Here is an 84,213-nt window from a genome sequence, read left to right on the forward strand (position 1 = left end):
CGGCTTGGCCTTGGCCGCCCTGGCGGGGCCTGTGGGGGCGGGCTTGGCGGCCGGGCTGCGCGGGCTGGGCTTCGCCGGCTCCGGCGAGGCGGGGGACGGCAGAGGGGGGAGGAACACGAAGGCCGGCTCATCGGAGAGCTTCCGTTCGCGCGGCAGCTTGGCCGCGAGCGTCACGAGATGCTGGAAAGAGACGGCAAGGTCGGCCTTCTGGCCGGCATTGAGGGTCAGCCCCGCGCGGCGGATCATCAGGTCCACCTCGTCGCGGGTGACCGTCGGCGGAGGGGGGCGAATCGCGGCCTGGGTGGCCGGCGCCTGGTCTGGCGGAGGCGGCTCGCCGCGCGGGGCGGAACGGGCCGGGCGGCTCACGGGGCCACCGGCCCTGGCGGGAGAGGCGCGCACCGGGCGCCGAAGGCTGGTTCCGAACCCCTCGATGCCCTCATCCCGTGCTCGCCGCCTCGCGCCCGCATGCCTCGTGCCAGCAACTGCCTCAACACCCGGGCCGAACGCACATCCCTGCCGGGACTCGCAGCCGGGCGGAACGGCCCGGAGTGTTACCGATCGGCGCCGGCGTTTGCAACGGAGGCCGCGGCGTCCGGCCGGCGGAGCACGGACACGCCATCGGCCCGATGCCCGGTCGCCGCGTCGAACACATGCACGAGCAGGGGCGGCAGGCCGATCGGCAGGACCGCGCCGGAGAGCGGCGAGGCGCCTGTCATCCGCACCGTGAGCTCCTCGCCCGAGGGCAGCATCCCGTGCACAAGGCTTTCCGCCCCAAGCGGCTCGACGAGGTCGACGCGGAGATCGACATGCCCCTCCCCGCCCGTCGCGACATGCTCTGGCCGGATGCCGATGGTGAGCTTCGCTCCCTCGGGCAGCGCCCGCTTGCCATCGATGAAGGGAATGGTTGGGCCGGCCTTGAGGATGGCCGCCTCGCCGCCGGGGGCCAGCGTTGCCTCGAGAAAGTTCATCGCCGGCGCGCCGATGAAGCCCGCGACGAAGATGTTCGCCGGGCGCGACCACACCTCCATCGGCGAGGCGACCTGCTCGGCCTTCCCCTCGTGCATCACCACGAGCCTGTCGCCCAGCGTCATCGCCTCGACCTGGTCATGCGTGACGTAGAGCGAGGTGACGCCGAGGCGGCGCTGCAGGCGCTTGATCTCGGCCCGCATCGCCACGCGAAGCTTGGCGTCGAGATTCGACAGGGGCTCGTCGAACAGGAAGAGCTTGGGCTCGCGCACGATCGCCCGTCCCATCGCCACGCGCTGGCGCTGCCCGCCCGAGAGCTGCCTTGGCCGCCGCTCGAGCAGGGCCGCGAGGCCGAGCAGGTCGGCCGCCTCCTGAACGCGCCGGGCGATCTCCGGCTTGGGCAGGCCGCGGATCTTGAGCCCGTAGGCCATGTTGTCGAACACGCTCATGTGCGGATAGAGCGCGTAGTTCTGGAACACCATCGCGATGTCGCGGTCCTTCGGCTCGAGCCGCGTGACATCTGCGCCGTCGATCAGGATGCGTCCCGCGGTGGCCGTCTCGAGGCCGGCGACGATGCGGAGCAGCGTCGACTTGCCGCAGCCCGAGGCCCCGACGATGACGATCATCTCGCCCTCGCCCACGGCGAGGTCGATCCCGTGCAGGACCTTCGTCGCCCCGAACTCCTTGCGCACGCCCTCGATGGTCAGCGTCGCCATCGGCGTCCCCCTACTTCTCTGTCTCGACGAGGCCCTTCACGAACCAGCGCTGCATCAGGATGACGACCGCGACGGGCGGCAAGAGCGCCATCACCGTCGTCGCCATCACGATGTGCCATTCGATGTTGGCCTCGGAATTGATCATCTTCACGATGCCGACAACGATCGTCTCGATCTCGCCGCCGGTGGTGATCAGCAGTGGCCAGAGATACTGGTTCCAGCCATAGATGAAGAGGATGACGAACAGCGCGGCGATGTTGGTGCGCGACAGCGGCACCACGACGTCGACGAAGAACCGCATCGGGCCCGCCCCGTCCATCTTCGCCGCCTCGACGAGCTCGTCGGGGATGGTCATGAAGAACTGGCGGAACAGGAGCGTCGCGGTGGCCGATGCGATCAGCGGGATGATCAGCCCGGCATAGGTGTTGATCAGTCCGAGATCGGAGACGACCTTGAAGGTCGGGAAGATGCGCACCTCGACCGGCAGCATCAGGGTGATGAAGATCGCCCAGAAGGCCAGCATCCGGCCGGGGAAGCGGAAGAACACCACCGCATAGGCCGAGAGCAGCGACACGGCGATCTTGCCCACCGCGATGGCGAGCGCCATCACGAAGCTGTTCAGCATCATGGTCGAGACGGGCACGGCCATGCTCTTCGCCGCCCCCGTGCCCCAGGCCTCGGCGTAGTTCGCGAGACCCTGGTTGCCCGGCAGCAGCGGCACCTCGCCGCGGCCGATCGTGCCCGGGTCGTGCGTCGAGCCGGCGATCACGATCCACACAGGCAGGAAGAAGAGCAGCACGCCGAGGATCAGGATGGCGTGGGTGATCCAGTCCATCCGCCGCCGCGCGGCATCGGCCGCCTGCGCGGCGGCCTCCGCGCGGGCGAGATTGGTAGCCGTTACGGGCGCGTGCATGGCGGCCAGCCCCTCCGGTCCCCGACCCAGTCGAACCCGAACCCACGCATTCCGACGTCCTGCCCCACCCCGTGCCGCCTCGGCCGAGGCGCTTTCCTGCCGTTCCGCCTTGCGCGGCGCAACGGCTTCCCGCCCCGTTCGTGTTGCGGCGCGATGACATTACACCGGCGCACCAGCCAGCGTCAGGCCCGAGACCGCCCCTCCGAGTGTGGCCTTCCGACTTGCGAAGGATCAATGCTGCGAGGAGCGGCAGGCGCGACGGTGACGCTCCGGAAGAGGGAGCGATCGCCATGGCACTGAAGGTCTCGTTCGGGCAGGGCGGCAAGCCAACCCAATGGTACCTGCCAGGCACCACCACGGCGCTGCTCCCTGCCGGCCCGCCAGGCGGGCAGGCACCGGTCGCGGATGCACTGACCGATGGCCCCCACGCTCCGGGCTGGGACGACACGCCTCTGTTCGGCGGGCTCGTGGAAGCCGACACGACCGGCGGCACGGCGCACAGCTTCGACGTGGTCGGCGGCTGGAACAGCGTGAAGAACGCCTTCGCGCAGTCCGACCAGGCAGAGGAGCTCCGCTTCGACGGGTTCGTGCAGGTCGACATCGATGTCGGGCGCGGCGATGCGGAGGGGGCGTCGATCGTTACGGTCGTCGGCGCCAAGCGCGGCAACATCGTCACCGGCGATGGCAATGACGTCATCCGTGTCGAGATGCTGTCGAACGAGGCGAGCTGGAACAACGAGTTCCGCATCGTCACGGGCGGCGGCGACGACGTGGTGGAGCTCACCGGCCTCGACCGCGACGGCGAGCTTGCCGGCGGCGACACGACCTATGCCGAGTTCGCCAACGGCGCGGGCGGACGCTGGGACGTCTCCGGCGGGATGACGCGAAGCTTCGTCGACCTCGGCGCGGGGAACGACCGCTTCATCGGCCACGGCAGCGACGACACCGTCACGGGTGGGGAAGGCGACGACCTCGCCGATGGCGGCGAGGGCGAGGATGTGTGGACGGTCTCGGGCCTGCGCGACGGCTACGGCATCACGCGCGCGAACGGGCGCTACATCGTCACGGACGTGGACCATACCGCGAACGGCGATGACGGACGCGACGACATCGGTGGATTCGAGAAGCTCCGGTTCGGCGACGGGAGCGAGTTCTCCCTGGAGACGCTCTCGGCGCTTACCCTCTGGAACCGTCTCGGCAACCCAGGGGAAGCGGTGGACAGCGCGCTCGGACCCGACGGCACGCTAGCCGGCGGCACCTTCGTCCAGGGCGTGTTCGGCGGCGCCTGGCGCGTGGCGGCAGAAGATGCGACGACCTATTGGAATGATCCCATCATTCTCAGGACGCTGGCGTTTCCATCCTCGGTGATCAATGCCGCGGCGGGCACGATCGAGTTCTGGGTGCGCCTTGATCGCTTCAGCGGGCCGATCGGCCTTGGCGCGGCACCGGCGCTGTTGGCACAGGTTCCTTTCCCGCCGGCCGACGCTGAGCCGCGCGGCGCCTGGGTTCTCAGCTTCAACGCGAATGACGGCGGCGGCGGTGGCGGGCTGACCGGCGCAGTCGGAAACGCCAACGAGACCGGGACCGTGCCGTCCAACACCTTCCAGACCTACGAGGATGTCCTCGGCGGCACGCCGGGCGATTGGCACCACATCGCGATGAGTTGGAGCAGGAACGGCTTCGGACAGCTGGGCCAGCCGGACCGTGAGGTGATGCTCTTCATCGATGGCGTTGCGTCGTCCACGCATTGGGAGGAGCGCGTGCTCCTCGGCTTCGACGGCAACTGGAACCCGATCTGGGGAACCGGCAACCTCGATCCGCCCTACGTCCCGACCTTCATCCTGGCGCTCGACGGTCCGTCCTGGCCAGCGGGATCGGCGGTGGAGTTCGACAACCTCAAGGTCTGGAGCGTCGCGAAGACCGATTTCAGCGATCGGTTCGACGAGGATGCCGGGGCCGCGCCTCCGGCCGACACCGCGAGCCTCACCTTCGCCGACATCGGCAACGGCGTCGGCGGCTTCCGCATTCTCGGAGACCCCGCGACGATGCCCGGGGGGCTCGATGGCACGCCGATCGGCGACCTAAACGGTGACGGCATCGGCGAGGTGCTGATCACCGGCACGTTCCCTTCCGGCGCGAGCCTCGTCGTCTGGGGCAAGAATGACGGAATCCCCGTCAGCGCCACGGATATCGCCGCTGGCATCGGTGGGTTCGCGATCCTGGTCGGCGGGTCGATCGCTGCCATCGACGATCGGAACGGTGACGGTCTCGACGACATCCTGATCGGGGATCCGGGCTGGAACCTGGCCTACCTCGTCTGGGGCAAGGGCGATGGCGCGCCCGTGACGCGCGAGGACATCCTGAGCGCCGACGGCGGCTTGCCTGTGTTCGGCGGCCAGCCGCTCGACTTTGCGGGCGTTGCCGTCGGCGCCATCGCCGACCTTGGCGGTGACGGGATGGAGGAGCTGATCATCAGCGCCTGGCCGAACCTCGAGTCCTTCCCGACGCCTGGGCTCGTCTACATCGAGGGCGATGGCGGCTTCCGCATCGTCGGCTCGAACATCGGCGATGGCATCATCTACGAGGCCACGCTCGGCGACACGAACGGCGACGGGCGCGCCGACCTCCTCCTCACAGGCAACCACGGCGCCTATGTCGTCTGGGGACGATCGGACGGCGCCGATGTCGGGACGAACGACCTCGCCGCCGGGACGGGCGGCTTCCTCGTGCCCGACGCCAACGGCAGCGGCGGCAGCGGCGACCTCAACGGGGACGGGGTCGCGGAGGTCCTCGTCACGGACGAGGCAAACGCCTACGTCATCTGGGGCAAGCCGGATGGCGCCGCCGTCGCGCTGGACGACATCGCAGCAGGGCTCGGCGGCTTCATGGTGGCAGGCGCCAACGCGCTCGCCACGCTCGGCGCCGACCTGAACGGCGATGGGCTCGACGAGCTGCTCGCCCACGACGAGTCCGCGAGCTACGTGATCTACGGCAAGGGCGACACCGCGGCGGTCAGCCTCGAGGATATCGATGCCGGGATTGGCGGGTTCAGGGTTTTCGGAGAGGGCGCCGCGTTCGTTCCGACAGGCGACATGAACGGGGATGGACTGCCCGAGCTGTTGGCAACGCCCCCGGAGGACGCACTCGCGCCGTCTGCCTATGTCGTCTTCTCGACCCCGGCCTGGCTCGCGTGACGGTGTGCCGGGGTGAGCGCGCTCAGTAGTGCACCCGCCGCTCGATGTAGCGGAACTGGATCACGGTCAGCGCGATCACCACGACCATGAGCACGACCGACTGCGCGGCGGAGGAGCCGATGTCGAGGTTCACGCGGCCATCGATGTAGGCGCGGTAGATCAGCGTCTCCGTCGCCTTGCCGGGCCCGCCCTTGGTCAGCGCATCGATCACGCCGAACGTGTCGAAGAAGGCGTAGACGAGGTTGACGACGAGCAGGAAGAACGTCGTCGGCGAGAGGAGCGGGAAGATGATCGTCCAGAACCGCCGCGACGAGCCCGCGCCGTCGATCGCCGCAGCCTCGAGAACGCTCTTCGGAATGGCCTGGAGGCCGGCGAGGAAGAACAGGAAATTGTACGACACCTGCTTCCAGGCGGAGGCAAGGATGACGAGGACGAGCGCCTGGCCGCCGTTCAGCTTCCAGTCGAAATCGATGCCTAGGCCTGCGATCAGCCGCGCGAACAGCCCGAAGGACGGGTGGAACAGGAACAGCCACAGCATCCCCGCAACGGCCGGGGCCACCGCATAAGGCCAGATCAGGAGCGTGCGGTAGACCTGCGCGCCCTTGATCTGCCGGTCGGCCATCACGGCGAGAAGCAGGGCGACGCCCATCGCAAGCACCGTCACCCAAAAGCAGAACACCACCGTCGTCCAGGCCGTGGCGCGGTAGAGCGGGTCGGCGAAGAGGTCTGAGAAGTTCTCGAAGCCGACGAAGATGGTGCGGATGCCGAACGCATCCTGCCGAAGCACCGATTGCCAGATCGCCTGGCCTGCCGGCAGGAAGAAGAACACGGCGGTGATGACGAGCTGCGGCAGCAGAAGCGCGTAGGGAAGCGCCTTGTCCTTGAAGATCACCCGCCGCTGCATCGTCCGCGCCCCTAGCTGGTCGGGGCCGCCGGCGCATCGCGCATGCCGGCGGCCCTTCCCTTTCCTACATGATCACGAGCGGTTGGCGCGCTCGAAGTTGCGCAGCACCGCGTTGCCGCGCCGGTTGGCGTTCTCCAGGGCCTGTTGCGCGTTCTGCTGTCCCTGGAACGCCTTCTCGAGCTCCTCCTGGATGATGTTGCGGATCTCCACGAAGCCGCCGAGGCGGAAGCCCTGGCTCGCCGGCGTCGGCGAGGCGCGGTTGAGCTGGATGATCGCTGCGTCGGCGCCGGGGTTCTGCGTGTAGAACCCTTCCGCCTTGGACTTCTCGTAGGCAGCGACGGTGATGGGCACGTAGCCCGTCACCTGGTGCCACCACTGGTCCTGCTCGGGCCGGCTGATGAAGCGGAAGAACTCCGCCACCCCCTGATACTCCGCCGGGGTGCGGTTGCGCGCCGTCAGCGTCCAGAGGCTCGCACCGCCGATCACGCCGTTGCGCGGGCTCTCGGTCACGTCGTGATGGTAGGGAAGCGGCACGGAGGCCCACTTGAACTTCGCGTCCGCCACGATGCGCGCGCGGCCGGCCGAGGAGTTGAAGCTGATCGCGCACTCGCCGTTCGGGAACAGCGGATCTGCGGCGTTGTCGCGCCCGGCGTAGCGGAACAGCCCTTCCTTCTGCATGTCGAGCAGGAAGTTCACGTGCTTGACGAAGAACGGGTCGGTCAGGTTCAGCGTCGCGTCCATGCCTTCGAAGCCGTTCGCCTTGGTGGCGAAAGCGACGTTGTGGATCGAGGACATCTGCTCGAACATCACCCAGGTCGGCCAAGCGGTGGTCATCGCACAGGCCTGCGGGTTCTGCGCGCGGATCTTGCGGGCGGCCTCGCGCACCTCGGCCCATGTCTTCGGCGGCTCGGTCACGCCGGCCCGCTCGAGCATGTCAAGGTTGAGCCACATCACCGCGGAGGAGGAGTTGTGCGGCATCGCGACGAGCCGGCCCTGCGTGTCGCTGTAGTAGCCGCGCACGCCCGCGAGATACTGCGCGGGGTCGATCGCCACGCCGGTCTCCGAGGAGAGCTGGTGCACCGGCTTGATGGCAGGGCCGGCCGCCATCATCGTCGCGGTGCCGACCTCGAACACCTGCGCGATGTGCGGCGGGTTGCCCGCGCGCCAGCCGGCGATCGCGCCGGTCATCGTCTCGACGTAGCTGCCCTTGAAGGTCGCCACCACCGTGAAGCGGTCCTGGCTCTCGTTGAAGCGGCGCACCTGCTCCTGCACCCGCTCCCCGAGCTGGCCGCCGAGGCCGTACCAGAACTGGATCTCGGTGCGCTGCTGCGCGCTGGCCGGTGCGGCGCTGAGCGATGCGGCGACCAGGCACGCACCCGTCAGCAATGTCCTGCGAAGCATGATGGCTCTCCCCATGGGTGGATCTTGGCTAGGCCCTGTGGCTTGGGGCGTGTAGCGGGCGCATGTTACGCGACGGTGACGGAACGGTGAAGGTTCCGGGTCACGCCTTCCGCCCGGTCAGGTCCTGCCGTCCTGCACCCAGCGGATCAGCCGCGCCGCAGGCCAGGTCCAGACGATGCCGGCGACCGCGAAGCACATGAGATCGAGCGCCCAGTGATGCCCGGTGACATGGTCTGCGAGCTCAAGAACGCCCACAAGGTAGGCCAGCAAGGCCACGCCACCGCCGATGGCGGCGACCGCTCCGCGCCCCATGGCTCAGCGTGCCCGGGGAACGAGGGTGGTGCGGAGCGAGGCCAGCTGGGCCTCGACCGAGACGGCAACCGCGGAGGGCACCACGAGCGCCTCGTCCTCGAGCGCGTCGCAGCCGGGGAAGCGCCTGGCATGGGCGTCGATCGCCTCGTCACGCGCCAGGAGGAGGGCGAGGACCTGCGGCTGGAAGAGCTGGACCACCGCGGTGACCCAGATCGCCGCCGGCATCGAGGGCCGGGCGAGCTCGACCACGAACCGGTCGACCAGCCGCACGGCCTCCGGGGCGTCGACCCAGGTCTCGTCGGTCACCCACCGGTTGGTCGTGAACAGGCCCGACGGCATCCCCTGCCGGTCGATCGAGATTCCAATGATGTGGGCGAGGCCCGAGCCGCGCCGAGGCCCGCGCGAGGCCGGCTCGGGGGCGGGCAGGAAGCAATGGAAATGCCCGGGTGCCGGCCCCGCCTCGCCGCCGATCCACGGCATCGGGTGGCGGTGGAAGAAGAAGCGCGCGCCGCTTTCGGGGTCCACGATGTCGGTCTGGGGGTAGTGCGCATAGTCGTGCATCCGCCCCTCTTCGCCGACCATCTCTTCGACGATCGAGCAGCCTGTCTTGGCCAGCAGCCGCGCCGTCGTGATCAGGCGCGTGCCGGCCTCGACCATCCGGGCAAGTCGGGCCGGCGGCAGCGCCTCGAACGCCACAGGCGGCGGCATGAGCGGCGCGACCGGCTGGACGGGCGGCGGCAAAGGGGTTTCCTCCCGCATCGTTTCCGATGCTGGTCGCGTCGGCCAGCCCACGCATTGATCGACGTCAACCCACGCCGGGCGCGAAACTGCGCGCCCCGATATCCCGCCGGACGGTGGGTATGAGGGGAGGCGATTCACCAGGCGCGGGGATTGCTCTAGCATTTCAACCATGGTGGCAGAGATAGGTGGCTGATGGACCTGCGCGAACATATTCGTGGCATTCCCGATTTTCCCAAGCCCGGGATCCTCTTCTATGACATCTCCACCCTGCTCGCGCATGGCGAGGCGTGGGCGGTGGCGATGGCGCGGATGGCCGCCGCCGTCCGGCGCCACCAGCCCGACCTCGTCGCCGGCGTGGAAAGCCGCGGCTTCCTGGTCGCCGCGCCGCTCGCCCTCAAGCTCGGCTGCGGCTTCGTCATGCTCCGCAAGCGCGGCAAGCTGCCAGGCCGGGTCATCGGGCATGACTACGCGCTCGAATACGGCACCGACAGGATCGAGGTGCAGGAAGGAATGGTCCCAGCGGGCGCCCGCGTCGTGGTGGTCGATGACCTGCTTGCCACGGGCGGCACGATGGCGGCCGGGATCGCGCTGCTTCGCGAGGTCGGCGCGGTCGTCCCGGCCGCAGCGGCGCTGATCGAGCTCTCCTTCCTCGGCGGGCGGAAGCGGCTCGACGTTCCGGTCGAGACCCTGATCGCCTACGACGAATGACGGCGCGCCGCGGCGCTGCAGCCGGGAAAGGCAGGGCCGACCCGCTGCTGCCGGGCCTTGCCGCGCTCGGCGGCCCCTCAGCCGCCGCCTCGCTGCTCGAGGCCGCGATCGCCGCCGCCCCGACCGGGCTCGTCATCTCCGACGCCAGGCAGCCCGACTGCCCGATCGTCTTCATGAACGCTGCCTTCACGGACATCACCGGCTATCCGCCCGACGAGGTGCTCGGGCGGAACTGCCGGTTCCTCCAGGGCAAGGGAACCGACCCGAAGGCCGTGGCCAGGGTGCGGCGGGCAATCGCGGCGGCGCGGCCGGTGACGGTCGAGATGCTGAACTTCCGCCGCGACGGGACGCGGTTCTGGAACGAGCTCCGCATCGCGCCGGTGTTCGGCGAGGGCGGGGTGCTCACCCATTTCATCGGCATCCAACACGACGTGACCGCCCGCCGGGCGGCTGAGCAGCGCGAGGCGCGGGCGCGTCGCGCCGCCGAGCGGGCAAGCCGCACGAAATCGGACTTCCTCGCGACGATGAGCCACGAGATCCGCACGCCAATGAACGGGGTGATGGGCACGCTCTCGCTGCTTCTCGAGACGGAGATGACGCCCGAGCAGAGGAGCTTCGCAGAGACCGCGCGGCGCTGCGGCCAGGACCTGCTCGCCATCATCAACGACGTGCTCGACATCAGCCGCATCGAGGCCGGAATGCTCCGGCTCGACGATGCCGCCTTCGCCCTCGCCCCGACGCTTCGCGCCGTGCTCGACCTCGCCGCGCCCGCCGCCGCAGCGAAGGGCATCACCCTCTCCGCCGAGATCGACCCGGGCCTCCCCCCCGCACTTCGCGGCGACGCACAGAGGCTGCGCCAGGTCCTGACCAACCTGATCGACAACGCGGTGAAGTTCACAGGCATCGGCGGCGTCACGCTCACCGCCGCGAGCGAGGGGACGGGGCAGGACGGCCGCGTCCGGCTCAGGCTCTCGGTCGCCGATACCGGCATCGGCATCCCGGCGGAGGTTCAGGCGCGGCTGTTCCGGCGATGGACGCAGGCGGATGCGTCGATCACCGCCCGGTTCGGCGGTTCGGGGCTTGGGCTCACCATCTGCCGCAGGCTGGTGCGGCTGATGGGCGGGGAGATCGGCCTCGAGAGCGAGCCGGGGAAGGGCTCCACCTTCACGGTCAGGCTCGCCCTTCCCACCGCCCCCGCGGATGCGGTGGTCGCGCCCGAGGCAGAACGTGCCGTCCCCGCCGACGCCACGGTCCAGCCGGGCGCGCGCGGCCGGCGCATCCTGCTCGCCGAGGACAGCAGGGCAAACCAGATCGTTGCCGCAGCCACGCTCCGCCGTGCGGGCTACGCCGTCGAGATCGCCGAGGACGGCGACCAGGCCGTCGCCCGCGCCGCCTCGGGCGGGTTCGACCTGGTGCTGATGGACATCCAGATGCCCAAGCGCACCGGCATCGAGGCGACGGTCGCGATCCGCCGCCTGCCCGGGCCTGAGGCGCAGGTGCCGATCGTGGCGATGACCGCCTCTGCCCTGCCGGGCGACCGGGAGGCCTGCCTTGAAGCGGGGATGGACGGATACCTCGCCAAGCCCGTTGAAGCGCGGGCGCTTCTCTCCACGGTCGCCGCGACGCTCGAGGGGCGCGAGGCGGCCCCGGCGCGCGAGGCCGCGGGCGCGGCGATGCTCGACCACGCGATGATCGAGGAGATGCGCGACGCCGTTGGCGAGGACCGGATGGCGCACCTGATGGGCATCTTCGCCGACGAGACCCGCTCCCGGCTCGACCAGCTGGCCGAGGCTGCGGCACGGCACGACCTCGCCGCCATGGCCCATCTCTGCCACGGGCTGCGCAGCGCGGCCGGAACGTTCGGCGCGACGGCGCTGACCGAGGCCGCGCGCAGGCTCGAGAGGCATTGCGTGGAAGGCGACGGCGCGGCGGCGGAGGAGGTCTACGCGACCATCCCCGCGCTCGCCCGCGCGAGCCTCGCCGCGCTCACCGCCCGCACGTAGGGGTGAGGCACGCGCGGCGATTGCGCCCCCCGGCTCAGTCCGTCATCCGGTCGAGTGCGGGGTGCAGCCTGAACAGCATGAGCTTCACGATGATGGGGCCAAGCACGCCGGCGGCCATCAGCACGGGGAAGAACAGCAGGAAGTTCGCCCCGTCCCACGGCATCACCCGCAGCATCACCCCCTTGGCGACGCCGATGGCGATGGTGTTGAGCAGGTAGATCGCGAAGGTGAACCGGCCGAACACGTGCGACCAGGCCGGGCGCTGGCCGTAAAGCGCGAGCACCGTGCCGTGGATCGCCGGGATCGACAGAATGGCGGTCGCGAACGCGATGGCCGGGCGCCACGCCGCAGGCGCGAACTCGAAGCCCACGAGAAGGGCCGCGAAGACAGGCAGCAGGATCGGCCCGAAGCGCGCGAGCGGACCGTCGAGTGCGCGAGCCCGTTCGCCTGCGAGCGCACCGACGGCGAAGTAGAACGCCACCTCCGCCGCCTTGTTCAGGTAGAGCCTGTCCGGCAGCCCCGTCGCGAGGACGATCGCGCCCACCGCCAGGTGCGGCCAGTAGCCGAGCCGGAGCCAGGCGAGCGGCGGCGTGAGTGCGAGGAACAGGAACAGGCAGAACATGAACCACACCGACCCCGAGGGGCTCTGCCGCGTCGTCCAGAACAGGTCGACGAGCCCGTCGAGAAGGCCCGAGGGGCGATTGTCGACATGGATGACGGAGGCCGCGACCATCTTGCCGACGAGAACGACGAGCCCGAAGGCGAAGAACGGCACCAGAAGCCGCACCGCGCGGGAACGGAGGAAGCCCGCATAGCGCGCGGGCGTGACGGATCCGATGCCGATATAGGCCGCCACGTATCCCGAGAGATACATGAAGAACGGCATGTGGAACCGGTAGACCGCCGCGCGGGCGTAGTCGTACCACGCGTTGTCGGCGGGGCTCTCGCGCGCGACGATGTGGCCGAACACCACGAGCAGGATCGCGATGCCCTTGGCGTTGTCGATGTCGAAGCGCCGCTCTGCCATGCCTTCCCTTCCCGGCCGGCGGGTCCTATCCCATCGGCGCCCGCGCTGTCACGCGCGGTGTCGCCGGCCGTTGCGGCTCAGGTCGAGGGAAGCCGGCGCGCGACGTGCAGCATGCCGGTCGCGTAGCTGATCCACACGCGATGGCGGAGCAGGAACGCCCCGCCGAGGATGGCATCGGCGACCGCGAGCGGCGTCGGCCCGCCAGGGGCGGGAACGATCAGCGCGATCGGCACGCGCTCGGCGCGCATCGGGCCCATGACGACGCTCTGCGCGACCCGCACGCGCACCTCCGCCTGCCTGCCCGACCAGTCGCGCAACCGCCCCATGCCGATCTCGCCTGGTGCGCCGGGAACGATGCCGAGCCGCTCCGCCCCAGGACGGAGCAGGGTGATCCCGCCATTCGAGCCGGTGTCGAGAAGCGCCATCAGCGGAACCCCATCGATGGCGATCGGCGCGAAGAGGAGGTTGCCGGGGCCGCGCCGCAACGGCACCGAAACGTACGGCTCGGCGAACGGAACGAGCCCCTGCTCGCAGCCCGATGCCGAGTGAAGCCGCATCGCCCGCGCCTCGGGGTCGATCTCGAGATCGAAGCGCGACAGAAGCCCCGCCCCGAGAATGCCGTCGACAGGCTGGTTGCCGGCGACATGGGCCTCCGTCGGCTGCACCGCCATCCAGGCAGCGACAGGCGGCAGCCCGCCGATGGAAAACCCCGGCAGCCGCACATGCACGACGGGAACCACGCCGCCGACGACCGTCGCTGCCTGCCGGCCGGTGCTGACGGGGTTGAGCGCGAGCTGGCGCACGGTCGCGCGGCTGAGCGAGCCCTGCTCGCTGTCGCCGGTATCGACCTGGAGGCGAAGCGGCGCACCGCCGCCCTCGGCAGGAATGACGAGCGTGTTCGAATCGAACCGCCCGGCCACCTCCGCCTCGAGGGTGACGGCACAGCCGGGCGGCTGGCGCGGCGCGCCGCCTGTGACGGCGTCCGGCGTTGCCGCACAGGCGCCGGCAAGCAGCAGCGCGGCAAGCGCGAGATGGCGCATGATCATGCGCCGCGCGCGCTCCCGCAAAGCGTTCCCGATGCTGTCGTCATCCTGTCCCGGCACCCGTCTCTGCATGCGCCATCCTGCCCTCGCGAGGCGGCGGAGCACAACGCAGCACGCGCCCCGCCCTTTCCAATGGGGGAGTTTGGCGCGATCCTGCCCCGAGCCCGGACGACAGGGACAAGGCAAGGGAGGGACGCGCGGCAATGACGGCCGAGCCAGGCAACACGGGCGCGGAGACGCTCGCGCAGATGATCGCGGGCTATGGCGCGACGCATGTCTTCTTCGTCGACGCCATCCTCCGCCGCACGCTCATCGCGCTCGAGGGGCACGGGGTGCGGCGCATCCTCGCGCACAGCGAGAAGGCCGCCGCCTACATGGCCGACGGCTACGCGCGCGCATCGGGGCGCGTCGGCGTCGTGATGGCGCAGAGCGTCGGCGCCGCGAATCTGGCTGCCGGGCTCCAGGATGCCTACCTGCATCGCGCACCGATCGTCGCGCTGACCGGCCGCAAGCCGCCCTTCGCGCAAGCGCGCAACGCCTACCAGGAGATCGAGCACCGACCGATGTTCCGGCCCGTCACCGTGTTCGATGCCGATGTCGATCACCCGGACGAACTCCCGCGCCTGCTTCGCCAGGCCTTCCGCGCCGCAACCGGGCCGACGCCGCGGCCGGCGCATCTCGACCTGCTCGGGCTCCAGGCCGAGGCAATCGAAACGGCGACGATCACGGCCGATGCCTCCGTCGATCCGCGGCACGCGCGCGTGCCCGCACACCGCGCCCCGCCTGCGCACGCCGACATCGAGGCGGCGGTGGCGCGGCTTGCCGGCGCGCGCAGCGTCGCCATCGTTGCCGGCGCCGGAGCGATGCTGTCTGGCGCAGGCGAGGCACTTGCAGCACTCGCCCGCCGCCTCGCAGCGCCGGTTGCCACAAGCCTCGGCGCGCGCGGGATCATCGACACGCGCGACCCGCTCAGCATCGGCACCGTGGGCACCTACGGGGCGCCGCCGGCCAACCGCATCGTCCACGCAGCCGACGTGGTTCTCTTCGTCGGCACCCATGCAGGCGACCAGCCGACGCTCGACTGGCGTGTGCCCACACCGGGCACCCCGATCGTGCAGATCGACGCCGACACCGCCGAGATCGGCCGCGCCTATCCCGACACGGTCGCCGTGCCGGCCGATGCGCGCCTGGCGCTCGAGGCGCTGCTCGCCGCCCTTCCCGATGCCGCACCGGACGGTGCATTCGCCGACTGGGCCGCGGGCATCGTCGGTACCTGGCAAAGCACGATGGCGCCGCTGATGGCATCCGACGCAGCGCCCATCCGTGTCGAGCGGCTCTGCGCGGAGATCACCCGCGCGCTGCCGGAGGACGCGGTCCTCGTCGCCGACACGGGCTACTCGGGGATCTGGACCGCAACCTGCGTCGAGCTCACGCCGCGGCAGCTCTATCTCCGCGCGGCAGGCTCGCTCGGCTGGTCGTTTCCGGCAGCGATCGGGGCAGCGCTCGCCTGCCCCGACCGGCCTGTGCTGTGCTTCTCCGGCGACGGTGCGATCTACTACCACCTGACCGAGCTCGAGACCGCACGGCGGCACAACGTTCCGGTCGTTCTCGTGATCAACAACAACTCCGCCTTCGGCCAGGGGCTGGTCAACATCCGCAGGATGCAGGGCAACCGCCCGGGTAATGTCGATGAGCTGATCCGCTTCGGGCCGACCGATTTCGCGGCGATCGCGCGGGCCTTTGGCGTCGAGGGGATCCGCGTGGAGAACCCGGCCGAGATCGGCCCCGCGCTCGCGCGCGCGCTCGCCGCGCGGCGGCCCGTTGTCGTCGACGTGGTGACGGACGCGGAACCCCGCGCGCCAGAGCCATGGGTTCCGGGAATGGAGGGATGAGCATGCAGGTTGCCGTTCTTGGCGCGGGGCTGATGGGCCACGCGCTTGCTCTCGTGCACGCGCTCGGCGGCTGCCGCGTGCGGCTGACCGACACGCACGCGCCGACGCTCGCACGCGCCCCTGCGCTGATGTCGGCAGCGCTCGCGACGCTGCGCGAGGCAGGCGAGACCGAGCATGGCGATGCCTGGCTCGCGGGCGCGGTGACGACGCATGCCGATCTCGGCGAGACGCTCAAGGGCGCCGAACTCGTCGTCGAGGCCATCACCGAGGATCCGGACGCCAAGTGCGCCCTGTTCGAGAAGGTAGATACGCTCGCCCCCGCTGGCGCGATCATCGCCTCCAACACCTCCTATCTCGACCCGTTCCCGCTCATCCCCGCCGCGCGCCAGGGAAGGGCTGCCATCGCGCACTGGTACACGCCGCCCTATCTGGTCGATCTCGTCGACATCGTCGCCGGCCCGCACTGCGCGCCATCGGTTCCGCTTCGCCTGCGCGATCTCTATGCCGGCATGGGCAAGCGGCCGATCGTGATGCGGAAATTCGTCCCCGGCTTCATCGCCAACCGGATCCAGGCCGTCGTATCGATGGAGGTGTACGCGCTGCTCGATGAGGGCGTGGCCGACGCCTCCGAGATCGACGCGGCGATCATCCACGGCCTTTCCCTCCGCATGCCTCTTCTCGGGCACATGATGAAGGCCGATTTCACCGGTCTGCCGCTCACGCAGAAGGCGCTCGCCAACGCCATGGTTCCGCCGCCTCCGCAGCGCAAACGCTCGGAGGCCATCGACAAGCTGATCGCCGAGGGCGCGACCGGCGTGGCCTCCGGCCGTGGCTTCTACGACTACAAGGGCCGAAGCCCAGCCGAGCTGTTCGCCGAGCGGGACCGGAAGCTTCTCGCGCTCAAGCGCGCGCTGAAGCAGATCGGGAGCATGGTGCCATGACCCACGCCGGCAAGACCGCGGTCGTCACGGGCGGCGCGTCGGGCATCGGGCTCGCGACCGTCGAGCGCCTCGCGCGGCTCGGCGTCACCGTCGCGCTCAACCACCTTCCCGACGATCCGGCCGGGCCCGAGCAGGCCGCGCGCCTCCGCGCAGAGGGCTTCGCGGTCCTCTCCGCACCGGGAGACGTGTCTGACGCCGCCTCGATCGAGACGATGATGGCCGAAGCGCTGCGCCGCCTCGGCCGGCTCGACATCCTCGTCAACAACGCAGGCACGCCGGCGACGAAGGCGCCGATCGCCCCGGCAGAGCTCGAGGCGATGACTGATGCGTTCTGGGACCGGATCATCGCGACGAACCTGCTCGGACCGTTCCGGTGCACGAGCGCCGCCGCGCCAGCGCTTCGGCAGGCGAAGGGGGCGGTGGTGAACACGGCCTCGATCGCGGGCTTCACCGCGCTCGGCTCCTCGATCGCCTATGGCGCCTCGAAGGCGGGGTTGATCAACATGACGGTCAACCTCGCCCGCGCGCTCGCCCCCGAGTGCCGCGTCAACGCCGTCGCCCCCGGCGCGGTCGACACGCCGTGGCAGAAGGACTGGCCGGAAAGCCGGCGCAAGGCCGCTGCGGAGAAGGCGCTCCTGAAGCGCCGCTGCACGGCGGACGACATCGCCGAGGCGATCGTGTTCCTCGCCACCACCGGCTCGCCCATTACGGGGCAGACGCTGGTGGTCGATGCCGGCCTGACGCTCGCGCCCTGAGCGTCACCCCTCCCGGCGCAACGGCGCGGTGAGGCAGCGCGGGCCACCGCCGCCGCGCGTGAAGGTCGAGAGCTCTGGATCGAGCACCATGAGGCCTTCTGCCCGCAGCGCGGCGTTGATGCGGGTAGACCCACGCGCCGACAGAACGGCTCCGCCGCCGAGCGCGAGAACGTTGCCCGCAAGCCCCATCGCCTCGCGATAGGTGGAGGGGATCAGCCGCACGCCGCGCTCGCCGAGCCACGCGAGGAAGCCTTCGTCCAGCACCTCCGTGCAGGCGATGGCGACGCCTTCGGCGGCCATGGCGAACAGCAAGTCGAGATGCAGGAAATGCTCTGGGAACGGAACGAGCCGCACCTCCCAGCCTTCGTGCTCGAGCCAGTGTGCGAGCTGCCCCGCGCCGGCAGCATCCGTCCGCCCTCCGGAGACGCCGATGGCACAGAGCCCCGGGCGGATGAAGTGGATGTCCCCGCCCTCGAGCGTGCCCGCGCTCGACATGTGCCAGATGGGAATGCCGAACGTGTCCATCGCGCGGAGGATGGCGGCGTACTCGCCGCGCCGTTCCGGGCGCGCGAGCTGGGCGAGCACCGCGCCGCGATGCGTCATCTGCACCGAATCGCGCGTGTACACCTGGTACGGAAGATGCCTCTCCGCAACGACGTGGCGGACCGACACGCCCGCCTGAACGAGGGCCGCCTCGAGCTCGCGATGCTCCGCAAGCGCGGCCTCCACATCGGCCTTTCCGCCGTGCTCGAGCGAGGCGCGAACGACGGTATTGGCGGGGATCCAACGATAATGCGAAGGCTTGCAGAGAAGCACCTCCGCCAGCACACCCGTATCGGAGGCCAGCCCCCAGGCGATCGTCATTGCCGCATCTCCCCCGCAACGCGCCCGGCGATGCGCCCGAGCGCCACCGCCGTGAGCAATCCGTTGCCGGAAAGATACCCCGACGCAACCGGTCCAGACAGCCCCGCGGCCGCACCGCCGGCGGCGAACAGGTTCGGCAGCGCCGGGCCGTCCTTGCGCAGCACGCGTGCCTCGGACGTGACGGCGAGCCCTCCCTGGGTGTGGAAGAGCGCGCCGGTCACCCGTACGGCATGGAAGGGCGCGGCGAGCGGCCTGGCGGCGGACCAGTCGCGCCCGAACCGGTCGATGCCGCGCGCCGCGGCGGCCTCGGCCTCAAGCGCGGCAGCGGGAACCCGCATGGCCTCGGCGAGCGCGGCAAGGCTCGGCGCGGTGACGATCGCGCCGGCTGCCTCGGCGGCGCGGAAATCCTCGAACTGCCGGGCGATGGCGGCGATGCGCGCATCGAACACGTCCCACGCGATGCCGCCGGGCTGCGCCAGCACCTTCTCGGCCTGCTCCGAATAGCCTTGCGTCTCGTTGCTGAACCGTTCTCCGCGCGTGTTGACCTGGAACCCGCCTTCCATGATCACCGCCCACGTGATCAGGATGCCATGCGGATGGGCGACCGAGCCGTGCCCCTGGTGGCCGGAGAGATTGCCCGTCGCCGCGCCGAGCGCCTCGCCCCAGGCCAGCGCATCGCCCGTGTTGCCCGAGTGGCCGAACCAGAGCGCATCGGCCAGTGCGGGGATATGCCTGCGCACGAGCTCGGGGTTGCCGCCGTAGCCGTTGCAGGCAAGCACCAAGGCAGCGGCGCCGATCCTCTCCTCGCCGCCCGGACGCTCGGCCACCACACCGCGCAAGGTTCCGTCGGCGCGGGTCACCAGCGTCGTCACATGCGCTTCGGTCAGAATCGGAATGCCCTCGCGCTCGGCTGCCGCGAGCAGGCGGTCAACCAGCTCGGCGCCGGAGCGGGAGGGGAGGCCGTGCATCCGATGCGCGGAATGGCCGGGATAGAGGAAATCGGTGATGACGTCGAAGGGGAGGCCATGACGGTCGGCGAGCCATTCCAGGGCGGGGCCGATCGCGTGCGTGACGGCAGCAAGGACCGCATGGTCGAGCTCGCCCTTCGCCTTGGCATCGATGTCGGTGGCGAAGCGGTCCGCGCTGTCCTCGATGCCGCGCGCGCGCTGGAACTGCGTGCCTGCGGCGGGGATCAGCCCCGCCGACAGCGCGGTCGAGCCGCGCGGCAGCGCATCGCGTTCGAGAACGACGACGGACGCGCCCTGCTCGGCGGCGGAGAGCGCGGCGACGAGCCCCGCGGCTCCGGCGCCGATCACCACGACATCGGCCCCCGCCTCGAAGGCAACGGCCTCATCCTGGACCACGCGGGCAGTCATGCGCTGCGCATCACGAGATTGCCGAATCGGTCGACCGTCGCGGCGAGGCCGGGGTCGACCACGATCGTCGCGTCCGCCTGCTCGAGGATGGCCGGGCCTTCGACGCGCGCGCCGACGGGAAGAGAGAGGCGGTCATACACGGCGGCCTCGTGCCAGGACCCCTCGAACCATACGCGGCGCTGCCCCCTGCGCGCGGCTTCGAGCGTGCTCCCCTCGCTCGGCGCCAGCGCTGCGAGATCGACCGCGGGACGGCGGCCGACCGCGATGACCCGGACCGTGGCGAGGCGAACCGGAATGCCGGGCAGTAGCCGCGAGAAGGCTGCCGTGTAGGCCGTCTCGAAGGCGGCGCGGATGGCGGCCTCGCTCGCGTCCGCGGCTGCTAAGGGAAGCGGAACGGCGACGCTGTGCGTCTGCCCCGCATAATGCATGTCGGCCTCGAAACGGACATCGAGCCCGGTCAGCGCCAGGCCGGACGCTTCGACGACCTGCCGCGCCTCGCCCGCCATCGTCTCGAGCCGCGCGCCGAGCGAGACAGCGTCGATGCCTTCGAGGGTGAGGTTCACCGTCTGCACCTGGTCGTGCCGGATGTCGGCGATGACGCAGCCGAGCGCGCTCGTCACACCGGGGAAACGCGGCACCAGCGCGGCGGCGAGGCCGAGGTCCTTGATCAGCGCGCCGGCGTGCAGCGCGCCGCCGCCGCCGAAGGGCATCAGCGCGAAGCGGGCGGGATCGTGCCCGCGCTCGATGGACAGGAGCCGGATCGCGCCTGCCATGCGCGCGTTCGCCACGCGCACGATCGCCTCTGCCGCCTCGACGGGACCGAGGCCGAGCCTTTCCCCGACATGGGCCGCGATCGCGCGCTCGGCCGCTTCGGCATCGAGCCGCGCGAGCCCGCCGCCGATGGGACGCTCGCGGTTGATGCGGCCGAGAACGAGATTGGCGTCGGTCAGCGTGGGCCGGTCATTGCCGCCGCCGTAGCAGACGGGGCCCGGCCGGCTTCCTGCGCTTTCGGGCCCGACCTGGAGAAGCCCGCCGGCATCGACCCGGCAGATGGAGCCGCCACCTGCACCGATCGTGGTGATCTCCACCATCGGCGTACGGATGACGAGGCCGAAATCGACCGCGACCTGCGCGGCGAAGGATGGCCTGCCGCCGGCGATGAGCGAGACATCGAAGCTCGTCCCGCCGAGATCACCCGTGATGACATCGGGGAACCCGGCCGCCTCGGCGATGGCTGCGGCAGCGATCACGCCCGCGGCGGGGCCGGAAAGGGCGGTGCGCACGGGCAGGCGACGCGCAGTCGCCGTGCTCATCACCCCGCCATTCGACTGCACGATGTGGAACGCGCCGCCGAACCGCGAACCGGCAAGCGCATCCTCGAGCCGCCCGAGATAGGCGCCGACGACGGGCTGGAGATAGGCGTTGAGCGCCGTCGTCGAGGTGCGCTCGAACTCGCGGATCTCGGGCAGGATCTCGGAGGAGCAGCAGACGTCCTCGTTCGGCCAGAAGCGACGAAGAACCGACACCGCCGCGCGCTCGTTCGCTGGGTTCGCGTAGGCGTTGATGAAGGCGACCGCGACAGCCTCCGCCCCCGCGGCAAGAAGTGCGCGCCCGGCCGCCTCGATCTCGGCCTCGTCGATCCCCTGCTCGATCGTGCCATCGGCGAAGGTGCGCTCGGCGACCTCGAGGCGAAGGTCCCGCTCCACCACCGGAACGAAATCACCCCACAGGCCCCAGGTGCGGCGCCGGTCGCGCCGGCGCATCTCGAGCACGTCGCGGAAGCCGCGCGTCGCGATCAGGCCGATGCGCGCGCCCTTCCGCTCGAGCAGCGCATTGGTGCCGACGGTCGTGCCGTGCACCACGGCCGCGAGCGTTCCGACGCCACCCACCGCCTCGAGGCCTGCGAGGAAACCCGCGGCCTCGTCGCCACGCTGGCTCGGCACCTTGGCAACACGGAACGTTCCGCTCTTCGTATCCAGGGCGAAGAGGTCGGTGAAGGTGCCGCCGACATCGACGCCAACGATCGCCCCGCTCACCGGCCCGCCCCCCGAAGCGCGGCCGTGGCGGCGGCATCGACGCTGCCGTCGGGCAGGAGGGCGACCGCATAGTCGCGACGCGCGGCCTCGGCGCTGACATAGCCGCAGCGCACGTCACGCGCGACGGCCTCGGGTGTTCGTGCCCGCGGGTCACCCCATCCGCCGCCGCCTGGTGTCTCGAGGCGAACCGTCTCGCCGGGGCCGAGCGCGATGCCGAAGGCCTTGCTCGTCATCGGCGGCTCGTGGCGGTCGTCCGCACGCCCGTGGCTGAAGCGGTTCGGCGCTGCGTGGCCGCCGCCATTCGTGCCGAAGGGCGGGAAGCGTCCACGCTCGCCGAGCAAGAAGGCCTCGGCCGTGATCCCCTCGCGCAGCCCAATCTCGTAGATCGCCCCGCACCCGCCCCGGTGCAGGCCAGGGCCTCCGCTGTCGGGCCTGAGCGCCCATTGCCGGAAGGCAACGGGATAGGCGGCCTCGAGGATCTCCATCGGCGGGATGGTCGCCGTGCTGATCGGGTTGTTGCCGTGGTTCAGGCCGTCCGTCTCGGGGTTTCCGCCGAGCCCGCCGCCGAAGAAGCAGAACATCACCCAGCGATGCCCCGCGCCGCGCCAGCCAGAGATGGAGAGCGCGTTGATCGTGCCGAATGGCGCGGCGGTCGCGCGGTCGGGCGCGCCTTGAGCGAAGCAGCGGAACACGGTGTCGATCACGCGCAGGATCGTCTCGGTATAGCCGCCGACGGGCTTCGGCGCGGAGGCACCGAGGATCGAGCCGTCCGGCACGGTGAACGTGATGGGGTGGAGGCAGCCGCCGTTCGAGGGAACCTCGGGGAAGAGATGCTTCAGCGCGACATAGCAGCAGGCGATGGTGGTCGCGCGGCTGATGTTCAGCGGCCCCGCGCATCCATCGGCCGAGCCGGTGAAGTCGAGCGCCATCGTCTCGCCAGCGATCGTCATGCGCAGGCGGATCGGAAGCGGGGTATCGACGATGCCGTCATTGTCGAGGAAGTCCTCGGCCTCGTACACGCCGTCGGGAAGGGCGGCGATCTCGGCGCGCATCAGGCTCGCCGCGCGCTGCGTCAGCGCATCGAGGGCGGCGGCGATCGTCTGCTCGCCATATTCGTCGAGCAGCGCGGCAAGGCGCTTCTCGCCGAGATCGAGCGCGTTGATCTGCCCGTTCAGGTCGCCCCAGTTCGACTGCGCCACGCGGCTGTTCGCGGCAAGGATCGCGGTGATCGCGCCATCGACGACGCCGTCCCGCATCAGCCGCACAGGCGGGATTCGCACGCCCTCCTGGTGGCTGTCGGTCGCGCGCGGATTGTAGCCGCCAGGCACGTTGCCGCCGATGTCGAGCCAGTGCCCGACGGAGGCGATCCAGCAGAACAGCGTGCCCTTTCGGAACACCGGGCGGACGAGCCGGAAATCGTTCAGGTGCGTACCGCCATCGTAGGGATCGTTGAAGATCCAGGTCTCGCCCTCGCGCGGCCCGCCTTCCTTCGCGCAGGCCTCGATCACCGCCTTCACGGCGAAGGCCGTTGCGCCGACGAAGATTGGCAGGCCCGCCGTCCCCTGCACCAGCGTTTCGCCCGTCTCGGCGTGGTAGAGCCCGTGCGAGAGGTCGCGCGCCTCGGCGATGATCGGATTGAAGGCCGATCGCGCGAGGGTGGCGTCCATCTCGTCCGCGATCTGCTCGAGCCGCCCCTTGAGAACGGCGAGGGTGACGGGGTCGAGCACGGTCATTCGTAGCGCTTTCCGGCCTCGAGCATCGCGGGGGTTCCGATCACGTCGTTGAGGCCACCGAGGTCGAGCATGCGGTTGCGGAACGGTTCGGTGGTGCCGGCAGCGTGCAGCGAGGCGTAGTAGTCGCGCGCCGTGGCAGCGAGCGCGCGCACGATGCCGCCTGGGAAGATCACCAACGAGAAGCCGAGCGCCTCGAGCGTGGCGGCCGGAAGGACAGGCGTCTTGCCGCCCTCGACCATGTTGGCCAGCAGCGGCAAGCCGCCGCCGAGGGAGGACGCGACCTTGGCCAGATCGTCTTCCGTGCGCGGCGCCTCGACGAAAAGCACGTCCGCCCCCGCCTCCGCGTAGAGGCGCGCTCGGTCGAGCGCCGCCTCGAGGCCTTCGATGGCCGCGGCATCGGTGCGCGCCACGAGCAGGAAGTTCTCCGACATCCGCGCATCGGCCGCCGCGCGGAGCTTGCCGACCATCTCCGGGGCGGGGATGACGCCCTTGCCGTCGAGATGGCCGCAGCGCTTGGGGAAGGTCTGGTCCTCGAGCTGGATCGCCGCCGCGCCCGCGCGCTCGAAGGCGCGCACGGTGCGCTGTACGTTCAGCGCGTTGCCGTAACCCGTGTCGCCATCGACGATCAGCGGCACCGAAACCCGGTCGGCCAGGAGCGCGACGTGATCCGCCACCTCGGCCATGGAGACGAGGCCGATATCGGGTCGCCCGAGCTTCGTGTAGGCGATCGCGGCGCCGGAGACGTAGAGCGCCTCGAACCCGGCATCGGCGGCGATTGCTGCGGTCAGCGCGTCGCACACGCCCGGTGCGATGACGATGGGCTTCTTCGCGAGCCGCGCTCGAAGATCGGTCATTCTGTGTTCCTCAGAGCCCCAGATAGGCCTTCTGCAGGGCAGGGTCAGCCGCGAGGGCCTCGGCAGCGCCCGACAGCACGATCTCGCCCTGTTCGATGATGTAGGCACGGTGGGCGAGCGCAAGCGACTGCACGACATTCTGCTCGACGAGCATCACCGAGAGCCCCTCGGCGTTGATGCGGCCGATCAGAGCGAACATCTCCTCGACAAGCAGAGGTGAGAGGCCGAGCGAGGGCTCGTCGAGGATCAGGAGCCTCGGCTCGGCCATCAGGCCGCGGCCGATCGCGAGCATCTGCTGCTCGCCGCCCGAAAGCGTGCCGGCGGCTTGGCGCGTGCGCTCGGCGAGCCGCGGGAAGGTTGCGAACACGCGGTCGAGGTTGCGGGCGCGGTTGGCGCGGGCACGCGCGTAGCTGCCCATCACCAGGTTCTCGCGCACGCTCATGTTCGGGAAGATGCGCCTGCCTTCGGGGACGTGGATCAGCCCGCGCGAGACGATGGCGGCGGGCCGGCTGCCAGCGATGTCCTCGTCGTCGAAGCGGATCGTCCCGCCACGCACAGCGATCACGCCGCTGATGGCGCGGTTCAGCGTCGTCTTGCCTGCCCCGTTGGCGCCGAGCACGGCGACGATCTCGCCCGCGCGCACGGTGAGGTCGATGCCGCGCAGCACCTCCGCGGGGCCATAGCCTGCACGAAGGCCCGTAACGTCAAGCATGGGCGATCTCAAGCATGGGCGCCGCCTTGCAGCCGCGCCGCAGCGCCATGGCCGAGATAGGCCTCGACGACGGCGGGGTCGCGCGCCACCTGCTCCGGCCCGCCGCGCGCGATGATGCGCCCGCCGGCGAGCACATGGATCTCCTCGGCGAGCGCCATCACCGCCTGCATGACATGCTCGATCATCAGCACCGTCACGCCGCCGTCGCGGATCGCGCGGATGACGGGGATCATGTCGCGGATCTCGGAGGGGTTGAGGCCGGCGAGCACCTCGTCGAGCAGCAGGAGCTGCGGCTCGGTCGCCAATGCCCGGGCGAGCTCGAGCCGCTTGCGGCCCGCGACGGTGAGCGAGGCAGCGGGCAGGTTGAGCAGCGGCGCAAGGCCCACCCGGTCCGCCACCGCTTCCGCGGCGGCGAGCGCATCGGCCCGGCCTGCGTGGCGGAGATGCGCGCCGACGGCGATGTTCTCGCGCACTGTGAGGCCGGCGAAGGGCTGCACGATCTGGAAGGTGCGGGCGATGCCGAGCGCGGCCCGGCGATGCGGGGGAAGCCGCGTGATGTCTGCGCCGCGGAAGCGGATGCTCCCGGCATTCGGCTTCTGGAAGCCAGCGATCGTCGCGAACAGCGTGGTCTTGCCGGCGCCGTTCGGGCCGATGAGCCCGACGATGCACCCCTCCGGCACGGGCACCGACGCGTCATTCACGGCCACGAGCCCGCCGAAGCGGACGGTGATGCCCTCGGCTTCCGCCAGTAGCTCAGCCACGCGCGAGCCTCCTCGGGCGGAGCGAGCGTGCGAGCCCGACGATGCCGTTCGGCGCGAACCGCACGACGAGGATCAGAACCGCGCCGAACAGCACGAGGCCGAGGCCAGGCGCATCCCCGCCGAGATGCTTGCCGAGCTCCGACAGCGCCTGCAGCACGAGCGCGCCGAGCAGCGGGCCCCACACCGTGCCGATGCCCCCCACGATGGCGGTGAGCAGCGCCTCGACGCTGATCCACGGGCCGTAGGCGAGGCCGGCGTCAAGATAGAGGAAGGTCTGCGCATAGAAGGCGCCGGCCGAGGCGGTGATGCCGCCCGACAGCGCGATGGCGAGAAGCTTCACGCGCAATACGTCGACGCCGAGCGCGCGCGCGGCATCCTCGTTCTCCCGCACGGCGACAAGCTGCGCGCCGAAGCGGCGAACCTCGATCGCGCGAACGATCAGCATCGCGATGCCTAGAAGCGCGAGCACGAACCAATAGCCTTCCGCGCGGCTGCCGAACTGAAGCGTCAGGAACCCCTCGCGCAGGGGGATGAGGATTCCCGCGCCCGCGCCGGTGAGCGGCCAGACGGAGGCGATGATGCGCGCCACCTCTGCGAAGGCGAGTGTGACGAGAGCGAAGTAGGACCCCCTCAGCCCCGCACGGAAGGTGAGCCAGCCGATCGCGAGCCCGAGCACGGCGCCGAGCACAATGCCTGCGCCGAACGCCGCCCAGGCATTGATGCCGAACCGCACCTGGAGCACGGCAACGGCATAGGCGCCGGTTCCGAAGAACACTGCATGGCCGAAGCTGAACTGCCCGCCATAGCCGCCGAGGAGGTTCCACCCCGTGCCAGCGAGCGCGAGCATCAGCGCCACTTTCAGGAAGTTCAGCACGACGTTGCTGTCGACCACCAGCGGCACGCCCGCGAGCAGGGCGAGGACGATGAGGACGGGGGCGAGATGGTCGCGCATCAGGCCTTCGCCCCGAACAGGCCCTGCGGGCGGAACAGGAGAACGAGGATGAAGATCAGGAAGATGCCGAGCTGCCCCAGCGTCTCGCCGTAAAGAAGGCCCGAGATGCTTTCGACCACGCCGATGAAGAGCCCGCCCGCAAGCGCGCCAGGCACGCTGCCCATGCCCCCCAGCACGACGATGGTGAAGGCCACCAGCACGAAGGCGTTGCCCACCTGCGGCGTCACATAATAGGACGGCAGGAGGAGACAGGCCGCGACGGCGAGGCACGCCGTGCCGAGGCCGAAAGTGACCGCGTAGATGTGCGGCACATCGACGCCCGAGAGCTCGGCGCCGAGCCGTTCCTTGGCCACAGCGCGGATCGCCCGGCCCGTGTCGGTCATCGCCAGGAACACGAACAGCGCGGCGGCGACGCCGATCGCGGCGAAAAAGGCGACGACGCGCGTGGTGGCGAGAAGCATCGTGCCGAGTTCGACCACGTCGAAGCCGAAGGGATGGTCGATCGTCCGCGTATCGCTGCGGAACTGGAACAGGAGCCCGTTCTCGATGATCACCGCGAGCCCGAGCGTGACGAGAAGGATCGCGCGGTCCTCGCCCCGGCTCGCGGGCCACACGACAAGGCGCTGCAGCAGGTAGCCGAGGGCGAAGAAGGCCGGGGCAAGCGCGAACACCGAGATCCAGGGGTCGATGCCGAGAACCCTGTCGGCGAAGAACGCCGCGAACAGCGCGGCGGTGAGCAGCGCGCCATGGGCGAAGTTGATGATGTGCAGGACGCCGTAGATCAGCGTCAGCCCGAGCGCGATCAGGGCGTAGATCGCGCCCGTCAGCAGGCCGTTGGCGACGGCCTGGATCAGGATGTCGGAGCTGAGCAGCATGGCACCTCGCGCGGGGCCGGGCGAACCCGGCCCCGGCAGACGGGTTCAGGCCGGAACAGGGAACACTGCCGGCGCCTCTGCCACCGAGGCGGGGAAGATCACCTTGATGTCGTTGTCGAGCACCTGCGTCACCACCGGTACGGCGCCGGAGTTCTGCCCGTTCTCGAACTTCGTCGGCCCGTAGGGCATGAAGTGGCCCGAGAAGGTGGAGGAGGCGAGCGCCTCGGTCAGCTTCGCCTTGTCGGCCGAGCCGGCTCGCTCGAGCGCGTCGGCCAGAAGCATAATGTTAGCGTAGTTCAGGAACAGCTCGTAGGTGAAGAACTGGTTGGCCGCGTCCACCTTGCGGCGCAGCGCCTGAGCGCTCGGGTTCCGACCATCGACCCAGTGGTTGCAGTCCATGATGAAGCGGGCCGCATCGGGGAATTCGCGCACGAAGCGGTAGTTCGAGGCAGCGCCGCCGAGCACCGAGAAGATCGCCTTCGGGCGGACGCGCTGCTGCTGCATGGTGCGGGCGAGAAGCACGTACTCGTTGTAGTAGCTCGCTGGGATCACGAGGTCGGGGTTGCGGCTGCGGATGCGCAGCGCGACGTTGGAGAAGTCGCGCGTCGGCGTCGGGTGCGCGATCGTCTCGAGAACCTCGAAGCCCTTGCCCGGCAGCTCGCGGTTCAGGAGGCCGGCGAGGCCAGAGCCGAACAGGCTGTCCTCGTGCACGATCATCACGGTGCGCGCGGGCTTGCCCGCGGCGTCGTTCATCGCCACCAGGTTCTCGATCGCCACGCGGCTGATCACGCCGAAGCCTGGCCCGAAGCGGAACGTATTCTTCAGGCCCCGCGTGACGATGTTGTCCGCCACACCGACATCGACGAGGTAGGGAATGTCGTAGCGCGCCGCCGCCTGGGTGGTGGCGAGGCAGATGCCGGAGGCGAAGCCGCCGACGAAGGCAGCGACATTGCCCGATGCCATCCGCTCGACCTCGGCAACGCCGCCTTCGGGGGTGGAGCGGGCATCGCCGAGCACGGCCTCGAGCTTCGCCCCGCCCATCGCCTTGATGCCGCCCGCGGCGTTCACGTCGGCGATCGCCATCTCCGCGCCGACGCGCCCCTGCGCGCCGGAGAAGGCGAGCGCCCCGGTGACGGGGTGGATCACGCCGATGCGGATCGGCCCTCCCTGGGCGCGCAGGGCCGGCGCCCCGAGCGGAAGAGCGGCCGCGGCGGCGCCGGCGGCGAGGACGGAACGCCGGCCGAAGCCCGGAACGGAACTGGTCATCGAAGCAACTCCCCGTGGTTTTCCCTGTCCTTAGCCTTCCGGCGCCCGCCAAGAAAGCCCCCGGGGAAGTGCACCCTCCTCAGCGCTGCCGCAAGCCCGCCGCCTGCCATTCCTGTGCGGGGCGCAGGAAATGCGAGAAGGCCCGCCGGCCGATCCTCTCGCCGAGCGCAACCCCGTCGACGCAGGCCGTCCGGAAATGCACGCCGGCGTAGACGCGGGAGTCGGCATTCTCCCGTGCCGCCTCGGAGAAGCTCTTGAAGCTGCGGGTCATGCCCGGGAAGGGCGGCCCGCTCGTCATGGTGAAGGCGACGGCATCCTCGCCGAAGAATCGGGCGAGAACGACCGAAGCGGCCCCCCCAGCCACGCTGTGGGTGGAGGGGTAGTCCGGCAGCGGCGGCGTATTCAGGTAGCTGTTCCAGGAGGGATCGGGCACCGTGGCGTCGTTGCCATCGTCGGCCGCCTCCCGGATGGCGGTGACCGGCCGCCAGAAGTCGAAATGGTAGCGCGTGTCGGCGCCGGCGACGTAGCCGTCGGCGATCGTGGCATTCACGAGAGCAAGAAGCCGCGCGCTCTCCCAGGCATCGAGCCCGCGCTCGGCGGCGACGATCCGGGCGATGCGGCTCCAGCCCTGCGGTGAGCCCTCGTACCAGTAGCGGGCGATTGCCGCCTGTTCCTCCGTCCTCTCCGTGCTTGCCGTGCCGCCGAGGCGCTTCACCTCGTCGACGTCACGCGCATAGGCGGCGCTCGCGAGATCGGGCGGGCCGGGCAGGCGGAACTGCCAGGCCGTCACCATGGTGAAGGGCACGAGCGTTGCCCATTGCGGCTGGAGGGCCGGCCAGTTGCCGACGGCCAGCGTGGGATTGGGGATCGGCGGATTGGCGGGAACCGGGTTCGGGTGAGGCCGCCAGCGTCCCGCGCCCTGCCGCGACGCGTAGGTCGGACGCACGGCGGAGCCGTCGGCCTTGCGCGCCTCGAGCATCGCCCGCGCGGCCGCCATCCCCACGGCGAGGCCGCGCTGCCGCGCCTCACCCTCGGCGACCTTGCCGAGGGCCTGCGCATAGGCCTGCTCGAGCACGGCCATCGCCTGGCCACGCTGCTCGTCGGTGCCCCAGGAGGCGGCGACCCCAGCGAGGACCGTGTGTGCTGCGGCGGCGATCGCCGCATCCGCCGCTTCGGGGGCGGGCGGCTGGGCGGGATCGACATCATGCAGGTAGGGCTCGTAGCGGCGGTCGAGCGCGTTCAGCGCGTCATGCACGGCGAGATGCATCATCGCCACCGTGCGGCTCAGGACGATCGGGTTCTGGCCGCCGGCGACCGTGACGCGGAACGCCGTCTCGTTCCACTCAAACACCGCGTTCGCCGCGGCGCGGAACGGCAGCGCCACGGCGGCAAGGCAGGCCACGGCCACGCAGGCGCGCAACAGGGTATTGGGTCGGCTCGACATCGGAATGCTCCCTCTCGCAGGGCCGCGGCCGAAAGGCACGGGCGGCACGATCCGCCCGGAGAGGCTAATCCGATGCGATGCCGCAATCTTGAAGGCGGCATGGAGGAAGCTTGCAGAAGACGCGATGAAGCGGGTCTAGCATCGGCCCAGGCAGCCGCGCGGCGCCATGCCGGGAGGCGCCTCGGGCCTAGCTGCCGTCGCGGAACCGAGGCATGCGATATCGCGTCGGACCCTACGCGATCGACACCGCGGCGTACGAGCTGCGCCGGGACGGCATCCTCGTGCCGATCGAGCCGCAGGTGTTCGAGCTTCTCGCCCTGCTGATCGCTGCCCGCGCCCGCGTGGTGGACAAGGACGAGATCATCCGCACCGTCTGGCAGGGGCGCCCCGTCTCCGACGCGACACTGAGCAGCCGCATCAAGGCGGCGCGGCGCGTGCTCGGCGACAGCGGCAGGGACCAGGGCATGATCAGGACCGTCTATCGCCGCGGCTTCCGGTTCGTGGCTTCGGTTTCGGAACACCCAGACCCCCGCGCGAAGGACCGCCGTCCGAAGCTCGCCGTGCGCTCCTTCGCCACGCATGGCCTGGGAGCCGACAGGAGGCTCGCCGCGGGGATCACCGAGGAGGTCATCGATGCCCTTGCCGGAAGCGGGGAGGTGATGCTCATCGCGGCGCACGCCGTCCCGGGGCGCGGCTTCGCGCCGACCCATGCGGTGGAAGGGCGGCTTCGCTGCGAAGGCCCAGCACTTCGGCTTTCGGCGCGTCTGCTCGATGCCCGGAGCGGCGCTGCCCTCTGGTGCGGGCGCATCGATGGCGTGCGCGGCAGCGGCTTCGTGGCGGAGGAGCGCATCGGCTCGGCCCTGGCCGAGGCGGTGCTGGCGGCGCTGCGCGGCGGCTGAGTGGGGGCTACACGACGTTCCGTTCGACGAGCCGCTCCCCTGCCGCGAACCGAGCCGGCGATAGGGGCGAGAGGTCGAGCGAGAGGAACCGCCCATGCGCTGCGAGCTCGGCGAGCCCCCGCCCCACCGCGGGGGCCTGCTGCAGCCCGTGGCCGGAGAAGCCGCAGGCGAGGAGGAGCCCCTCGAGCCCAGGTGCGGCGCCGGCGAAGGCGTTGTGGTCGAATAGGTTCATGTCGTAGTGGCCGGCCCAGGCACGCTCCATCCGAAGCCGCTCGAAGGCGGGCACGCGGGCGGCGAGCGTCGGCCACACCGTCTCCTCGAACAGGGCGTGATCGACCTCGAAATCGTCCGGTGCGACATCCGGGTCGGCCTCCTCCGGCGGGGCGACGCCGCAGATGAACCCAGCCCCCTCCGGCCGCGCATAGACGCCCGTTGGGTCGATCAGCAGCGGGAAGCCCGGCAGCGCCTCCGGGCAGCGCACGTAGAAGATGCAACGCTTGCGCGGACGGACGGGGAGCGCGAGCCCCGCCGTCTCGAGAAGCGGCGCGGCCCCCGTGCCGGCGGTGACGATCACCGTACCGGCCTCGATCCGCGACCCGTCCGCCAGCGCCACGCCGCGCGCCCTGCCAGCCTCGACGAGAATGCGCACGCCCTCCGCCTCGCGCCAGGTCACGCCCGCCGCGCGGCTGGCCCGCCGCATCGCCTGCATCACGCCGAACCCGTCGAACCAGCCCTCGCCGCTCCGCCCCCAGGTGCCGGCGGCGACGCCCTCGGTGCTCATCCAGGGAAAGCGGGAGGCGAGCGCATCGGGCTCGAGCCAGAGGATGTCCGCACCCTCGTCCGTCTGAACGGCGTGGTTGGCGCGGAGGATCTCCCGCCCCGCCTCGCTGGCCAGGAACAGGTACCCGCCCTCGTGCAGCCCGGCATCGGCGCCGAGCAGGGCGCGCGCCTCGCGCAGGAGCGCGATGCCGTAGCCCGAGAGGCGCACGTTGATGGAGGTCGAGAACTGCCGGCGGATCGAGCTTGCTGACAGCGCCGTCGCCGCGCGGGCATAGCTCGCATCCTTCTCGAGCACGAGCACGGAACCGGCGAAGGCGGGATCGCGCGCAAGGTGCCAGGCGACGGAGGCGCCGACCGCTGCGCCGCCGACGATCACCACATCGAAGCGTTCGTTCATGCCGACAGGGTAGCGCGGGTTGAGCGGGGCGGAAGCCCCAGCCATCATCCGGGCATGCGTGTCATCGACGCCGCCGCCCTCGCCGCCCTGACCCCCTACCCCGCCCTGATCGAAGCCCTGGCCAAAGGGCTGCAGAAGCCGGTGGCGAGCCCGCCACGCGGGCATCTCGACCCGACGGGGCGGGGCGACGCGCTGCTCCTCATGCCGGCCTGGCGGGAGGGGGGGCTCATGGGGGTGAAGCTCGTCACGGCCTATCCGGGCAACAGCGCGCGCGGCATTCCCGCGATCGCGGCGAGCTACACCGCCTTCGAGCAGGCGACGGGCGAGGTGCTCGCCGTTCTCGATGGAACCGAGCTCACCGCGCGGCGCACCGCCGCGGCCGCCGCACTCGGGGCGAGGCTTCTCGCCCGTATCGATGCGCGGCGGCTGCTCGTCATCGGCACCGGGGCGCTGTCGGCCCCGCTCGCGCGGGCCCATGTCGCTGCCCTGCCTGGCCTGCGCGAGATCACGGTGTGGGGCCGCAACCAGGCCAAGGCAGCCGACGTGGCCGCCGCGCTCACGGCAGAAGGCATGGCTGCCTCTCCTGCCTTCTCACTCGAGGAAGCGGTGCGCGCGGCGGAGGTGATCGTCGCGGCGACCACCGCTACCGAGCCGATGATCCGCGAGGCCTGGGTGCGCGAGGGAACCCATCTCGGCCTCGTCGGCGCCTTCACCGCGACGATGGCGGAGGCAGAGCCGGCGCTGCTCCCCCGCGCGCTGGTCTATGCCGACGATCGCGAGGCCGTGCTCGCCAAGGGCGGAGAGGTGGTGCAGGCGATCGCCGCGGGGTTGATCGGTCCGGATGCGGTGCTCGGAGACCTCGCCTTGCTGCTTCGCGGCGGCGATGCGCCACGACCGGCCGCGGCGATCACCGTGTTCAAGTCGGTCGGCTTCGCCGCCCTCGACCTGATCGCGGCCGAGCTCGCGCTCGGCCGGGCCTGACGCGGCTCAGGCCGAGCCGACCCACGCCGACGCCGCGGCCCAGCCGATGCGTCGGGCGGGAGGGGCGGAGAAGCGGCGGCGCGACCAGGCGAGCGCGAGCTGGGCGGCGTCACGGTCCTCCGCGTCGACGGCAGCGTCGAGGAACACCTCCCACAGCACCTCCTGTTGCGCGTGGCTGCCGCCAAGGCGATGCATCCGCCCCAGCACGGGGCGCATGAGCGCCACGGCCCGCGCGGGCTCGCCGCGCGCATGATCGAGGATGGCCTCGCAGACCGGCAGGGCGACCTCGCGGACGAGCGTGGCATGCGCGCCCTCTCCCGCTGCCGCCTGCCGTGCGGCCTCGAGCCAGCGGCAGCCGGCTTCCCAGCGCCCCGAGGCGGTCAGCGCCATCATCCAGTGCGGCAGGGTGAAGGCGGAGAGGATGTCGCCCGACCGCGCCATCGCCTTGTCGGCCAGTTCCTCCCAGCGCGGCCCCGCGCCGATGCCGAGGCGGCGCAGGCGCCAGAGCATCGAGGCTGCGTTCTGCATGTCGATGTAGAGATCGGCGTGCGACTGCACGAGCGGAGAGGCGAGGTTACGGAACCGCTGGTCATACAGCGCGAGCACCATCTCCGTCTCGCCGCGCTGCAGGTGGTAGAGCGCGCGGTGCCACCAGAGATGGTGCACGAGCTGGCTGCCGCCCTCCCAGTGCGGCTCGAGCGCGCTCGTCCAGGCGATGCCTTCCTCCTCCCGCCCCGTCATCTCCAGCACATGCGCCACCGCATGCGCCGCCCAGAGATCGGACGGGTCGGCCGCGATCGCCGCACGCCCGTCCCGCTCCGCCGCCTGCTGGTCGCCGCTCTCCTCCGCGGCGAAGGCGAAGCAGCCGAGCATCGCGGAATGGGCCGGAACCTCCGGGTTCCAGGCTGGGCGGACGGCTTCGGCCGAGGCGGCCATCTCCTCGGGGCGGCCCATCCAGAAGGCAAGGAAATGGTGCAGCCGGAAGGCAACGACATCGCGCGGGTGGTCGGCGAGGATGCCGCGCCAGGCAGCGAGCGCCGCCTCGGACGAGCCGCCGGCCCAGGCGGCGATGGCCTCGGCATGCGCGCGCTCGCGCGGGGTGGCCCGTGCGGCGAGACGGGCCGCCGCCTCCGCCGCCTCGCGGGCGGGCGGAACGAAGCTGCGGTTGAAGGCGAGCATGGCGAAGGCGCCGCGCATGACGTGCGCCATCGGCGCCTCGGCATCGGCAGCGAGCAGGGCCTTAAGCCGCTGCGGCGCGTCGGCGCGATAGCCGAGATAGCCCGACACGAGATGGTCCCATGCCGCGGCCGCCTCCTCCGAGGCCATCGTCACTGCGAGGCCCTGCGCATCACGCGGCATCACGCTCCCCGTCGATCAATTAGAGTCGATTGGTTCGGGTCGATTGGTTCGGCCGATGATCGTCATTCTCCAAAGCCTCGTTTCAAGATGATGTCCGCAGTGGCACATCACCGCCCACACCCGCACTCCAATGCGAAGGAACATGCCATGGCATCGATCGCGATCGTCTTCCACAGCGGCTACGGCCACACCAAGGCGGTGGCGGAGTCCGTCCGCGCCGGCGCTGCCGCCGTCTCCGGCGCGAGCGTCGAGCTCATCGCCGTCGGCGCTGACGGCACGATCCCGGATTCGGGGTGGGAGACGCTCGACAAGGCGGATGCGATCGTCTTCGGCGCGCCGACCTATATGGGCAGCGCGTCCGGCCCCTTCAAAGTCTTCATGGACGCGACCTCGAAGGTCTGGATGAAGCAGGGCTGGAAGGACAAGTTCGCCGCCGGCTTCTCCAACAGCGGGTCCTGGGCAGGCGACAAGCTCGCGACGCTGATCCAGTTCAGCCTGCTCGCCGCGCAGCACGGCATGATCTGGATCCCGTTCGGCATGTTCCCCGGCTACAACAACAGCAAGGGCAGCGCGAACGACCTCAACCGCACCGGACACTTCCTCGGCCTCGGCACCCAGGCGAACGTGGACGAGGGCGCCGATGTCGCCCCCCCGGCCGCCGACCATGAGACGGCGAAGGCCTTCGGCCGACGCGTCGCCGAGACGGTGGTGAGGCTGCGCGGCTGAATGTCGGGTCGGTCGCCGGGCCGCTCTGACACGCCCCCCGTTTGACACGTTGCCGGGCCAGCGGCACAGACTGCGCGGCCATGGACGCGATCACACCGGGCGGCGATGCCGCAGCGATCTTCGCCGCGCAGGCGCGGGCGGCGCGCGCAGCCGCGCACACGCTCGCCCGGCTCGCGCCTGAGCGGAAGGCGTCAGGGCTTCGCGCGGCCGGCGCGGCGATCCGCCGCCACGCGGATGCCATCCTCTCCGCCAACGCCGACGACGTCGCTGCCACCACCGGCCGGCCCGCCTCCTTCCTCGACCGGCTGAGGCTCGACCCGCCCCGCGTCGCGGCGATGGCGCGGGGGGTGGACGAGGTCGCGGCGCTGCCGGATCCGGTGGGCACCGTGCTCGCGGAATGGACGCGCCCGAACGGGCTCCTGATACGCCGCGTGGCCACACCGCTCGGCGTCGTCGGCATGATCTTCGAGAGCCGGCCGAACGTGACCGCCGATGCCGGGGCGATCTGCGTCAAGAGCGGCAATGCGGTGATCCTGCGCGGCGGCTCGGAAAGCCTCGAGAGCACCCGCGCGATCCACGCGGCCATGCGGGAGGGGTTCATCGAGGCCGGGCTGCCGGAGGCCTCCGTCCAGGTCGCGCCGACGGCCGACCGCGCCTTCGTCGCCGCCATGCTCGCCGGCAACGGGATGATCGACGTGATGGTGCCGCGCGGCGGCAGAAGCCTGGTCGAGCGCGTTCAGGCAGAGGCCCGCGTTCCCGTGCTCGCCCACGCGGAGGGGCGCTGCCACACCTTCGTCCACGCCGCCGCCGACCTCGCCAAGGCGCGCGCCATCGTCGTCAACGCCAAGCTCCGCCGCACCGGCGTGTGTGGGGCCACCGAGACGCTTCTGATCGACCGTGCCGTGGCCGCGAGCCATCTGCCGCCGATCGTCGCCGACCTCGCCGCCAAGGGCTGCACGTTCCGCGCCGATGCGGCCGCGCGGGCCGTGTGCCCCGAGCTTCCCGCCGCGACGGAGGCCGATTTCGATACCGAATGGCTCGATGCGGTGCTGTCCGTCGCCGTGGTCGATGGCGTCGACGGCGCTGTCGCGCACATCCTGCGCCACGGCTCCGAGCACACCGACGCGATCATCACCGAGGATGACGCCGCTGCGGCGGCGTTCCTCGCGGGGATCGACAGCGCGATCGGCGTGGTGAACGCCTCGACGCAGTTCGCCGATGGCGGCGAGTTCGGCTTCGGCGCCGAGATCGGCATCGCGACGGGGCGCATCCATGCGCGCGGCCCGGTGGGGCCTGCGCAGCTCACCACCTTCCGCTATCACGTGATCGGAACGGGCCAGGTCAGGCCCTGAACGCGCGGTTCAGCGCGGCGCATACCGAAGGCGGACGAAGCCGAGACCGGCCAGCCCGGCAGCAAGCAGCGCGAGCGATGCAGGTTCGGGGATCACGGCGAGGAAGCCACGGATCTCGCCGCCACCGAACGTGGTGCTGTGGATGTTGACATAAGCCGTTCCGGCGAGCATGGCGGCGACAAGCGCACTCTCCGCGCCCTCGATCGTTCCTCCACCGAAGTTCGTCACGAAGCCCGCGGTGTAGGTTGCGGGATCGGCGGTATCGAAGGTGTTGTCGTAGCTGCCGGCGGTCACCCCAACGGGAAAACCGGGGAAAGTACCGGGGGTCACGGCAACGCCCACCGTTCCCGCCCCTGGCACAAGGGTACAGCAGTGGATGTGCGCGACCGTCGTCGTTCCGGAAAGACCGCTGAAGCTGACATCGAGGAAAAGGGTGTCGGCGACGGGGTCGACGATCACGAGCGCAGTTCCTGATCCGGTCGCTCCGGGCACTTCCGGGCCCAGGGTCGCCCCGAAGGTTATCGGGGCAGCGTTCGCTGGCACGGTCGCTGCCAGCAGACTTAGCGAGGCGGCCATCAGCGCCAGGCGCATCTGCCTCTCCCATTCCGGTACGGCCCCGCCGGCCGCGATGATTACGTGCTCGTACCTTATGACAGCCGCAGGAGCCGAACCATCCATCCCAGGTTGAAACGTTGCCGGGAGGCGTCATCGCGTCGGACATCACATGCGCAGGACGAGGCCTGCCACGTATCCCGTCGCGTCGTCGCTGCCTCCCCTGCGTCCCCGGTCACTCCACCTTCACCGTCCGGCCGAAGATCAGGTTGTCGGCGCGGTGCGTCATCTGCACGTTCGCCTTCATCGCGAAGGGGATCATCAGGTGGTAGAGAGGGATGTGCCCGAACTCGTTGTTGTGCACGCGCTGCGCCTCGCGGATCAGCGCGGTGCGCTTCGCCGGGTCGGTCTCGGCCTCGACGGCGCGGACCATCCGGTCGACCTCCGCGTTGGAGTAGCCGCCCCAGTTCCATGAGCCGCCGCCCGCTTCCGCGCGCGTCATCATGATGCCGCGCAGCGTGTACAGTGCATCGAAGGTCGGCACGCCCCAGGTGAGGCCGTAGAAGCTCGAATCCTGCTGCTGCAGCTTCCGGAAGAACACGGCGTTCGGCATCGTCGACAGCCGGATCTGGATGCCGATCTGCGCGAGCATGCCGGAGATCGCCTGGCACGCCTCGTCATAGGCGCCGACGGGGCAGTCGAGCGTCACCTCGAAGCCCTGGGCGTAGCCGGCCTCCGTGAGAAGCCTGCGCGCGCGGTCGCGGTCGAGCGGTGGGCGGCGCGCATAGGCCTCGTCGTAGCCGGTGACGAACTGCGTCCACATGCTCGCCGTCGGCACCGCGTTGCCGCGCAGCACGCGGGTGCGGATCGCCTCGACATCGATGGAGATCGCGATCGCCTCGCGCACGCGCACGTCCTTGAACGGGTTCCGGCCGCGCACGTTCGAGTGCACGAGCTCGTCCCGCGCCTGGTCCATCGCGAGCCACATCGTGCGGTTCTCCTGGCCAATGAGAACCTTGAGCCTCTGGTCGCGCTGCAGGCGCACGACGTCCTGCGCTGGCACGGTATGGACGAAATCGACCTCGCCCGAGAGGAGGGCGGCGATCCGCGTGGGGTCGGAGGCGATGGGAACGTGGTGCCACTCGCTCACGTCGTTCGGGCCCGCCGCCCCGCCCCACCAGCGCGGGTTGCGCACGAGCACGGTGCGCTGGTCCGGCTCGCGGGAGCGGAGGATGAAGGGGCCGGTGCCGTTGGCGTTGCGCGCCGCGTGCGTTTCCTCCCGGTCGCGCAGGTTCTGCGGCACGGCGGAGCGGTTCGCCTCCGACCACTCCTTGTCCATGATCAGGATGCGCGTGAGCTTGTCGGGGATCACCGCATCGGGCACGCGGGTGACGATGTCCACGACGTGCGAGGACACCTTCTCCGCACCGCTCACGGTGTCGACGTAGATGGTGAAGTTCGATGTCGGCGCGAGGGTGCGGCCAATGCTGAACACCACGTCATCGGCGTCGAAGGCGTTGCCGTTGTGGAACGTCACCCCCTCGCGAAGCCAGAAGCGCCAGCGCGTCGGCTCCACCTGCTCCCAGCGGAGCGCGAGGGCGGGTTCGAGCCTCAGCTCGTCGTTTCGGTGGATGAGGCTCTCGTAGATCTGGCCGGTGACGAGGTAGGTGGTGAAGGCGTTGTTCGCGTGCGGGTCGAGCGTGCCGGCATCGGAGGTCGTTGCAAACCGGAACTGCTTCGCCCCTGCATCCGTTGCATGAACCACGAAGGCGAGACCAGCCACGCCGAGCATCACCGGGATCCGCATACGAGCCCCCTCGTTCCCTGTCCTTCGCCTTCGCAACATCCTGTGGCCTGGCCGGGCAGCCCGCAAGGGGGAAGCAGGCGATTTTCTTATGGGGTCGGAACGATGACGGGAAGCGGCGCGGGAGCATCCGACAGCGCGACCGGCGTGACGCCGACGAGGTCCCCATCGGCCTGGACGGGAAGTCCGGGCGGCGCGTCGATGCCCAGGGTGGCAACACGGCGCGCCGAGAAGCCGCCGAGGCGCGACACCAGGCCGAGCGGCAGGGCAAGGCCCGCGATCGCCGCAGCGCCAAGGCCGCCGCGCTCGAACACGCAGGCGGTGATGCCGGCCGCATCGGGCATCGCGCCGGGGGCGAGCAGGAACCGTCCTCCGTAGAAGCGTCCCTTCGTCGCGATGACCTGTGCCGCCTCGATCGTCGCGCCACCGATCGTGACCGACAGGCGCGGGAACGGCCATGAGGCAAGCTGCCGCAGCGTCTCGACCACGTAGGCGCCCTTGCCGATGCGCCGCTTCAGCGCGGCATCGAGGGCCGCGACCACCGCGGCATCGAAGCCGACGCCGAGCATCTGCAGGAAAAGCCGCTCGCGCCCGCAGCCGAACAGGGCGCGGCCCGGGATCACCCGCCGCGTCACGCCGGCGCGGAGCATCGTGGCGATCGCCTCGGCCCGGAAGGGAAGGCCGAGCTCATGCGCGAACACGTTCGCCGTCCCCGTCGGAATCACGCCGAGCGCGGCGTCGGTGCCGGCGATGCCGTTCGCCACCTCGGCGATCGTTCCGTCGCCTCCTGCGGCGACGACGACGCGCTCGCCCGCGCCAGCCGCCTCGCGCGCAAGACGCTCGGCATCGCCCGAACGTGCGGTGTCCGCGACGGTGAAGCGGACGCCCGCTTCGGCCAGGGCGCCGGCCACGCGCTCGAACCGGCGGCGCCGGCGACGCCCGGCCGCGGGATTGAAGATGAGGAGCATGAAGCGGGGCGACCGGAACCGGGAGCAGGTGCGAAGAGAACAAGATAGCGCACCCGCGTTACACGACGATGACAGCGCAACGTCCAAACGATTACATGGTTTTTTTCATGTGTTTAATGAAACGGTCATGGCAACCCCGGGCATTCGCCGCGTAGAGGAACTCACCGGAGACGGAGCGAGGCCAGAACCCGCATGACGATCCAGACTCTCTCGCGACGCTACCGAGCCATCTTCATCAGCGACGTCCATCTCGGAACTCGAGGCTGCCGCTCCGACTTCCTGGCCGACTTCCTCCGCCGCACCGAATGCCGCCACCTCTATCTCGTCGGCGACATCGTCGATGGCTGGCGGCTGAAGCGCTCCTGGTACTGGGACGAGACGCATGACGAGGTGCTTCGCCTGATCCTCGCCAAAGCGCGCGGCGGCACCGAGGTCACCTACATCCCCGGCAACCACGACGAGCTGTTCCGCGCCTGGATGCCGATGGAGTTCGCCGGCGTGAAGCTGCGCGAAAGCGCCGAGCACGTGACCGCGGACGGCAGGCGCCTGCTCATCACCCATGGCGACGAGTTCGACAGCGTGGTCCGCTATGCCCGCTTCCTCGCCATCCTCGGCGACTGGGCCTACACCGTCGCGCTCGCGGTGAACCGCTGGTTCAACGCCGTCCGCCGCCGCCTCGGCTACCCCTACTGGTCGCTCTCACAGTGGCTAAAGCGCCAGGTGAAGGAGGCCGTGAAGGCAATCGACCGGTTCGAGCGTGCACTGGCCCAGGAAGCCCGTCGTCGCGGCTTCGACGGCGTCGTGTGCGGCCACATCCACCACGCAGAGATGCGCGAGGTCGACGGCGTGCTCTACCTCAACGACGGAGACTGGGTGGAGAGCTGCACCGCGCTCGTCGAGCACCAGGACGGGCGGCTCGAGCTGATTGACTGGGCGGAGCTCAACCGCCTCTCGCACTGGCGCGACGCCGCACCCCGCCGCGCCGTGGCGGCAGCGGCGTGATCGGCGCGAGCCGGGACGCGCACGGCCTCCCCTTCTTCACCCCGCCGGGCCCCGTGAGGATCCTCATCGTCTCCGACGCCTGGAAGCCGCAGGTCAACGGCGTCGTCCGCACGCTCGCGACCGTGCGCGACGAGCTTGCCGCGATGGGCCACATCGTCGAGGTCGTGGGGCCTGACCGGTTCCTGACCCTGCCCGCCCCCTCCGAGCCGGATGTGCGGCTTGCGGTGATGCCGGGGCGGAAGCTCCGCCGCATCATCGACGCCTTCGCCCCCGACGCGATCCACATCTCCACGGAAGGGCCGCTCGGCCTCGCCGCGCGGCGGCTCTGCCTCCGCCGCGGCTGGCCCTTCACCACCGCGTTCCACACCCGCTTCCCCGAGTACCTCAAGGCCCGGCTCGGCGTTCCCGAGCGGATGACCTGGGCGCTGATGCGCCGCTTCCACAGGCCCTCTGCCGCGGTGCTGACCGCCACGGCCTCGTTGCGCGAGGAGCTTGTCGCGAAGGGCTTCGCCAATGTCGCGGCCTGGACGCGGGGCGTCGATCTCGGGCTGTTCCGGCCACGCGAGCGGGGTGTGGCGAACCTGCCGAGGCCGGTGTTCCTCTATGTCGGCCGCGTCGCGGTCGAGAAGAACATCGAGGCCTTCCTCTCGCTCGACCTGCCCGGCTCGAAGGTGGTCGTCGGAGACGGGCCGCAGCGGGCGGCGCTCGAGAAGCGATTTCCGGAGGCGCATTTCCTCGGCGCCAAGTTCGGCGAGGAACTGTCCGCCGCCTACGGCGAGGCAGACGTGTTCGTGTTCCCCTCGCTCACCGACACGTTCGGCCTCGTCATCGTCGAGGCGCTCGCCTGCGGCACGCCCGTCGCGGCCTATCCCGTCACCGGTCCGAAGGACGTGATCGACGGCGCGCCCGTCGGCGCGCTCGATGCCGATCTGCGCACCGCCGCCCTCGCCGCCCTCGGGCTTGACCGGGAGGCCTGCCGACGTTTCGCCGAAGGCTTCTCGTGGCGCTGGTCCGCCGAGATCCTGCTCGAGCGTCTCGCGCCGATCGAGCGCGCCTCTACCAGGTGAAGCGGTAGCTGAGGGCGAGGCCGACGAAGGCCTGGGTGGAGGAGCCCGCCTGGTCGACGATCGGGCTGTCAGCCGCATCGCCGAGCAGTTCCTTCACCTCCGCGATGGCGGTGACGGCGGCCCTGTCCCAGAAGCGCCAGGTCAGCGTGCCGCCGAAGCCGACATCCTTGAACCCGGCATCGGCGTCGTATACCGCGTAGCCCGACCGGGCCGACTGCGTGGCATCGATGCCGAAGAAGCTCTGCATGTAGTTGCCGCTCGCCCAGGTGACGGAGGGGCCGAGCGAGTAGCTCCACGCCTCGCCGAGCCGCCCGCCATAGCCGAGTGTGGCATGCACCGTCGCGCCGCGATGGCCACCGCCGTTGAGCCCCTGCGCGGCGTTGACGGCAGCGACCCAGGGGCCCGCCTGGTAGCGCGCGAAGAGGCCGCCCTCGACCGTGCCACCGACGTCGCCGAGGCCGCGCAGCGCGTCGTTGTCGTCCTGGTCCCGGCCGAAGCGGTAGCGGAGCAGGGGGCCAGCCGAGAACCCGCCGACGCGGATCAGCGACACGCCGAGACCGTCGCGCGAGGAGAGGAAGAACAGGTCGCGGTAGCGCAGGTCGATCAGCGGCGCTCCGAGAAAGCCGTAGTCGTTCGAACCCTCGTAGTCCGGGTTGGCGGCGCCGAGCGCGCCGACGGTGAGAGACCAGGCCGTGGTCGGCCGCACGGCGATCGTGTCGCCGCGGTCGATCAGCTCCTGCGCAGCCAGGCGGACCGGCGCGGCAAGGCAAAGGAGGCCGAGTGCAACCGCGGCCGCTCGGGAAGAACGCATTGGATGTCCTTGAAAGACTTTGGAACGGTCCCGGTCAGATGGACCATCCCGCCCCGCGCCGCAAGGCGCGGGCCGGTCACATTTGGCGCGCTCACGCCGCCGTGCTAACCGCGCCGGCGTGTTCAAGCGCCTGCTTCGCCATCCCCGCACCCTCGCCCTCGGTGCCGCGCTGCTCGCGCGCCACCTCCGCCTCGTCGCGGCGACGACGCGCTGGCAGGTCGTCGGCCGGGAGGCGCTCGCGCCGCTCGCGGGCAGGCCGCTGATCGGCGCCTTCTGGCACGAGCAGCTCGCGCTTGCCCCCTCCGTCGCCTGGAACTGGTCGGGCCGGCATGACGACACCGGGTTCACGGTGCTCGTCTCGCAGCACCGCGACGGCAGGCTGATCGGCGACGTCGTCGCCCGGCTCGGCATCGGCGCGGCGCACGGCTCCTCGCGCCGCGGCGGCGTCGCGGTGTTCCGCGAGGCGCAGCGCGTGATCGCAGAGGGCCGCTCGGTGGCCATCACGCCGGACGGGCCGCGCGGCCCCCGGCGCGTCGCCCAGCCAGGCGTGGCGCGGCTTGCGCGGCTCGCCTCGGTCATGGTCGTCCCGGTCGGCGTCGCCGTCTCGCGCGCCCGCCGCCTCGGCTCGTGGGACAGGCTGATCTTCCCCCTGCCCTTCGGCCGCGGCGCGATCGTCTACGGTGCGGCGATCGATCCTGCTTCGGCCGAGACCGAGGAGGCGCTCCTGGCGGTGATCGCAGCGGGGATGACGGAAGCGGCCGATGACGCCGCACGCCGCGTCGGGCTCGCGCCGTGACCCTGGCGCTCGCGCTCTGGCGCGCCGGCGGGCTCGCCGCAGCCCCGCTTCTGCCGCTGTGGCTTGCCAGGCGCGCGGCGCGCGGCAAGGAGTTCCCTGCGCGGCTCGCCGAACGCCGCGGCATCGCGAGCCTGCCGCGCCCGAACGGCACGCTTCTGTGGCTGCACGCAGCGAGCGTCGGCGAGAGCCTCTCCGCCCTGCCCCTGATCGAGGCGCTGCGCCGGGCTCGTCCCGCCCTGTCGGTGCTGGTCACGACAGGGACAGTCACCTCGGCCGAACTCCTTGCGCGCCGTCTTGGCGGCGCCGCTGCGGAGCCGTCCCGCTCGGGTGCGATGCCAGACTCCCCCTGGCTGGTCCACCAGGTCGCGCCGCTCGACATCCCTGCCTGGGTCGAGCGGTTCCTCGACCATTGGCGCCCGGATGCCGCCGTGTTCGTCGAGAGCGAGCTGTGGCCGGCGACGCTCGCTGCGCTGCGCCGGCGCGGCATCCGCGCCGCCCTCGTCAACGCCAGGCTCTCTCCGCGCTCGGCGGCGCGCTGGGCCCGTGCCCGCGGCGCAGCGGCCGAGGCGCTCTCCACCTTCGAGGTGCTTCTCGCCCAGACACGGGCCGATGCCGAGCGCCTCTCGTCCCTGGCCGGCCGCCAGGTCGACACGCCGGGCAACCTCAAGCACGCATCCGCCCCGCTTCCGGCCGACGCCGCCGAGCTTGCCAGGCTGTCGGCGCTGCTCGGGGGGCGACCTGCCTGGGTCGCTGCGTCGACGCATCCCGGAGAGGAGCAGCAGGTCCTCGCCGCGCATCGCGCCGCCCTGGCAGCCCACCCGGACCTCCTGCTCATCCTCGCCCCGCGCCATCCCGAGCGCGGCGAGGCGGTGGCCGCACTCGTCGCCGAAGCCGGGTTCCCCGCACGCCGCCGGTCACAGAGGCAGGACCCGGACGGGCCAGTCTGGGTCGCCGATACGCTGGGCGAGCTCGGCCTCTGGTACAGGCTTGCACGCGGGGCGTTTCTCGGCGGCTCGCTCATCGCCCATGGCGGGCAGAACCCGCTCGAGCCCGCACGCCTGCGCCTGCCGGTTGCATTCGGCCCTCATACTGCCAATTTTGCCGAAGTCGTGGAGGAGTTGCTCGCCGCTGGCGCGGCGATGCGGGTGGCGGATGCCGAGGCCCTTGCCGCCTGGGCGACCAGGATCGCCGCGGAACCGGGCTGGGCAGAGGCGTCGGGCCGGGCCGCGCAGGCGGCCGCCGGCCGGGGCAGCGCGGCGCTGGACCGGACCCTGGCCGCCCTGCTACCCCTTCTCCCCGAGGAAGGCTACACGGCAGGGTAGAGAACGAGATGCTTCGCGCACCTGGCTTCTGGCTCCCTGGCGGCGGCGGCCTGACGCCGCTCCTCCTGAGCCCCGTCTCTGCGATCTATGCCCGCGCGACCGCCCGGCGCGTCTCCCGTCCGGGCTGGGCCGCGCCCGTGCCGGTGATCTGCTGCGGCAACGTCACGGCGGGCGGCGCCGGCAAGACCACCGTCGCGCTCGACCTGCTTGCGCGCCTCAGCCGCCGCGGCATCGCCACGCATGCGCTTCTGCGCGGCTATGGCGGGTCGGCCAAGGGACCGCTCCGCGTCGACCCCGCTCGGCACGAGTGCCGGACGGTGGGGGATGAGGCCCTGCTTCTGGCTTCCGTCGCGCCCACCTGGGTCGGCGCTGACCGTGCCGCCACCGCGCGGCTCGCGATCGAGGACGGTGCCGGCGCGCTCGTGCTCGATGACGGGCTGCAGAACCCCACCCTGCAGAAGACGCTCGCGCTCCTGGTGATCGACGGCACGTTCGGCTTCGGCAACGGCCGCGTCATCCCGGCCGGGCCGCTGCGCGAGCCGGTCTCCGCCGCGGCCGCCCGCGCGCATGCCGCGGTGCTGATCGGCGAGGACGAGACGGGCGCGCAGCACCTCCTGCCACCGACGCTGCCGCTGCTCCGTGCGCGCCTCGTGCCCGGCCCCGGCGCGGCGGCGCTTGCCCGCCGACCTGTCTTCGCCTTCGCCGGCATCGGCAATCCGCGCAAGTTCTTCGACACGCTCTCGGAGGCCGGCGCCATCGTCGTTGGCCGCCAGACCTTCGCCGATCACTATCCCTATGACGATGACGACATGCGCCACATCCTCGCAGAGGCCGAGCGCCTTGCCGCGCTGCCGGTGACGACGCGCAAGGACATCGTTCGCGTGCCGGCTCGCTTCCGCGACGAGATCGCGGTCGCCGATGTCGGGCTAGCCTGGGAGGAGGAGGACGCGCTCGAGGCGCTTCTCGCACCCCTCTTCCCGCCGCACCAGGCAGAGATCTTCTCCCCCCCAGACACGGCGCACTGCACGGCATGAATTCGCCTGGCTTCGGGATGCGCCTCCGCTGGGCGGCGGAGGCGGCTCTCGCGCGCGCCGTGTTCGCCCTGTTCCGCGCCCTCGGGCCGGAGCGCGCCTCGAATGTCGGCGGCGCTGCCGCGCGCGCGGTCGGTCCCCTCATCCCCGTCTCGCGCGTCGCGCTGCGCAATCTCGAGATCGCGTTCCCGGACCGCGATGCTTCCTGGCGTCGCGAGACGATGCGCGCGGCGTGGGAGAATCTCGGCCGCGTCGTCGCCGAATATCCGCACCTGTCCGGCCTGAAGCGCACGACGTCGGGCCCAGGGTGGGAGCTCGCGAATCCCGAGATCCTGGAGGCGATCGCCGAGAGGGGCGGGCCGGCGATCTTCGTCTCCGGCCACATCGCGAATTGGGAACTGCTTCCGCCCGTCGCCGCCGCCTACGGCATCGCGATGTCGTCGGTCTATCGCGCACCGACCAACCCGGCGATCGATGCCATCATCCTCAGGTTCCGCGAGCAGGCGCTGAAGCCCCTCGTCGCGCCGCTGTTCCCGAAGGGCTCCGACGGCGCGCGCGCCGCGCTCATGCATCTGAGGCGCGGCGGGTTCCTCGGCATGCTGCTCGACCAGAAGATGAATGACGGGATCGAGGCGCGGCTGTTCGGCCGCCCGGCGATGACTGCCCCGGCGCTCGCCCAGCTCGCGCTCCGCCATCGCTGCCCGGTGGTGATGGGACGGGCGATGCGGATCGGCCCGGCCCGATATCGTTTCGTAGCGGGTCCGACCCTGCCGCTTCCCGACAGCGGCGACCGCTCAGCCGATGTCGCTGCGCTGACCCAGGCGGTGAACGATGCGCTCGAGGGCTGGATCCGCGACCGCCCCGCCGAATGGCTGTGGTTCCACCGCCGATTCCCGAAGGAAACGTACCGGCGCGCGTAAGTCTCTTGGGGGCCGTTCGAGAAGGCGCTGCCGCGGCAGTTGCGTCGTCGAACGGTCTCTCAGGCGGAGCGGACGCGCGCGAGGAACCCGTCGAGACGCTCGGTGAGCTGCCGAGAGGTCGCGGACAGCATCTCCGCGCTCTCGCGCGTGCGCGCGGCAACGACGGCGTTCTCCGCGGCGGCATCGGAGACGGCGCCGATCGCGCGGGTGCTGTCCTCGGTGCCCGATGCGGCACCCTGCACCGCACGGCCGATCTCGGAGATCGCCGCGGCCTGCTGGTCCATCGCCGCGGCGATCGCCGTCGCGATGCCATCGATCCTGCGCACCACGGCGATGATGTCGGTCACCGCCGTGCCCGTCTCTGTGGTGGCGGACTGCATCGCGGCGATCTCGCGCGCGATGTCCTCCGTCGCCTTCGCCGTCTGCGCGGCAAGCCCCTTCACCTCATTGGCCACCACCGCGAAGCCTTTGCCGGCCTCTCCCGCCCGCGCCGCCTCGATCGTGGCATTGAGCGCGAGCAGGTTGGTCTGTCCCGCCACGCCGCCGATCATGTCGGCGACGGTGCCTATGCGCTGTGCAGCCTCCGCGAGAGCCGCGACGGTGCCTTCCACCCGGCCGGCCTGGCGGGCAGCGTCGCCCGAGACGGTCGCGGCCTCGCCGATGCGGCGCGTGATCTCGGCGATCGAGGCCGTCATCTCCTCGACCGCAGCGGAGGCTGCCTGCACGGCCATCGAGGAGCGCGCGGCTGCGTCGGCCGCTTCCGCGGCATCGGCGCCGGTGCGGGCCGCGGCGTCGGCGAGCGAGCGGGAGGTTGCGTCCATCGTCCGCGCCGTCTCGGCGACACGCGCCGTCACGCCGCCCATCTCGACCTCGAACCCGTTGGCGAGGGCAAGCGTCGCCTCGCGCTTCCCTGCCTCTGCCCGCGCAGCCTCGGCCTCGTGCTCGGCCGTCATCGCCCGCAGCGCAGCCTCGCTCGCGGCTGAGTCGCGCGCGGCCTTCTCGGCTGCGGGCAGGATCGCCTCGATGCGCTCTGCGATCCAGATCAGCGCACCTGTCTCTGCGACCACGATCACCGCATGCACGACCACGCGCCCGAAATCCGCCCCGCCCGGGAACACGAGCGCAGGGACGAGGAAGTTCAGCGCCAGATGGTGGACGGCCGTGACGGCCGAAGCGAGCAGGATCACCCGCCAGTCGGCATAGACGGCGAGGATTGCGAGCATGGCGAAAAACGCCATGTGCATGTCGATCTGCCAGGGGTGGCCGGCGAACTCGGCGACGAGGAGTGCGGGCATGGCGACGGCGGAGACGGCGACCGTCGCGCGCGTGGCCTGTCCCGCCGGGTCGCGCCAGACGGCGAGGCTCGCAAGCGCGGCGAAGGCCCCGGCAATCGCAACCGGGAAGAGGATCGGCGCGCCGAGAAGCGCGGTGAGGATTCCCGTCAGCACCACGTTGGCCCAGAGGATGGCGAGCAGGATCCTGCTCGCGGCGACCCGCAAGGCCGTCAGGGCGTCCTGTGCCGGGATGGTCATGACGTCTGTCCTTTGGATTGCGACATCAGGCAGCCGCCGAGCGCGTCGGCGCGCAGAACGAGCCAGGCACCGGAAGCGGAAAGCCGCGCCGCAAGGTCACCCTCGCCGCGCAGGAGGAGCGACCCGAGCGGCCCCGGCGCCACCGGCAACGCATCGGCCGACACGGCGCGCGCGAGCCCATCGGCTCCGAACCAGGCGAGAAGCGGCGCACCGGGAACCGGCCGCAGAGCGACGGCGAGCACAGCGACGACGGAGAGAACCGTCGCTCCGGCGGGAGCCAGGAAAGCGGAGAGCCGGTGCATGACCGGCTCTTCCTACAGGGCAGGACTTAAGCTTCCCTTTCGGGAAGACGGAGGCAGGTTCAGGCGGTGCCGAAGCCCTTGCCCGCCACGCGGTACTCGGGCCGCGGCGGGCTGAAGATGTCGAGCACCTTCGCGCCCTCTGGCCCCGCCCGCATCGTGTGCGGCACGCCGCCGGGGGTGCGCCAGAAATCCCCCTTCTTCACGGCGATCTCCTCGCCACCCTGGATGCGCACGGCAGAGCCTTCGAGCAGCACGCCCCACTGCTCCTCCGGGTGGTGGTGCATCTTGCCCTGCTGGTTCGGCGCGATGCTGACGATCGAGAGCATCGCCTGCTCGCCGGCGAAGATGCGCGTCGTCACGCCATCGGCGAGCTCGCGGAACAGCCCGTCCTCCGGATTGTCGAGGTTGTGGAACTCCTTGGCCTGGCTCATGGCAGTCTCCGGCATCGATGGGGCAACGGTGGTATCGGCCGCGTCGGTATCAGCTTTCCGGCATCGGCGGCAGGGCCGTCTGCGGATCGACGGGTATGCCGAGCCAGCCGATCTCGAAATGCAGGTGCGGACCGGTGACGCGCCCCGTCGCGCCGATCGCTGCGATCGGCTGGCTCTGATCCACGCGCTGCCCCAGGGCCACGTCGATCCGCGAGAGGTGGAGGTAGGAGGAGGAGACGCCGTGGCCATGGTCGAGGATCACGGTGCCGCCCTGGAAGTAGAGGTCCGGCTCGGCGAGGCGGACGATGCCCGGCGCGGCGGCGAGCACCGGCGTGCCCGTCGGGCGCGCGACATCGACGCCGAGATGCGGCGCGCGCGGCTGGCCGTTCAGGATGCGCCGCGAGCCGTAGACGCCGCTGATCCGCCCTGTCGCCGGCCAGATGAAGCCCTTGGCGAACAGCGGCTCGTCCGTGTCGTGCCGGCGCGCGGCGCGCACCCGCTCGCGCTCCTGGCCGATGCGCTCGAGCGTCTCCGGCGGCGGCGTCACCATGCCCTGGGGCAGGCCGCTGATCGGCTGCTCGAGCCAGGCGCGCTTGGCGACGGAGAGCTTGCGCGTCTCTGCCTTGCCGCGCGGTGGGGTGACGACGAGCGCGCTCTCGGGCCTCGCGTCACGGCCGAACCCGAAGGCGAACTCGCCGCCTCGCCCGACGCGCACGGCCGTGCCGTCAAGGCTGATCCGCGTGCCGGGAACGGCGCGGCCACTGACGAACCCGCCCTGGGCGATGGGACCGGTCCACTCGAGCGCGCGTGCCGCCGGGGCGGCAAGAAGGCAGAGAGCGCAGCCGAGCACGCCCCGTCGCGCCAGGAGGATCATAGCAGGCTCCCTTGCTCGGGCTTCGCGGGCGACGCCTTGCGCGGGGCGACGCCATCGGCCGTGGCACGCACCGGGCCATCGGCGAAGCGGAGATCGAGCCTCGCGCCCGGAGCGACCGAGGCCGCGCGCGTCACCGCGTGGCCATCGGCGTCGGTCACCAGAGCGAAGCCGCGCGACAGAACCGCCTGGTAGGATGCGCCCTCGAGCCTGGCCGAAAGCGCCTCGAGCCGCGTGCGGCCCTGCGCGAGCGCGGCGCGGACCGGCTGGTCGGACAGGCGGATGCGCGCGAGCGCGAGGTGCCGCCGCTCCGCAAGCCTCGACAGGGCGGTGGGAAGCCGCTGCGCGAGAAGGGAGAGCGCGTTCCGGCGTGCGGCGACGCCCTCGCGCGGGTGCGGTAGCCGGCCTGCGAGAGAGGCAAGCGTCAGCCGCCGGCGCTGCACGAAGCCGGGCAGCGCCGCGTCGAGCCGGGCGGAGCGATCGTCGAGCCGCTGCCGGGCGGTTGCGAGAAGCGAGGGCAGATCGGGCACCGCACGGGCGGCACGCTCGAGCCTGAGCCGCCGCTCGTTCATCGTGCGCGCGAGCCCGCCTGCGAGGCGTGCGTCGAGCCCCTTCACCTCGCGAAGCACGTCGAGCCGCACGGGAACCGCCATCTCGGCGGCAGCCGTCGGCGTGGGCGCGCGGCGGTCGGACACGAAATCGATCAGGGTCGTGTCGGTCTCGTGCCCCACGGCGCTGATGAGAGGGATCGCCGACGCGGCTGCGGCGCGCACCACCGCCTCCTCGTTGAAGGCCATCAGGTCCTCGAGCGAGCCGCCGCCGCGCGCGACGATCAGCACATCCGGCCGCGGCACGGCGCCGCCAGGCTCGAGTGCGTTGAACCCGGCGATCGCCGCCGCCACCTGCTCGGCCGCGCCCTGGCCCTGCACGGCGACGGGCCAGACGAGCACATGGCGGGGAAAGCGCTCGGCGAGCCTGTGCAGGATGTCGCGGATCACCGCCCCGCGCGGCGAGGTGACGACGCCGATGACGCGCGGCAGGCGGGGGATCGGCCGCTTGCGCTCTGCCGCGAACAGCCCCTCGGCGGCAAGACGCTGCTTCAGCATCTCGATGCGCGCCAGAAGCGCGCCTGCGCCGGCATAGTCCAGCCTGTCGATCTGCAGCTGGTAGCTCGAGCGGTCCGCGTAGGTGGTGAGCTTGCCCGTCGCGACCACCTCGACGCCGTTCTCCGGGTCGAGCCCGAGCCGTGGCACCACGCTCTTCCAGATCACCGCGGCGAGCTTGGCGTTCTCGTCCTTGAGCGAGAGATAGATGTGGCCGGAGGGGTAGCGCTTGCACTCGGTGATCTCGCCGCGCACGCGCACGCGGCCGAACCGGTCCTCGAGCGCCCGCTTGACCGCGCCGGCGATCTCGGAGACCGAGAATTCCGGGATGTTCGGGCGTTCTGCCGCGGCAGGGGGGGCGATCTCTTGCATGCCCGCCGATCCTATGCGATCCGCCGACAGGGTTTAAGCGGGAGGGCGGTCACTCATGCGCGTTCTGCTCGTCGGGGGCGGCGGCCGCGAACACGCGCTTGCCTCCGCCATCGCCGCCTCGCCGAAGCTCACCATGCTTTGGTGCGCGCCAGGCAATGCCGGCATCGCCGATCTCTGCGCCTGCGTGCCGATCGCGGCGGAGGACGTCGCCGGGCTCGTCGCCTTCGCGCGAGAGCATGCCGTCGATCTCGTCGTCGTCGGGCCGGAGGCGCCGCTCGTCGCGGGGCTCGCCGATGCGTGCGCGGAGGCCGGCATCGCCTGCTTCGGGCCATCGGCCGCGGCCGCGCGGCTCGAGGGCAGCAAGGCCTTCACCAAGGAGATCTGCGCCGAGGCAGGCATCCCGACCGCCGCCTCCGCCACCTTCGACGACGAGGCCGCAGCGCTTGCCCATGTGCGGGCAAAGGGCGCTCCGATCGTGGTGAAGGCCGATGGGCTCGCCGCAGGCAAGGGCGTCGTCGTCGCCGCCACCGTCGCCGAGGCGGAGGCGGCCGTGACGGCGATGATGCGCGAGCGCGTGCATGGCGCGGCGGGCACGCGGCTTGTCATCGAGGAGTGCCTCGTCGGCCGGGAGGTCAGCTTCTTCGCGCTCTGCGATGGCGCGCACGCGGTTCCCTTCGGTGCGGCGCAGGACCACAAGCGCGCAGGCGACGGCGACACGGGGCCGAACACGGGCGGCATGGGCGCCTACTCTCCGCCGAAGGGCTTCGACAGCGCGCTAGAGGAGGAGGTGATGGCGCGCATCGTGCGCCCGACCCTCGCCGCGATGGCCGCGCGCGGCACCCCGTTTCGCGGCGTGCTGTTCTGCGGGCTGATGCTCACCGCATCGGGGCCGAAACTGATCGAGTTCAACGTGCGCTTCGGTGACCCGGAATGCCAGGCGCTGATGCTGCGCGCCGAAGGCGACATGCTTGCCGCCCTCGATGGCGCGGCGCGCGGCGCGCTAGACCGCGTGCGGGTGCGGATGCGCGAGGCCGCCTCGGTCGTGGTAGTGATGGCGACGCGCGGCTATCCGGGCGCCTACGCCAAGGGCAGCGTCATTGAAGGGCTCGACGAGGCGGCGGCGGTGCCGGGGGTGCGGGTTTTCCATGCCGGCACCAGGCTCGCCGAGGGCAGGTTCACCGCCGAGGGCGGGCGCGTGCTCGGCATCGGCGCGGTGGGCAGGAACGTGGCCGAGGCGCGCGCTTCGGCCTACGCGGCCGTCGATCGCGTTCGCTGGCCGGAAGGGTTCTGCCGACGCGACATCGCCGCAAGCGCTGCTTGACAGGGGCCGCCCCGACCGCGCACCTGCCGCCGTCCGAACCGGCAGGGAGCGGGCCGTGGCAGTCCTTCGATCGTCCTTCTTCGCGACGCTTCCGGTCCGCTTCCGCGCCGAGACGGTTCCCGCAAGCGCACGCTTCTACCGCGACGGCTACCGCCCGATGCGCTCGTTTGCCGAGAAGCTCGCGGTCAAGGCACCTTCCCGCCTCGGCTATCACCTGCTGCGCTCTCTCGACCGCTGCGGCTCGGGCGAGGCGAGCGTGATCACGGGCGGGCGCACGCTCCGCTTTCCGTTCCGCGCAGCGAACACGCAGTTCCATTCGATCTACCTGCCGCAATTCGCCTCCGGCTTCGAGACGGAGACAGGCCTTCTCCTGCACATCCTCGCCGGTACGCGCGGCACCTTCTTCGACATCGGCTCGAACTGGGGCCACTACAGCGTCACGATCGGGCTGTACGAGGGGTTCGAGGGCACGATCCACGCCTTCGAGCCTGCCGCCGCGACCTATAGCGACCTCGTCTCCGTCACGACCGCGCTCGGGCTCGCCGGCCGCGTGACGTGCCACAACCTGGCGACGGGAAGCACCAACGCGGGCGGGTCGCTCACGGTTCCCGACAAGGTTCATTCCGGCATCGCGCGCGTCTCGGCCACGGGCGGGGGCGAGACGATCCGCATCGCCCGGCTCGATGATCTCGGCCTGCCCGCGCCGACGGCGATGAAGATCGACGTGGAGGGGAGCGAGCACGACACGCTGCTCGGCGCCGAGGCCACGCTCCGCACGGCCCGGCCCTTCATCGTGATGGAGAGCACGCTCGAGCAGACGGTACGCGATGCCGGTGCACGCCCTGCACTCGCAGTGCTTGAGTCGCATCGCTATCGCCTGTTCCAGCCCTATCTCATCCTCGAGGGCGGAGCGGAGGACGATCCCTACCCATTCAACCCGACCATTCCCGAGGGCACGGCGTCGCGGCTCTGCCTCCTGCCTTTCGAGGCGTCCTGGCGCATTTCAACGTCTTCGCCTGCCCCGAAGAGAAGCTCCCGCTGCTCGAGCGAAAGCTCGCCGCGCCGAGCTTCGCTGCGTCGGTGGCGACCGAGTAGGCGCTCGGGACGAGCGGCGCGCTCAGCCTCGAGCCGGGCGCAGGCGGACGAGCCCGAGCATCGCGAGCCCGGCGGCGAGGAGGCCGAGCGGCGCGGGTGCGGGAACCCCGACGGGGTTGACGTCGAACGTCGCGAAAAGGTCGAGCCTGTCGCCGCCGCCGCTGGCAGTGAACGCGAAGGTCATGGCCAGGAGATCGCAGGACGCGCAGGTCCCCGCGCCCGAGACGTCTGCCGCCGTGTAGGGATAGACGAAGGGCGGGATGCCGCCTGTCGCAGGTGGCGGGAACGAGGCGGAGGTGCCGGTCGATGCCACAAGCGCGCCATCGACCTGGCCGAACAGCACGGCGGTTTCGCCGAACGCCGAGCCGGCCCCGAGCCCGACGCGATCTCCATTCATGTCGGTCAGCGTCCCCCCGCCCGACAGGCTGTAGCTGTAGCCAGGCCCGGCGAGGTTCATCACCGTCCCGAAGGTGATGAGGAAGCTCGTTGGATCGCCATTGTCGATGACGCCGACCGTCGCGGCGATCATCGGGAAGGGAATGAACGAGACGGCGGGGAGAAGCAGGCCGTTCTCCGTCGCGGGAACGACCGAGGTGTCGACGAGGCGGACCGATCCGTCGCCGAGCATGACGAGCGGGGTGAGAAGGCGGACCGACCCGTCGCCGGCGACCGCCGCCTGGGCCCCCCGGACGGGCACGGGCACGACGGAGCCATCGCAGGCGACGCTAACCGACCCGTCGCACGCGACGAGCACCGACCCGTCGCCCATGAACTGAAGCGCCTGGCTGAGAGACCCGATCGAGTACTGCATCGTCGCAAGCGGCGCGGCTTCCGCGCCCTGCCCCAGCATTGCAGCGGCCACGCCGAGGAAAGCCAACCGAGCCCCGTTCGCCATCGCACGCACCCTCCCGCGCCGGAGCAAACCGTCCTTCGCGGTTCGCCTCCGCCTCAAGTCAATTCGCTTCGGGATCGAACTGTCAAGCGAGCCGCGGTTGCAGGGCGACCGAATTCAGAGGTGCTTCTCGAAGAACACACGTTCGTAGGCATCGGCGCCATGCGGCGGCAGGCCGCGATGCGTCTCGCGGTAGCCCGCCGCGGTGTAGAGGCGAAGGAGATGAGCGAACATCGCCGCCGTGTGCAACTCGAGCCGTATAAAGCCGCCAGCGCGTGCCTGGGCCTCGGCATCGGCGAGAAGCATGCGCCCGAGGCCGCGCCGCTGCGCCTTGGGCGCGACCCCGAGGAGATCGACCTCGAGCGCATCACCACGCGGCAGCAGCGCGGCGAAGCCGAGGATCGCCGCTCCGTCGACCGCCACGCGGACGCCGCCGCGCGCGAGCGCCTCGGAAAGCCGCGCATGCGCCGTGGGCGTCACCTCACGGCCGAGGGCTCCGACATAGGGCGTGAAGGAGGCCCGCAGCAGGGCGTGCAGCGCCTTCTCGTCCTCCGCCGCGGCGGTGCGGATCTCCGGCACCTCAGACGTCGAGATTGGCGACCTTCAGGGCGTTCTCGACGATGAACTCCCGCCGCGGCTCGACAACGTCGCCCATCAGCGTCGCGAAGATCTCCCCCGCCTCCTCGGCCGCGCCGATGCGCACCTGCAGGAGCGAGCGGTTCGCGGGGTCTAGCGTGGTTTCCCAGAGCTGCTCGGGGTTCATCTCGCCGAGGCCTTTGAAGCGCTGGATGGTCAGGCCCTTGCGGCCCTGTTCCATCACCGCCTCGGTCAGCGCAACGGGGCCGGAGACCGCACGCGCCGTCTCGCCGACGCGCCAGGCGGCAGGCTTCGTCCAGTGCTCGGCGAGCTCGGCGGCCTGCTCGTCGAGCCGCCTGGCCTCGGTGCTGTTAAGCAGGAGCTCGTCGAGAACGTAACGCTCGGTCACGCCGCGAAGCGTGCGGGCGAAGATCAGCCGCCCGCCTTCGGCAACGCCTGTCCAGCCGCGATCGGTGGGGCGTGATTCGGCATCCAGCCGACGCGCGACGACGCCTGCGAGCTCGCCCGCGCGGGCGGTGTCGGCGAGCAGATCGCGCGAGAGCGCACCCGCAATCGCCGCCTGCTCGAGCACCGCCACGGGTGCCGCCGCCGTCATGCGCTGCAGGAGCCCGCGCTGCGACCGGGCACGATCCACGGCGATGCGCAGCGGGCCCGCCATCAACGTCGCGCCGCCGTCCGGCGTCAGCGAGGCGTTCTCGAGCGCGCGGTCGAGCAGGAAGCCCTCGAGCGCGCGCTCGTCCTTCAGGTAGCGCTCCTCCGAGCCGCGCTTGGCGCGGAACAGCGGCGGCTGGGCGATGTAGAGATGCCCGCGCTCGACGACTTCCGGCATCTGACGGAAGAAGAAGGTGAGCAGCAGCGTGCGGATGTGCGAGCCGTCGACATCGGCGTCGGTCATGATGACGATGCGGTGGTAGCGCAGCTTGGCGAGGTCGAACCCGCCCTCGGAAGGCTCGCCGCGGCCGATGCCCGTGCCGAGCGCGGTCACGAGCGTGCCGATCTCGGCCGAGCCCAGCATCTTGTCGAAGCGCGCGCGCTCGACGTTCAGGATCTTGCCCTTGAGCGGCAGGATTGCCTGGAAGGCGCGGTTGCGCCCCTGCTTGGCGGACCCGCCGGCGCTGTCGCCCTCGACGATGAAGAGCTCGGATTTCGCCGGGTCACGCTCCTGGCAGTCGGCGAGCTTGCCGGGAAGCGAGGAGATGTCGAGCACGCCCTTGCGGCGCGTCAGGTCTCGCGCCTTCCGCGCCGCCTCGCGCGCGAGCGCGGCCTCGGCCATCTTGCCGAGGATGCGCTTGGTCTCCGCCGGGTGCGTCTCGAACCAGTGCGACAGCGCATCGGAGACGAGCGCCTGGACGACCGGCTGGACCTCGGAGGAGACGAGCTTGTCCTTGGTCTGCGAGGAGAATTTCGGATCCGGAACCTTCACCGACAGCACGGCGGTCAGGCCCTCGCGCATGTCGTCGGCGGTGATCTCGATCTTGTCCTTCTTCGAGAGCACCTCGTTGGCGACGCGGTTGACCGTACGCGTGAGTGCGGCGCGGAAGCCGGCGAGATGGGTGCCGCCGTCGCGCTGGGGGATGTTGTTGGTGAAGCACAACATCGTTTCGTGATAGGAATCGTTCCACGACAGTGCGAGCTCGACGGTGATGCCGTCGCGATCGGCACGCGAGGAGATCGGCGGGGCGAACAGCGCGGTCTTGCCGCGGTCGAGCCAGTGCTGGAAGGCGACGAGCCCGCCGTCGTAGCGGAGCTCGTGCGTCACGGGCGGGACGTGCCGCGCATCGGTCAGCACGATGGCAACGCCCGAGTTCAGGAAGGCGAGCTCGCGCAGGCGGCGCTCGAGCACGGCGGCGTCGAACTCGGTCTTGGTGAACACCGACGGGCTCGGCAGGAAGCTCACCTGCGTGCCGGTGCGGCCAGGCGGCTCGGCCGGCCCCACCACGACGAGCGGCGCCTCGGGCTCGCCGCCGTGGACGAAGCGCATCAGGTGCTCCGACCCGTTGCGCCAGACGCGCACCTCAAGCCAGTCCGACAGCGCGTTGACGACCGAGACGCCGACGCCGTGCAGGCCGCCGGAGACCTTGTAGCTGTTCTGGTCGAACTTGCCGCCCGCGTGCAGCTTGGTCATCACCACTTCGACCGCGCTCACCCCCTCCTCGGGGTGGATGTCGGTCGGGATGCCGCGGCCATCGTCGGAGACGGTGACGGAGCCGTCGCCGTTCAGCGTGACGGTGACGCGGCTCGCATGGCCGGCGAGCGCCTCGTCGACGGCGTTGTCGACCACCTCGAACACCATGTGGTGCAGGCCCGAGCCGTCATCGGTGTCGCCGATGTACATGCCCGGTCGCTTGCGCACGGCATCGAGCCCCCGGAGGACGCCGATCGAGGACGCGTCATAGGCGTCTGCGGCCCCTGGGGCGAGGTTCCGCGCGGAGTCGGTCATAGCGTTGGGAATCCTTGGTTTTTTCCAGTCTCGGCGTGACCGGAGATTATACCCCGGATACGCGCCGTTGGGCAGCGCCGAAGCGGGCACCAGCCCCGCGCGCCACCGCCTCTCCGGGGCGCACCGTGAGCAGGAGCGCCGCAGGGCTGAGGGGGGCAAAGATCTCGGCCTCGGTGCCGGTCAGGAACACCTGCGCACCGAGGCCGGGCAGGGCGGCGAACAGGGCCTCGCGGCGGGCGTTGTCGAGATGCGCTGCCACCTCGTCGAGCAATAGGAGCGGTGCGGCGCCGCGGGAGGCGGTGATCAGAGCGGCATGGGCGAGCACGATGCCGACGAGAAGCGCCTTCTGCTCGCCCGTAGAACAGAGGGCGGCGGCGAGCCCCTTGGGCGCGTGCGTCAGCACGAGATCGGCCCTGTGCGGCCCCAGCCGCGCCCCACCCGAGGACGCATCGAGGCCCCGCCCGGCGGCGAGCGCTGCGCGGAACCGGTCCTCCGCCGCGAGCGCGGGGACCTCGGCGAGCGATGCATCGACGCTGCAGTCGAGCGTGGCGACGGCAGCGGGGAAGGCCCCGGCGATGCCTCCCGCAAGGGCGGCGTTCAGGCGTGCGAGCAGCATCCGCCGCGCCGCCGCGACGGCGACGCCGTGCTGCGCCATCTGGTCCTCGAGCGCGTCGAGCCAGGCGGGGTCGGCGCGGCCATCGGCCAGAAGCCGGTTCCGCTCGGCCATGGCGGTGTCGTAGGCGGCCACCTCCCGGGCATGCGAGGGCTCGAGCGCCCAGACGAGCCTGTCGAGGAAGCGCCGGCGGGCCGAGGCGCCGTCCTGGAACAGCCTGTCCATCTGCGGGGTCAGCCACACGGCCGCGGCTCGGGCGGCGATGTCGGCCTGGGCGCGCGGCGGGGCGCCATCGAGGCGGAAGGTTCGCCGTGTCGCCGCCGCGTCCTCCACCCCCGTGCCGAGGGTGAGCGGACCGAGCGGGGTGACGAACCGACCCGCCACCGCCCAGAGGCCGCCCGCGCTCTCGCCCGCTGCGCGGTGGCCCAGCTCGCCGATGCGCGCGCCGCGAAGACCTCGGCCTGGCACGAGAAGGCTGATCGCCTCGAGCAGGTTCGTCTTGCCCGCCCCGTTCTCGCCCGCGAGCACCACGACGGGCGCGTCGGTCGCGAGGTCGAGCGCGGGGTAGGAGCGGAAGCGCGAAAGCGTCAGCCGCGTCAGCGCGAGCGGCGGTAGGTCTGTCATCGCCTCGATATGGGGCTCAGGCGGCATCCGTGCCGGCCCTGCCCCGCGCAGCGCCGCTGCGTCAGACTCGCATCGGCATCAGCACGTAGACCGCACGCGGGTCGCCTTCCGCGCGGATCAGCGTCGGTGCCGCGCCATCGTGGAACTTGAACTCCACGCGCACGCTGTCTGCCATCTGGTCGGTGATGTCGCGCAGATAGCGCGCCTGGAAGCCGATCTCCATCGGCGTGGCGTCGTACTCCAGCCGGTCGGCGTCGATCTCCTCGCTCGCCGTGCCCTGCTCGGGGCTCGCGGCGGAGAGGGTCAGCCCCTGCTTGGCGATCGCCATCTTCACTGGGCGGGAGCGCTCGGAGCTGATCGCTGCCACCCGGTCCACCGCCTCCGCGAAGTCCTTCTTGGCGATGCGGAGAAGCTTGTCGTTGTCGCGCGGGATCACCCGGTCATAGTCGGGGAAGGTGCCGTCGATCAGCTTCGAGGTCAGCGTGACGGCGCCGAAGCCGAACCGGATCTTGGTGTCGGAGAGCGCGATCTCGACCAGGTCCTGCGCCGGCACGTCGTCAAGCAGCTTGCGGAGCTCGAGCACCGCCTTGCGCGGCACGATCACGCCTGGCATGCCGGAAGCACCGTCAGGGAGGTCCTCCTCAACCCGCGCGAGCCGGTGACCGTCGGTCGCGACGGCGCGCAGAACCGGGGCGCCCTCGCTTTCGGCGATGTGGAGGTAGATGCCGTTGAGGTAGTAGCGCGTCTCCTCGGTGGAGATCGCAAACCGCGTGCGGTCGACAAGGTCACGCAGCACGCCGGCCTTGAGGCTGAACTTGTGCGGCAGCGCGCCTTCCTGCAGCGCTGGGAAATCCTCCACCGGCAGGCACACGAGCGAGGTCGCGTAGCGCCCGGCGCGGAGCGCGAGCTGGCTGTCGCCTCCCGGATGGTCGAGCTCGATTACCGCACCCTCTGGCAGCTTGCGGACGATCTCGTAGAGCGTGCCGGCCGGCGCCGTGGTCGCGCCGTTGCGCACCACCTCTGCCGCCACCTGCTCGACCGCCGCGATCTCCATGTCGGTCGCGGCGAGGGTCAGCGCACCATCCTTGGCGCGGATCAGCACGTTGGCGAGGATGGGAATGGTGTTCCGCCGTTCCACCACGTTTTGCACATGCGAGAGCGCCTTCATCAGGGCGGAGCGTTCGACCTTGATCTTCATGTCTGATCCCGAGGGCTCGTTCTCGTCTGGGTGAAGTCTCGCGGGGCGGAAAGCGTCCCGGGCCGGGGGGCGACTCGGGGGGCGTGACTATAGCACCGCAACCGCGGAACGTAAGGGAATCGGCACGGTTCCGGGCGCTCCGGAGTGAAGCGTTCAGGCGTTGGCGGCGCGCAGCGCCCTGTCGAGATCGGCGTAGAGGTCGGCCGGGTCCTCGATGCCGGTCGAGAGCCGCAACAGGTCCGGCGGGCAGGGCGAGCCCGCGCCCTCGATCGAGGCACGATGCTCGATCAGGCTCTCGACGCCCCCCAGCGACGTCGCCCGCTTCCAGAGCTCGACCCGCGCCGCAGTGGCGATGGCGGCGCGCTCGCCGCCCTTGAGCCGGATGCTGAGCATGCCGCCGAACCCGCCCTCCATCTGCCGCCGCGCGACCTCGTGGCCGGGATGCGCGGCAAGCCCCGGATAGAGCACCTCCGACACCGCTGCGTGCCCGGAAAGCCGCTCTGCCAGCGTCATCGCCGAGCCGCAGGCGGCGGCGACGCGCACGGGAAGGGTGCGCATGCCGCGGATCAACAGGAAGGCTTCCAGAGGGGCGAGCACCTGGCCGAGGGTCGAGCGGTTGCGCCGCACCCTCTCCCACAGCCCATCCTCGCGTGCAGAGGCGAGCGCGCCGGCGAGAACGTCGGAATGCCCGTTCAGGTACTTCGTCGCCGAGTGCATCACGATGTCGGCGCCGAGCGAGAGGGGGCGGGTCAGGATGGGCGTGGCGCAGGTGCTGTCGACTGCGAGCACTGCCCCGGCCTGGTGGGCGATCGCGGCAGTCTCGGCGATGTCGGTGACCGACCAGAGCGGGTTCGACGGCGTCTCCGCCCAGACGAGCCTCGTCCGCCCCGGCACGATGGCGGCACGCAGCGCGGCAAGATCGGTCATGTCCACGAGGGTGACGGTGAGGCCCCAGCGCGTCGCCTCCGTCATCAGCCAGTTGCGGAGCGACCAGTACATCACCTCCGGAGCCACCACGTGATCGCCAGGCGACAGCGCCAGGAACAGCGCGGTGGCGGCCGACATGCCCGAGCCGAACATCATGGCCGAGGCCGCTCCCTCGAGCGCGGCGATCACCGCCTCCGCCTCGCGGACGGTGACGTTGTCGGGGCGGGAGTAGATGTTGCCCGAGCGGTACTGGTTGTCGGGGTCGCGGATGAAGGTCGTCGAGAGATGGATCGGCGGCACGACGGCGCGGCTCGCCTCGTCGATATGGCCGAGCGCCTGGGCGGCAAGCGTGCGGGAGGTCCAGCCGCGCTGGCCTGGGTCGGTCGTCATTGCCGTGCTCCGGAAGACTGGTCGGTCAGAGGTAGCGGCCGCGCTCGAGAATCTCGAGCTGGTACGCCCGGTAGGTCATGCCGAGTTCCTCGGCCCGCGCCAAGCGCCTGAGAGCGATTTCGCGCGGCGGCGTCTTCCAGGCCTTCCTGTGCGCCCGCTTCCAGCACCAGTGGCGCCAGCTCTCGTTCGGGTCAGGCTCCTCCAGGGGCGGTCCACCATTGTGGCCGAGGCCGGGAGAAGGCAGAGGTGGGAGACGTGGCGCATCCATAGGCTAGACACTATGGTGGACACATGAGCACGATACAAGACGACTCGACGCTCGACCCGCTTGCCGCGCGACTGAAGGCGGAGCGCGAGGCGCGCGGCTGGTCGATCACCGTCCTCGCCGAGCGCTCGGGCGTCTCGCGGGCGATGATCAGCAAGGTCGAGCGCGGCGAGGCGAGCCCGACCGCAGCCCTGCTCGGGCGCCTTTCCGGCGCATTCGGGCTGACCGTGTCTGCGCTGCTTGCGCGCGCGGAAGGGCCTGGCGCAGGCCTCTCGCGCGCGGAGGACCAGACCACCTGGCGCGACCCCGAGACGGGGCTCGCCCGCCGCGCCCTGACGCCGCCTGGGGCCGACCCCGAGCTCGTGCTCGCGTCCCTTCCGCCGGGCGCGCGCATCGCCTATCCCGCGGCGTCCTACGCGCTTCTGCGCGGCCAGTGCATCTGGGTGATCTCGGGTGCGCTCCTCTTCCACGAGGGCGAGGCGGTGCACAGCCTGAAGGAGGGAGACTGCCTGGCCCTCGGCGCGCCGGCCGACTGCGCCTTCGAGAACCCGTCCGAGACGGAAACGGCAAGCTACATCGTCGCCCTCTCCCGCCGTTGAGCCCGACGTGCCATTGCTTGCCCGTTCGGGCACGGGGGAGAACGACGTGAAGGCGATGGTGATCGATCGGTTCGGCGGGCCCGAGCTGTTCCGCGAAGCGACGCTGCCCGACCCGGTGGCAGGCCCTGGCGAAGTGCTGGTCGCGATCGAGGCGGCGAGCGTGAACCCGGTCGACTGGAAGATCCGCTCGCGGGGCCCCGGTATCGCACCCGCGCTTCCCGCCGTGCTCGGCTGCGACTTCGCGGGCCGTGTCACCGAGCTCGGCGACGGCGTGCATGGCTTCGCGGTCGGCGATCGCGTGTTCGGCTGCGCCGGCGGGGTGAAGGGCATGCCCGGAACCTACGCGACGATGATCGCGGCCGATGCGCGGCTGATCGCCAAGGCGCCCGCGACCCTCGATGCGCACGCGGCCGCCGCCCTGCCACTCGTGACCATCACCGCCTGGGAAGGGCTGTTCGACCGCGCGCGCATCCATGAGGGCGCGACGGTTCTCGTCCATGGCGGCACAGGCGGGGTCGGGCATGTGGCGGTGCAGCTTGCGGCCGCCGCCGGAGCGAAGGTGACCGCGACCGTCTCGAGCCCCGAGAAGGCCACGCTCGCGCGCTCCCTCGGCGCGGCGGAGACGATCGACTACCGGAACGAGACGGTCGAGGCCTATGTCGCGCGGCTGACCGGCGGGCGCGGCTTCGACGTGGTGTTCGACGCGACGGGCGGCTCGGACATCGCCACGAGCTTCGCAGCGGCCCGCACCAACGGCCAGGTCGTGACGATCGTGTCGCAGTACACAGCCGACCTGACACTGATGCACACGAAGGGGCTGTCGCTGCACGTCGTGTTCATGCTTCTGCCGATGCTGACCGGCGCGGGCCGCGAGAGGCAAGGCGAGATCCTTTCCGCCGCCGCCCGCCTCGCCGAGGAAGGCAAGCTCCGCCCCGTTCTGGACAAGACCCGGTTCGGTCTCGCCGACGTGGCCGCCGCCCACACCCGCCTCGAGAGCGGCAAGGCCATCGGCAAGGTCGTCATCGACATCGCCTGATCCGCTGGCCACCAGCGACGAGAGACGGCCCGAGACGTCGCTGCCGTGAGTCGGTTGGCGCGGTTGCCGAGAATCGGAGCGGAGTGGCCTCATGGCCGTGAGCACCGGAAGCGCAGGCAACCGATGCCAGACGGCCACGGCAGTAGACGTATCGGGCCGTCTCTCAGCTTTCGAGCATGCGGCGGAGAAGCTCCACATCCTCGGCGAAGGCGGCGTCGCGCTGCATCAGGTCGGCGATGCGCGAGCAGGCATGCATCACCGTCGTGTGGTCGCGGTTGCCGAACTTCCGGCCGATCTCGGGAAGCGAGCGCGAGGTGAGCTGCTTGGCGAGGTACATCGCCACCTGGCGGGGCCGCGCCACAGCACGGGCACGGCGGGCGGAGGACATGTCGGTGAGGCGGATGTTGTAGTGCTCCGCGACGCGCTTCTGGATCTCCTCGATCGTCACGCGCCGGTCCTGCGCGCGGAGCACGTCGTGCAGCACCTCCTGGGTGCTCTCGAGCGTGATCGGGCGGCCGACGAGCTGGCCGTGCGCGACGACGCGGTTCAGCGCGCCCTCGAGCTCGCGCACGTTCGTCGTGATCTTGTGGGCGAGGAACTCCATCACCTTCTGCGGCACGATCATGCCCGCGAGCGCGGCCTTGGCCTGCAGGATGCCGATGCGCAGCTCGTAGGTGGTGGCGTGGATGTCGGCCACCATGCCGCAGCCGAGGCGTGTGCGCAGCCGTGCGTCGAGCTCGGAGAGGTCGGACGGCGACTTGTCCGCCGAGACGACGATCTGCTTGCCCGCATCCACGAGCGCGTTGAAGGTGTGGAAGAACTCCTCCTGCGTGTTGTCCTTGCCGATGAGGAACTGCAGGTCGTCGACCATCAGCACGTCGACGGAGCGGAGCTGCTCCTTGAACTCGACGGTGTTCTGGCTGCGGATCGCGGAGATGAACCGGTACATGAACCGCTCGGCCGACATGTAGGCGACGACGCGCTTCGGGCTGCGCTCGCGGATCGCCCAGGCGATCGCGTGCATGAGGTGCGTCTTGCCCAGGCCGACGCCGCCATAGAGGAAAAGCGGGTTGAAGCCCGGCTGCGCGCGGTCGCTCTCTGCCACGCGGCGGGCGCAGGCGTAGGCGAACTCGTTCGGCTTGCCGACGACGAATGTCGCGAACGTGAAGCGCGGATCGACGGTACCGGCGAATTCCGTGCGCACGAGGTCGGTGCGCGCGTCGCTGCGCGCCTCGAGAAGCGGCGAGGCAGGATCGTGACCGTTCGCGGCAGGCGCGACCGGCGCCGCGGCGGGCGTGGCGGACAGCGCGGAGCTTGCGGCGGCGGGGCTCACCTCGCCGGCGAGCCCTTCGGGCATCGAAGCACCGATGCGCAGAGCGACGCGCCGGATGCGCGGGTTCTCCGCGCCCCACAGGGAGCGGATGCGGTCGCCGTAGTGGCTCCTTACCCAATCGCGCAGGAAGCGCGTCGGCAGGATGATGGTGACCTCGTCCTCGTCGACCTCGGAGAGCGTCATCTGCTTGAGCCAGGTGCGGTATTCGACCTCGCCGACTTCTTCGCGAAGGCGGCCACGCACGCGTGCCCACTGGGCTCCCAGCTCTCCGTCCAAACGACGCACCAGCCTCAGCCCCGCCTCTCCTGAGCGCCCCCGATCGGCTTTGCGGCCGTCAGCCGCGCATCGCACGCGGGCGGCCATCGCCTCCGCATGTTTTACGAAGGAGGCCGGGGTGATTGCAAATCATTATTTGCGGTGATGTTACGGATAAACGACAAAGCCTAAGCTGTTGTTAGCCTATACTTGGCTTTGACTTATCACGCAGTTTCGCACCGACGAAGGTATCGGCACGGGAACGTCCCTGCGCGCCTCCGCGCGCAGGTGTCAGGCCTGCGCTGCGCCTGTCGCCTTCACGCGCTTGGAAAGCCGCGAGAGCTTCCGCGCAACGAGGTTGCGATGCACGAGACCCTTCGTCGCCGCACGCGCGAGTTCTGGCTGCAGCGCCTTCAGCGCGGCGCGCGCATCCGTCTCCGAGCCCGACCCGATCGCCTGCTCGACCTTCTTCACGAAGCTGCGCAGCCGCGACATGTCCGAGCGGTTGCGCGCGGTGCGGCGTGCGGTCTGGCGAATGCGCTTCTTCGCCGATGCGGTGTTGGCCATGTCAGGTCACGTCCCAGGTCGAAACAGGATAACGGATCGCGGCGCACGGGAGCCCGGGCGCCGAAGGGCCGGACAGGTACACCCCGCCCCCTGGCCCGTCAAGCCGCGCGATGCGCGCGGCCGGCGTGCAAGCGGGACGCGAACCGCCGGCATCGGCATCAGCGGTGCTTGAACGCCGCCTTGCGCTTCTCCGCGAACGCCGTCATGCCCTCGGACTGGTCCTCGAGCGCGAAGCAGGACTGGAACACGCGGCGCTCGAAGCGCACGCCCTCCGTAAGCGTCGTCTCGAAGGCGCGGTTGACGGCATCCTTCGCCATCGCGACGACCGGGCGCGAGAGCGAGGCGATCTTCTCCGCCGTCTTGATCGCCTCGGCGACGAGATCGGCCGCGGGCACGATGCGCGCGACGAGGCCAGAGCGCTCCGCCTCCGCCGCATCCATCATCCGCCCCGTCAGGATCATTTCCATCGCCTTGGACTTGCCCACCGCGCGGGTGAGCCTCTGCGTGCCGCCCGCGCCGGGGATGATGCCGAGATTGATCTCTGGCTGGCCGAACTTCGCCGTGTCGGCGGCGATGATCAGGTCACACATCATCGCCAACTCGCAGCCGCCGCCGAGAGCGAAGCCGCCCACCGCGGCGATCACGGGCTTGCGGATGGCGAGCACCGTCTCCCACCGATTGCCGATGAAGTCGTCTGCCGCGACATCGGCGAAGGACTTGTCCTTCATCTCCTTGATGTCCGCGCCCGCGGCGAAGGCCTTCTCGCTTCCCGTCAGCACGATCGCGCCCACGGCGTCATCGGCGTCGAAGGCCTTCAGAGCAGCGCCGAGCTCGACCATCAGTGCGTCGCACAGCGCGTTCAGCGCCTGCGGCCGGTTGAGCGTGATGAGGCCGACCGCCCCGCGTGTCTCGACAAGGATGTGCTCAGCCATCTCGTTCCTTCCTCACGCGCGCCTCGTGCTGCGCCGCAGCAGAAGCACTACTCAACGCTGCAGGCGCGGGCAAGAGAAGCTCGTCCGACCGGATTGGACGTAGCTCGCGATGCCAGGGCAGGCGGGCGGGCCGGGGCAGAGCTCGCATCGCTCGCCTGCGCGGCCATAGACCTTCCACGCATGCTGGAAATAGCCAAGCTCGCCATTCGCCTGGCGGTAGTCGCGCAAGGACGACCCGCCCGCCGCGATCGCCTCGGCAAGCGTTGCCTTGATCGCGGGAACGAGGCGCGCGGCGCGCGCCCCGGCAACCGTATGCGCCGAGCGCCGGGGAGAGATGCGCGCGCGGAAGAGCGCCTCGCACACATAGATGTTCCCGAGCCCCGCCACCGTGCGCTGGTCGAGGAGCGCGGCCTTGATCGGCGTGTGCCGCCCGGCGAGCGCGGCAGACAGGACCGCTCCGGTGAAGCCGTCGTCGAGCGGTTCGGGGCCGAGGCAGGCAAGCCTCGGATGCGCGGCTTCCTCCGCCGTGAGCGCGAGGTCGATGCTGCCGAAGCGGCGCGGGTCGACGAAGCCGGCGCGCCAGCCCTCGTCGGTCTCGAACACGACATGCTCGTGCAGCGGCGGCGGCTCGTTGGCTCCGGGCGGGGCAAGGACGATGCGCCCGCTCATGCCGAGATGCAGGATCAGCGTCTCGCCGCCCTCGAGCCGCATCAGGATGTACTTCGCCCGCCGCGCGAAGCCGGTGACGCGCCGGCCCGACGCACGCCCGGCCAGCCCAGGCGGGAGCGCCCAGCGGAGATCGGGGCGCGCGACGCTGACGCGCGCGAGCACGCGGCCCTCGAGCCGCGCGGCGAGGCCGCGCATCACCGTCTCCACCTCGGGCAGTTCGGGCATGGGGTGTGGTCTCTCGCGCCGGAAGAGCGGAGAAGCTAGTCTCGCCCCGCATGAGCGACAACACCGCCCCCCAGAGCGCCCCCGGGAGCGCCACCGGAAGCGCCGCGCCCGGCGAGGACACCACGCATTTCGGCTTCCGCACCGTCCGCCGCGGCGAGAAGAAGGCGCTGGTGCGCAGCGTGTTCGAGGGCGTGGCCAGCCGCTACGACCTGATGAACGACCTGATGTCGTTCGGCGTGCACCGCCTCTGGAAGCGCGCCTTCCTCGCCCAGCTCGCCCCCCGCCCCTCGATGCGGCTTCTCGACCTTGCCGGCGGAACGGGCGACATCGCCTTCGGCGCGCTCGAGCGCGGCTGCGGCTTCGTCGTTCTGTCCGACATCAACCCCGCCATGCTCTCCGTCGCGCAGGACCGTGCGATGGAGGAGGCGCTGGCGGGCAAGCTCGCCTTTCTCTGCGCCGACGCCGAGGCACTTCCCATCCCCGATGGCTCCGTCGATGCCGTCACCATCGCCTTCGGCCTGCGCAACTGCACAGACATTCCGGCCGTGCTCGCAGAAGCCCACCGCGTGCTTCGCCCGGGTGGGAAGTTCCTCTGCCTCGAGTTCAGCCGCGTCACCGTCGCCCCCCTCGCGCCGGTCTATGACGCCTATTCCTTCCGCGTGCTGCCCGCGCTCGGCCGCACCGTAGCGCGCGACGAGGAGGCCTATCGCTACCTCGCCGAGAGCATCCGCAGGTTCCCGCCGCAGGAGGAGCTCGCAACGCTGATGCGCCGCGCGGGGTTCGCCCGCGTTTCCTGGCGCGACCTCTCGGGCGGGATCGCGGCGATCCATTCCGGCTGGCGCCTCTGACGCATGACGCTCTCCGCCAGGCGCATCCTTCTGATCGTGTCGGGCTCGATTGCCGCCTACAAGGCGCTCGAGCTCGCCCGGCTGCTGCGCAAGGAGGGAGCTGCCGTCACAGGACTGCTCACCGAGGCAGGCGCCCGTTTCGTCACGCCGCACGCCATGGCCGCGATCACCGGCGGGCGGGTGCATGGCGATCTCTGGTCGCTCGAGGACGAAACGCATGCGGGGCACATCCGTCTCGCGCGCGAGCATGATGCGATCGTCGTCGCCCCTGCCTCGGCAGACCTGATCGCGAAGATGGCGTCAGGGCTTGCCGATGACCTCGCGAGCACCGTGCTTCTCGCCACCACGAAACCGATCCTCGTCGCACCGGCGATGAACCCGACCATGTGGGCCCACCCGGCGACGGTCGCGAATGTCGCGACGCTCGCCGCGCGCGGCGTGCACTTCGCCGGGCCCGACAGCGGCGCGATGGCTGAACCGGAGGACGGGCCCGGCCGCCTCGTCGAACCGCCAGCGCTTCTCGCCGCGATCGCTGGCCTGTTCGCCGGCGGGCCTCTCGCGGGCCGGCACGCGCTGGTGACAAGCGGGCCGACCTGGGAGGCACTCGACCCCGTGCGCTACATCGCCAACCGTTCCTCCGGCCGGCAGGGCCACGCCATCGCCGCGGCCCTCGCGCAGCGCGGCGCGCGCGTCACCCTCGTCTCCGGCCCGGTCGCGCTCGCCGACCCGCCGGGCGTGATCGTTGCGAAAGTGGAATCTGCACGCGAGATGCTCGATGCCTGCCGTGCCGCGCTGCCGGCCGACATCGCCGTCTGCGCCGCTGCGGTGGCCGATTGGCGACCTGCCGAGGCAGGCGAGCGCAAGATCAAGAAGGAGGCCGGCGCGCCGCCGCCAACGCTCGCGCTTGCGGAGAATCCCGACATCCTCGCCACGCTCTCGCTTCCGGGCCCTTCGCGGCCGAGGCTGGTGATCGGATTTGCTGCCGAAACGAATGACGTGGTCGCGCACGCCACCGCCAAGCGCGCGCGCAAGGGCTGCGACTGGATCGTCGCCAACGACGTGTCGGGAGACGTGATGGGCGGGGAGGAGAACAGGGTGCAGATCGTCACCGAGGCAGGGGTGGAGGACTGGCCGCGGCTTGCGAAGTCGGAGGTCGCCGCGCGGCTCGCCGAGCGGATCGCGAGGGTGTTCGCATGATCCGCATTGCCATCACCCGCCTGCCGCATGGGGCCGATCTCGCGCTGCCCAGCTATGCGACGGAGCACGCCGCGGGAATGGACCTTCTCGCCGCCGTCCCCGCGCCCGTCACGCTCGCGCCGGGCAGGCGCGCATTGATCCCGACGGGCATCGCCATCGCGCTGCCTCCCGGCTACGAGGCGCAGGTGCGCGCGCGCTCGGGGCTGGCGCTGCGGCACGGCGTGACGGTCGCCAACGGCGTGGGCACGATCGATGCCGATTACCGGGGCGAGGTTGGCGTGATCCTCGTCAATCTCGGAGAGGAGGCCTTCACGGTCGAGCGCGGCGCGCGCATTGCCCAGATGGTCATCGCGCGGCACGAGACGGCTGACTGGGAGGAGGTCGCGGCACTGCCAGAGAGCGGTCGCGGCGCGGGCGGGTTCGGCAGTACCGGGGCTCGTTGACGTCCAGGTTGGTGCTGCCCCCCTTGCGTGCCATATGAGCCGGATGGACTTCACCGAGGACCAGATCCAGCGCTACGCCCGCCACATCCTGCTGCCCGAGGTGGGCGGCGAGGGGCAGGCGAAGCTCGCCGCGGCGCGCGTCCTGGTGATCGGCGCGGGAGGGCTCGGCTCGCCCGTCGCGCTGTACCTCGCCGCGGCCGGCGTCGGCACGATCGGCATCGTCGACGACGACCGTGTCGATCTCTCCAACCTGCAGCGGCAGATCGCCCACACCACCGCACGGATCGGCCAGCCGAAGGTGCACTCTGCGGCAGAGGCGATGCGCGCGATCAACCCCGAGGTGACGGTCGAGGAGCACGCGACGCGGCTCACGGCAGCGAACGCGCTCGACCTCGTCTCGCGATACGACCTCGTCTGCGATGGGTCGGACAACTTCGCCACACGCTTCCTCGCCGCCGACGCCTGCCACCTCGCGAAGCGCACGCTCGTCTCGGCCGCCGTGCTTCGCTTCGAGGGCCAGCTCTCCACCTTCCGCAGCCACCGACCTGGCGAGCCATGCTATCGCTGCCTCCACCCCGCCCCGCCGCCCGACGGGCTCGTTCCGACCTGTGCCGAGGCAGGCGTGTTCGGCGCGGTCACCGGCGTGCTCGGCACGCTCCAGGCGACCGAGGCGCTGAAGGAGATCCTCGGCATCGGCGAGAGCTTGAGCGGAAGGCTGCTGCTGTGGGATGCGCTTGCCGCACGCTTCCGCACGGTCAGGCTCAGGCCCGACCCGGCCTGCGCGCTCTGCGGCCCGCAGGCAACCATCACCGACCTCTCCGCCCACGCCACCCCATCCCCGCCCCTCTGCACGGTATCCGCATGAGCCTGTTCGACCCGCTTCCCCTGCCGCCGGAGATCGTCGGGCGCGAGCCTGCGCCGATCGGCATCCTGCTGATCAGCGGCACCTACGAGCGGGCGCACTACGCGCTAGTGCTCGCCACCGCGGCCGCCGCCACCGCGCGGCCGGTCGTGCTGTTCGCGACCAACGCGGGCGTGCGCGCCTTCCTCGCCGCGCGGCAGGACGGCTCGCCCGGCTGGACCACGCTTGCCCATTACGGCGGGGCGGCGAAGCGCGACGAGGAGTTGCGCGGCCGCGGCGTCGCAGGGTTCGACGAGCTCCTCGCCTCGGCGAAGGAGCTCGGCGTGCGCCTGATCGTGTGCGAGGCGGGGCTGAAGGCGGAAGGCATCGCGCCGGAGATGCTCGACGACACGCTCGAGGGCGAGGTGGCCGGCGTCGTCACCTTCCTCGCCGAGACCGAAGGCGGCCAGTTGATCACGCTTTGAGGGCGGGTTGACCCGGCGCGGCGCGGCTTGGCACAGGCAGGGGATGCGCCTGTCCGCGTTCTGCGTTGCCCTCCTCGTCTGCCTTCCGGCTTCGGCGCAGCGGCCGCTGCCGCTTCCCCCGCCATGGCCGGATACCGTCCCTCCTCCTGCCGAGCGGGCTCCCGCACCGCAGGGCGAGCGTCGCGCCGTACCGCCCGCACCGCCGCCTCCGCCCCCCGCGCCGCGCGAGCAGCCCGTTCCCGTCCGCGCGGCAGATGCCCCGCGCGGTCCCGTCACCGGCCTGCCGCTGCCGCGCTATGCGAGCCTCGGGTCGAACCGCATCAACCTGCGCACGGGGCCTGGCACGCAGTATCCGGTGGAGTGGACCTACCAGCGCTCTGGCTGGCCGGTGGAGATCGTGCGCGAGTTCAGCATCTGGCGCCGCGTGCGCGACCAGGACGGCGCAGAGGGCTGGGTGCAGCAGAGCTTCCTGTCCGGCCGCCGCAGCTTCGTCGTACGCGGGGAGACGCGTGGGCTTCGCCGCCGCGGCGATGAGGCCGCACCGGTTATCGCCCGGCTCGCACCAGGCGTTCAGGGCCGTATCCGACGCTGCGAGGCTGGGTCGGAATGGTGCGAGGTCGAGGTGCGCGGCAATCGCGGCTGGCTGCACCGCGCCTGGTTCTGGGGAACCTACCAGGGCGAAGAGGTGAAGTAGCCGCTCAGTCCACGGCCATCGGCCCGGCGCGGTTCACCTGCTGGTCGGCGAAGCTTGCGGCGCGAGCGGCATCCGGCACGAAGGGCATCTTGGAGAGCGCAGCGATCACCTCTCCTGCAGGCCGGGTGAACGGCGCAGCGCCGGCGATCCCTTCGGCGGCCGCGAGATCACCGCGGCCGAGCACGCCGGCGAGCTCGGTCATCCTGTTCATCGCGACGGCCGGCGAGGCCTCGCGCGAGAGCCCGACGGCGTCGCGCAGCGGGCCACGGCCGCGCACCATGCCGATCTGCGCGAGCGGGTTCAGGCCGACGAAGCGTGGCTCGCGCAGCGCCTCGGTGGCGAACTCGTATTGCGCCACCACCTGCGCGGCGAGCGCCGGCCGCCCGGCAAGCCGCGAGGCCGGGTCAGCCAAATTGGAGGAGACGGAGGCCAGAGCGGTCGCGACGGGGTCGCTGCCGAACGTGAGGTTGATGCCGGGGATGCGAAAGGCAGAAAGTCCCTGTCCGGGCGGTGTTCCAGGCTCCTGCGTGCAGGCGGCGAACATGGCAGCGAGCGCCGCCACGGCTACCAAACGCGCCGAACTCACGGCTTGAAGAACACGCCGTCGGGGCGGTTGAGCTGCTGCTCTGCGAAGCTCGCCGCACGGCCCGCCTGCGGAACGTCGGGGAAGGCCTGGAGCGTGGCGAGAACCGTCGCCGCGGGGCGGATGAAGCTTCCGCCCGTCACCGCCGCCTCGGCCGCCGTCGTGTCGCCCTGCCTGAGCGCGCCAGCAGCGCGGGTAAGCTGCTCGATCACCGCGTCGCTCGGCGCGTCCTGCCGGATGCCGAGCGTGTCGCGCAGCGCGACGCGGCCCTGGTCCATCTGCATCTGCATCAGCGGCGAGAAGCCGATGAAGCGCGGCTCCTTCAGCGCGACGGTCGCGAACTCGTACTGAGCGGCGACCTGCGCTGCGAGCGCTGGGCGGCCGGCGAGCCGCGCGCGCGGATCGGCGAGGTAGGAGGAGGCCGACATCACCGAGGTCAGCACCGGGTCGGTGCCGACGGGGGCGGCGAAGGTCGAGGGTTCGAGATAGCGGATGCCCTGCGAGGGTGGTGTTCCGGGCGTCTGCGTGCAGGCCGCCAGGGCGAGGCAGGCAGAGGCGAGAAGTATTGCGCGCACCATGGCTCCTCTCCGTCGCGACGAGAGTTCCACCGAACCGGGCGCGGCTCAAGGAAACTCCGCGCGAGAGAGGCGGCGTCCGGGGCCGGGTGCATCAGAAGAAGAACGGGCTGTTGATCCTGTCGTAGATGCGCTCGGTCAGCGCCAGCGCGGCACTGGCGCGCGGCAGGCCGGGCAGCGAGGCGAGGGTCGCGAGCGTCGCCTCCGGCTCGGGCGAGACCGGCGCGAGGGCAGCGCGCGCTGCCGCGCGATCGCCGCGGTCGAGCGCTGCCGCCGCACCGGCGAGCGCGCCGATCGCCTCGTGCGGCGATGCGTCCTGCCTCAGCCCGAGAACCTGTCGCGCCTCCGCCCGGCCGAATGCCAGCTGCGGCGCAGCGATCGGGGCGATGGTGATGAAGCGGGGCTCGTTGATCATCGCCGCGACGTATTCGAGCTGCCCGATGATTCGTGCCGCGTAGGCAGGGTTCGGCCCGATGCGCGTCGGCGGATCGGCGAGCGCGGAGCGGGCCGACATCACGGCGGACAGAACGAGGTCGCTTCCCGGCCGCAAGCCGAGGCCGTCCGCAGAGGGCGGGAAGGCATCGGCGGCCGGGCGGGGCGTGCCGCCAGGCGACGCGGCGCAGGCGCAGAGCGCGAGGAAGGCGCCGAGAGCCGCGCGGCGCCACACGCCTCAGTCCTCGTCGAGGGCGTAGACGCGCCCCCACATCTGCTGCGTGAGCTGAAGGGCCTGGTTCGGGCGCACCATGAATGGAAGCGCACCGAGCCGCGCGCGCGTCGCCGCAGGGTCCGGCGCCACGGCCGCAAGCGCGGCATCGGCTGCGCGGGTGTCGCCGCGATCGAGAGCGGCCGCTGCGCCCGCGAGGGCCGCGATGACCGCGCCAGGCTCGGCGTCCTGCCTGATGCCGAGGACGTCGCGTGCCTGTGTGCGCCCGATCCTGAGCTGTGGCTCGGCGACCGGGGCGAGGGAGATGAAGCGCGGCTCGCGCATCACGGCCGTCACATACTCGTACTGGCCGATGATGCGCGCGGCGAAGGCCGCGTTGCCGCCGATGCGCGACGGCGGGTCAGCCAGCGCCGAATTCGCGTTGATCACCGCCGAAAGCACCGGATCGCTGCCGAGATCGAGGCCGAGCCCTGCCGGGGAGGGCGGAAAGGCATCGCCCTTGAACAGCGGGCCGGGCGCGCTTGCGCATCCGGCGAGGCAGAGCAGCGCGAAGGCGGCTATTGTTCGACGTGTCATGCTGCGAGTCTCGCCCTCTCCGCACCTCCGCGCAACGGCCATGCTGGTCCTGGCGCTCGCCGCCGGTTGCGCAGCCGTGCCGGAAGCGCAACCACCCATCCCCTACCCGGCTGCGGCACGCGACCGCCTCGTTCGCATCGCGCTCGCCGAATGGGAGGAGTGGGGGCGGCTCTTCGTCGACCATACGGGGGCGGAGATGGCCGCGCCGGTTGAGGAGCGGCGCGAGGACGACCTCGAGGCGTTCCCTGCCGTGCTTGCCTACTGGTCCTCCGTTCCCGGACGGGAGGAGACGATCGCGCGGAACATCGAGCGGCTTCGCTCGGTGCAGGGCACGGCATCCGGCTACGCCCCGCTCTGGACGGAGGTACCGTGGAGTGCGGCCTTCGTGAGCTTCCTCGCCCGGTCCGCCGGGTATGACCGCGCCGACGTGCCTTCGGCCGACGCGCACTGGCGCATCGTCGATGCGCTGATGGCGCGGGAGGCTGCCTGGCCCGGCCTCGCCGCCTTCGGCGTCGCCTCGCCTGCCGCCACCGCGCCGGTTCCGGGCGACATCCTCTGCGCGACGCGGGGGGCGGAGCGCGGCCGCTACGCGGGGCCGGAGGATCGTGCGGCGGAGGTGGGCCGCGCGGTGCCGATGCATTGCGACGTCGTGGTCGGCATCAGGCCGGGCGTGGTGGAGGCCGTGGGCGGCAATGTCGGCGACGCGGTGCGCATGGTCCTGCTCCCCGCGCTGAATGACGGACGCATCGCGCCCGACGTGCCCGAGGGCGCGCCGGAGATGCCGTGCTGGTTCGTCGTGTTCCAGAATCGCGCGGGGCGGTAGGAAACTGCGCTATGGCAACCGCAGCGCTTCCTTCGCAGCTGAGATGCCGATCTCCTTGATCAGGTCGAAGCTCAGCGATCCCCCAGCACGCCGAACCGATTCCAGAACTTTCCTCCACGAGGCATCACTGCGCAACGAGTCCAGAAACTCGTGGCCTGCCCACGTTAGGTGGATGAACGCGAAGTCCTTTCCGTCCGTCGTCGTCTGATCGATCGAATGCAAGTATCCTGCCTGGCGAAGCAGCCACACATGATGGGCAACCACGCGGCGGTCATGACCCTCAATCGATGGTAGACCAGTGCCGAGGTGGTCAGGTGACGCCTCGACCGCCTTGAGAATTTCTCGAACCAGATTCAGATCACGCTGCACTGGTGGCCGGCTGGCTGGAGCTAGTCCCCCGTCGCGATGCGCTCGACGAGCTGTTTCACAGAGGGAACGAACCCGTTCGAGTAGAACGGGTCGGTTGCGAAGCGGTAGGCGTTGTGGCCGGAGAACATCAGGTTCCGGTTCACGTCGTCGCCATGGGCGATGTCCTGCAGCGTCTTCTGGATGCAGAAGCTGCGCGGGTCGGCCTTCTTGCCGTTCGTGTAGTCGGGCTCGTGCTGCGCCCAGTTCGAGAACCGGCAGGAGGAGAGGCAGCCCATGCACTCGATCTGGTCGCGGCGGATCTCCGCGCCCTTGTCGGGCGTGACGAAGATCAGCGTGCCGTCGGGCGTGCGCATCGCCTCGGTGAAGCCCTCGGCCGTCCACGCACGCGCGGAAGCCGCGTCGGCCGGCGTGAGATAGACGAGCCGCCCGCGCGGGCCGGTCGGGAACCCCTCCGTGTGCTCGCCCATCGCCTCGGCGGTGTAGGCGACCTGGCGGTCGTTCCGCTCACGCAACTCCTGGATGAAGCCGTTGTTCACGGCGGAGGAGTAGAAGCCGGTCGGCGAGAAGCGGTTGAGGAAGACATCGCCTTCCTTCAGCGTCAGCAGGCGCTGCTTCCACGTATCGGAGATCGGGCTCTCCTTCGTCAGCAGCGGGCGGGTGCCGAACTGGAACGCGACCGGACCGATCTCGGGGTTGTCGATCCAGTCCTCCCACTCCTTCAGCCACCAGACGCCGCCGGCCATCACCACGGGCACGTCGTCGAGCCCGAACTCGTTCATCGTGCGGCGGAGCGCGGCGACGCGCGGATACGGCGCCTCCGGCCTGTCAGGATGCTCGCTGTTCGACAGCCCGTTATGCCCGCCGGCAAGCCACGGGTCCTCGTACACCACGCCGCCGAGCCACTCCCGCGTCTTCGAGTAGGCGCGCTTCCAGAGCGCGTTGAAGGCGCGGGCGGAGGAGACGATGGGGTAGTAGTGCACGCCGAAGCGCGCGGCGATGTCGGAGAGCCTGTAGGGCATGCCGGCGCCGCAGGTGATGCCGTTGATCAGCCCCTTCGCGCCCTCGAGCACGCCGACGATGACGCGCTCGGCCCCGCCCATCTCCCAGAGGATGTTGGCGTGGATGCGCCCCTTGCCGCCCGACATCTCCCAGGCGGTGCGGGCCTGCTGGATGCCCCCCTGGATGCCGAAGGCGACGAGCTCCTCGTGCCGCTCGCGGCGCGTCTTGCCCTCGTAGACCTGGCGTACGAGGCGGCCGTCCGGCGTGTAGCTGTCGGCGTTGACCGCCGAGAACGTGCCGACGCCGCCGGCCGCCGCCCAGGCGCCGGAGGACACGCCGTTCGAGACCGACACGCCCTTGCCACCCTCGACGAGCGGCAGGACCTCGGCACCACCCATGCGGATTGCGTTCAGAGGCTTCACGTCAGTTCCTCCCGCGCGACGCTCCGGTCGCGCCCGGCATCACCGGGGCAGATATATGACACCCCCTTGGAAGCGCATCCAGGGCGGGGGTGCGCCCCCCGCCCTGGCGCGTCCATATCGCCTACTGCGCGGCCTCGGGCTGGCCGCCCGCGCCTGCGGGCTGACCCTGGCCACCCTCGCCGCGCTCGCGGCGGCCACCGCCGCTACCGCCGCCACCACCCTTTGGGCCCACCTTGTCGCTGATGTCCTCGCCGGTAGCCTGGTCGACCACGCGCATCGAGAGCTTCACCTTGCCGCGCTCGTCGAAGCCGATGACCTTCACCTTCACGCTGTCGCCCACGTTGACGACGTCGGTGGTCTTGGCCACGCGGCCCTGGGCGAGTTCGGAGATGTGCACGAGGCCGTCGCGCGAGCCGAGGAAGTTCACGAAGGCGCCGAAATCGGCCGTCTTCACCACCTTGCCGTCGTAGATCACGTTGATCTCGGGCTCGGCGACGATGCCGCGGATCCAGTTGATCGCAGCCTGCGCAGCCTTGTCGTCGGTCGCGGCGACCTTGATCGTGCCGTCGTCCTCGATGTCGATCTTCGTGCCCGTCACCTCGGTGATCTCGCGGATCACCTTGCCGCCCGAGCCGATCACCTCGCGGATCTTGTCGCGCGGCACGTGGATGACGGTGATGCGCGGGGCGTTGGCCGACACGCCGTCGCGCGGGCGGTTCATCGCCTTGGCCATCTCGCCGAGGATGTGGATGCGCCCGTCCTTCGCCTGGCCGAGCGCGATCTGCATGATCTCGGGCGTGATCGAGGTGATCTTGATGTCCATCTGCAGCGAGGTGATGCCCGTCTCCGTGCCGGCAACCTTGAAGTCCATGTCGCCGAGATGGTCCTCGTCGCCGAGGATGTCGGAGAGGACGGCGTAGCCCTTGTCCTCCTTGATCAGACCCATCGCGATGCCCGCGATCGGCCGCGGCAGCGGCACGCCCGCATCCATCAGCGCAAGCGAGGAGCCGCACACCGTTGCCATCGACGAGGAGCCGTTGCTCTCCGTGATCTCGGAGACGACACGGAGCGTGTAGGGGAACTGCTCCTTGCTCGGCAGCAGCGGGTGGATCGCCCGCCAGGCGAGCTTGCCGTGGCCGATCTCGCGGCGGCCGGGGCTCCCCATGCGGCCGGCCTCGCCCACCGAGTAGGGCGGGAAGTTGTAGTGCAGCATGAAGTGCTCGCGGTACTCCCCCTCGAGCGCATCGATGATCTGCTCGTCGTCGCCCGTGCCCAGGGTCGCGACGCAGAGCGCCTGCGTCTCGCCGCGGGTGAACAGCGCCGAGCCGTGCGTGCGCGGCAGCGTGCCGACCTCGACATAGATCGGGCGGACGGTCTTGGTATCGCGCCCGTCGATGCGGAGCCCGGTGTCGAGGATGGCGTTGCGGACGATGTCTGCCTCGAGCTCCTTCAGCAGGCCCTTGGCCTTCTCCGCGTCGAGCCCTTCCTCGGCGACGGCAGCGAGCGCGGCCTTCTTCGCTGCACTGAGCTTCTCGACGCGGGCCTGCTTCACCCGCTCGGCATAGGCTTCCATGAGCGGCACGCGCGCGAGGTCGGACAGGCGCGCCTTGAGCGCCTCGATCGCGGGGTCGGGCTCGGGCAGCGGCCAGGGATCCTTCGCCGCCTGCTCGGCGAGCTGGATGATCGCCTCGATCACCGGCTGGAAGCCCGTGTGGCCGAAGGTCACGGCGGCGAGCATCGTCTCCTCGGAGAGCTCCTTCGCCTCGCTCTCGACCATCAGCACGCCCTCGGTCGTGCCGGCGACGATGAGGTCGAGGCTGCTCTCCTTCATCTGCTCGGCGGTCGGGTTCAGCACGAACTCGCCGCCGACATGGCCCACGCGGGCGCCGCCGATCGGGCCCATGAAGGGAATGCCGGACAGCGTCAGCGCGGCCGAGCAGCCGATCATCGCGACGATGTCGGGATCGTTCTCGAGGTCATGCGAAAGGACCGTCGCGATGACCTGCACCTCGTTGCGGAACCCGTCCGGGAAGAGCGGGCGGATCGGGCGGTCGATCAGGCGGGAGGTGAGCACCTCCTTCTCGGTCGGGCGCCCCTCGCGCTTGAAGAACCCGCCTGGGATCTTGCCGGCGGCGAAGGTCTTCTCCTGGTAGTGCACCGAGAGGGGGAAGAAATCCTGCCCCGGCTTGGCCGACTTGGCGCCGACGACGGTGCAGAGCACCACCGTGTCGCCGTAGCGGGCGAGAACCGCGCCGTCGGCCTGGCGGGCCATCTTGCCCGTCTCGAGCGAGAGGGTGCGTCCCCCCCAGGTAAGTTCCTTGCGGAAGAACTGGAACATCAACGGTCATCCTTTCGTCTGGATGCCGGCGCGGACGGCGGGCCGATCCTGCTCGCGCGCGCCCTCCGGGGGCAGGCGGCGCTTCGGGTGGCATGGTGCCCGCGGCGCGGGACACTGCCCACGCCACGACCCCATGTGACCGGAAACGCCGTCATGCTTGCCCCGTCGAGGGGATTTGCGGCGAGGCGGGTTCGTTGACCGCCGCCTGCTACGGCATACCGCCAGCCCGGATCGGGCATGGCGGGGCGCCCGCGTGCCACCATGGCGCGCGGGAACAAGGTGGCGCGGGGAGCGAGCGGCCCCCGCACCGTCATCAGGGTCACGCGGCCTATGGCCTCGCCACCTTCAAGAAACCAGCCTCACCGGCGGAGGCCGAGGCGCTTGATCAACGTCTCGTAGCGGGACGTGTCCTGGCGCTTCACGTAGTCGAGCAGACGGCGGCGCTGGCCAACCATCATCAGCAGGCCACGGCGGGAGTGGAAGTCCTTTGCGTGATCCTTCAGGTGCTCGGTCAGGTTCTTGATGCGCTCCGAGAGCAGGGCGACCTGCACCTCGGGAGAGCCCGTATCGCCGGGCTTCGTCGCGTATTCCTCGATCAGCGCCGTGCGGCGCTCTGCCGTGATCGACATCGGGGTTCTCCATGTGACCCGCTGCGGAGCCCCCGCGTGCCTCGCGGCAATCGGGGGCGGTTCGGGGCGACGGATCAGACGGCGTGAGACAGAAGCCGCACCGGGTGCAGCATTCCCTCGCCAAGCCGGCCGAGCGCGAGCGCCTTGCCCCCCGCCATCACGCGGACCAGACCACCGTCCGGGTCGGCGTCCTGCGGCATCCGGGAGAGAAACGGGACAAGAGATAGGGCCTGTCCGTTCGTCAGCCGGGCGGCCTCCTCCCCCGTCAGGGCCAGCGCCGGGATGTCGGCCAGCGCGGTCTCGACCGGGAGCACGAGGCTCAGGGCGGCCGGTTCTTGCCCCAGGGAGAGCAGTTTGTCCAGGGAAACCGCCCGGTCCTCCGTGAAGGGGCCGACCCGCTTACGGCGCAACGCCGCGACGTGCCCCACCGTGCCGAGCGCAAGGGCGAGGTCGCGGGCGAGGCTGCGCATGTAGACGCCCTTGCCGCTTTCCACGGCGAAGACCGCCGTGTCGGCGTCGGGCCGCTCGACCAGCTCGAACCGGTCGACCTGGGCGGGTCGGGCGGCAAGCTCGACCTCGGCGCCCGAGCGGGCAAGGTCATAGGCCCGCTCGCCCGCGATCTTCACGGCAGAGTAGCGGGGCGGCACCTGCATGATCAGGCCGGTGAAGGCGGGAAGCGCCGCACGGATCTGCTCATCCGATGGACGCACCTCGGACGTGGCCGTCACCGCCCCGTCGGCGTCGTCGCTGTCGCGCGCCTCGCCGAAGCGCAGCGTGAAGCGGTACTCCTTCGTACCGTCCATGGCGTAGGGGACGGTCTTGGTCCCCACCCCGAGGGCGAGCGGCAGCACGCCTGTGGCCAGCGGGTCGAGCGTGCCGCCGTGGCCGACCTTCTGGGCGCCGAGGGAGCGCTTCACGGCGTTGACGACGTCGGTCGAGGTCATGCCCGAGGGCTTGTCGATCACGAGCCAGCCATCGATCGGCCGGCCCTTGGGCTTTCTCGGCACGAAGGTCAGTCCTCGTCGTCTCGGGAAGAGTCTCTGGACGGGTCTCGGGGGGCGAGGTCGCGGGCGACCGCGGGGGAATGGAACAGCGCCTCCATCCGGGCCGCGGCGTCGATCGCCGTATCGGGGCGGAACACGAGGTCAGGCGCGTACTTGGTACGGATCGCTTGGGCGACCTGGCCGCGCAGATAGGGCGCGGCACGCTTCAGCGCCGCGAGCAGCACGGACGCATCGCCGCCCCCCAAGGGCGTGACGAACACGGTCATGTGCTTGAGGTCGGGCGAGGCGCGCACCTCGGTCACCGTCACATGCGCGCCGGCAAGGTCGGGGTCGCGAAAGTCGCCCCGCTCGAGCACCGCGGCGAGCGCGTGCCGCACCTCCTCCGCCACGCGGAGCTGGCGCTGCGACGGGCCCGCTGCATGGGCGGACTTCGCCTTGCTGCGCGACATGCCTTCCTCCCGGCCGGGCCGAAGCCCTGATCAGGCCGGCACCGTCTCCGTCTCGAAGCACTCGACCATGTCGCCCTCGGCGAGGTCGTTGAACCCCGCGAAGGAGAGGCCGCACTCGAAGCCGCGCGCAACCTCGCGAACGTCGTCCTTGAAGCGCTTGAGCTGGCTGAGCTCGCCGGTGTGGATCACCACGCCCTCGCGCAGGAGCCGCACGCCGGCGCCACGCTTGACCACGCCCTCGGTGACCATGCAGCCCGCGACCTTGCCGGTTTTGGTGATGTTGAACACCTTCCGGATCTCGGCGTAGCCCAGGAACTTCTCGCGCTCCTTGGGCGCAAGCTTGCCCTTCACGAGGTTCTCGATGTCGTTCGCGACGTCGTAGATGATCGAGTAGTAGCGGATGTCCACGCCGTCGCGCGTCGCGAGGTCGCGTGCCTGGGACGTCGCGCGCACGTTGAACGCGACGATCACGGCATCGGACGCCTTGGCGAGCTGGATGTCGCTCTCGGTGATCTGGCCCACCGCGCTGTGCAGCACGCGCACCTTCACCTCGTCGTTGCCGAGCTTGAGCACGGTCGCGGCGATCGCCTCGGCCGAGCCCTGCACGTCGGCCTTCACGAGGACGGCCACTTCCTTCTGCTCGCCTGCCTGGATGCGCGCGAGCATCTGGTCGAGCGTGCCGCGCGCGGCCGTCTGGCCGGCGGCCGCCTTCTCGCGCGCCTTGCGCTGGCGGAACTCGCTGATCTCGCGCGCCCGCCCCTCGTCCTCGACGGCGACGAACGGCTCGCCTGCCCCCGGGACGGCCGAGAGACCGAGGATCTCCACCGGCATGGAGGGGCCGGCGTCCTTCACCGTGCGGCCCTTGTCGTCGAGCATCGCGCGCACCCGGCCCCACTCGGAGCCGGCGACGACGATGTCGCCCTGCCGAAGCGTTCCCTTCTGGACGAGAACGGTCGCGACCGGGCCGCGGCCGCGGTCGAGCCGACTTTCGATCACCGTTCCCTCAGCGGCACGGTCGGGATTCGCCTTGAGATCGAGGACCTCTGCCTGGAGCAGGATGGCCTCCTCGAGCCTGTCGAGGTTCATCCGCTTCAGCGCCGAGACCTCGATGTCCTGCGTCTCGCCACCCATCGCCTCGACCACGACCTCGTGGGAGAGGAGCTCGGTGCGCACGCGCTCGGGCTTCACGCCTGGCTTGTCGATCTTGTTGATGGCAACGATCATCGGCGCGTGCGCCGCCTTGGCGTGGCGGATCGCCTCGATCGTCTGCGGCATCACGCCGTCATCCGCGGCGACGACGAGAACGACGATGTCGGTCACCGAGGCGCCGCGGGCGCGCATGGCCGTGAAGGCCTCGTGGCCAGGCGTGTCGATGAAGGTGATCTTCGACCCGGAAGGCAGCGTCACCTGGTAGGCGCCGATATGCTGGGTGATGCCGCCGGCCTCGCCTGCCGCGACATCGGTCGCGCGCAGAGCGTCGAGCAGGCTGGTCTTGCCATGGTCGACATGGCCCATGACGGTCACGACCGGCGGGCGCGACACCAGCGCCGCGTCCTCGTCGGCCGAGCCTTCGAGGCCGAGCTCGACATCGCTCTCCGACACGCGCTTCGCCCTGTGGCCGAGCTCGGTCACCACCAGCTCGGCCGTGTCGGCGTCGAGCGACTGGGTGATCGTCGCCATCACGCCGAGCTTCATCAGCTGCTTGATTACGTCGGCGCCGCGCACGGCCATGCGGTTGGCGAGATCCTGCACGGTGATGATCTCGGGGATCACCACCTCGCGCACGACCTTGAGATCGCCCGCACGCAGGCGTTCGGCATCGGCCTGGCGGCGCTCGCGTTCGCGCTGCCGGCGGATGCTCGAGATCGAACGCTGGCGCTCGTCCTCGTCGGTCAGCGCAGCGGCGACATTGACCCTGCCGGCACGGCCGGACCGGTCGGGCAGACCCTTCTTCGCTGCGGCAAGAACCGGGCGCTTCGGCGCGCCGGGGGCGCCGCCGGGCCGGCGGGTTGGGCGGCCCTCGTCCTCCTCCTCGCCGCGCGGCAGCCTGAGCGTGCGCTCGGCCGCGGTCGCGCCGGGGGCGGCGGGGCGGGCTGTTGCAGGCGGAGCGCCGGTCGCGCGGCCGCGCGCATCGGCGCGCTCTGCCGCTTCCTTGGCGCGGCGCGTCACCTCCACATCGTCGGATTTCTGGCGCGCCTCGGCCTCGCTGCGGGCCTTGGCTTCGGTCTCTGCACGGGCCTTCGCCTCGGCCTCGGCCTTGGCGGCGGCCTCCTCCTCAGCCTTCTTCCGCGCCTCCTCCTCGGTCTTGCGGCGGGCCTCCTCGGCGGCGGAGCGGACGGAGATCGACTGCGCCTCCGCCTCGCGGCGGCGCTGCTCGCGCATCTGCTCCTCGAGGGCGCGGGTGCGGGCGGCGCGCTCCTCGGCGGTGAGCTGGCGCGGCGCACCCGGCGCCGGCCGCTGCGGGGCGGGCTGGCGGGCGCCTACTCCGCGCGGCAGCGTGGTCGGCGGCGGTGCTGTCTGCACCGGTCC

The 84,213-nt window shown here is 70.9% G+C and carries 79 protein-coding genes and 1 pseudogene (1 of these 80 only partly in view); 27 read left to right on the top strand and 53 right to left on the bottom strand.

Annotation, left to right across the window (positions count from 1 at the left end; translation table 11 throughout):
• From FIF60_RS07715 to ugpE, 3 genes are all read right to left on the bottom strand, one after another.
• Positions 1-366: the 5' portion of a hypothetical protein gene (locus FIF60_RS07715; RefSeq protein WP_144185483.1), read on the bottom strand. The gene continues 105 nt to the left of window position 1, outside the view; 366 of the gene's 471 nt are visible here — the first part of the coding sequence; its start codon is at positions 364-366; the stop codon falls past the left edge of the window.
• Between the two features lie 185 nt (positions 367-551).
• Positions 552-1,682: a sn-glycerol-3-phosphate ABC transporter ATP-binding protein UgpC gene (ugpC, locus tag FIF60_RS07720; protein ID WP_144185484.1), complete on the bottom strand. Its 1,131-nt coding sequence runs from the start codon at positions 1,680-1,682 to the stop codon at positions 552-554.
• A gap of 10 nt (positions 1,683-1,692) precedes the next feature.
• Positions 1,693-2,595: a sn-glycerol-3-phosphate ABC transporter permease UgpE gene (gene ugpE, locus FIF60_RS07725; protein ID WP_144185485.1), complete on the bottom strand. Its 903-nt coding sequence runs from the start codon at positions 2,593-2,595 to the stop codon at positions 1,693-1,695.
• A gap of 290 nt (positions 2,596-2,885) precedes the next feature.
• Here ugpE and FIF60_RS07730 point away from each other — a divergent pair, with 290 nt between their 5' ends.
• Positions 2,886-5,789, top strand: coding sequence for an FG-GAP repeat domain-containing protein (locus FIF60_RS07730; protein ID WP_144185486.1), 2,904 nt, complete (start codon positions 2,886-2,888; stop codon positions 5,787-5,789).
• Between the two features lie 22 nt (positions 5,790-5,811).
• Here FIF60_RS07730 and ugpA read toward each other — a convergent pair whose 3' ends face one another.
• The 4 genes from ugpA to FIF60_RS07750 form a co-directional block, all read right to left on the bottom strand.
• Positions 5,812-6,693 (bottom strand): sn-glycerol-3-phosphate ABC transporter permease UgpA, encoded by an 882-nt coding sequence (gene ugpA, locus FIF60_RS07735; protein WP_144185487.1) that lies wholly within the window; start codon positions 6,691-6,693, stop codon positions 5,812-5,814.
• Positions 6,694-6,765: 72 nt separating this feature from the next.
• Positions 6,766-8,094, bottom strand: coding sequence for a sn-glycerol-3-phosphate ABC transporter substrate-binding protein UgpB (ugpB, locus tag FIF60_RS07740; protein ID WP_144185488.1), 1,329 nt, complete (start codon positions 8,092-8,094; stop codon positions 6,766-6,768).
• A 117-nt stretch (positions 8,095-8,211) separates the two neighbouring features.
• Positions 8,212-8,406: a DUF2842 domain-containing protein gene (locus FIF60_RS07745; protein WP_144185489.1), complete on the bottom strand. Its 195-nt coding sequence runs from the start codon at positions 8,404-8,406 to the stop codon at positions 8,212-8,214.
• Positions 8,407-8,409: 3 nt separating this feature from the next.
• Positions 8,410-9,165: a DUF6969 family protein gene (locus FIF60_RS07750; RefSeq protein ID WP_144185490.1), complete on the bottom strand. Its 756-nt coding sequence runs from the start codon at positions 9,163-9,165 to the stop codon at positions 8,410-8,412.
• Positions 9,166-9,339: 174 nt separating this feature from the next.
• On the opposite strand from FIF60_RS07750, the gene FIF60_RS07755 reads away from it, so the two are divergent.
• Both FIF60_RS07755 and FIF60_RS07760 read left to right on the top strand, forming a co-directional pair.
• The gene (locus FIF60_RS07755; RefSeq protein WP_144185491.1) at positions 9,340-9,855 is read left to right on the top strand and encodes an adenine phosphoribosyltransferase; all 516 of its coding nucleotides are present in this window, start codon (positions 9,340-9,342) and stop codon (positions 9,853-9,855) included.
• Complete coding sequence (locus FIF60_RS07760) at positions 9,852-11,858, top strand: ATP-binding protein (protein WP_144185492.1); 2,007 nt, start codon at positions 9,852-9,854, stop codon at positions 11,856-11,858. Before FIF60_RS07755 ends, FIF60_RS07760 begins: the two co-directional genes overlap by 4 nt.
• Before the next feature lie 34 nt (positions 11,859-11,892).
• On the opposite strand, the gene FIF60_RS07765 is transcribed toward FIF60_RS07760, so the two are convergent.
• Positions 11,893-12,885 carry an acyltransferase family protein gene (locus FIF60_RS07765; RefSeq protein ID WP_144185493.1) on the bottom strand — a complete coding sequence of 331 codons (993 nt, stop codon included), beginning with the start codon at positions 12,883-12,885 and terminating at the stop codon, positions 11,893-11,895.
• 77 nt (positions 12,886-12,962) lie between these two features.
• Positions 12,963-14,000 carry an aspartyl protease family protein gene (locus FIF60_RS07770; protein ID WP_144185494.1) on the bottom strand — a complete coding sequence of 346 codons (1,038 nt, stop codon included), beginning with the start codon at positions 13,998-14,000 and terminating at the stop codon, positions 12,963-12,965.
• Between the two features lie 131 nt (positions 14,001-14,131).
• On the opposite strand from FIF60_RS07770, the gene FIF60_RS07775 reads away from it, so the two are divergent.
• The 3 genes from FIF60_RS07775 to FIF60_RS07785 are packed head-to-tail and all read left to right on the top strand — an operon-like array spanning position 14,132 to position 17,516.
• Positions 14,132-15,820, top strand: a complete 1,689-nt coding sequence (locus tag FIF60_RS07775; protein WP_144185495.1) for a thiamine pyrophosphate-binding protein — start codon at positions 14,132-14,134, stop codon at positions 15,818-15,820.
• A gap of 2 nt (positions 15,821-15,822) precedes the next feature.
• Positions 15,823-16,761, top strand: coding sequence for a 3-hydroxyacyl-CoA dehydrogenase family protein (locus FIF60_RS07780; RefSeq protein WP_144185555.1), 939 nt, complete (start codon positions 15,823-15,825; stop codon positions 16,759-16,761).
• Positions 16,758-17,516 carry an SDR family NAD(P)-dependent oxidoreductase gene (locus FIF60_RS07785; RefSeq protein ID WP_144185496.1) on the top strand — a complete coding sequence of 253 codons (759 nt, stop codon included), beginning with the start codon at positions 16,758-16,760 and terminating at the stop codon, positions 17,514-17,516. The genes FIF60_RS07780 and FIF60_RS07785 overlap by 4 nt, the downstream gene beginning before the upstream one ends.
• Positions 17,517-17,519: 3 nt before the next feature.
• Here the strand turns inward: FIF60_RS07785 and FIF60_RS07790 are convergent, their stop codons facing one another.
• From FIF60_RS07790 to FIF60_RS07840, 11 genes are all read right to left on the bottom strand, one after another.
• A complete protein-coding gene (locus FIF60_RS07790; protein ID WP_144185497.1) occupies positions 17,520-18,380 on the bottom strand; it encodes a dimethylarginine dimethylaminohydrolase family protein in 861 nt (286 codons plus the stop codon).
• Positions 18,377-19,756 carry an FAD-dependent oxidoreductase gene (locus FIF60_RS07795; protein WP_144185498.1) on the bottom strand — a complete coding sequence of 460 codons (1,380 nt, stop codon included), beginning with the start codon at positions 19,754-19,756 and terminating at the stop codon, positions 18,377-18,379. Before FIF60_RS07795 ends, FIF60_RS07790 begins: the two co-directional genes overlap by 4 nt.
• Positions 19,753-21,792, bottom strand: coding sequence for a hydantoinase/oxoprolinase family protein (locus tag FIF60_RS07800; protein WP_144185499.1), 2,040 nt, complete (start codon positions 21,790-21,792; stop codon positions 19,753-19,755). The genes FIF60_RS07795 and FIF60_RS07800 overlap by 4 nt, the downstream gene beginning before the upstream one ends.
• Positions 21,789-23,525 (bottom strand): hydantoinase B/oxoprolinase family protein, encoded by a 1,737-nt coding sequence (locus FIF60_RS07805; RefSeq protein ID WP_144185500.1) that lies wholly within the window; start codon positions 23,523-23,525, stop codon positions 21,789-21,791. Before FIF60_RS07805 ends, FIF60_RS07800 begins: the two co-directional genes overlap by 4 nt.
• Complete coding sequence (locus FIF60_RS07810) at positions 23,522-24,379, bottom strand: isocitrate lyase/PEP mutase family protein (RefSeq protein ID WP_144185501.1); 858 nt, start codon at positions 24,377-24,379, stop codon at positions 23,522-23,524. The genes FIF60_RS07805 and FIF60_RS07810 overlap by 4 nt, the downstream gene beginning before the upstream one ends.
• A gap of 10 nt (positions 24,380-24,389) precedes the next feature.
• Positions 24,390-25,091: an ABC transporter ATP-binding protein gene (locus FIF60_RS07815; protein WP_144185502.1), complete on the bottom strand. Its 702-nt coding sequence runs from the start codon at positions 25,089-25,091 to the stop codon at positions 24,390-24,392.
• A gap of 8 nt (positions 25,092-25,099) precedes the next feature.
• Complete coding sequence (locus FIF60_RS07820; RefSeq protein WP_239451542.1) at positions 25,100-25,852, bottom strand: ABC transporter ATP-binding protein; 753 nt, start codon at positions 25,850-25,852, stop codon at positions 25,100-25,102.
• Entirely contained in the window at positions 25,845-26,804 is a 960-nt protein-coding gene (locus tag FIF60_RS07825; RefSeq protein ID WP_144185503.1) for a branched-chain amino acid ABC transporter permease, read from the bottom strand. The genes FIF60_RS07820 and FIF60_RS07825 overlap by 8 nt, the downstream gene beginning before the upstream one ends.
• Positions 26,804-27,679 carry a branched-chain amino acid ABC transporter permease gene (locus tag FIF60_RS07830; RefSeq protein ID WP_239451543.1) on the bottom strand — a complete coding sequence of 292 codons (876 nt, stop codon included), beginning with the start codon at positions 27,677-27,679 and terminating at the stop codon, positions 26,804-26,806. The genes FIF60_RS07825 and FIF60_RS07830 overlap by 1 nt, the downstream gene beginning before the upstream one ends.
• Positions 27,680-27,724: 45 nt before the next feature.
• Positions 27,725-28,945 carry an ABC transporter substrate-binding protein gene (locus FIF60_RS07835; RefSeq protein ID WP_144185504.1) on the bottom strand — a complete coding sequence of 407 codons (1,221 nt, stop codon included), beginning with the start codon at positions 28,943-28,945 and terminating at the stop codon, positions 27,725-27,727.
• Positions 28,946-29,024: 79 nt separating this feature from the next.
• A complete protein-coding gene (locus tag FIF60_RS07840) occupies positions 29,025-30,389 on the bottom strand; it encodes a vanadium-dependent haloperoxidase (protein WP_144185505.1) in 1,365 nt (454 codons plus the stop codon).
• Between the two features lie 212 nt (positions 30,390-30,601).
• Between FIF60_RS07840 and FIF60_RS07845 the strand changes: the two genes are divergently transcribed.
• A complete protein-coding gene (locus FIF60_RS07845; protein ID WP_144185506.1) occupies positions 30,602-31,288 on the top strand; it encodes a winged helix-turn-helix domain-containing protein in 687 nt (228 codons plus the stop codon).
• A 7-nt stretch (positions 31,289-31,295) separates the two neighbouring features.
• Here the strand turns inward: FIF60_RS07845 and FIF60_RS07850 are convergent, their stop codons facing one another.
• Positions 31,296-32,513, bottom strand: a complete 1,218-nt coding sequence (locus FIF60_RS07850; protein WP_338032065.1) for an NAD(P)/FAD-dependent oxidoreductase — start codon at positions 32,511-32,513, stop codon at positions 31,296-31,298.
• A gap of 6 nt (positions 32,514-32,519) precedes the next feature.
• On the opposite strand from FIF60_RS07850, the gene FIF60_RS07855 reads away from it, so the two are divergent.
• Positions 32,520-33,446 carry an ornithine cyclodeaminase family protein gene (locus tag FIF60_RS07855; protein ID WP_144185507.1) on the top strand — a complete coding sequence of 309 codons (927 nt, stop codon included), beginning with the start codon at positions 32,520-32,522 and terminating at the stop codon, positions 33,444-33,446.
• A 6-nt stretch (positions 33,447-33,452) separates the two neighbouring features.
• Here FIF60_RS07855 and FIF60_RS07860 read toward each other — a convergent pair whose 3' ends face one another.
• Entirely contained in the window at positions 33,453-34,805 is a 1,353-nt protein-coding gene (locus tag FIF60_RS07860) for a hypothetical protein (RefSeq protein WP_144185508.1), read from the bottom strand.
• Positions 34,806-34,952: 147 nt separating this feature from the next.
• Here FIF60_RS07860 and FIF60_RS07865 point away from each other — a divergent pair, with 147 nt between their 5' ends.
• Complete coding sequence (locus FIF60_RS07865) at positions 34,953-35,531, top strand: flavodoxin family protein (RefSeq protein ID WP_144185509.1); 579 nt, start codon at positions 34,953-34,955, stop codon at positions 35,529-35,531.
• An 80-nt stretch (positions 35,532-35,611) separates the two neighbouring features.
• Entirely contained in the window at positions 35,612-36,883 is a 1,272-nt protein-coding gene (locus FIF60_RS07870; protein WP_144185510.1) for a glutamate-5-semialdehyde dehydrogenase, read from the top strand.
• A gap of 9 nt (positions 36,884-36,892) precedes the next feature.
• Here the strand turns inward: FIF60_RS07870 and FIF60_RS07875 are convergent, their stop codons facing one another.
• From FIF60_RS07875 to FIF60_RS07885, 3 genes are all read right to left on the bottom strand, one after another.
• Positions 36,893-37,474, bottom strand: coding sequence for a CHRD domain-containing protein (locus FIF60_RS07875; RefSeq protein WP_144185511.1), 582 nt, complete (start codon positions 37,472-37,474; stop codon positions 36,893-36,895).
• Between the two features lie 196 nt (positions 37,475-37,670).
• Positions 37,671-39,242, bottom strand: a complete 1,572-nt coding sequence (locus FIF60_RS07880; RefSeq protein ID WP_144185512.1) for an ABC transporter substrate-binding protein — start codon at positions 39,240-39,242, stop codon at positions 37,671-37,673.
• Between the two features lie 86 nt (positions 39,243-39,328).
• Positions 39,329-40,207, bottom strand: a complete 879-nt coding sequence (locus FIF60_RS07885; protein ID WP_144185513.1) for a diacylglycerol/lipid kinase family protein — start codon at positions 40,205-40,207, stop codon at positions 39,329-39,331.
• Between the two features lie 192 nt (positions 40,208-40,399).
• Between FIF60_RS07885 and FIF60_RS07890 the strand changes: the two genes are divergently transcribed.
• Both FIF60_RS07890 and FIF60_RS07895 read left to right on the top strand, forming a co-directional pair.
• Positions 40,400-41,209 carry a UDP-2,3-diacylglucosamine diphosphatase gene (locus FIF60_RS07890; protein WP_144185514.1) on the top strand — a complete coding sequence of 270 codons (810 nt, stop codon included), beginning with the start codon at positions 40,400-40,402 and terminating at the stop codon, positions 41,207-41,209.
• Between the two features lie 53 nt (positions 41,210-41,262).
• Positions 41,263-42,276 (top strand): glycosyltransferase family 4 protein, encoded by a 1,014-nt coding sequence (locus tag FIF60_RS07895; RefSeq protein ID WP_144185559.1) that lies wholly within the window; start codon positions 41,263-41,265, stop codon positions 42,274-42,276.
• Here FIF60_RS07895 and FIF60_RS21510 read toward each other — a convergent pair.
• Positions 42,266-43,087 carry a MipA/OmpV family protein gene (locus FIF60_RS21510; RefSeq protein ID WP_158639111.1) on the bottom strand — a complete coding sequence of 274 codons (822 nt, stop codon included), beginning with the start codon at positions 43,085-43,087 and terminating at the stop codon, positions 42,266-42,268. The genes FIF60_RS07895 and FIF60_RS21510 overlap by 11 nt on opposite strands.
• 118 nt (positions 43,088-43,205) lie before the next feature.
• Between FIF60_RS21510 and FIF60_RS07905 the strand changes: the two genes are divergently transcribed.
• Genes FIF60_RS07905 through FIF60_RS07920 form a run of 4 tightly spaced genes read left to right on the top strand, consistent with a single transcriptional unit; the run spans position 43,206 to position 47,156 of the window.
• Positions 43,206-43,883, top strand: coding sequence for a lysophospholipid acyltransferase family protein (locus FIF60_RS07905; RefSeq protein ID WP_158639112.1), 678 nt, complete (start codon positions 43,206-43,208; stop codon positions 43,881-43,883).
• Positions 43,880-45,205 carry a 3-deoxy-D-manno-octulosonic acid transferase gene (locus FIF60_RS07910; protein WP_239451544.1) on the top strand — a complete coding sequence of 442 codons (1,326 nt, stop codon included), beginning with the start codon at positions 43,880-43,882 and terminating at the stop codon, positions 45,203-45,205. The genes FIF60_RS07905 and FIF60_RS07910 overlap by 4 nt, the downstream gene beginning before the upstream one ends.
• 8 nt (positions 45,206-45,213) lie before the next feature.
• Positions 45,214-46,239 carry a tetraacyldisaccharide 4'-kinase gene (gene lpxK / locus FIF60_RS07915; protein ID WP_144185516.1) on the top strand — a complete coding sequence of 342 codons (1,026 nt, stop codon included), beginning with the start codon at positions 45,214-45,216 and terminating at the stop codon, positions 46,237-46,239.
• Between the two features lie 17 nt (positions 46,240-46,256).
• Positions 46,257-47,156 (top strand): lysophospholipid acyltransferase family protein, encoded by a 900-nt coding sequence (locus FIF60_RS07920; RefSeq protein ID WP_144185562.1) that lies wholly within the window; start codon positions 46,257-46,259, stop codon positions 47,154-47,156.
• Between the two features lie 59 nt (positions 47,157-47,215).
• Here FIF60_RS07920 and FIF60_RS07925 read toward each other — a convergent pair whose 3' ends face one another.
• The 5 genes from FIF60_RS07925 to xseA are packed head-to-tail and all read right to left on the bottom strand — an operon-like array spanning position 47,216 to position 51,767.
• A complete protein-coding gene (locus FIF60_RS07925; RefSeq protein ID WP_144185517.1) occupies positions 47,216-48,688 on the bottom strand; it encodes a methyl-accepting chemotaxis protein in 1,473 nt (490 codons plus the stop codon).
• Positions 48,685-48,990, bottom strand: a complete 306-nt coding sequence (locus FIF60_RS07930) for a hypothetical protein (protein WP_144185518.1) — start codon at positions 48,988-48,990, stop codon at positions 48,685-48,687. The genes FIF60_RS07925 and FIF60_RS07930 overlap by 4 nt, the downstream gene beginning before the upstream one ends.
• Positions 48,991-49,049: 59 nt before the next feature.
• Positions 49,050-49,421: a cupin domain-containing protein gene (locus FIF60_RS07935; RefSeq protein ID WP_144185519.1), complete on the bottom strand. Its 372-nt coding sequence runs from the start codon at positions 49,419-49,421 to the stop codon at positions 49,050-49,052.
• Positions 49,422-49,470: 49 nt separating this feature from the next.
• The gene (locus tag FIF60_RS07940) at positions 49,471-50,295 is read right to left on the bottom strand and encodes a M23 family metallopeptidase (protein ID WP_144185520.1); all 825 of its coding nucleotides are present in this window, start codon (positions 50,293-50,295) and stop codon (positions 49,471-49,473) included.
• Positions 50,292-51,767, bottom strand: coding sequence for an exodeoxyribonuclease VII large subunit (gene xseA, locus FIF60_RS07945; RefSeq protein WP_144185521.1), 1,476 nt, complete (start codon positions 51,765-51,767; stop codon positions 50,292-50,294). Before xseA ends, FIF60_RS07940 begins: the two co-directional genes overlap by 4 nt.
• Positions 51,768-51,822: 55 nt before the next feature.
• Between xseA and purD the strand changes: the two genes are divergently transcribed.
• Together purD and FIF60_RS22370 are read left to right on the top strand one after the other, a co-directional pair.
• Positions 51,823-53,088 (top strand): phosphoribosylamine--glycine ligase, encoded by a 1,266-nt coding sequence (gene purD / locus FIF60_RS07950; protein WP_144185522.1) that lies wholly within the window; start codon positions 51,823-51,825, stop codon positions 53,086-53,088.
• Between the two features lie 157 nt (positions 53,089-53,245).
• Positions 53,246-53,953 (top strand): annotated as a pseudogene (locus FIF60_RS22370) (FkbM family methyltransferase); the annotation flags it as partial.
• Positions 53,954-54,205: 252 nt separating this feature from the next.
• Here FIF60_RS22370 and FIF60_RS21520 read toward each other — a convergent pair.
• The 7 genes from FIF60_RS21520 to FIF60_RS07980 all read right to left on the bottom strand — a co-directional run bounded on the left by FIF60_RS21520 (position 54,206) and on the right by FIF60_RS07980 (position 62,132).
• Positions 54,206-55,078, bottom strand: a complete 873-nt coding sequence (locus tag FIF60_RS21520; protein ID WP_158639113.1) for a hypothetical protein — start codon at positions 55,076-55,078, stop codon at positions 54,206-54,208.
• A 114-nt stretch (positions 55,079-55,192) separates the two neighbouring features.
• Positions 55,193-55,654, bottom strand: a complete 462-nt coding sequence (locus FIF60_RS21525; RefSeq protein WP_158639114.1) for a GNAT family N-acetyltransferase — start codon at positions 55,652-55,654, stop codon at positions 55,193-55,195.
• 1 nt (position 55,655) lies between these two features.
• A complete protein-coding gene (gyrB, locus tag FIF60_RS07960; protein WP_144185524.1) occupies positions 55,656-58,112 on the bottom strand; it encodes a DNA topoisomerase (ATP-hydrolyzing) subunit B in 2,457 nt (818 codons plus the stop codon).
• 46 nt (positions 58,113-58,158) lie between these two features.
• On the bottom strand, positions 58,159-59,376 hold the full coding sequence (gene recF / locus FIF60_RS07965; protein WP_239451545.1) for a DNA replication/repair protein RecF: 1,218 nt from the start codon (positions 59,374-59,376) through the stop codon (positions 58,159-58,161).
• A 34-nt stretch (positions 59,377-59,410) separates the two neighbouring features.
• Positions 59,411-60,547, bottom strand: a complete 1,137-nt coding sequence (gene dnaN / locus FIF60_RS07970; protein ID WP_144185525.1) for a DNA polymerase III subunit beta — start codon at positions 60,545-60,547, stop codon at positions 59,411-59,413.
• A 153-nt stretch (positions 60,548-60,700) separates the two neighbouring features.
• On the bottom strand, positions 60,701-61,864 hold the full coding sequence (locus tag FIF60_RS07975; protein WP_144185526.1) for a trans-sulfuration enzyme family protein: 1,164 nt from the start codon (positions 61,862-61,864) through the stop codon (positions 60,701-60,703).
• Positions 61,865-61,889: 25 nt separating this feature from the next.
• The gene (locus tag FIF60_RS07980) at positions 61,890-62,132 is read right to left on the bottom strand and encodes a hypothetical protein (protein WP_144185527.1); all 243 of its coding nucleotides are present in this window, start codon (positions 62,130-62,132) and stop codon (positions 61,890-61,892) included.
• 23 nt (positions 62,133-62,155) lie between these two features.
• Between FIF60_RS07980 and FIF60_RS07985 the strand changes: the two genes are divergently transcribed.
• Complete coding sequence (locus tag FIF60_RS07985) at positions 62,156-62,728, top strand: helix-turn-helix domain-containing protein (protein ID WP_144185528.1); 573 nt, start codon at positions 62,156-62,158, stop codon at positions 62,726-62,728.
• 7 nt (positions 62,729-62,735) lie between these two features.
• Positions 62,736-63,764, top strand: coding sequence for a zinc-binding dehydrogenase (locus FIF60_RS07990; protein WP_239451546.1), 1,029 nt, complete (start codon positions 62,736-62,738; stop codon positions 63,762-63,764).
• A gap of 163 nt (positions 63,765-63,927) precedes the next feature.
• Here the strand turns inward: FIF60_RS07990 and dnaA are convergent, their stop codons facing one another.
• The 4 genes from dnaA to mutM form a co-directional block, all read right to left on the bottom strand.
• Positions 63,928-65,391: a chromosomal replication initiator protein DnaA gene (gene dnaA, locus FIF60_RS07995; RefSeq protein ID WP_456305144.1), complete on the bottom strand. Its 1,464-nt coding sequence runs from the start codon at positions 65,389-65,391 to the stop codon at positions 63,928-63,930.
• A 252-nt stretch (positions 65,392-65,643) separates the two neighbouring features.
• On the bottom strand, positions 65,644-65,919 hold the full coding sequence (gene rpsT, locus FIF60_RS08000) for a 30S ribosomal protein S20 (protein ID WP_144185530.1): 276 nt from the start codon (positions 65,917-65,919) through the stop codon (positions 65,644-65,646).
• Between the two features lie 158 nt (positions 65,920-66,077).
• On the bottom strand, positions 66,078-66,851 hold the full coding sequence (locus FIF60_RS08005) for an enoyl-CoA hydratase (RefSeq protein ID WP_144185531.1): 774 nt from the start codon (positions 66,849-66,851) through the stop codon (positions 66,078-66,080).
• 51 nt (positions 66,852-66,902) lie between these two features.
• Entirely contained in the window at positions 66,903-67,745 is an 843-nt protein-coding gene (gene mutM, locus FIF60_RS08010) for a bifunctional DNA-formamidopyrimidine glycosylase/DNA-(apurinic or apyrimidinic site) lyase (protein WP_144185532.1), read from the bottom strand.
• A gap of 50 nt (positions 67,746-67,795) precedes the next feature.
• Between mutM and FIF60_RS08015 the strand changes: the two genes are divergently transcribed.
• Genes FIF60_RS08015 through FIF60_RS08040 form a run of 6 tightly spaced genes read left to right on the top strand, consistent with a single transcriptional unit; the run spans position 67,796 to position 72,253 of the window.
• On the top strand, positions 67,796-68,593 hold the full coding sequence (locus FIF60_RS08015; protein ID WP_144185533.1) for a class I SAM-dependent methyltransferase: 798 nt from the start codon (positions 67,796-67,798) through the stop codon (positions 68,591-68,593).
• 3 nt (positions 68,594-68,596) lie between these two features.
• Entirely contained in the window at positions 68,597-69,790 is a 1,194-nt protein-coding gene (gene coaBC, locus FIF60_RS08020; RefSeq protein ID WP_144185534.1) for a bifunctional phosphopantothenoylcysteine decarboxylase/phosphopantothenate--cysteine ligase CoaBC, read from the top strand.
• Positions 69,787-70,233, top strand: a complete 447-nt coding sequence (dut, locus tag FIF60_RS08025) for a dUTP diphosphatase (RefSeq protein ID WP_144185535.1) — start codon at positions 69,787-69,789, stop codon at positions 70,231-70,233. The genes coaBC and dut overlap by 4 nt, the downstream gene beginning before the upstream one ends.
• 43 nt (positions 70,234-70,276) lie before the next feature.
• A complete protein-coding gene (locus FIF60_RS08030; RefSeq protein ID WP_144185536.1) occupies positions 70,277-71,098 on the top strand; it encodes a HesA/MoeB/ThiF family protein in 822 nt (273 codons plus the stop codon).
• Positions 71,095-71,559: a DsrE family protein gene (locus tag FIF60_RS08035; RefSeq protein ID WP_144185537.1), complete on the top strand. Its 465-nt coding sequence runs from the start codon at positions 71,095-71,097 to the stop codon at positions 71,557-71,559. The genes FIF60_RS08030 and FIF60_RS08035 overlap by 4 nt, the downstream gene beginning before the upstream one ends.
• Before the next feature lie 43 nt (positions 71,560-71,602).
• Positions 71,603-72,253, top strand: coding sequence for an SH3 domain-containing protein (locus FIF60_RS08040; RefSeq protein WP_144185538.1), 651 nt, complete (start codon positions 71,603-71,605; stop codon positions 72,251-72,253).
• 4 nt (positions 72,254-72,257) lie between these two features.
• On the opposite strand, the gene FIF60_RS08045 is transcribed toward FIF60_RS08040, so the two are convergent.
• The 4 genes from FIF60_RS08045 to FIF60_RS21530 form a co-directional block, all read right to left on the bottom strand.
• Positions 72,258-72,815 (bottom strand): hypothetical protein, encoded by a 558-nt coding sequence (locus tag FIF60_RS08045; RefSeq protein ID WP_144185539.1) that lies wholly within the window; start codon positions 72,813-72,815, stop codon positions 72,258-72,260.
• A 20-nt stretch (positions 72,816-72,835) separates the two neighbouring features.
• Entirely contained in the window at positions 72,836-73,414 is a 579-nt protein-coding gene (locus tag FIF60_RS08050) for a hypothetical protein (protein ID WP_144185540.1), read from the bottom strand.
• Positions 73,415-73,505: 91 nt separating this feature from the next.
• On the bottom strand, positions 73,506-74,078 hold the full coding sequence (locus FIF60_RS08055) for a hypothetical protein (RefSeq protein WP_144185541.1): 573 nt from the start codon (positions 74,076-74,078) through the stop codon (positions 73,506-73,508).
• A gap of 3 nt (positions 74,079-74,081) precedes the next feature.
• On the bottom strand, positions 74,082-74,651 hold the full coding sequence (locus tag FIF60_RS21530) for a hypothetical protein (RefSeq protein ID WP_158639115.1): 570 nt from the start codon (positions 74,649-74,651) through the stop codon (positions 74,082-74,084).
• A gap of 40 nt (positions 74,652-74,691) precedes the next feature.
• On the opposite strand from FIF60_RS21530, the gene FIF60_RS21535 reads away from it, so the two are divergent.
• Positions 74,692-75,474 carry a DUF2272 domain-containing protein gene (locus FIF60_RS21535; RefSeq protein WP_158639116.1) on the top strand — a complete coding sequence of 261 codons (783 nt, stop codon included), beginning with the start codon at positions 74,692-74,694 and terminating at the stop codon, positions 75,472-75,474.
• 9 nt (positions 75,475-75,483) lie between these two features.
• On the opposite strand, the gene FIF60_RS08065 is transcribed toward FIF60_RS21535, so the two are convergent.
• The 7 genes from FIF60_RS08065 to infB all read right to left on the bottom strand — a co-directional run.
• Positions 75,484-75,843: a DUF2513 domain-containing protein gene (locus FIF60_RS08065; RefSeq protein WP_144185543.1), complete on the bottom strand. Its 360-nt coding sequence runs from the start codon at positions 75,841-75,843 to the stop codon at positions 75,484-75,486.
• A 20-nt stretch (positions 75,844-75,863) separates the two neighbouring features.
• Positions 75,864-77,264, bottom strand: a complete 1,401-nt coding sequence (locus tag FIF60_RS08070) for an NAD(P)H-dependent flavin oxidoreductase (protein WP_144185544.1) — start codon at positions 77,262-77,264, stop codon at positions 75,864-75,866.
• Between the two features lie 121 nt (positions 77,265-77,385).
• The gene (gene pnp, locus FIF60_RS08075; protein ID WP_144185545.1) at positions 77,386-79,602 is read right to left on the bottom strand and encodes a polyribonucleotide nucleotidyltransferase; all 2,217 of its coding nucleotides are present in this window, start codon (positions 79,600-79,602) and stop codon (positions 77,386-77,388) included.
• Positions 79,603-79,961: 359 nt separating this feature from the next.
• Positions 79,962-80,231, bottom strand: a complete 270-nt coding sequence (gene rpsO / locus FIF60_RS08080; protein ID WP_144185546.1) for a 30S ribosomal protein S15 — start codon at positions 80,229-80,231, stop codon at positions 79,962-79,964.
• Positions 80,232-80,305: 74 nt separating this feature from the next.
• Positions 80,306-81,238 (bottom strand): tRNA pseudouridine(55) synthase TruB, encoded by a 933-nt coding sequence (truB, locus tag FIF60_RS08085; RefSeq protein ID WP_144185547.1) that lies wholly within the window; start codon positions 81,236-81,238, stop codon positions 80,306-80,308.
• Positions 81,239-81,243: 5 nt separating this feature from the next.
• Entirely contained in the window at positions 81,244-81,684 is a 441-nt protein-coding gene (gene rbfA / locus FIF60_RS08090; RefSeq protein WP_144185548.1) for a 30S ribosome-binding factor RbfA, read from the bottom strand.
• Positions 81,685-81,714: 30 nt separating this feature from the next.
• A partial coding sequence (gene infB, locus FIF60_RS08095) for a translation initiation factor IF-2 (protein ID WP_144185549.1) occupies positions 81,715-84,213 on the bottom strand: 2,499 nt, incomplete at its 5' end.

This window comes from Elioraea rosea (assembly GCF_007644105.1).
Lineage (GTDB): Bacteria > Pseudomonadota > Alphaproteobacteria > Acetobacterales > Acetobacteraceae > Elioraea_A > Elioraea_A rosea.

Coding starts and splice junctions, on each gene's coding strand:
- FIF60_RS08050 (WP_144185540.1), bottom strand. CDS start 73,414: ATGGTGCGCGCAATACTTCTCGCCTCTGCCTGCCTCGCCCTGGCGGCC.
- FIF60_RS07870 (WP_144185510.1), top strand. CDS start 35,612: ATGGACGCGATCACACCGGGCGGCGATGCCGCAGCGATCTTCGCCGCG.
- rpsO (WP_144185546.1), bottom strand. CDS start 80,231: ATGTCGATCACGGCAGAGCGCCGCACGGCGCTGATCGAGGAATACGCG.
- FIF60_RS07835 (WP_144185504.1), bottom strand. CDS start 28,945: ATGACCAGTTCCGTTCCGGGCTTCGGCCGGCGTTCCGTCCTCGCCGCC.
- FIF60_RS08005 (WP_144185531.1), bottom strand. CDS start 66,851: ATGGCTGAGCACATCCTTGTCGAGACACGCGGGGCGGTCGGCCTCATC.
- FIF60_RS07790 (WP_144185497.1), bottom strand. CDS start 18,380: ATGACGATCGCCTGGGGGCTGGCCTCCGATACGGGTGTGCTGGCGGAG.
- FIF60_RS07850 (WP_338032065.1), bottom strand. CDS start 32,513: ATGATGGCTGGGGCTTCCGCCCCGCTCAACCCGCGCTACCCTGTCGGC.
- xseA (WP_144185521.1), bottom strand. CDS start 51,767: ATGCAAGAGATCGCCCCCCCTGCCGCGGCAGAACGCCCGAACATCCCG.
- dut (WP_144185535.1), top strand. CDS start 69,787: ATGATCCGCATTGCCATCACCCGCCTGCCGCATGGGGCCGATCTCGCG.
- pnp (WP_144185545.1), bottom strand. CDS start 79,602: ATGTTCCAGTTCTTCCGCAAGGAACTTACCTGGGGGGGACGCACCCTC.
- FIF60_RS07775 (WP_144185495.1), top strand. CDS start 14,132: ATGACGGCCGAGCCAGGCAACACGGGCGCGGAGACGCTCGCGCAGATG.
- FIF60_RS07890 (WP_144185514.1), top strand. CDS start 40,400: ATGACGATCCAGACTCTCTCGCGACGCTACCGAGCCATCTTCATCAGC.
- FIF60_RS07985 (WP_144185528.1), top strand. CDS start 62,156: ATGAGCACGATACAAGACGACTCGACGCTCGACCCGCTTGCCGCGCGA.
- FIF60_RS07975 (WP_144185526.1), bottom strand. CDS start 61,864: ATGACGACCGACCCAGGCCAGCGCGGCTGGACCTCCCGCACGCTTGCC.
- FIF60_RS07780 (WP_144185555.1), top strand. CDS start 15,823: ATGCAGGTTGCCGTTCTTGGCGCGGGGCTGATGGGCCACGCGCTTGCT.
- FIF60_RS08015 (WP_144185533.1), top strand. CDS start 67,796: ATGAGCGACAACACCGCCCCCCAGAGCGCCCCCGGGAGCGCCACCGGA.
- FIF60_RS07875 (WP_144185511.1), bottom strand. CDS start 37,474: ATGCGCCTGGCGCTGATGGCCGCCTCGCTAAGTCTGCTGGCAGCGACC.
- FIF60_RS07855 (WP_144185507.1), top strand. CDS start 32,520: ATGCGTGTCATCGACGCCGCCGCCCTCGCCGCCCTGACCCCCTACCCC.
- FIF60_RS21535 (WP_158639116.1), top strand. CDS start 74,692: ATGCTGGTCCTGGCGCTCGCCGCCGGTTGCGCAGCCGTGCCGGAAGCG.
- purD (WP_144185522.1), top strand. CDS start 51,823: ATGCGCGTTCTGCTCGTCGGGGGCGGCGGCCGCGAACACGCGCTTGCC.
- ugpA (WP_144185487.1), bottom strand. CDS start 6,693: ATGCAGCGGCGGGTGATCTTCAAGGACAAGGCGCTTCCCTACGCGCTT.
- FIF60_RS07750 (WP_144185490.1), bottom strand. CDS start 9,165: ATGCGGGAGGAAACCCCTTTGCCGCCGCCCGTCCAGCCGGTCGCGCCG.
- FIF60_RS07920 (WP_144185562.1), top strand. CDS start 46,257: ATGCGCCTCCGCTGGGCGGCGGAGGCGGCTCTCGCGCGCGCCGTGTTC.
- FIF60_RS07745 (WP_144185489.1), bottom strand. CDS start 8,406: ATGGGGCGCGGAGCGGTCGCCGCCATCGGCGGTGGCGTGGCCTTGCTG.
- FIF60_RS07765 (WP_144185493.1), bottom strand. CDS start 12,885: ATGGCAGAGCGGCGCTTCGACATCGACAACGCCAAGGGCATCGCGATC.
- lpxK (WP_144185516.1), top strand. CDS start 45,214: ATGCTTCGCGCACCTGGCTTCTGGCTCCCTGGCGGCGGCGGCCTGACG.
- FIF60_RS07825 (WP_144185503.1), bottom strand. CDS start 26,804: ATGCGCGACCATCTCGCCCCCGTCCTCATCGTCCTCGCCCTGCTCGCG.
- FIF60_RS07785 (WP_144185496.1), top strand. CDS start 16,758: ATGACCCACGCCGGCAAGACCGCGGTCGTCACGGGCGGCGCGTCGGGC.
- ugpC (WP_144185484.1), bottom strand. CDS start 1,682: ATGGCGACGCTGACCATCGAGGGCGTGCGCAAGGAGTTCGGGGCGACG.
- ugpE (WP_144185485.1), bottom strand. CDS start 2,595: ATGCACGCGCCCGTAACGGCTACCAATCTCGCCCGCGCGGAGGCCGCC.
- FIF60_RS07885 (WP_144185513.1), bottom strand. CDS start 40,207: ATGCTCCTCATCTTCAATCCCGCGGCCGGGCGTCGCCGGCGCCGCCGG.
- FIF60_RS21510 (WP_158639111.1), bottom strand. CDS start 43,087: ATGCGTTCTTCCCGAGCGGCCGCGGTTGCACTCGGCCTCCTTTGCCTT.
- FIF60_RS07730 (WP_144185486.1), top strand. CDS start 2,886: ATGGCACTGAAGGTCTCGTTCGGGCAGGGCGGCAAGCCAACCCAATGG.
- gyrB (WP_144185524.1), bottom strand. CDS start 58,112: ATGACCGACTCCGCGCGGAACCTCGCCCCAGGGGCCGCAGACGCCTAT.
- FIF60_RS07830 (WP_239451543.1), bottom strand. CDS start 27,679: ATGCTGCTCAGCTCCGACATCCTGATCCAGGCCGTCGCCAACGGCCTG.
- rpsT (WP_144185530.1), bottom strand. CDS start 65,919: ATGGCCAACACCGCATCGGCGAAGAAGCGCATTCGCCAGACCGCACGC.
- FIF60_RS07930 (WP_144185518.1), bottom strand. CDS start 48,990: ATGCACCGGCTCTCCGCTTTCCTGGCTCCCGCCGGAGCGACGGTTCTC.
- FIF60_RS07940 (WP_144185520.1), bottom strand. CDS start 50,295: ATGATCCTCCTGGCGCGACGGGGCGTGCTCGGCTGCGCTCTCTGCCTT.
- dnaN (WP_144185525.1), bottom strand. CDS start 60,547: ATGAAGATCAAGGTCGAACGCTCCGCCCTGATGAAGGCGCTCTCGCAT.
- FIF60_RS07880 (WP_144185512.1), bottom strand. CDS start 39,242: ATGCGGATCCCGGTGATGCTCGGCGTGGCTGGTCTCGCCTTCGTGGTT.
- FIF60_RS07760 (WP_144185492.1), top strand. CDS start 9,852: ATGACGGCGCGCCGCGGCGCTGCAGCCGGGAAAGGCAGGGCCGACCCG.
- FIF60_RS07770 (WP_144185494.1), bottom strand. CDS start 14,000: ATGCAGAGACGGGTGCCGGGACAGGATGACGACAGCATCGGGAACGCT.
- FIF60_RS07860 (WP_144185508.1), bottom strand. CDS start 34,805: ATGCCGCGTGATGCGCAGGGCCTCGCAGTGACGATGGCCTCGGAGGAG.
- FIF60_RS21520 (WP_158639113.1), bottom strand. CDS start 55,078: ATGGCGAACGGGGCTCGGTTGGCTTTCCTCGGCGTGGCCGCTGCAATG.
- FIF60_RS07865 (WP_144185509.1), top strand. CDS start 34,953: ATGGCATCGATCGCGATCGTCTTCCACAGCGGCTACGGCCACACCAAG.
- FIF60_RS08035 (WP_144185537.1), top strand. CDS start 71,095: ATGAGCCTGTTCGACCCGCTTCCCCTGCCGCCGGAGATCGTCGGGCGC.
- FIF60_RS07840 (WP_144185505.1), bottom strand. CDS start 30,389: ATGTCGAGCCGACCCAATACCCTGTTGCGCGCCTGCGTGGCCGTGGCC.
- FIF60_RS07845 (WP_144185506.1), top strand. CDS start 30,602: ATGCGATATCGCGTCGGACCCTACGCGATCGACACCGCGGCGTACGAG.
- FIF60_RS07925 (WP_144185517.1), bottom strand. CDS start 48,688: ATGACCATCCCGGCACAGGACGCCCTGACGGCCTTGCGGGTCGCCGCG.
- FIF60_RS07810 (WP_144185501.1), bottom strand. CDS start 24,379: ATGACCGATCTTCGAGCGCGGCTCGCGAAGAAGCCCATCGTCATCGCA.
- ugpB (WP_144185488.1), bottom strand. CDS start 8,094: ATGCTTCGCAGGACATTGCTGACGGGTGCGTGCCTGGTCGCCGCATCG.
- FIF60_RS07805 (WP_144185500.1), bottom strand. CDS start 23,525: ATGACCGTGCTCGACCCCGTCACCCTCGCCGTTCTCAAGGGGCGGCTC.
- rbfA (WP_144185548.1), bottom strand. CDS start 81,684: ATGTCGCGCAGCAAGGCGAAGTCCGCCCATGCAGCGGGCCCGTCGCAG.
- FIF60_RS08040 (WP_144185538.1), top strand. CDS start 71,603: ATGCGCCTGTCCGCGTTCTGCGTTGCCCTCCTCGTCTGCCTTCCGGCT.
- recF (WP_239451545.1), bottom strand. CDS start 59,376: ATGCCGCCTGAGCCCCATATCGAGGCGATGACAGACCTACCGCCGCTC.
- mutM (WP_144185532.1), bottom strand. CDS start 67,745: ATGCCCGAACTGCCCGAGGTGGAGACGGTGATGCGCGGCCTCGCCGCG.
- FIF60_RS07980 (WP_144185527.1), bottom strand. CDS start 62,132: ATGGATGCGCCACGTCTCCCACCTCTGCCTTCTCCCGGCCTCGGCCAC.
- FIF60_RS07755 (WP_144185491.1), top strand. CDS start 9,340: ATGGACCTGCGCGAACATATTCGTGGCATTCCCGATTTTCCCAAGCCC.
- FIF60_RS08030 (WP_144185536.1), top strand. CDS start 70,277: ATGGACTTCACCGAGGACCAGATCCAGCGCTACGCCCGCCACATCCTG.
- coaBC (WP_144185534.1), top strand. CDS start 68,597: ATGACGCTCTCCGCCAGGCGCATCCTTCTGATCGTGTCGGGCTCGATT.
- FIF60_RS07815 (WP_144185502.1), bottom strand. CDS start 25,091: ATGCTTGACGTTACGGGCCTTCGTGCAGGCTATGGCCCCGCGGAGGTG.
- FIF60_RS21530 (WP_158639115.1), bottom strand. CDS start 74,651: ATGACACGTCGAACAATAGCCGCCTTCGCGCTGCTCTGCCTCGCCGGA.
- FIF60_RS07795 (WP_144185498.1), bottom strand. CDS start 19,756: ATGACTGCCCGCGTGGTCCAGGATGAGGCCGTTGCCTTCGAGGCGGGG.
- FIF60_RS07935 (WP_144185519.1), bottom strand. CDS start 49,421: ATGAGCCAGGCCAAGGAGTTCCACAACCTCGACAATCCGGAGGACGGG.